Annotated in this window: 107 protein-coding genes (2 of these 107 only partly in view); 80 read left to right on the top strand and 27 right to left on the bottom strand. The window is 69.8% G+C overall.

Annotated features, from left to right (window positions below; translation table 11 throughout):
- From BM362_RS01410 to BM362_RS01360, 11 genes are all read left to right on the top strand, one after another.
- Positions 1-1,236, top strand: partial view of a sensor histidine kinase gene (locus BM362_RS01410; protein ID WP_093571942.1) — the 3' portion only. 3 nt of this gene lie to the left of the window's left edge; the window shows 1,236 of its 1,239 coding nt (coding positions 4-1,239); its start codon lies off the left edge, out of view; its stop codon occupies positions 1,234-1,236.
- On the top strand, positions 1,233-1,922 hold the full coding sequence (locus BM362_RS01405) for a response regulator transcription factor (RefSeq protein WP_009071942.1): 690 nt from the start codon (positions 1,233-1,235) through the stop codon (positions 1,920-1,922). The genes BM362_RS01410 and BM362_RS01405 overlap by 4 nt, the downstream gene beginning before the upstream one ends.
- Before the next feature lie 187 nt (positions 1,923-2,109).
- Complete coding sequence (locus tag BM362_RS01400; protein ID WP_067590035.1) at positions 2,110-3,093, top strand: Ppx/GppA family phosphatase; 984 nt, start codon at positions 2,110-2,112, stop codon at positions 3,091-3,093.
- 148 nt (positions 3,094-3,241) lie between these two features.
- Positions 3,242-4,948: a phage holin family protein gene (locus BM362_RS48075; protein WP_208865086.1), complete on the top strand. Its 1,707-nt coding sequence runs from the start codon at positions 3,242-3,244 to the stop codon at positions 4,946-4,948.
- 34 nt (positions 4,949-4,982) lie between these two features.
- The gene (locus tag BM362_RS01390) at positions 4,983-5,786 is read left to right on the top strand and encodes a sugar phosphate isomerase/epimerase family protein (RefSeq protein WP_093571941.1); all 804 of its coding nucleotides are present in this window, start codon (positions 4,983-4,985) and stop codon (positions 5,784-5,786) included.
- A gap of 161 nt (positions 5,787-5,947) precedes the next feature.
- Positions 5,948-6,778 (top strand): thioesterase family protein, encoded by an 831-nt coding sequence (locus BM362_RS01385; protein WP_067590041.1) that lies wholly within the window; start codon positions 5,948-5,950, stop codon positions 6,776-6,778.
- A 109-nt stretch (positions 6,779-6,887) separates the two neighbouring features.
- On the top strand, positions 6,888-7,700 hold the full coding sequence (gene proC / locus BM362_RS01380) for a pyrroline-5-carboxylate reductase (RefSeq protein ID WP_067590045.1): 813 nt from the start codon (positions 6,888-6,890) through the stop codon (positions 7,698-7,700).
- A 477-nt stretch (positions 7,701-8,177) separates the two neighbouring features.
- Complete coding sequence (locus BM362_RS01375; RefSeq protein ID WP_037353555.1) at positions 8,178-8,393, top strand: helix-turn-helix domain-containing protein; 216 nt, start codon at positions 8,178-8,180, stop codon at positions 8,391-8,393.
- A 187-nt stretch (positions 8,394-8,580) separates the two neighbouring features.
- Entirely contained in the window at positions 8,581-8,682 is a 102-nt protein-coding gene (locus BM362_RS01370; protein WP_007030867.1) for a 30S ribosomal protein bS22, read from the top strand.
- A gap of 261 nt (positions 8,683-8,943) precedes the next feature.
- On the top strand, positions 8,944-9,990 hold the full coding sequence (locus BM362_RS01365) for an NAD-dependent epimerase/dehydratase family protein (protein WP_067590048.1): 1,047 nt from the start codon (positions 8,944-8,946) through the stop codon (positions 9,988-9,990).
- Entirely contained in the window at positions 9,987-11,015 is a 1,029-nt protein-coding gene (locus BM362_RS01360) for a lysophospholipid acyltransferase family protein (protein ID WP_067590051.1), read from the top strand. The genes BM362_RS01365 and BM362_RS01360 overlap by 4 nt, the downstream gene beginning before the upstream one ends.
- 3 nt (positions 11,016-11,018) lie before the next feature.
- Here BM362_RS01360 and BM362_RS01355 read toward each other — a convergent pair whose 3' ends face one another.
- Entirely contained in the window at positions 11,019-11,630 is a 612-nt protein-coding gene (locus BM362_RS01355; RefSeq protein WP_067590054.1) for a TetR/AcrR family transcriptional regulator, read from the bottom strand.
- Positions 11,631-11,699: 69 nt separating this feature from the next.
- Between BM362_RS01355 and BM362_RS01350 the strand changes: the two genes are divergently transcribed.
- Positions 11,700-12,107, top strand: coding sequence for a RidA family protein (locus BM362_RS01350; RefSeq protein ID WP_067590056.1), 408 nt, complete (start codon positions 11,700-11,702; stop codon positions 12,105-12,107).
- Positions 12,108-12,141: 34 nt separating this feature from the next.
- Here BM362_RS01350 and BM362_RS01345 read toward each other — a convergent pair whose 3' ends face one another.
- The 3 genes from BM362_RS01345 to BM362_RS01335 form a co-directional block, all read right to left on the bottom strand.
- Complete coding sequence (locus BM362_RS01345; RefSeq protein ID WP_051729659.1) at positions 12,142-13,050, bottom strand: HAD family hydrolase; 909 nt, start codon at positions 13,048-13,050, stop codon at positions 12,142-12,144.
- A gap of 140 nt (positions 13,051-13,190) precedes the next feature.
- Positions 13,191-14,279, bottom strand: coding sequence for a DUF5667 domain-containing protein (locus BM362_RS01340; protein WP_093571940.1), 1,089 nt, complete (start codon positions 14,277-14,279; stop codon positions 13,191-13,193).
- Between the two features lie 97 nt (positions 14,280-14,376).
- Positions 14,377-15,087 (bottom strand): sigma-70 family RNA polymerase sigma factor, encoded by a 711-nt coding sequence (locus BM362_RS01335; RefSeq protein ID WP_067590059.1) that lies wholly within the window; start codon positions 15,085-15,087, stop codon positions 14,377-14,379.
- A gap of 281 nt (positions 15,088-15,368) precedes the next feature.
- Between BM362_RS01335 and BM362_RS01330 the strand changes: the two genes are divergently transcribed.
- From BM362_RS01330 to BM362_RS01260, 15 genes are all read left to right on the top strand, one after another.
- A complete protein-coding gene (locus BM362_RS01330; RefSeq protein ID WP_093571939.1) occupies positions 15,369-16,874 on the top strand; it encodes an AMP-binding protein in 1,506 nt (501 codons plus the stop codon).
- A 12-nt stretch (positions 16,875-16,886) separates the two neighbouring features.
- Entirely contained in the window at positions 16,887-17,123 is a 237-nt protein-coding gene (locus BM362_RS01325; protein WP_093571938.1) for a glutaredoxin family protein, read from the top strand.
- 58 nt (positions 17,124-17,181) lie between these two features.
- Positions 17,182-18,738 carry a molybdopterin-dependent oxidoreductase gene (locus BM362_RS01320; RefSeq protein WP_067590065.1) on the top strand — a complete coding sequence of 519 codons (1,557 nt, stop codon included), beginning with the start codon at positions 17,182-17,184 and terminating at the stop codon, positions 18,736-18,738.
- Between the two features lie 617 nt (positions 18,739-19,355).
- Positions 19,356-20,159 (top strand): redox-sensing transcriptional repressor Rex, encoded by an 804-nt coding sequence (locus tag BM362_RS01315; protein ID WP_067590311.1) that lies wholly within the window; start codon positions 19,356-19,358, stop codon positions 20,157-20,159.
- A complete protein-coding gene (locus tag BM362_RS01310) occupies positions 20,159-21,472 on the top strand; it encodes a glutamyl-tRNA reductase (RefSeq protein ID WP_067590068.1) in 1,314 nt (437 codons plus the stop codon). The genes BM362_RS01315 and BM362_RS01310 overlap by 1 nt, the downstream gene beginning before the upstream one ends.
- Positions 21,473-22,420, top strand: coding sequence for a hydroxymethylbilane synthase (gene hemC, locus BM362_RS01305; RefSeq protein WP_067590074.1), 948 nt, complete (start codon positions 21,473-21,475; stop codon positions 22,418-22,420).
- A gap of 82 nt (positions 22,421-22,502) precedes the next feature.
- Positions 22,503-24,035 carry a bifunctional uroporphyrinogen-III C-methyltransferase/uroporphyrinogen-III synthase gene (locus tag BM362_RS01300; RefSeq protein WP_093571937.1) on the top strand — a complete coding sequence of 511 codons (1,533 nt, stop codon included), beginning with the start codon at positions 22,503-22,505 and terminating at the stop codon, positions 24,033-24,035.
- A 118-nt stretch (positions 24,036-24,153) separates the two neighbouring features.
- Positions 24,154-25,125, top strand: a complete 972-nt coding sequence (gene hemB, locus BM362_RS01295; RefSeq protein WP_093572688.1) for a porphobilinogen synthase — start codon at positions 24,154-24,156, stop codon at positions 25,123-25,125.
- Positions 25,126-25,145: 20 nt separating this feature from the next.
- Complete coding sequence (locus BM362_RS01290; RefSeq protein WP_093571936.1) at positions 25,146-25,718, top strand: hypothetical protein; 573 nt, start codon at positions 25,146-25,148, stop codon at positions 25,716-25,718.
- A complete protein-coding gene (locus BM362_RS01285; RefSeq protein WP_093571935.1) occupies positions 25,718-26,203 on the top strand; it encodes a hypothetical protein in 486 nt (161 codons plus the stop codon). The genes BM362_RS01290 and BM362_RS01285 overlap by 1 nt, the downstream gene beginning before the upstream one ends.
- 49 nt (positions 26,204-26,252) lie before the next feature.
- A complete protein-coding gene (locus tag BM362_RS01280; protein WP_067590316.1) occupies positions 26,253-26,591 on the top strand; it encodes a hypothetical protein in 339 nt (112 codons plus the stop codon).
- 64 nt (positions 26,592-26,655) lie between these two features.
- The gene (locus tag BM362_RS01275) at positions 26,656-27,897 is read left to right on the top strand and encodes an efflux RND transporter periplasmic adaptor subunit (RefSeq protein WP_093571934.1); all 1,242 of its coding nucleotides are present in this window, start codon (positions 26,656-26,658) and stop codon (positions 27,895-27,897) included.
- On the top strand, positions 27,894-28,592 hold the full coding sequence (locus BM362_RS01270; protein ID WP_093571933.1) for an ABC transporter ATP-binding protein: 699 nt from the start codon (positions 27,894-27,896) through the stop codon (positions 28,590-28,592). The genes BM362_RS01275 and BM362_RS01270 overlap by 4 nt, the downstream gene beginning before the upstream one ends.
- Positions 28,589-29,791, top strand: coding sequence for an ABC transporter permease (locus BM362_RS01265; RefSeq protein WP_093571932.1), 1,203 nt, complete (start codon positions 28,589-28,591; stop codon positions 29,789-29,791). Before BM362_RS01270 ends, BM362_RS01265 begins: the two co-directional genes overlap by 4 nt.
- Positions 29,792-29,798: 7 nt before the next feature.
- Positions 29,799-30,350, top strand: a complete 552-nt coding sequence (locus tag BM362_RS01260) for a DUF5666 domain-containing protein (protein WP_067590092.1) — start codon at positions 29,799-29,801, stop codon at positions 30,348-30,350.
- Here the strand turns inward: BM362_RS01260 and BM362_RS01255 are convergent.
- A complete protein-coding gene (locus BM362_RS01255; protein WP_093571931.1) occupies positions 30,347-30,832 on the bottom strand; it encodes a TspO/MBR family protein in 486 nt (161 codons plus the stop codon). The two genes, BM362_RS01260 and BM362_RS01255, sit on opposite strands and share 4 nt — an antisense overlap.
- Positions 30,833-31,017: 185 nt before the next feature.
- Between BM362_RS01255 and hemL the strand changes: the two genes are divergently transcribed.
- The 7 genes from hemL to BM362_RS01220 all read left to right on the top strand — a co-directional run bounded on the left by hemL (position 31,018) and on the right by BM362_RS01220 (position 38,547).
- Positions 31,018-32,322, top strand: coding sequence for a glutamate-1-semialdehyde 2,1-aminomutase (hemL, locus tag BM362_RS01250; RefSeq protein ID WP_093571930.1), 1,305 nt, complete (start codon positions 31,018-31,020; stop codon positions 32,320-32,322).
- On the top strand, positions 32,319-32,945 hold the full coding sequence (locus BM362_RS01245; protein WP_067590098.1) for a histidine phosphatase family protein: 627 nt from the start codon (positions 32,319-32,321) through the stop codon (positions 32,943-32,945). Before hemL ends, BM362_RS01245 begins: the two co-directional genes overlap by 4 nt.
- Entirely contained in the window at positions 32,942-33,523 is a 582-nt protein-coding gene (locus BM362_RS01240; protein ID WP_067590101.1) for a TlpA family protein disulfide reductase, read from the top strand. Before BM362_RS01245 ends, BM362_RS01240 begins: the two co-directional genes overlap by 4 nt.
- Before the next feature lie 259 nt (positions 33,524-33,782).
- Positions 33,783-34,556, top strand: coding sequence for a cytochrome c biogenesis CcdA family protein (locus tag BM362_RS01235; RefSeq protein ID WP_067590104.1), 774 nt, complete (start codon positions 33,783-33,785; stop codon positions 34,554-34,556).
- On the top strand, positions 34,553-36,160 hold the full coding sequence (gene resB, locus BM362_RS01230; RefSeq protein WP_093571929.1) for a cytochrome c biogenesis protein ResB: 1,608 nt from the start codon (positions 34,553-34,555) through the stop codon (positions 36,158-36,160). Before BM362_RS01235 ends, resB begins: the two co-directional genes overlap by 4 nt.
- Positions 36,161-36,163: 3 nt before the next feature.
- Positions 36,164-37,156 (top strand): c-type cytochrome biogenesis protein CcsB, encoded by a 993-nt coding sequence (ccsB, locus tag BM362_RS01225; protein ID WP_093571928.1) that lies wholly within the window; start codon positions 36,164-36,166, stop codon positions 37,154-37,156.
- An 86-nt stretch (positions 37,157-37,242) separates the two neighbouring features.
- Complete coding sequence (locus BM362_RS01220; RefSeq protein WP_093571927.1) at positions 37,243-38,547, top strand: MinD/ParA family ATP-binding protein; 1,305 nt, start codon at positions 37,243-37,245, stop codon at positions 38,545-38,547.
- Between the two features lie 118 nt (positions 38,548-38,665).
- Here BM362_RS01220 and BM362_RS01215 read toward each other — a convergent pair whose 3' ends face one another.
- Positions 38,666-38,851, bottom strand: a complete 186-nt coding sequence (locus BM362_RS01215; protein WP_067590115.1) for a hypothetical protein — start codon at positions 38,849-38,851, stop codon at positions 38,666-38,668.
- Between the two features lie 276 nt (positions 38,852-39,127).
- The gene (locus tag BM362_RS01210) at positions 39,128-39,340 is read right to left on the bottom strand and encodes a BldC family transcriptional regulator (RefSeq protein WP_009072010.1); all 213 of its coding nucleotides are present in this window, start codon (positions 39,338-39,340) and stop codon (positions 39,128-39,130) included.
- Between the two features lie 363 nt (positions 39,341-39,703).
- Here BM362_RS01210 and BM362_RS01205 point away from each other — a divergent pair, with 363 nt between their 5' ends.
- Genes BM362_RS01205 through cds1 form a run of 3 tightly spaced genes read left to right on the top strand, consistent with a single transcriptional unit; the run spans position 39,704 to position 41,552 of the window.
- Positions 39,704-40,177: an Lrp/AsnC family transcriptional regulator gene (locus BM362_RS01205; RefSeq protein ID WP_009072012.1), complete on the top strand. Its 474-nt coding sequence runs from the start codon at positions 39,704-39,706 to the stop codon at positions 40,175-40,177.
- Between the two features lie 11 nt (positions 40,178-40,188).
- A complete protein-coding gene (locus tag BM362_RS01200) occupies positions 40,189-40,479 on the top strand; it encodes a DUF4229 domain-containing protein (protein WP_067590118.1) in 291 nt (96 codons plus the stop codon).
- Positions 40,476-41,552: an L-cysteine desulfhydrase Cds1 gene (gene cds1, locus BM362_RS01195; RefSeq protein ID WP_067590121.1), complete on the top strand. Its 1,077-nt coding sequence runs from the start codon at positions 40,476-40,478 to the stop codon at positions 41,550-41,552. The genes BM362_RS01200 and cds1 overlap by 4 nt, the downstream gene beginning before the upstream one ends.
- Here cds1 and BM362_RS01190 read toward each other — a convergent pair.
- Positions 41,530-42,177 carry a TetR family transcriptional regulator gene (locus tag BM362_RS01190; protein ID WP_067590124.1) on the bottom strand — a complete coding sequence of 216 codons (648 nt, stop codon included), beginning with the start codon at positions 42,175-42,177 and terminating at the stop codon, positions 41,530-41,532. The genes cds1 and BM362_RS01190 overlap by 23 nt on opposite strands.
- 104 nt (positions 42,178-42,281) lie before the next feature.
- On the opposite strand from BM362_RS01190, the gene BM362_RS01185 reads away from it, so the two are divergent.
- The gene (locus tag BM362_RS01185) at positions 42,282-43,721 is read left to right on the top strand and encodes an aldehyde dehydrogenase family protein (RefSeq protein ID WP_093571926.1); all 1,440 of its coding nucleotides are present in this window, start codon (positions 42,282-42,284) and stop codon (positions 43,719-43,721) included.
- Here BM362_RS01185 and BM362_RS01180 read toward each other — a convergent pair.
- The 3 genes from BM362_RS01180 to BM362_RS01170 all read right to left on the bottom strand — a co-directional run bounded on the left by BM362_RS01180 (position 43,718) and on the right by BM362_RS01170 (position 46,835).
- A complete protein-coding gene (locus BM362_RS01180; RefSeq protein ID WP_067590132.1) occupies positions 43,718-44,587 on the bottom strand; it encodes a 1,4-dihydroxy-2-naphthoate polyprenyltransferase in 870 nt (289 codons plus the stop codon). The genes BM362_RS01185 and BM362_RS01180 overlap by 4 nt on opposite strands.
- Before the next feature lie 150 nt (positions 44,588-44,737).
- Positions 44,738-45,877, bottom strand: a complete 1,140-nt coding sequence (menE, locus tag BM362_RS01175) for an o-succinylbenzoate--CoA ligase (protein WP_093571925.1) — start codon at positions 45,875-45,877, stop codon at positions 44,738-44,740.
- 34 nt (positions 45,878-45,911) lie between these two features.
- Positions 45,912-46,835: a 1,4-dihydroxy-2-naphthoyl-CoA synthase gene (locus tag BM362_RS01170; protein ID WP_067590134.1), complete on the bottom strand. Its 924-nt coding sequence runs from the start codon at positions 46,833-46,835 to the stop codon at positions 45,912-45,914.
- Between the two features lie 84 nt (positions 46,836-46,919).
- Between BM362_RS01170 and menD the strand changes: the two genes are divergently transcribed.
- The 5 genes from menD (at position 46,920) to BM362_RS01145 (ending at position 51,777) form a co-directional block, all read left to right on the top strand.
- Positions 46,920-48,596, top strand: a complete 1,677-nt coding sequence (menD, locus tag BM362_RS01165) for a 2-succinyl-5-enolpyruvyl-6-hydroxy-3-cyclohexene-1-carboxylic-acid synthase (protein ID WP_067590139.1) — start codon at positions 46,920-46,922, stop codon at positions 48,594-48,596.
- 32 nt (positions 48,597-48,628) lie between these two features.
- Positions 48,629-48,973: a hypothetical protein gene (locus tag BM362_RS01160; RefSeq protein WP_093571923.1), complete on the top strand. Its 345-nt coding sequence runs from the start codon at positions 48,629-48,631 to the stop codon at positions 48,971-48,973.
- A 91-nt stretch (positions 48,974-49,064) separates the two neighbouring features.
- The gene (locus tag BM362_RS01155; RefSeq protein ID WP_067590145.1) at positions 49,065-50,579 is read left to right on the top strand and encodes a M1 family metallopeptidase; all 1,515 of its coding nucleotides are present in this window, start codon (positions 49,065-49,067) and stop codon (positions 50,577-50,579) included.
- Positions 50,580-50,637: 58 nt separating this feature from the next.
- Complete coding sequence (locus BM362_RS01150) at positions 50,638-51,306, top strand: hypothetical protein (protein ID WP_143132348.1); 669 nt, start codon at positions 50,638-50,640, stop codon at positions 51,304-51,306.
- 9 nt (positions 51,307-51,315) lie between these two features.
- Positions 51,316-51,777, top strand: a complete 462-nt coding sequence (locus BM362_RS01145) for a DUF3592 domain-containing protein (protein WP_067590148.1) — start codon at positions 51,316-51,318, stop codon at positions 51,775-51,777.
- A 42-nt stretch (positions 51,778-51,819) separates the two neighbouring features.
- Here BM362_RS01145 and BM362_RS01140 read toward each other — a convergent pair whose 3' ends face one another.
- The gene (locus BM362_RS01140; RefSeq protein ID WP_093571922.1) at positions 51,820-52,653 is read right to left on the bottom strand and encodes an inositol monophosphatase family protein; all 834 of its coding nucleotides are present in this window, start codon (positions 52,651-52,653) and stop codon (positions 51,820-51,822) included.
- 224 nt (positions 52,654-52,877) lie between these two features.
- On the opposite strand from BM362_RS01140, the gene BM362_RS01135 reads away from it, so the two are divergent.
- Complete coding sequence (locus BM362_RS01135) at positions 52,878-53,948, top strand: glycosyltransferase family 4 protein (protein ID WP_280142700.1); 1,071 nt, start codon at positions 52,878-52,880, stop codon at positions 53,946-53,948.
- A 3-nt stretch (positions 53,949-53,951) separates the two neighbouring features.
- Positions 53,952-55,055: a glycosyltransferase gene (locus BM362_RS01130; RefSeq protein WP_093571921.1), complete on the top strand. Its 1,104-nt coding sequence runs from the start codon at positions 53,952-53,954 to the stop codon at positions 55,053-55,055.
- A gap of 11 nt (positions 55,056-55,066) precedes the next feature.
- On the opposite strand, the gene BM362_RS01125 is transcribed toward BM362_RS01130, so the two are convergent.
- The gene (locus BM362_RS01125; RefSeq protein WP_167545176.1) at positions 55,067-55,525 is read right to left on the bottom strand and encodes a MarR family winged helix-turn-helix transcriptional regulator; all 459 of its coding nucleotides are present in this window, start codon (positions 55,523-55,525) and stop codon (positions 55,067-55,069) included.
- A gap of 81 nt (positions 55,526-55,606) precedes the next feature.
- Between BM362_RS01125 and BM362_RS01120 the strand changes: the two genes are divergently transcribed.
- The 17 genes from BM362_RS01120 to nuoN all read left to right on the top strand — a co-directional run bounded on the left by BM362_RS01120 (position 55,607) and on the right by nuoN (position 74,841).
- Positions 55,607-56,263 carry a DUF4386 domain-containing protein gene (locus tag BM362_RS01120; RefSeq protein WP_067590164.1) on the top strand — a complete coding sequence of 219 codons (657 nt, stop codon included), beginning with the start codon at positions 55,607-55,609 and terminating at the stop codon, positions 56,261-56,263.
- Positions 56,264-56,273: 10 nt separating this feature from the next.
- Positions 56,274-56,963, top strand: a complete 690-nt coding sequence (locus BM362_RS01115; protein ID WP_067590167.1) for a demethylmenaquinone methyltransferase — start codon at positions 56,274-56,276, stop codon at positions 56,961-56,963.
- A gap of 65 nt (positions 56,964-57,028) precedes the next feature.
- Entirely contained in the window at positions 57,029-58,321 is a 1,293-nt protein-coding gene (locus tag BM362_RS01110) for a geranylgeranyl reductase family protein (RefSeq protein WP_167545175.1), read from the top strand.
- A gap of 579 nt (positions 58,322-58,900) precedes the next feature.
- Positions 58,901-59,311, top strand: a complete 411-nt coding sequence (locus BM362_RS01105) for an NADH-quinone oxidoreductase subunit A (RefSeq protein WP_037818926.1) — start codon at positions 58,901-58,903, stop codon at positions 59,309-59,311.
- A gap of 4 nt (positions 59,312-59,315) precedes the next feature.
- Positions 59,316-59,864: a NuoB/complex I 20 kDa subunit family protein gene (locus tag BM362_RS01100; RefSeq protein WP_009072052.1), complete on the top strand. Its 549-nt coding sequence runs from the start codon at positions 59,316-59,318 to the stop codon at positions 59,862-59,864.
- A gap of 6 nt (positions 59,865-59,870) precedes the next feature.
- Entirely contained in the window at positions 59,871-60,632 is a 762-nt protein-coding gene (locus BM362_RS01095; RefSeq protein ID WP_067590172.1) for an NADH-quinone oxidoreductase subunit C, read from the top strand.
- Between the two features lie 134 nt (positions 60,633-60,766).
- Positions 60,767-62,098: an NADH-quinone oxidoreductase subunit D gene (locus BM362_RS01090; RefSeq protein WP_093571919.1), complete on the top strand. Its 1,332-nt coding sequence runs from the start codon at positions 60,767-60,769 to the stop codon at positions 62,096-62,098.
- The gene (gene nuoE, locus BM362_RS01085) at positions 62,095-62,958 is read left to right on the top strand and encodes an NADH-quinone oxidoreductase subunit NuoE (RefSeq protein WP_093571918.1); all 864 of its coding nucleotides are present in this window, start codon (positions 62,095-62,097) and stop codon (positions 62,956-62,958) included. Before BM362_RS01090 ends, nuoE begins: the two co-directional genes overlap by 4 nt.
- The gene (gene nuoF, locus BM362_RS01080; RefSeq protein WP_067590181.1) at positions 62,958-64,238 is read left to right on the top strand and encodes an NADH-quinone oxidoreductase subunit NuoF; all 1,281 of its coding nucleotides are present in this window, start codon (positions 62,958-62,960) and stop codon (positions 64,236-64,238) included. The genes nuoE and nuoF overlap by 1 nt, the downstream gene beginning before the upstream one ends.
- Entirely contained in the window at positions 64,235-66,697 is a 2,463-nt protein-coding gene (locus tag BM362_RS01075; protein WP_067590184.1) for an NADH-quinone oxidoreductase subunit G, read from the top strand. The genes nuoF and BM362_RS01075 overlap by 4 nt, the downstream gene beginning before the upstream one ends.
- A complete protein-coding gene (gene nuoH / locus BM362_RS01070; RefSeq protein WP_067590187.1) occupies positions 66,694-68,040 on the top strand; it encodes an NADH-quinone oxidoreductase subunit NuoH in 1,347 nt (448 codons plus the stop codon). The genes BM362_RS01075 and nuoH overlap by 4 nt, the downstream gene beginning before the upstream one ends.
- Entirely contained in the window at positions 68,027-68,572 is a 546-nt protein-coding gene (gene nuoI, locus BM362_RS01065) for an NADH-quinone oxidoreductase subunit NuoI (protein ID WP_067590189.1), read from the top strand. Before nuoH ends, nuoI begins: the two co-directional genes overlap by 14 nt.
- Positions 68,569-69,447, top strand: coding sequence for an NADH-quinone oxidoreductase subunit J (locus BM362_RS01060; protein ID WP_067590192.1), 879 nt, complete (start codon positions 68,569-68,571; stop codon positions 69,445-69,447). Before nuoI ends, BM362_RS01060 begins: the two co-directional genes overlap by 4 nt.
- A complete protein-coding gene (gene nuoK / locus BM362_RS01055) occupies positions 69,444-69,743 on the top strand; it encodes an NADH-quinone oxidoreductase subunit NuoK (RefSeq protein WP_033291119.1) in 300 nt (99 codons plus the stop codon). The genes BM362_RS01060 and nuoK overlap by 4 nt, the downstream gene beginning before the upstream one ends.
- Before the next feature lie 12 nt (positions 69,744-69,755).
- Positions 69,756-71,663, top strand: coding sequence for an NADH-quinone oxidoreductase subunit L (nuoL, locus tag BM362_RS01050; RefSeq protein ID WP_093571917.1), 1,908 nt, complete (start codon positions 69,756-69,758; stop codon positions 71,661-71,663).
- Position 71,664: 1 nt separating this feature from the next.
- Positions 71,665-73,257, top strand: a complete 1,593-nt coding sequence (locus BM362_RS01045; RefSeq protein WP_067590198.1) for a complex I subunit 4 family protein — start codon at positions 71,665-71,667, stop codon at positions 73,255-73,257.
- A 12-nt stretch (positions 73,258-73,269) separates the two neighbouring features.
- Positions 73,270-74,841: an NADH-quinone oxidoreductase subunit NuoN gene (nuoN, locus tag BM362_RS01040; protein ID WP_202507003.1), complete on the top strand. Its 1,572-nt coding sequence runs from the start codon at positions 73,270-73,272 to the stop codon at positions 74,839-74,841.
- Positions 74,842-75,304: 463 nt separating this feature from the next.
- Here nuoN and BM362_RS01035 read toward each other — a convergent pair whose 3' ends face one another.
- Complete coding sequence (locus BM362_RS01035; RefSeq protein WP_093571916.1) at positions 75,305-75,955, bottom strand: hypothetical protein; 651 nt, start codon at positions 75,953-75,955, stop codon at positions 75,305-75,307.
- 260 nt (positions 75,956-76,215) lie between these two features.
- Between BM362_RS01035 and BM362_RS01030 the strand changes: the two genes are divergently transcribed.
- Positions 76,216-77,253 carry a polyprenyl synthetase family protein gene (locus BM362_RS01030; RefSeq protein WP_093571915.1) on the top strand — a complete coding sequence of 346 codons (1,038 nt, stop codon included), beginning with the start codon at positions 76,216-76,218 and terminating at the stop codon, positions 77,251-77,253.
- 12 nt (positions 77,254-77,265) lie between these two features.
- Entirely contained in the window at positions 77,266-78,690 is a 1,425-nt protein-coding gene (locus BM362_RS01025; RefSeq protein WP_093571914.1) for a sunset domain-containing protein, read from the top strand.
- A 347-nt stretch (positions 78,691-79,037) separates the two neighbouring features.
- Here BM362_RS01025 and BM362_RS01020 read toward each other — a convergent pair whose 3' ends face one another.
- From BM362_RS01020 to BM362_RS01005, 4 genes are all read right to left on the bottom strand, one after another.
- Complete coding sequence (locus tag BM362_RS01020; RefSeq protein ID WP_093571913.1) at positions 79,038-80,102, bottom strand: 2-oxoacid:ferredoxin oxidoreductase subunit beta; 1,065 nt, start codon at positions 80,100-80,102, stop codon at positions 79,038-79,040.
- Positions 80,099-82,027 (bottom strand): 2-oxoacid:acceptor oxidoreductase subunit alpha, encoded by a 1,929-nt coding sequence (locus BM362_RS01015; protein ID WP_067590212.1) that lies wholly within the window; start codon positions 82,025-82,027, stop codon positions 80,099-80,101. Before BM362_RS01015 ends, BM362_RS01020 begins: the two co-directional genes overlap by 4 nt.
- Before the next feature lie 286 nt (positions 82,028-82,313).
- Entirely contained in the window at positions 82,314-83,075 is a 762-nt protein-coding gene (locus BM362_RS01010) for an enoyl-CoA hydratase (RefSeq protein WP_093571912.1), read from the bottom strand.
- Between the two features lie 56 nt (positions 83,076-83,131).
- A complete protein-coding gene (locus tag BM362_RS01005) occupies positions 83,132-83,575 on the bottom strand; it encodes an Lrp/AsnC family transcriptional regulator (RefSeq protein ID WP_037712217.1) in 444 nt (147 codons plus the stop codon).
- A gap of 74 nt (positions 83,576-83,649) precedes the next feature.
- On the opposite strand from BM362_RS01005, the gene ddaH reads away from it, so the two are divergent.
- The gene (ddaH, locus tag BM362_RS01000) at positions 83,650-84,495 is read left to right on the top strand and encodes a dimethylargininase (protein WP_093571911.1); all 846 of its coding nucleotides are present in this window, start codon (positions 83,650-83,652) and stop codon (positions 84,493-84,495) included.
- Positions 84,496-84,613: 118 nt separating this feature from the next.
- On the opposite strand, the gene BM362_RS00995 is transcribed toward ddaH, so the two are convergent.
- Complete coding sequence (locus BM362_RS00995; protein WP_208865085.1) at positions 84,614-85,474, bottom strand: alpha/beta fold hydrolase; 861 nt, start codon at positions 85,472-85,474, stop codon at positions 84,614-84,616.
- 96 nt (positions 85,475-85,570) lie between these two features.
- Between BM362_RS00995 and BM362_RS00990 the strand changes: the two genes are divergently transcribed.
- From BM362_RS00990 to BM362_RS00925, 14 genes are all read left to right on the top strand, one after another.
- On the top strand, positions 85,571-86,032 hold the full coding sequence (locus tag BM362_RS00990; protein WP_067590221.1) for a CGNR zinc finger domain-containing protein: 462 nt from the start codon (positions 85,571-85,573) through the stop codon (positions 86,030-86,032).
- Between the two features lie 178 nt (positions 86,033-86,210).
- Entirely contained in the window at positions 86,211-86,843 is a 633-nt protein-coding gene (locus tag BM362_RS00985) for a polysaccharide deacetylase family protein (RefSeq protein ID WP_067590224.1), read from the top strand.
- A gap of 200 nt (positions 86,844-87,043) precedes the next feature.
- A complete protein-coding gene (locus BM362_RS00980) occupies positions 87,044-87,730 on the top strand; it encodes a glycoside hydrolase family 75 protein (protein ID WP_067590227.1) in 687 nt (228 codons plus the stop codon).
- Between the two features lie 220 nt (positions 87,731-87,950).
- On the top strand, positions 87,951-89,285 hold the full coding sequence (locus tag BM362_RS00975; RefSeq protein ID WP_067590334.1) for a nucleotide sugar dehydrogenase: 1,335 nt from the start codon (positions 87,951-87,953) through the stop codon (positions 89,283-89,285).
- An 82-nt stretch (positions 89,286-89,367) separates the two neighbouring features.
- Complete coding sequence (locus BM362_RS00970) at positions 89,368-90,489, top strand: glycosyltransferase family 4 protein (protein ID WP_244287070.1); 1,122 nt, start codon at positions 89,368-89,370, stop codon at positions 90,487-90,489.
- Positions 90,490-90,596: 107 nt separating this feature from the next.
- A complete protein-coding gene (locus tag BM362_RS00965; RefSeq protein ID WP_244287008.1) occupies positions 90,597-91,940 on the top strand; it encodes a YveK family protein in 1,344 nt (447 codons plus the stop codon).
- Positions 91,937-93,517, top strand: a complete 1,581-nt coding sequence (locus tag BM362_RS00960; RefSeq protein ID WP_093571909.1) for a Wzz/FepE/Etk N-terminal domain-containing protein — start codon at positions 91,937-91,939, stop codon at positions 93,515-93,517. Before BM362_RS00965 ends, BM362_RS00960 begins: the two co-directional genes overlap by 4 nt.
- 14 nt (positions 93,518-93,531) lie before the next feature.
- A complete protein-coding gene (gene asnB, locus BM362_RS00955) occupies positions 93,532-95,436 on the top strand; it encodes an asparagine synthase (glutamine-hydrolyzing) (protein WP_093571908.1) in 1,905 nt (634 codons plus the stop codon).
- Complete coding sequence (locus BM362_RS00950; protein ID WP_093571907.1) at positions 95,433-97,598, top strand: bi-domain-containing oxidoreductase; 2,166 nt, start codon at positions 95,433-95,435, stop codon at positions 97,596-97,598. The genes asnB and BM362_RS00950 overlap by 4 nt, the downstream gene beginning before the upstream one ends.
- A complete protein-coding gene (locus BM362_RS00945) occupies positions 97,598-99,478 on the top strand; it encodes a heparinase II/III family protein (protein ID WP_093571906.1) in 1,881 nt (626 codons plus the stop codon). Before BM362_RS00950 ends, BM362_RS00945 begins: the two co-directional genes overlap by 1 nt.
- On the top strand, positions 99,478-101,001 hold the full coding sequence (locus BM362_RS00940) for a right-handed parallel beta-helix repeat-containing protein (protein WP_093571905.1): 1,524 nt from the start codon (positions 99,478-99,480) through the stop codon (positions 100,999-101,001). Before BM362_RS00945 ends, BM362_RS00940 begins: the two co-directional genes overlap by 1 nt.
- Before the next feature lies 1 nt (position 101,002).
- Entirely contained in the window at positions 101,003-102,211 is a 1,209-nt protein-coding gene (locus BM362_RS00935; protein WP_208865084.1) for an O-antigen ligase family protein, read from the top strand.
- Complete coding sequence (locus tag BM362_RS00930) at positions 102,208-103,377, top strand: glycosyltransferase (RefSeq protein WP_093571904.1); 1,170 nt, start codon at positions 102,208-102,210, stop codon at positions 103,375-103,377. Before BM362_RS00935 ends, BM362_RS00930 begins: the two co-directional genes overlap by 4 nt.
- Before the next feature lie 8 nt (positions 103,378-103,385).
- Positions 103,386-104,024 (top strand): phosphatase PAP2 family protein, encoded by a 639-nt coding sequence (locus tag BM362_RS00925; protein ID WP_093572681.1) that lies wholly within the window; start codon positions 103,386-103,388, stop codon positions 104,022-104,024.
- A gap of 27 nt (positions 104,025-104,051) precedes the next feature.
- On the opposite strand, the gene BM362_RS00920 is transcribed toward BM362_RS00925, so the two are convergent.
- Both BM362_RS00920 and BM362_RS00915 read right to left on the bottom strand, forming a co-directional pair.
- Positions 104,052-105,212: an SGNH/GDSL hydrolase family protein gene (locus BM362_RS00920; protein WP_093571903.1), complete on the bottom strand. Its 1,161-nt coding sequence runs from the start codon at positions 105,210-105,212 to the stop codon at positions 104,052-104,054.
- Positions 105,213-105,234: 22 nt separating this feature from the next.
- Positions 105,235-106,716: an FAD-dependent monooxygenase gene (locus BM362_RS00915; protein ID WP_093571902.1), complete on the bottom strand. Its 1,482-nt coding sequence runs from the start codon at positions 106,714-106,716 to the stop codon at positions 105,235-105,237.
- Between the two features lie 118 nt (positions 106,717-106,834).
- Here BM362_RS00915 and BM362_RS00910 point away from each other — a divergent pair, with 118 nt between their 5' ends.
- On the top strand, positions 106,835-110,017 hold the full coding sequence (locus BM362_RS00910; RefSeq protein WP_093571901.1) for an AfsR/SARP family transcriptional regulator: 3,183 nt from the start codon (positions 106,835-106,837) through the stop codon (positions 110,015-110,017).
- Here the strand turns inward: BM362_RS00910 and BM362_RS00905 are convergent.
- The 6 genes in view from BM362_RS00905 to BM362_RS00880 are tightly spaced (at most 6 nt apart) and all read right to left on the bottom strand, a layout consistent with a single transcriptional unit that may run on beyond the window.
- Positions 109,989-111,299 (bottom strand): glutamate-1-semialdehyde 2,1-aminomutase, encoded by a 1,311-nt coding sequence (locus tag BM362_RS00905; protein ID WP_093571900.1) that lies wholly within the window; start codon positions 111,297-111,299, stop codon positions 109,989-109,991. The genes BM362_RS00910 and BM362_RS00905 overlap by 29 nt on opposite strands.
- Before the next feature lie 6 nt (positions 111,300-111,305).
- Positions 111,306-111,845, bottom strand: a complete 540-nt coding sequence (locus BM362_RS00900) for a dTDP-4-dehydrorhamnose 3,5-epimerase family protein (protein ID WP_067590260.1) — start codon at positions 111,843-111,845, stop codon at positions 111,306-111,308.
- Positions 111,842-113,023: a polysaccharide pyruvyl transferase family protein gene (locus BM362_RS00895; protein ID WP_093571899.1), complete on the bottom strand. Its 1,182-nt coding sequence runs from the start codon at positions 113,021-113,023 to the stop codon at positions 111,842-111,844. The genes BM362_RS00900 and BM362_RS00895 overlap by 4 nt, the downstream gene beginning before the upstream one ends.
- The gene (locus tag BM362_RS00890; RefSeq protein ID WP_093571898.1) at positions 113,020-113,973 is read right to left on the bottom strand and encodes a glycosyltransferase family 2 protein; all 954 of its coding nucleotides are present in this window, start codon (positions 113,971-113,973) and stop codon (positions 113,020-113,022) included. Before BM362_RS00890 ends, BM362_RS00895 begins: the two co-directional genes overlap by 4 nt.
- Complete coding sequence (locus tag BM362_RS00885) at positions 113,970-115,298, bottom strand: MATE family efflux transporter (RefSeq protein ID WP_244287006.1); 1,329 nt, start codon at positions 115,296-115,298, stop codon at positions 113,970-113,972. Before BM362_RS00885 ends, BM362_RS00890 begins: the two co-directional genes overlap by 4 nt.
- A 4-nt stretch (positions 115,299-115,302) precedes the next feature.
- Positions 115,303-115,343 carry the final stretch of a DUF4910 domain-containing protein gene (locus tag BM362_RS00880; protein ID WP_093571897.1) on the bottom strand. It continues 1,225 nt past the right edge of the window, so only the last 41 of its 1,266 coding nucleotides appear in the window; its start codon lies beyond the right edge, outside the window — the gene reads right to left on this strand; the stop codon is at positions 115,303-115,305.

Genomic DNA, 115,343 nt, shown 5'->3' with positions numbered 1-115,343 from the left:
ACCACGCCTGTTGTCCTGCTGACGGCCATCGGCGCTCTTGTCGTCGGCGCGGTCGCCGGGTTCCTGACGGCCAGGGCGCGCGCCCGGCGCGAGGCGGCCCGGCCCACCGGTCCCACAGTCGCGGAGCTGCTGATGCGGCTGATCCGCTCTTCCAACAACGGCGTCATCGTGCTCAACCGGTTCGGCGACCTTGTGCTGCACAACCCGCGGGCGTACGAACTCGGCCTGGTCCGGGTGAACCAGGCCGATCCGCGGGCGCGCAAGGCCGCCGAGCAGGTGGTCGAGACCGACGAGCCGATGGAGGTCGACCTCTCGCCGCTGGAGAGCCGCGGCCGCCGCCAGCCCGAGGCGGTGCTCGGCGAGGTCCGGCCGCTCGGCGACGGGTTCACCGTCGTCGAGGCCGTCGACCACTCCGAGGCGATCCGGCTGGAGGCGGTGCGCCGCGACTTCGTGGCCAACGTCAGCCACGAGCTGAAGACCCCGGTCGGTGCGATCGCGCTGCTCACCGAGGCCGTGCTGGACGCCGCCGAGGACGTCGAGGAGGTCCGCCGCTTCGGCGGCAAGATCCTGCGCGAATCCACCCGGCTCGGCCAGCTCGTCACCGAACTCATCGCGCTGTCGCGGCTCCAGGGCGCCGAACGGCTGCCCGACCTCAACGTGGTCGAGGTCGACGCCGTCGTGCGCGAGGCGCTCGGGCGCACCACGCTGTCCGCGGAATCCGCCGACATCACCATCACCACCGACGCCGCCAGCGGCCTGCTCATCGAGGGCGATCGGACGCTGCTGGTCACCGCGCTGTCGAACCTGCTGGAGAACGCCGTCGCGTACTCGTCGGCGGGCAGCCCGGTGTCGATCTCGCGCCGGCTCGCCGACGGCATGGTCGAGATCGCGGTGACCGACCGCGGCATCGGCATTGCCGAGGACGAGCAGCAGCGCGTGTTCGAACGCTTCTACCGGGCGGACAAAGCGCGTTCGCGCGCCACCGGCGGCACCGGACTCGGACTGGCGATCGTGAAACACGTCGCGGCCAACCACGGCGGTTCGGTCGGCCTGTGGAGCCGTCCCGGCACCGGGTCGACGTTCACCCTGCGCATCCCCGCGCACGTGCGCACCGAACCCGCCGACACCGCACGCAAGGCCGCGCCCGCGCGGCCGGACAAGACCCCCGAGCGGACACCCCGGCTCGTGGCAACCGGGCAGGAAGTCTCCAGCCCAGACCATGGAGGAAACCTGTGACGAGGGTTCTCATAGTCGAGGACGAAGAGTCCTTCGCCGACCCGCTCGCCTTCTTGCTGCGCAAGGAGGGTTTCACCGCGGCAGTCGCGGTGACCGGCCAGCAGGCGCTTGAAGAGTTCGACCGCAACGGCGCCGACATCGTGCTGCTCGACCTGATGCTGCCCGGGATGAGCGGCACCGACGTCTGCAAGCAGCTGCGGCAACGCTCCGCGGTGCCGGTGATCATGGTGACCGCGCGCGACAGCGAGATCGACAAGGTCGTCGGGCTGGAACTCGGCGCCGACGATTACGTGACCAAGCCGTACTCCGCGCGCGAGCTGATCGCGCGGGTGCGCGCGGTACTGCGCCGCGGCGGCGAACCGGGCAGCGACGGCGAACTCGCGCCGCTGGTGCTGTCGGCCGGGCCGGTGCGGATGGACGTCGAACGGCACGTGGTGACCGTGGACGGCGGCGAGGTCTCGTTGCCGCTCAAGGAGTTCGACCTGCTGGAGTATCTGCTGCGCAATGTCGGCCGGGTGCTCACCCGCGGCCAGCTGATCGACCGGGTGTGGGGCGCGGACTACGTCGGCGACACCAAGACGCTCGACGTCCACGTGAAGCGGCTCCGCTCGAAAATCGAGCCGGACCCGGGTTCGCCGCGGCACCTGGTGACCGTGCGCGGGCTCGGCTACAAGTTCGAGACCTGAGCCGCCCTCCCGGACCGTCCGTGAAGGACTCCTTGAGGGAATCTGATTCCTTCAAAGAGTCCTTCACGGCTTTTGTCCGGGTTTCACCGCACACCGTGCCGGGTCGCGCACGCTGAGTTGATGTAGATCCGAGTGGAGTTGGTTACAGTTTCGAGACCTGGCACTGGGACCGGTACGCTGAATCCTCGTGCGCCTAGGGGTACTCGACGTCGGTTCCAACACCGTCCACTTGCTCGTGGTGGACGCCCACCGTGGCGCCCACCCGACCCCGATGCACTCCGAGAAAACGATGCTGCGGCTGGCCGAGCAGCTCACCGGGTCCGGCGAATTGAGCCGTCCCGGCGAGGACGGCCTGGTGCGGGCGGTCGAATCGGCCAAGGCCGCGGCCGCGCGGCTCGGCTGCGAGGACGTGCTGGCGTTCGCGACGTCCGCGGTGCGTGAGGCGAAGAACTCGGCGAAGGTGCTGGCCAGGGTAGGCGCCGAGACCGGCGTCACCCTGCGCGTGCTGTCCGGCGAGGACGAGGCGCGGCTCACCTTCCTCGCGGTGCGCCGGTGGTACGGCTGGTCGGCCGGGAAACTGCTGGTGCTGGACATCGGCGGCGGTTCGTTCGAGGTCGCGATGGGTCGCGACGAGGAACCCGAACTCGCGGAGTCGCTTCCGCTGGGCGCCGGGCGCACCACCCGCACCCGCTTCCGCAACGACCCGCCCACGCGTTCCGAGGTAGTCGCGACGTCGGCCTGGCTGGAGGACCAGTTCGCCGGGCTCGCGAAGAAGGTCGCCGGACAGGGCCTGCCGGACCGGGTCGTGGCGACCTCCAAGACGTTCCGCTCGCTCGCCCGGCTGACCGGGGCGGCCCCCTCGGCGGCGGGCCCCCGCGTGCGCCGTACGCTCACTGACACTGCCCTTCGCCAGCTCATCGCCTTCATTTCGCGGATGACCGCCGCGGATCTGGCCCAGCTGGAAGGCGTCAGCGGGAGCCGGTCGCACCAGCTCGTGGCCGGTGCACTGGTGGCGCAGGCCGCGATGCGGGCGCTCTCCCTGACCGAGTTGGAGATTTGCCCCTGGGCGCTGCGAGAGGGCGTCATCCTGCGCCGGTTGGACCATGCCAACGGGGCGGACGACACTGGGGCAGCGGCCGCCGGCGTTTCGGCGAGCGGGGAGGACCGGTGACAGCAGCGGACTGGACTTGGCCGACGAAGACCAGGCACGGTGAAGAGGTGACGGACATGCACTGCACGGTGTCGATTGCGCGCGGCTCCGGAGGCAGGTGTGCCCGAGTGACCACAACCAACCCCGAGCGCGCTTTGGACAGCACGGTATGACGGACCAGACCGGCGGCGACCAGCCCCAGAAGACCGTGGCCGAACTGCTCGCCCAGCACGGGCAGCAGGTCGACGGCGGACGGCGACGCAGGCGCAGGGCGGCCGATGACGAGGACGAGGCCGCCCCGCGGCGCTCGGGCCTCACCGACACCGGACCGCAGGCGATCATCGACCGGGTGGCGTCCGAGGGCGGCACCCCACCGCCTCCTTCGCGCCCCCCGGGCGGCCGCCGCCGTCCGGACGCGGCCCAGCGGCCCGGCCCGCAGGAATCGGGCCAGTACCCGCGTCCTGGGCAGCAGCCTTCGGGCCAGTACCCCGTGCCGCAGGAATCCGGTCCGCCGCCGATGAACGGCCAGTACCCGGCTCCGCAGCCGAACGGCCAGCAGGACTCGGCCTACGTGCGTCCCCCGGCTCCGCCGCAGGAGTCCGGGCAGTACCCGCGGCCTCCCGCCAACGGCCAGCAGGATTCGGCCTACGTGCGCCCGCCCGCGCCGCCGCAGGAGTCGGGCCAGTTCGCCCGCCCCGCGCCGCCCGCGGCCGGTCCGCAGGGCACCGGCTACCTGCGTCCCGCCGCGCCGCAGGACTCCGGATACGCGCGTCCGCCCGCGCCGCCGCAGGAATCCGGGCAGATGCCGGTGCCGCCGCGCGGCCGTCCGCCGCGTCCGCAGGCCGCCGACGAGGAGACCCGCGGCGCGGTGCCGCCAGTCCGCCGTCGACCGGCCCCGCAGGCTCCGCCGCCCCCGCCTCAGGACGGCGGCTTGGCCGCCCGCCTCGACGGTCTCGACGGCGATGCCCCGGAACCGCCCGCACCGCCGATGGCGAGCGGTGCGTTCCCGGCCCCCGGTGCTCCGGCAGCTCCGCCCAACCGGCCGCGGCGTGCCCCGGCCCGCCGTCCGGCACCGAAGCAGGAGCCGCACACCGAGCAGTTCGACGCGATCGACGGTCCGCCCGCCGAGGGCGGCACCGAGGACGCGCCGCCAGCGGGTCTTGTCGGCTGGCGTCAGCGCCGGCAGGCGGAGCAGCTGGAGGACACCGAGGTCGGCATGATGCCAGCGGTCCCGCCCGCTGGTGCGGAGCCGGAACCGGCGGAGGGATACGCCGAGGACGACTACGTCGACGACGGCTACGAGGACGAGTACCCGCCCGCCGCGGCGGACTACGACGCGGGCCCGCCGACCGCGGGCTACCCGGCCCCGATGCCGTTCGCGCCGGGCGGCAAGGACCCGGCCGAGGACGACCTGGCCGAGTACGAGCGCGAATTCGCCGAGCCGTCCGGTTACCCCGAGGACCAGCCGGACTTCGAGGGCGACGACGGCTACGGGTACGAGCACGCCGAGGGCTACGAGCACGCCGAGGGTTACGCCGAAGGCGACGAGTACGACGACTACCCCGAGGAAGCCGACGCCCCGGAGACCGAAGCCGAGCCGGAACCCGCAGTGTCCGCGGGCAAGCAGTGGCTGACGCTGGCCGGACAGCTCGCGCTGGGCGTCGTCGGCGGTGCCGCCGTGTGGCTGGGCTTCAACTGGCTGTGGGTCAACCTCGCGCCCGCCGCGCTCGTGGGCGCGCTGCTGGTGATCGTCGCGCTGGTCTGGATCGTGCGGAAGATCCGGCGCGCCGAGGACCTGCAGACGACCCTGCTGGCGATTCTCGTCGGGTTGGTGGTGACGGTGTCGCCCGCGGCGCTGTTGCTGGTGGCCAAGTAGCTCGCCGCCGAGGACGCTGGGGCAGGATGGGCGCGTGAGTGAGAGCGCGCCCGTCCCCGTGGGTCTGAGCACCGCCTCGGTGTGGCCGCTGCGCGCGGGCGCGGCCTTCGAGCTGGCCGCCGATCTTGGCTACGACGGCGTCGAGGTCATGGTCTGGGCGGATCCGATCAGCCAGGACGTCTCGGCGATCCGGCGCTGGTCGCGGCGTACCGGGATGCCGGTGCTGTCGGTGCATTCGCCTTCGCTGCTGATCACGCAGCGGATCTGGTCGCCGGACCCGGAGGTGCGCCTGCGCCGCTCCGTGGACGCCGCGCTGGAGCTCGGCGCGCGCACGGTCGTGGTGCATCCGCCGTTCCGCTGGCAGCGGCGGTATGGCGACGCGTTCGGCGATCTGGTGGACGAGCTGGAGGACGCCAGCGGCGTGGACATCGCAGTGGAGAACATGTTCAAGGTCCGCCCGCCCGGCGGTTCGCGTGACGCGCGCGTGTCGGCTTTCCGGCCCTCGATCGATCCCACGGACGTCGGATTCCGGCACTACACCTTGGATCTGTCGCATTCGGCCGCGGCGCGGATGGACGCGCTGGCGCTCGCGGACCGGATGGGGGCGGGGTTGAGCCACGTCCATTTGGCGGATGGGACGGGGATTCCGAAGGACGAGCACCTGATTCCGGGGCGTGGCGGGCAGCCGTGTGCGGAATTGCTGGAGAAGCTGGTCAGTGACGGCTTTTCCGGGCAGGTAGTGCTGGAGGTCAACACCCGCCACGCCACCGACACAGCGTCGCGGGCCCGGGCGCTGGCCGAAGCGCTGCTGTTCGCCCGGTTGCATCTGGGGCAATGATCCGCGGGTGATCTTGCTCGGCTGTCCGGGCGGTCCCTGCCCGGCTCGGCTCGCAAAGGCGGCCGGGCACCGTAAAGTGCGGGCGTGACCTCGTTGCCATCGCCGTCTCCAGATTTCGCCGGACCCGGTTCCACGCGCCGTATCGCCGTGGCCGGTCGTCCGTGAGCGCGGCCGACGACACCGCGACCGCTTTCGACGGGGCCACCTCAGTGCGGTCGCTCGGGGACGGCACGTTCACCGCGACGCTGCGTGCGGAATGGTCGATCGGGGTCCATCCGCACGGCGGGTTCCTGGTGGCATTGCTGGCAAAAACCGCCGCCGCCGCGTTGCACGAGCGCGGGGACGCGACGGTCGATCCGCTCGCGGTGAGCACCGAATTCCTGCACGCGCCCGCGCTCGGCCCGGTGTTGCTGCGCGCCGACGTGCGCAAGGTCGGCCGCCGGGTTTCGGTGGTCGCGGTGTCGCTCGAACAGCGCGGCCGGGCCTGCGTCGAGGCGAGGGTCACGGTCGGCCGGTTGCCGATGCGCCGTTCCGAATGGACGGACCTGCCGCAGATGCCCGCCGAACCGCCGTCGAGCGCGCCGCAGCTCGGCAAGGACACTCCGGAAGGCCCGTTCCACCTGTCTGCCGCCTGCGACGTCCGCCTGGATCCGGCGACCGCGGGATTCCTGTCCGGACGCACCGGCGACCCGCCCCGGCTGCGGATGTGGGCGCGTCCGCGCGTTGGCCAGCCCGACGTGTACTTCTCGCTGCTGGCGGGGGACCTCAACCCGCCGGTGGTGGCGAACCTCGGCAGGCACGGATGGGCCCCGACCGTCCAGATGACCTCGCTGCTGCGCACCCGTCCGGCCCCGGGCTGGCTGCGGATCCTCGTCGAATCGCGCTCGGTGCACGAGCCGTGGTTCGACTCGGACGCGACCGTCGTGGACGCCCAGGGCAGGCTCGTCGCACAGGTGCGGCAGCTGGCGCTCGCCCCGGCACCGGGCGGCTGAGCCGCGTTTGGCACGCTGGCCGCATGAGCGCAGCTTGCAAGCGAATCATCGCGATTCATGGCGTCGCCTCCAGCGCAACCAGCGTGAAACTGCGCACGGAGGCGACGGCATGAGTGTCATCGCGGTGCTGGGTGCGGGAAAGATCGGCGAAGCCCTGCTGTCGGGCCTGCTCAACGGCGGCCAGGAGCCAGGCGACCTGCTCTTCACCGAGCGGTACGAACAGCGGGCGCGCGAGCTGGAGACGCGCTATCCGGGCATGAAAGCGGCGACCGTCGCGGACGCGGCCCGGCGCGCGGACATCCTCGTGGTCGCGGTGAAGCCACAGGACATCGAGCCGGTGCTGGACGAGCTGGCCCCGCTGCTCGGGACCGCGTCGCTGGTCGTCTCGCTGTGCGCGGGACTGCCGACCGCGCTGTACGAACGCCGCCTCGCTTCGGGGGTGCCGGTGGTCCGCGTGATGCCGAACACTCCGATGCTGGTCGGCGAGGCGATGAGCGCGATCTCACCCGGCAAGCACGCGACGCCCGCGCACCTCGCGACGGTCAAGGAGCTGCTGTCGCACGTCGGCCAGGTCGTCGAGGTGCCGGAGCGGCAGCAGGACGCGGTCACCGCGCTGTCGGGATCCGGTCCGGCGTACTTCTTCTACCTGGTCGAGGCCATGATCGACGCGGGCATCCTGCTCGGCCTGCCGCGCGCGCTGGCCGGGCAGCTGATCATCCAGTCGGCGGTCGGCGCGGCGAAGATGCTGGCCGAGGGCCAGGACCACCCGGTGCTGCTGCGCGAGGCGGTGACGTCCCCGGCCGGGACGACCATCAACGCGATCCGCGAACTGGAGAAGCACGGCGTGCGCGCGGCACTGCTCGACGCGATCGAGGCCGCTCGTGACCGTTCGGAGGAGCTGGGCCGCGCCCACGAAAACTGATCGCCTGTGCGCGAACCGCCTCAACGGGGTTTTTCAGCAGCGCGGTGTGGGGCGGTTCGCGGGAGCGGTGCTCGTCGGGGCTTTTTGGCGCACCTCGGCATCGCGTGGCCCCCGCTGGCGCAGTGGCGAGGGTTGTCCCTGGCCGAGCGCGGCCCGGCCGTCGGCGGGAGCGGAGAGAGCCCGCACGCAACGGCTAGGTGCCATTGGAGTGGTTCGGGCTCGGGCTCGAAGGAGGGCGGCGGCGGGTGCACTGGTCCGTTCAGTGCCCCCGGCGCTGGAGTGGACGATCGGCCGAATCCGGCAAACCGGATACCGCTGCGCCGTCCGGGCTACGCGAAGCCCCTGGTGAGGGCCCATCCTGGTGACAGGCGTCGCACGAGTCCCACCTGTCCCGCTACCCTCGGAAGAGCACGTGCGTGTCGATACCACAGGTGGGGAAGCCTCGTGGCGCGACACGTGTCGAAGGACGCGGTAAACATGTCGCCGAACAAGAAGGAGGATTTGCCCGCGGTAGGGCAGGTCCAGTTTTTGACAGTCGCCGAAGTGGCCACGCTGATGCGGGTCTCGAAGATGACCGTGTACCGCCTGGTGCATTCGGGCGAACTTCCCGCGGTCAGAGTCGGGAAGTCCTTCCGGGTGCCGGAAAAAGCGGTGCACGAGTATCTGCAAGGGGCTTACTTCGACGTCGGATAACGGCTCCGCCGCTCCGTCGAGTGCGGCGGCGAGGCCGGGTCCGGGGGGTCGCCGGGCATGCGTCAAACCATGCCCGCCGACCAGCCCGCGCCGGGACGCTAGTAGCCTGGTAAACCGCTCGTGCCTGTGCGCTCCACCCGTTGGACGCTGCGCCGGGCAGCGTGACCGACGACCAAGAGGAGCGCCCATGGGTTCCGTGATCAAGAAGCGCCGCAAGCGCATGTCGAAGAAGAAGCACCGCAAGCTGCTGCGCCGTACGCGCGTGCAGCGGCGCAAGGCCGGCAAGTGAGCCGTCCGCGCGGCTAGCGTTTCGTGGCCCGTCCAGTCCCTGGACGGGCCACACTCATGTTCGGGCCCGGGTACGCCCGATCGAGTGAGGCGCGTATCGCAATCCGGACGTCCCTCGTAAAAACGAGGTAAGGCCTGGTCAGAAGGGTGTCCGGGGCCGGTAACATGGCAGGTGCATCAGCGCGATGCTTCCAGCGAGTGCAAGTTCGCGCACCCCCAGTGATCACTCCGTCTTGCACACTGCTGCCGATCAGGGAGTTCCATGGCCTCGAACATCGTGCTCGTCACCGGGGTCGCCGGCGACCTTGGCGGGAAGCTGCTCGCCCGGCTCGGCTCCCATCCGGATCTCGAGCGGGTGATCGGCGTCGACACCGCCCCGCCGGCCAAGGACGTCCAGCAGCGGATGGGCCGCGCCGAGTTCGTGCGCGCCGACATTCGCAATCCGCTCATCGCGAAGGTGATCAGCAGCGCCGAGGTGGACACCGTCGTGCACACCTCGTGCACCGCGCATCCGGCCGGGCCGAGCCGGCGCGCCGCGGTCAAGGAAGTCAACGTCATCGGCACGATGCGGCTGCTCGCCGCGTGCCAGCGCGCGCCGAAGGTGCGCAAGCTCGTGGTGAAGTCCAGCGCCGCGGTGTACGGCGCGGGCGCGCGTTCGCAGGCGGTGTTCACCGAGGATTCGGAGCTGATCCCGCCGTCGTCCAGCGGATACGCGAAGGACGCGGTCGAGATGGAGGGCTATGTGCGCGGCCTCGCCCGCCGCCGCCCGGATCTGATCATCACGCTCGCCCGGTTCGCGAACATCATCGGCCCCGAGGTCGACACCGTGCTGGCCCGGTACTTCTCGCTGCCGGTCGTGCCGACGGTCTTCGGCTACGACTCCCGGCTGCAGCTGCTGCACGGGTCAGACGCGCTGTCAGTGCTGGAAATGGCGACGCTGGAAGACCGGCCGGGCGTGTTCAACGTCGCCTCCGAGGGCGTGCTCACGCTGTCGCAGGCGATCCGCCGGGCGGGCCGGGTCGGGCTGCCGATGCCGCGCGGCGTGGTGCCCTCGGTCGGGAAGCTGCTGCGCGGCGCGCGGCTGGTCGATTTCTCCGCCGACCAGGTGCGGCTGCTGAACTTCGGCCGCGCGGTCGACATCACGAAGCTCAAGAAGGAGTTCGGGTACACGCCCCGCTGGACCACCCGCGAGGCGTTCGACGACTACGTGGCCGGCCGCGGCCTGCGTCCGGTGCTCGACGGCGGCGCGCTGGCCGGGCTGGCGGGCAAGGTGCTTGAGGCCGCTGCCACCGGGCAGGCGCGCCGATGAACCACGCGACGAGGGCCGGAAGTGAGGCGAACCCCGTGAACGGTGCTGAGGCACAGGTCATTCCGCTGCACGGACCCGGACGGGAGAAGCCGGCCGAGGTTCCCGAGCAGGCTGAGGAGCGGGTGGACGCGCCGGTCGTCGACTTCCCGGCGCAGCCGTCCGGCCCGGTGCGCGAGCCCGCGGCCGATCCGCTGTCGGAATCGGTGCGCAGCGCGCTCACCTTCCTGCGCCACCGGCTCACCGGCGACTACGCGGTGGACGAGTTCGGCTTCGACGCCGAGCTCACCGAGACGCTCGTGCTGCCGCCGCTGCGCGCGTTGTACGAGAAGTGGTTCCGCGTCGACACGTTCGGCGTCGAGAACCTGCCGAAGGCGGGCGGCGCGCTGCTGGTGTCCAACCACTCCGGCACCTTGCCGCTCGACGCGCTGATGACCGCGGTCGCGGTGCACGACGAGACCGGCGGACGGCATCTGCGCGGTCTCGGCGCGGACCTGGTGTTCAAGCTGCCGCTGGTCGGGTCGTTCGCCCGCAAGTCCGGGCAGACGCTCGCCTGCAACGCCGACGCCGAACGCTTGCTGACCAATGGCGAACTGGTCGGCGTGTGGCCGGAAGGGTTCAAGGGCGTCGGAAAGCCGTTCTCCGCGCGGTACAAGCTGCAGCGCTTCGGCCGCGGCGGGTTCGTGTCCGCGGCGATGCGCGCGGGCGTGCCGATCATTCCGGTGTCGGTGGTCGGGGCCGAGGAGACGTATCCGAAGATCGGCGAGCTCAAGGTGCTGGCCCGGCTGTTCGGGCTGCCCTACTTCCCGGTCACGCCGTTCTTCCCGCTGCTGGGCCCGCTCGGCGCGGTGCCGCTGCCGACGAAGTGGACCATCGAGTTCGGCGAGCCGATCCGCACCGACGACTACGGCCCGGACGCGCTCGACGACCCGATGCTGGTGTTCACGCTCACCGACCAGGTGCGCGAGTCGATCCAGCATTCGCTGTACCGGCGGCTTTCCCAGCGGCGCAGCGTATTCCGCGGCTGAGCTTTACCCGGGCAGCTGCCAGCCGCGGCGCACTGAGCGTTCGCAGCGTTGCGGTTCGTCGCCGACGCTGACGAACAGCGCGGTCAGCAGGGGTGCGCCGTGGTCGAGCGTGCCGCGCGGCAGGGGACCGTTCGCGACCAGCGAGACCAGGCCGTGCGCAATGGCCCAGCTTTGCGTGGCGAGTTCGAGCGCGTCGAGGCCTTCGCGGTACCGGCCGGTGTCGCGGCCGCGGGCGGCGGCTTGCACCAGGTATTCGAGGGTGTCGTCGGCGGCTTGGGCGTCTTCCAGCTCGAAGTTGGCGTCGAACATCACGCGGTACAGGTCGGGGTGGGCCAGCGCGTTGCCGAGGTACGCGGAGATCAGCGCGGCGTGGTCGCGTACCGGATCGGCGGACTGGCCGACCTCGGCCATCCGGTGCGCCAGACGGGTAAAACCCTCCTGCCGCAAGGCTTTCCACAGCCCGTCCATGTTGTCGAAGTGCGTGTAGACGGCCATCGTCGACACCCCGGTCCCGGTTACGAGCGAGCGCAGGGTGATCGGTTCGCGGGTGCGGAGCAGCTGCGCTGCCCGTTCGAGCAGCAAGGTGCGCACTGCCGGATCCTTCGCCCTCGCCATGGCGGCATTCTATAGCATTGCAATGCTATGTTTTCAGGACCGAGGATCTTCAAGGCTTCAGGAGGAAACATGGCCGTCAGCCTGGTCAATCCCGCTTCGCTGCCGCAGGTCGGCCTCTACCGGCAGGTGGCCGTCGCGACGGGCTCGCGGACGGTCTACATCGCCGGGCAGGTGGCGCGGACCGCGGATGGCGGGCACGTCGGCGAAGGGGACCTGGCCGCGCAGGTCGAGCAGGCCTACCTGAACGTGGCCGCGGCGCTGGCCGAGGTGGACGCCACGTTCGCCGACGTGGTCCGGCTGACGGTGTATTTCGTCGAGTGGTCGCCGGAGAAGATGGGCGAGTTCGTCGCGGGGGTGCAGCGGGCGGAGAAGAAGCTGGGAGTGACGGTGCAGGCGCCGTTGACGGGGGTGGGGGTGGCGTGTCTGGCGGAGCCGGATTTGTTGGTGGAGGTGGAGGGTATTGCGGTGCTGGAGTAGGTCGTGAGTGCTGATCGTCAGCACTCACGACGCTTTACCGGCGGCGATAGGCCATCCCCGCCGCCACGGCCCCTGCCACGGCACCCGCGCCGAGCACGGACGGGACGCCGATCCGCGCGGCTTTGCGCCCAGTGCGGAAATCACGGATCTCCCAGCCGCGGGCGCGGGCGACGTCGCGCAGGCCGCTGTCCGGGTTGACCGCGACCGCGGTGCCGACGACCGACAGCATCGGGACGTCGTTCTGCGAATCCGAATAAGCCGTGCAGCGCTTGAGGTTCAGACCCTCCCGCGACGCGAGCGCGCGGACCGCGTGCGCCTTCGCGCGGCCGTGCAGCATGTCGCCGACCAACCGTCCGGTGTAGACGCCGTCCTTGGTTTCCGCGACCGTGCCGAGCGCGCCGGTGAGGCCGAGGCGGCGCGAGATGATCGCGGCGAGTTCGATCGGCGTCGCCGTGACGAGCCACACGCGCTGGCCCGCGTCGAGGTGCATCTGCGCGAGCGCGCGGGTGCCGGACCAGATCTTGTCCGCCATCAGCTCGTCGTAGATCTCCTCGCTCATCGTGGTGAGCTCCTCGACCGTGCGACCGGCCACAAAGGACAGCGCACGCTCGCGGTGGGTCTTGATGTCGGCCTTGTTCTCGCGGCCGCCGATGCGGAACTTGACCTGGTCCCACACGAAACCGGCGAGGTCGGCCGAGGTGAAGAACTTGCGCGCGGCCAGCCCGCGAGCGAAGTAGAAGATCGACGCGCCCATCATCATCGTGTTGTCCACGTCGAAGAAGGCACCCGCGGTGAGGTCCGGCGGCGCGGGCGGAACCGTCGTCGCCAGCTGAGCCGAGGAGGAGGCGGCCTCCGCCGACGCTTCTCCGGCGAGCGTGGCGAGCCGCTCCAGTTCCTGACTCTTATCCTTGCCACGCCAAGCTGACACGCACACCGCCTCCAGGTTCGGGCACGTCCCGGCGGACGACGCCGACCGGGTCCTGCAGCACAGGGTAGCGACCGTGCGACTCACCCGTTGGAGATGTGGCCCGCGCCTCGGACAGGGGTTGCGCTCCGGAGTGACGCACGTCGCTGACCTCGGCGTCAGCCGATGACGATCGGCGGGAGTCCGGGCAGCAACGGCGGGATCGAGACGACCGGCGGGGGCGCGGGCCGGGTCGGGATCCGCGGCGGCGTGGGAGCGGTGATCGGCGGCGAGACGCTCGGCGGGACCGGCGGGTGCGGGACCTCGGCCGAGGTCGGCGTCGGGGTCGGGGTGCCCGGGTTGCTCAGCGTCGGCGACGAGACCGAGCGCACCGGCAGCGGGGAATCCGTCGGCGGGACGCTCGTCCCGGGGGCCGGAGGCGGGCTGCTCGGCGTGGAGCCGCCGGGCGAGAGCGGTTGCTGCGTGCACGCGCCGCGCGCCGGGAGGAGGCCCAGTTCGTCGGTGGTGCCGGTGGTGATCTGGTAGCAGCTCAGCCGCGAGCCGAGCGCGGAAGTCCGCTGCTGTACCCGGTCGAGCAGGAGGCGAGCCTGCTGGAGATCCTCGCGGGCGGATGCCGGGAAGTCGGCCTGCTCCGCTTCCAAGTGCTGCGACTGGGTCTGCGCCCACGATTCCAGCGTCGTCAGCCGCGCGCGGTTGCCGGCTGTCGTCGCCAACTCGGTGAGTTCGGCCACGCCCGCGCGGACGTCGCTGCTGAAATCGTGCAGGGCGGTTTGGTACGCCGACGGGCTGGCGTCGCTCATCCGGCCCAGTTCGGTGACGCGGTTCGCGGCGAACTTCAGGTGTTTCTCGGCCTTGGCCCCGTCGCCGAAGGTCAGGCCGAGCGACGTGACTTCGCCTGCTCGCTTCACGCTGTACAGCGCGTCTCCGGGCAGGGCGTCTCGTGAAAGCAGCAGGGTGAGCCCGCCAAGGCCGAGGATTAACGCGATGCCCGCGGCGACGAGGTCGGCCATTCGCGGCCGCCACCGTCGGCGGGGGAGCGGTTCGCCGATGCGGCCTTCGATCTCGGCGCGAATCCGGGCTCGGGTAGCGGGATCGGGGGCGCCTGCTTGGCCCAGTTCGTGCAGTGCGCCGACCAGGGCCAGCTCTTCGGCGAACTCGTCCGGCCGCCGTCCGGGGGAAGCATTGATCGCGTCGTCGAACCGCTCGCTCTCGGTCCGACCACGCGAAAACCACCCGGGCACGCCCACGGTGCTGCTCCGTCTCCACCCAACGCCCGGCCCTGACCGCCGGTCTGGGTGAGAAACGATTAAGAAGCCGGAAAAGTTACGGCTGTTCGTTGAACGATCAACGCAGGCCGGTGGGCAGCAGCTGCGCGAGCCGCCGGACCGCCCGGTGCTGCAGCGCCTTCACCGCGCCCTCGTTGCGGTCCATGATCTGCGCGGTCTCCGCGACCGACAGCCCCTGCAGGAACCGCAGCACGATGCATTCGCGCTGGTCCTCGCCGAGCTCGGCGACGCAGCGCAGCAGCTCCGTGCGGGTCGCGCCCGCGATCGCCTGCTGTTCGGGCCCGGCTTGGGCGACCGGGCCGACCGGTCCGCCGGGCACACCGCCCGGTTCGGCGACTTCGTCGGTGACGACCTCGAGCCGGAACCGGCTGGACTTCACGTGGTCGAGGATCAGGTTGCGGGCGATGGTGACGAACCACGCGCCGACGTCGCGGCCCTGGTAGCTGACCGACGTGATCCGGCGCAGCGCGCGCAGGAAGGTCTCGCTGGTGACGTCCTCGGCCAGGTCGCGGTCGCCGAGGCGGAAGAGCGCGTAACGGTAGACGACGTCGACGTACCGGTCATACAGCTGCCCGAACGCGGACGACTCGCCCGCCTGCGCGGCCCGCACCAGTTCCCACGCCTCGGCCTTCGCGACCTCGGCGGGGTCCGGTTCGGCGTCGGCCTTGGGCAGCGGCACGGCGGCCGCGGACGAGCCGAACACGCGGTCGGCGAACATCGAGACCGGACCGCGATGGGGAGCGGCGGACAGGGTGATCGGACGGGTCATCGAGCGGCACCTCCGGCTGTCCCTGGCGCGGCCGGGTGCGTACCCGAGGGCGTGCGGGCGTGCCGCGGCGCGTGTCCCACACCCTCGTGGACCGGCAGCTTCGGCACGACGACTCCCTTGCTCGGGTCACCCGGTAGTGATCAACGCCACCCGGCGACGCAGTGCAGCATACGTGTTGTTACCGCGAAGTAGGTAGTGTCCCGGTCAGGCAGAGGTGCGACGATCGCGCGGCATCCCCATTACGGGTGACAAGATGACGAATCCGCAACGGAACGAGAGGGGTGGGGGTGGACCGGATCAGCACCGCCCACGGCGTCGCCGGCCTGCTCGCCGACGCGGCCGGCCGCTGGCCGGAACGCACGGCGCTCGCCGAGACGGGCACGGGTGCCACGCTGACCTGGCGAGAGCTGGACGAAGCAGCGCACGCGCAAGCACGCCGGCTGGTCTCCGCCGGCGTCGCGCCGGGCGACCCGGTGGTGCTGCGGCTCCCGACGTCGGCTGACTTCGCGGTCGCCCTGTTCGCGGTGCTGCGCGCGGGCGGAATCGCCGTGCCGCTGTCTCCGCAGGCCCCCGCGCCCGAACTGGAACGGCTGCTGGAGCACTGCGGCGCGAAACGCGTGGTGCAGCGCGACGACGCCGAGCTGCCCGAGGGCATCGCCGGACTGCCGCCGCGCAGCGACGAGCCGGGCGATCCGGTCGAACTCGGCCGCTCCGGCGAGGACATCGCGGTCATCTCCTACACCTCCGGCACGACCGGCCCGCCGCGCGGAGTGCTGCTGTCGCACCGTGCGTTGCTCGCGAACCTCGACCAGTTGTCCCAGGTGGACGGGGTGACCGAGCACGACGACCGGGTGCTGGTGTCGATCCCGCTCTTCCACGTCTACGGCCTCGGCCCCGGCCTGCTCATGGCCACGGCGGTCGGCGCGACGCTGGTGCTGTCCGAACGCTTCGAGGCCCGGCGGACGCTCCAGGACTGCGCCGAGCATCGCGTCACGGCGATCACCGGCGTGCCCGCGATGTACAACGAATTCGCCGCGCTCGACCCCGAAGAACTGGCTGACGGCCTGGCGACTGTGCAACGGCTGACCTCCGGTGCAGCGCCGTTGCATCCGAAGGTGCTCGCGGCGATCCGGGAGGCCGCCGGGGTCGAGGTGTACGAGGGCTACGGGCTCACCGAATGCGCGCCGGTGGTGACGTCGACGCTGGTCACCGGCTATCCGAAGCCCGGATCGGTCGGACGGCCGCTGCCCGGGATCGAGCTGCGGCTGGTGGGGTCGGACGGGTCCGCGGACGAACTGCCGCTCGATCCGGAGGAGCCGGACGACGTCTTCGAGGCAGGCGGCAGCACCGGGCTGGTGTCGGTGCGCGGCGCGAACCTGTTCTCCGGGTACTGGCCGGACGGTGCGCACGGGCCGGACGCCGAGGGCTGGTTCCGGACCGGCGACGTCGGCTACCTCGATTCCGACGGCGATCTGCACCTGGTCGACCGGGCCAACGACTTGATCATCGTGAATGGCTTCAACGTCTTCCCGCATGAGGTCGAGGAAGTGATCTCGCAGCTGCCTGGGGTGGCCGAGGCCGCCGTCGTGGGCGTGGTCGACGAGCGAAGCGGCGAAGCGGTGAAGGCGGTCGTGGTGCCTGCGGAGGGCGCGGCGTTGTCGGAGCAGCAGGTGGTGGACCAGTGCACCGCGCATCTCGCCGGGTACAAGGTGCCGCACACCGTCGAGTTCGCGGAAGCGCTGCCGCATTCGGCGACGGGGAAGCTGCGCCGGCTGAAGTTGCGCTGAGCCTAAGGTGGGTTGGTGCGCAAAGTGACCGTGATGAGCCGCGAAGGATGCCACCTGTGCGACGTGGCCGAGGCGGACGTCGCGCGGATCTGTGGCGAGCTGGGTGTGCCGTGGGAGACCGCGGACGTCGACAGCGACCCGGAATGGCGGGCCGAATACGGCGACCAGGTGCCGGTGATCCTGATCGACGGGGTCGAGCACGGGTATTGGCGCGTCGAGGAAGAACGGCTGCGCGCGGCACTGCGGTAAGCAACCCGTAAGCGCTTTGAACGGGCCGGACCCGGCCGGACCCGCCGAAGATGGTGGGGTGAGTGCGTTGAAAGAAGCCCCGCCGGCCGCCCGGCCGCGCCTGTCGCTGGGCATCGCGACATTCATCGGGCTGGTCTCGCTGGCCGTCGCGCTGGGCGTGGGGCATCTGGTCGCCGGATTTGTCGGATACAACGCGTCGCCGTTCGTCGCGGTCGCGGACTTCGTCATCGCGCACAGCCCGCACGCCGTCGTGGTGTGGGCGGAGCAGACGATCGGGACCGCCGACAAGACCGTGCTCAAGATCGGCCTGGCCGTGGTGCTGCTGGCGTTCGCGGTGCTCGCCGGACAGCTTTCACGCCGTCGCCCGCTGCCCGGCCAGGTGCTGGTGATCGTGGTCGGCGCGTTCGGGATCGTCGCGGTGTTCGAGCGCACGGACGTCGGACAGCTCGCATTGCTGGCTCCGGTACTGGCGCTGGGTGCTTCGCTGCTGGTGTTCAGCTGGCTGCACAAACGCGCGCTGCCGGCGGAAACCGAACCGCGGCAAGGACTCAGCCGTCGCCAGGTGTTGCAGCGCGGCGCGGGAATCGCGGCAGGCGCCGGCGTGGCGGCGATCGTCGGCGAGGTCGTGTCCACCACCAGCAGCGCGACCGGCTCGCGCGCGTCGATCGGCCCGCTGGTCGCCGCGAAGAAGGCCCCGCCGCTGCCGCCGGACGCGGATTTCCACAAGCTCGGCTCGCCGCCGTTCATCACGCCGAACGGGAGCTTCTACCGGATCGACACCGCGTTCGTCGTGCCGCAGGTGCGGGCCGAGGACTGGACTCTGAAGATCCACGGCCTGGTCGACCGCGAGGTGAGCTTCTCCTACGCGGACATCCGGAACCGGCCGCTGGTGGAACGGACCGTGACGCTCACCTGCGTCTCCAACGAGGTCGGCGGCGACCTGATCTCCACCGCGAACTTCATCGGCGTGGACCTGGTCGACCTGCTGGACGCGGCGGGAGTGCGAACGGGCGCGCAGCAGATGTACGCGACCAGTGCCGACGGCTTCACCTGCGGCACTCCGGCCAACGTCGCGCTCGACCCGGCACGCGGCGCGATGCTCGCGATCGGCATGAACGGCGAGGCACTGCCGGTCGAGCACGGCTTCCCGGCGCGGATCGTGATCCCCGGGCTCTACGGCTACGTCTCGGCGACCAAATGGGTCACCGACCTGGAGTTCACGACCTGGGACGCGCGGCAGGCCTACTGGCTGCAGCGCGGCTGGGCGGAGCAGGCCCCGATCAAGACCGAATCGCGGATCGACGCACCGGGTGACGGGACGTCGGTGCGCGCGGGCAAGGTCCGGGTCGCGGGGACGGCGTGGGCCCAGCACGTCGGGATCGCGAAGGTCGAGGTGCGGGTGGACCAGGGCGCGTGGTTCCCGGCGACGCTTTCGGCCGAGGTCAACCAGGACACCTGGCGGATGTGGTGGGCCGAGGTGCCGGTCCCGCCGGGCAGCCACACGGTGACGGTGCGGGCGACGGATCAGTCCGGGTACACGCAGACAGACCACCCCGCGGACCCGGTCCCGGACGGCGCGAGCGGGTGGCACACGGTGCCGTTCACCGCCGCCTGAGCGAGTGCGGTTGTGCTTCCGGTCATGCGGATGACCAGTGACTTTGTGCATGCGTTCACAAGTGGACTACCGTAGGAACCCGTCCCCGCGAGGACCGGCATCGAACCGGACGGAAGCCGTGGGGTCAAGGGTTGGTTTTCCACTGCCGGTCGAGGCAGGTGGGGGACAGCGCGGGCACGAAGCCGGATTGAGGAGAAGTCAGCGTGGTGACACAGCGGGGCGGGCGCAGCGGTGCCGAACCGCCGGCCACGCCTCCCCGTGACGAATCCGACGCCGCCGAACCCGCCCCGCCCGCCGCGCGCCGGTCCGGCGGGCGGCACGCCGCGGGCAGCCGCCGTCGAGCCACGGTGAGCGAGAACGGCTTGGCGCGCAACGGAAACTCGGCGGCTCGCGCCGAGAACGGGGACGACCAGGTCGCCGGCGGCGGCGACCACGCCGCGGGCAACGGGCGCGTCTCCGGAAATGGCCGGGCCGCGTCCGGCAACGGCCGCGCCAGCCGGGCGGGCGCCCGAGCCGCCGCCGAAACCCCGGCCGAGGAAGACGCCAAACCCCGCACCCGCCGCGCGGCCCGGACTTCCCGCCCCGCCCCGGACGCCGACAACGCGCCGACCGCCGAGATGCCCGCCGTCTCCGACGCGGAAGACACCGCGGTCCGCGCGAAGCAGATCCCGGAGGCCGCGGTCGCGCGGCTGGCCGTCTACCTGCGGATCCTCTCCGGCTTGGCCGAGCAGGGCACCACCGCCGTCTCCAGCGAGGAGCTCTCCGCGGCAGCGGGCGTGAACTCCGCCAAGCTCCGCAAAGATCTCTCCTACCTGGGCTCCTACGGGACCCGCGGCGTCGGCTACGAGGTGCAGGTGCTCGTCAGCCAGATCGAGCGGATCCTCGGCCTCACCCGGCAGCACCGGGTCGCCGTGGCCGGAATCGGCAACCTCGGCCACGCGCTCGCCAACTACGGCGGCTTCCCCGGCCGGGGTTTCCCGGTCGAGGCGCTCTTCGACCTCGACCCCGACTTGATCGGCGTTCCCGTAGGGGGTCTCCCGGTCTCGCACATGGACGACATTCCTCGGGTTTGCTCCGAACGGGAGATTTCCGTGGGGATCATCGCCACACCTCCTACCGCCGCGCAGTCGGTGTGCGACAGGCTGGTGGCAGGCGGCGTCCAGTGCATCCTCAACTTCGCGCCGGTAGTGCTCCAGGTGCCGGCACACGTCGAGGTCCGCAAGGTCGACCTGGCCGTCGAGCTGCAGATCCTTTCGTTCCACGTGGCTCGGCGCGCCGACAGCGCGGCCGGCGCGGGCGGCGGCACCCCGGAAAACCAGGGGAATGCCGGGTTACCCGGCACCGGCAGGCCCGCCGACAATGGCAGCGGCGGACGAAACGGCGCCGGTACGGACGGCGGTCTCGGAATGGTGGTGCGCTGATGAGCGTGTTGGCGGTCGGGCTCTCCCATCGCAGTGCGGATCTCGGCACGCTGGAGCGTGCGGCGATCCCCGCGGACGAGCTGACCAAGGTCCTGCACGACCTGCAGCAGGCGGAGCACGTCAGCGAGGTCATGCTCGTCTCGACGTGCAACCGCATCGAGGTCTACGCCGTGGTCGAGACCTTCCACGGCGGCGTCAACGACGTCTCGGACGTGCTCTCCCGCAAGGCCGGGATGGAGCCCGCCGAGCTGTACGACAGCCTGTACGTGCACTACGCGGGCGCGGCTGTCGAGCACCTGTTCTCCGTCGCCTCGGGCCTGGACTCGATGGTGGTCGGCGAGACCCAGATCCTCGGCCAGGTCCGTTCCTCGTACGCGACCGCGCGCGACGCCGGCACCGTCGGCCGCACGCTGCACGAGCTGATCCAGACCACGCTGCGCGTCGGCAAGCGCGTGCACGCCGAGACCGGGCTCGACCAGCTCGGCGCGTCCGTCGTGTCCGAGGCGCTCGCCGCCGCGGGGGACATCGCGGGCAAGCACGCGCTGATCGTCGGGGCCGGTTCGATGGGCGCGCTCACCGCGGCGCAGCTGCGCAAGGCCGGGATCGCCGAGATCACCGTGGCCAACCGCACCGAAGCCAACGCTGTCCGGCTGGCCGAAAAGGTCGTCGCCGAGGGGATTCCGGCTCGTTCGGTGCCGCTGTCCTCGCTCGCCGAGGCGGTCGAGCAGGCCGACCTCGTCGTGGCCTGCACCGGGGCGCAGGACGCGGTCTTCCTCGCCGGGCATGTGCCCGCGCGCGCCGGACGCCGGTTGGTCGTCTGCGATCTCGGGCTGCCCAAGGACGTCGACGCCGCGGTCGCCGGACTCGCCGACGTCACCGTGGTCGATCTGGAGACGATCCAGCGGCGCATGCGCGACGCCGGCGCCCCGACCACCGACCGGCAGACCGCCAAAGCCGCCGGCATCGTGCTCGACGAGGTGCGCGAGTACCTCGCCGGACAGCGCAGTGCCGAGGTCACGCCCACGGTCACCGCGCTGCGCAGGCGCGCGGCCGAGGTGGTGGACGCGGAGCTGCTCCGCCTGGACAACCGGCTGCCGGAACTCGACAGCCAGGTTCGCGAAGAGGTCGGCCGCACGGTTCGCCGCGTGGTCGACAAGCTGCTGCACGCGCCGACGGTGCGGGTCAAGCAGCTGGCCGCCGAGACGGCCGACACCGACTACGCCAACGCGTTGCGGGAACTGTTCTGCCTCGACCCGCAGGCTCCTGCGGCCGTGGCGAGCCCGACAGCGCCGGAATCCGAGAAGAAGCGGTAAGTGACCAGAGTCATTCGCATCGGCACGCGGGGCAGCAAGCTCGCCCTCGCGCAGACCGGCATCGTCGCCGACACCCTCCGCGCCACCGGGGCGGAGGTGGAGCTCGTCACCGTCACCACGCCCGGCGACCTCTCCAGTGCCCCGATCTCGCAGATCGGCGTCGGCGTGTTCACCTCGGCGCTGCGGGAAGCGTTGCTGCGCAACGAGATCGACGTCGCTGTGCACTCGTACAAGGACCTGCCCACCGCACCCGAGGACGGTCTCGTGCTGGCCGCGGTGCCGCCGCGCGAGGACCCGCGCGACGCGCTCATCGCGCGCGACGGCCTCACCCTCGGCGAGCTTCCGCCGGGCGCGAAGGTCGGCACCGGCGCGGCGCGGCGGATGGCTCAGCTGCGCGCGCTGGGTCTCGGTTTGGAAATCGTGCCGATCCGAGGCAATATCGATACCCGCATGCGCAAGGTCACCGACGGCGAGCTGGATGCCGTGGTGCTCGCGCGTGCCGGACTGGCCAGGGTCGGCCGGGTGGACGAGATCACCGAAACCCTCGACCCGATCCAGATGCTGCCCGCCCCCGCGCAGGGGGCGCTGGCGCTGGAGTGCCGGGCCGCCGACGTGGACGTCGAGCACCTGCTCGCGTCCGCGGCGGACGACGAGAGCACGCGGGTCGCGGTGACGGCCGAACGGGCTCTGCTCGCCGCGCTCGAAGCCGGGTGCAGCGCGCCGGTGGGCGCGCTCGCCGAGATCGTCGAGGACCTCGACGACGAGGGCGCGGTGGTGGAGCGCATCTCGCTGCGCGGCACCGCTGCCGTCGAAGGCGAGAACGGCGGCGTCGACATGGTGCGGGCTTCCGCGATCGCCGGGATCGGCGAGGCGGAGAAGCTCGGCCGGGAACTGGCCGCCGAACTGCTTGACCTGGGAGCCGGGGAACTGCTCGGCCCCGCGCTGTGACGCCAGCCGTCACCGACCCGCACGACCTGCCCGACACCAGCGGCCGGAGCACCGGCCGCCCAAGAGGAGAAGAACACCAACGATGACCCCTGCTCGCAAGACCGCCGGGCGCGTCGCCTTCGTGGGCTCGGGCCCCGGGGACGCCGGGCTGCTCACCGTCCGCGCCCAGGAACTCCTGGCCAAGGCCGAGGTCGTGGTGACCGACCCGGACGTGCCCGCCAGCGTGCTCGCCTTCGCCGCCGCCGGCGCCGAGGTCCGTCCCGCCGTCGGCGAACCGTCCGACGTCGCCAAGGACCTGACCGCCGAGGCCAAGGCAGGCAGGCTCGCGCTGCGGCTGGTCTCCGGCGACCCGCTGACCAGCCCGGCCGTCGTGGCCGAGGTCCAGGCCGTCGCCCGCACCTCGGCGGTGTTCGACGTCATCCCGGGCGTCGCGCCGGGCACCGCGGTGCCGGCGTACGCGGGGGTCGCGCTCGGCGGCACCTACACCGAGGCGGACGTCCGCGGCGAGGTCGACTGGGGCGCGCTGGCCGCCGTCGCGGGCCCGATCGTGCTGCACGCGACCTCGGCGCACCTGGCCGAGGCAGCGAGCCAGCTCACCGAGAAGGGGCTGCCGCCGACCACCCCGGTCGCGGTCACCGCGAACGGCACCATCAACACCCAGCGCACGCTGGACACCACGCTGGCCTCGGTCGCGAACGACGCGGGCGAGCTGGTCGGCCCGCTGGTCGTGACCGTCGGGCAGGCCGCCGGGCAGCGGTCGAAGCTGTCCTGGTGGGAGTCGCGGGCGCTGTATGGCTGGAAGGTCCTGGTGCCGCGCACCAAGGAGCAGGCGGGCGAGATGGCCGAGCGGCTGCGCGGCCACGGCGCGACCTCGCACGAGGTGCCGACCATTTCGGTCGAGCCGCCCCGCAGCCCGGCGCAGATGGAGCGGTCGGTCAAGGGCCTGGTCGACGGCCGCTACCAGTGGATCGTCTTCACCTCCACCAACGCGGTGCGCGCGGTGTGGGAGAAGTTCGAGGAGTTCGGCCTGGACGCGCGGGCGTTCTCCGGCGTGAAGATCGCCTGCGTCGGCGAATCGACCGCGGCGAAGGTGCGTTCCTTCGGCATCATTCCGGAGCTGGTCCCGACCGGCGAGCAGTCGTCCGAGGGCCTGCTGGCCGAGTTCCCGCCGTACGACGACGTGCTGGACCCGGTCAACCGCGTCCTGCTGCCGCGCGCCGACATCGCCACCGAGATCCTGTCGGCCGGCCTGGTCGAACGCGGCTGGGAAGTGGACGACGTCACGGCCTACCGGACCGTGCGGGCCGCGCCGCCGCCAGCCGAGACCCGCGAGATGATCAAGACCGGCGGCTTTGACGCGGTCTGTTTCACCTCGTCGTCGACGGTGCGGAACCTGGTGGGGATTGCCGGGAAGCCGCACACTCGCACGCTGGTCGCGTGCATCGGGCCGAAGACCGCCGAGACTGCGGTGGAGTTCGGTCTGCGGGTGGATGTTCAGCCGGAGAAGGCTGATGTGCCGCATCTGGTGGACGCTCTTGCCGAGCACGCGGCTCGGCTTCGGGCGGAGGGGGCGTTGCCTCCACCGCGGAAGGCCAAGCGGACTCGGCGCAGCTGAGGTGTGACGAGGGCTCCCTTGAGGCTTGAGGGGGCCCTCGCCGTTTCTGGGGTCGTGAGTGGCGACGCCGGTGCTCACCGGCGTGAACACTCACGAGGCTCCGGAGTACCTTGGAGGTGTGTTCCCCGAGCAGCGACCCCGCAGGCTTCGTACTACTCCGGCAATGCGCAGGATGGTCAGTGAGACCACGGTGCGGCCACGGCAGCTGATTCTGCCGATGTTCGTGGCCGAGGGTCTGGACGCGCCGCGGCCGATCGCCAGCATGCCGGGCGTCGTTCAGCACACTCGCGACACTCTTCGCAAGGCCGCGGTCGAGGCGGTCAACGCCGGGGTCGGCGGGCTCATGCTCTTCGGCGTTCCGGAGAAGCGGGACGCGCAAGGGTCCGGCGCGGTCGACGAGAACGGCATCCTCAACGTCGCGTTGCGGGATCTGCGCAGCGAACTCGGCGACTCCACCGTGCTGATGGCCGACACCTGCCTGGACGAGTTCACCGACCACGGGCACTGCGGCGTGCTCGACGCGGACGGCGTGGTCGACAACGACGCCACGCTCCGGTTGTACGCCGACATGGGTGTCGCGCAGGCGGAAGCGGGAGCGCATGTGCTCGGGCCGAGCGGGATGATGGACGGGCAGGTCGGCGTGATCCGCCGGGCGCTCGACGAGGTCGGGCACAGCGAGACCGCCATTCTCGCCTACTCGATCAAGTACGCCAGCGCGTTCTACGGTCCCTTCCGCGAGGCCGTCGACTCCCAGCTCAAGGGCGACCGCAAGACCTACCAGCAGGACCTCGGCAACGCGCGCGAGGCGATGCGCGAGCTCGAACTCGACTTGGCCGAGGGCGCGGACATGGTCATGGTCAAGCCTGCACTGTCCTATTTGGACATCATCAAGGCGGCGGCCGACATTTCGCCGGTTCCGGTCGCGGCGTACAACATCTCCGGCGAGTACGCGATGGTCGAGGCGGCCGCGGCGAACGGCTGGATCGAGCGCGAGCGCACGGTGCTTGAGGTGCTCACGTCCATCCGCCGCGCGGGGGCGGACCTGATCCTGACCTACTGGGCGGCCGAGGCCGCGGCCTGGCTGGACTGAGCCCGGGTAGGGTCTTTCGGGTGGCCGAGAAGGACGAGAACACCCCGAAGCCAGCCAGCGTGACCTCGGACGATCTTTCCGGGCTCACCGACGACGAGCGCCGCAAACGCGGGCGCGCGCCGGATCCGGTGCTGCCGGGGCAGACCGCGCCGAAGGCCAAGCCGCCGACGCCGGTGCACGGCGCGTTCGTGCTCGCCATCGTGGCCGCGGTGATCGTGGTGGCCGGGCAGGTCGTCACCGTCTTGCTCAAGCAGCAGCTGGTCGACCGGGCGATCGAGCAGGTGCGGCAGAGCGGCCAGAAGGTCGACGTCGCTCAGGTGCAGGCCAACGCCAACACGCTGGTGTGGGCCATGCTGATCGGCTCGCTGTGCTTCGGCGCGCTGCTCGTGCTGTTCGCCTGGAAGGCCCGCGAGGGCACGCGTTCGGCACGCAGCATCGCGACCCTGCTGGCGGTGCTCGGCATCGTGTTCGAACTCGGGGTGATCCGCAGCATCTTCGCGCTCGCGTCGTCGCTGGCGCTGGTCGTCATGCTGATCCTGCTGTACCTGCCGAAGGTCGCGGACTACTTCCCGAAGGTCGGCAAGAAGCTGTAATGGCGGCCAGGACGCTGTACTCCGAGCCTGGCGTCGGCTGGTCGGCGCTGATCTGGGGCCCGCTGTTCGCACTGCTGGGCGCGCTCGCCGAACTGGCCACCGGCGGACCGACGCACGTCGTCGGCTGGGTGCTGATCGGTGCCGCGCTGTGCGGGCTGACGCTGCCGTGGGTGTACGCGCGGCGCCGGTTCCTTTCGCTTGAGGTCACCACCGAGCAGGTGCGGCAAGGACGCGAGACGGTGGCCGCGGAGCGGATCGCCTCGGTGACCGACGTCGGTGCGCCGGTCGGGACGCGCGTGCTCGGCGGCGGCTGGTCGGTGCCGCGGAAGTACGACGAGTTGCCGGTCGAGCTGGACGACGGCACGGTGGTGCTCGCCTGGGCCCGCGACGTCGAAGCGCTGAAGACCGCGCTCGCGGAGCTGGCCGCGAAGAACCATCCGGAGGACGAGAACACCGAGGAACAAGCCGATGACTCCCGGAACTGAACCCGCACGAGGGACGCGCGACGACGGCGAACCTGAAAGGCTGGATCCCGTGATCGACCTACCCCAGCCGACCGGAGCCGGGCTTTGGCCGCCGGAGGAAACGCAGCCGCGGACGAAGCTCAACCAGCCGTGGCGCGCGTTCGTCGCGCTCGGCGAGGTCGTGGTGGCCGGATTGGTGCTGTGGGCGGCGTTCGCGCTGTGGCACGCCGGGGTCGGCACGGTCGTCACCACGGCGGGCGACGGCACGAAATTGGCCTCCGAACGGTACTTCGGCGGACATATCGCCGGGGCGCTCGGGCTCGGCACGCTGTCCGCGGTATTAGTGGTGGACGCGGTCCGGCAATTGCTGCTCGCGGTGCGGGCGCGGCACAAAAAGAAGAAGGACTGATTACACAGCTGCCCCACAGGGAACCAACAGCTGACTGCTAAGCAAGCCCCGCAATCTTGCGGCCATGACGCGGCTGCGCACACGAACCTGGGTGGTCAACGGAGTCCTTGTCGTGCTGCTCGGCGGCGCGGCTTTCGGGATTTACCAAGCCTTTTCGCCTGCTGGTTCGACCGCGCAGGCGCAAACCCGGACGACGCCGGTCCGGCGCGCGAATGTCGCCCAGACCGTTGCGGCGGCGGGCACGATCGCGAGCACCTACACCGGGGCCGCGAATTTCACGACATCCGGCAAGGTCACCAGCATCGACGTGCAGGTCGGCGACGTCGTGAGCGCCGGGCAGAAGCTCGCCACCATCGACTCTTCCCAGGCAAGCAAACAACTTCAGGTCGCCAAGGCCAATCTCGCGGTCGCCGAGGACAACCTGACGACGGCGGAGGACAACCCGCCCGCGAACCAGACCTCGGCCCAGGCGCAGAGCAGCACCACCTCGTTGCAGGCCAAAGTGGATCAAGCGCAGCTGGACGTGGACAACGCGGAATCAGCACTCGCCGCCACGACATTGACCGCGCCGGGCGCGGGAACGGTTACCGCGATCAACGGGACGGTCGGGCAGCAAGCGGGCAGCGGGTCCAATTCCAGCAGCAGTTCCGCAAGTGCGTCCACGTCGAGTTCCGGCTCCGGTGGACAATCCGGGCAACAGTCGTCCTCAAGCAGCAGTAGCAGCACTGGTTTTATCGATATTACCGATATGGGCACTCTTGTCGTCAATACTTCGGTGGCGGAAATTGACGTGAGCAAGGTGAAAACCGGTCAGAAAGCCACGGTCACGCTGAACGCGACGCCGGATCAACCATTGCAGGCGACCGTTTCCAGCATTGACCTCACCCCGACCACGAGCAGCAACGTCGTCAGTTACGGCGCGAAGCTGGCGTTGTCGAACCCGCCGTCGGGGCTGCGGCCCGGACAGTCGGCGAGCGTCGTGATCACGGTCGCGGAAGCCGATGGCGTACTGAGCGTTCCGGCCGCGGCGGTGCGGACCAGCGGGACGACGAACGTGGTCACGGTGGAGCAGAACGGGCAGCCGGTTTCGCGGCAGGTCGAGGTCGGCGTGCGCGGAGAGTCCACTGTGGAGATCAAGTCCGGGCTCAACGAAGGCGACAGCGTGGTGCTCACGGCTGCGTCGCCGACGACCTCGAGTGGGTCCAACGGCCAGCAACGGGGCGGTCTCGGCGGGTTCGGCGGTGGTCAGCAGGGCGGATTCGGCGGCGGACGCCAGGGCGGCGTCGGCGGCGGGGGCCGGGGATGAAGCCGGTGATCGCGGTCTCCGGACTGCGCAAGACCTACGGCAGCGGGGAAACCGCGGTGCACGCGCTGCGCGGGGTCGATCTGCGGGTGTGGCCGGGCGAGTACGTCGCGATCATGGGCGCGTCCGGATCCGGGAAGTCGACGCTGCTGAACATGCTCGGCTGTCTCGACACGCCTACCTCGGGCCGGTACCTGCTGGACGGATTCTCCGTCGCCGATCTCAACGAACGTCAGCTTGCCCTGCTGCGCAACCGAAAGATCGGCTTCATCTTCCAGTCCTTCAATCTCGTGCCGCGTACCAGTGCGCTGTCCAATGTGGAATTGCCGATGGTCTACAGTGGACTCAAGCGAGGGGAGCGGCGGTGCCGCGCGCTCGCCGCGCTGGAGATGGTCGGGCTGACCGATCGGGCCAAGCATCTGCCGAATGAACTGTCCGGCGGACAGCAGCAGCGCGTCGCGGTGGCACGGGCGCTGGTCGGCGGACCGGCGCTGCTGCTCGCCGACGAACCGACGGGAAACCTCGACCACGCAAGCACTGTCGACGTCCTCGGCGTCTTCGACCGGCTCAACGCGCTCGGCCGCACGGTCGTTGTGATCACGCACGAGGACGAGGTCGCCCGGCACGCGCACCGCGTCGTGCGGGTCAGCGACGGGCGGATCGTGTCGGACGAGGTGCGCACCGGGGTGGTCGCGTGAACTTCGTCGAGATCATGCGGTTCGCGGTGCGCGGACTCGCCTCGAACAAACTGCGTTCGGTGCTCACCACGCTCGGCATCACCATCGGCGTCGCGTCGGTGATCTTGTTGGTGGCAGTGGGAAACGGCGCGTCGGCGGCGATTACCGCGAGCATCCAGGGGCTCGGCACCGACGTGGTCAACGTGACGCCGGTCCGCGGCGGCGGGCAGACCAGCCAGGTGCGTCCGCTCACCGTGCAGGACGCGCACGCGCTGGTCGATCCGGTGGGCGCGCCGGACGTCAAGGCGGCGGCTCCGGTGGTGAACACCAGCGCGACCGCGACGTACGGGCAGACCTCCTACGACGTGTCGAGCGTCGTCGGCACCGAACCCAGCTACTTCACCACCACGAATCGCCAGATCGCCGACGGTCAGCTGTTCAGCGCCGAGGACGTGACGCAAGCGCGCAAGGTCGTCGTGCTCGGGCCGACGACCGCGCAGTCGATCTTCGGTGCAGGCGAACCGGTCGGCAAGAACGTACTGGTCAACAGCATCCAGTTCACCGTGATCGGCGTGCTGCAGACGAAGGGCAGCACCGGGCTGCAGAACGCCGACGACGTCGCGATCGCCCCGATCAGCGCGGTGCAGAACTCGCTTGCCGGCTACGGCGGCCTGAACCAGATCGCCGTGCAGGCGACCACCGCCGATGCGATCGGGCTCGCGCAAGCCGAGGTCACCGCGATCCTCGACGCCCGGCACGGCATTCAAGCCTCGGCCACTCCGGACTTCCAGATCCAGAACTCCGCGCAGCTGCTGCAGACCCGCACGTCGGCGATCGACACGTTCACCGTGCTGCTCGGCGCGGTCGCGGCGATCTCACTGCTGGTCGGCGGGATCGGGGTTACGAACATCATGCTCGTCACGGTCACCGAGCGGATCCGCGAGATCGGCATCCGCAAGGCGATCGGCGCGCCGCGCTCGGCGATCCTCGGCCAGTTCCTCGCCGAGGCGACCATGTTGAGCCTGTTCGGCGGGTTGCTCGGCGTGCTGATCGGCGTGGTCGGCAGCCGGTTCAGCATCGCGGGCATCCAGCCGGTGGTGGTGCCTTCGTCGATCGCGCTCGCGTTCGCGGTGTCCGCGCTGATCGGGCTTTTCTTCGGCAGTTTCCCGGCGAACCGGGCTTCGCGGCTGCGGCCGATCGACGCCCTCCGGCACGAGTAGGAGCGTCATGTCCGCGTCGACCACCCAGCCCATTCCGACCCCGCCGGAGGAACCCGCCGCGCCGCGTCCGGAAGACCTCATTGCCGAGCCTGCCGTCCAGGGCGATCTCACCGCCGAGCTGAAGCAGGTCGCGCGGCCGTTCGGCAAGCCGACGCTCGTGCTCGCCGGGCTGCTCGTGCTGGCGCTGGCGTTCGCCGGCGGCGCGTGGACGCACGCGGCGTTCGGTCCGTCGAGCGGCTCTTCCGGCGGGGCCCGAACGGCCTTCGCCGGTACTGGTTCCGGCCCCGGTGCTGGGCAGCAGGGCGGCTCCGGCGGACGTGCGGCAGGCGGTCGCGGGACGGTCGGCACCGTGGAGAAGGTCGATGGGAGCACGATCACGGTGAAGACCATGCAGGGCAGCGAAGTCACAGTGTCCACTTCGGACAGCACGACGGTCGGCGTGACTCAGCCGGGCAAGCTCAGCGACCTCAAACCGGGACAGCCGGTGACCGTCCAGGGCCGCACCGGAGCGGACGGCTCGGTGACCGCGCAGGCGATCGTGGCGCAACCGGGGCGTTAGGGAACGTCGTTGAGCGCGATGATCGCGACGTTCAGCGCCGTCGTGTAGAGCAGCCACGCCAGATACGGCACGAGCAGCAGCGCGGCGGTGCGGGACCGGCGGTAGAACAATGCGATCGTCACGATCACGGTGAAATCGAGCAGCACGATGTCCACGCACGCGACCTGTGTGGAGCCGCCCGCGAAGAACAGCGAGATCCACATCAGGTTGAACAACAGGCCGATGCCGTACGCGGCGAAGCCCTGGTTCTCGCCGTCGGTGCGCCAATAAGTCCAGCCCGCGACGGCGAGCACGATGTACAGAACCGTCCACACCGGACTGAACAGGGACGAGGGCAGGGCCCACTCCGGCAGCACGTACCGGTTGTAGGCGTCCGGCGCGGTCGTCGCGGCCAGCGCGCCGACCAGTGCGATGACGCCGACCAGCCCGAAGAACACCGCGAGCATCAGCCACGGGTTCCGGCGGTGTGTGGGCGCCGTCACGTCTCCTCCATGGCTCGCCCGTCCATGCGCTTGGGAATGTTACTGCGTAGCGCGGCTACTCGCATGAGGGCGGCGGCGGGGAGGAGGGTGAAGTCAGGAGCGGTCCGGCCGAAATGCCGGATGGCAGTCGGGTGGCAGCTTGGGCGCCACCGACACCCGAACGGAGGATTTGCAAGACTGGAGCGGTGAGCACTGGCACCGAGCAGTCCAAAGCATGGTTCGCACGCGCCAAGGCGGCCGTTCCGGGCGGGGTGAACTCGCCGGTGCGCGCCTTCAACTCGGTCGGCGGCACGCCGCGGTTCATGGTCCGGGGCGAGGGCCCGTATCTGTGGGACGCAGACGGCAACCGCTACGTCGACCTCGTCTCCTCGTGGGGCCCGATGATCCTCGGGCACGCGCACCCGAAGGTGGTGGCCGCCGCCCGCGCGGCCGCGGAGCACGGGCTTTCCTTCGGCACGCCGACGATCGGCGAGGTCGAACTCGCCGAGGAGATCATCGGCCGGGTCGGTCCGGTCGAGCAGGTCCGGCTGGTCAACTCCGGCACCGAAGCCACGATGAGCGCCATCCGGCTGGCTCGCGGTTTCACCGGCCGCGCCAAGATCATCAAGTTCGCCGGCTGCTACCACGGGCACGTTGACGCGCTGCTCGCCGAAGCGGGTTCCGGCGTAGCGACACTCGGCCTGCCGACTTCGCCGGGCGTCACCGGCGCGCAGGCCGCGGACACGATTGTCTTGCCGTACAACGATCTTGACGCACTGCGGAAATCCTTTGCGGAGAATGAGAGCCAGATCGCCGCAGTGATCACCGAGGCGGCCGCGGGCAACATGGGCGCGGTGCCGCCGGACGCCGGCTTCAACGCCGCGCTGCGTGACCTCGCGCACGAAAACGGCGCGCTGCTGATCATGGACGAGGTGATGACCGGCTTCCGCGTTTCGCGTGCGGGCTGGTTCGGCCTCGAAGGTGTGGCCGGTGACCTGTACACGTTCGGCAAGGTGATGTCCGGCGGGCTGCCTGCCGCGGCGTTCGGCGGCCGCGCGGACATCATGGCGAAGCTCGCTCCCGGCGGTCCCGTCTATCAGGCGGGCACGCTGTCCGGGAACCCGGTGGCGGTCGCCGCCGGTCTTACCGCGCTGCGCGAAGCCGACGACGCTGTGTACGCGAAGCTCGACGCCAACGCGAAGCGTCTCGGCGGGCTTTTCGACAAGGCGCTCAGCGAAGCGGGGGTCACGCACACGGTGCAGTTCGCGGGCAACCTGGTGAGCGTCTTCTTCACCGACAAGCCCGTACGCAACTACGCGGACGCGCAGGCCACCGAGACGTGGCGCTTCCCGGCGTTCTTCCACGCGCTGCTCGAAGCGGGCGTGTACCCGCCGCCGAGCGCGTACGAGGCGTGGTTCGTGAACGCCGCGATGGACGACGAAGCATTCGCCGTCATCGAGGCCGCGTTGCCCACGGCGGCGCGCGCGGCGGCTGAGGCGGTTCGCCCATGACCACCGTCGTCCACATGCTGCGGCACGGTGAAGTCCACAACCCGGAGAAGATCCTCTACGGGCGGCTGCCGAACTTCCGGCTGTCAGAGCGCGGGCAACGTCAGGCGCTCACTGTCGCCGAGGCAGTGTCTGGGCACGACCTCGCGTATGTCGTCGCTTCGCCGCTTCAGCGCGCGCAGGAGACCGCGGCACCCATCGCGGGCGCGCACCGTCTCGACATCGCCACTGACGAAGGTCTCATCGAAGCGGCGAACGTCTTCGAAGGCCAGCGCGTGGCCGTGGGCGACGGCGCGCTGCGGCAGCCGAAAGCGTGGCCGCACCTGGTGAACCCGTTCAAGCCGTCGTGGGGCGAGCCGTACGTCGAGATCGCACACCGGATGCTTGGCGCGGTGCACCGTGCCCGCGTAAAGGCCGAAGGGCGCGAAGCGCTGTGTGTGTCGCACCAACTGCCGATCTGGACGCTTCGCCGGTTCCTCGAAGCGAAGCGGCTGTGGCACGACCCGCGGCAGCGGCAGTGCTCGCTGGCGTCGCTCACCAGCCTGGTGTTCGACGGCGAAGAGCTGCTGGAGATCGTCTACAGCGAGCCCGCGGGCACCACCGACCCCAAGGTGACCGGCGCATGAAACGGCGGCTGCTCGGGGTCCTGATGGCCGCCGCGCTGGTCGTGACGGGCTGCTCGACCGGCAAGGACGCGGTCGTCTCGGGTGGCACCTTCACCTTCGTCTCGCCTGGCGGCAAGGTCGACATCAGCTACCCGGAGAACGAACGCCAGAAAGCCCCGACGCTGGCCGGCGACGACCTGATGCACGAGGGCAAACAGCTCTCGATCGAGGACTTCCCCGGCAAGGCGCTGGTGATCAACCTGTGGGGCCAATGGTGCGGCCCGTGCCGCGCCGAAGCGCCCGAACTGGAGACCGCGAGCAAGCAGATCGCCCCGGTCGGCGCCCAGGTGATCGGCCTCGACGTCCGCGACCCGGCCCGCGACGTGGCCCAGGACTTCGTCCGCGACCGCGGCCTGACGTACCCGTCGATCTGGGACCCGTCCGGACGCGTGCTGCTTCAGCTGTCCGGGTACCCGCGCAACATCATCCCGTCGACCCTGGTGCTGGACAAACAGCACCGGGTGGCGGCGGTGTTCCTGCGGCAGGTGCTGGCTTCGGACCTGGTTCCGGTGGTGCAGCGGCTCAGCGCGGAGAAATAGCGTCGTGAGTGTTGATCGCGGTGAGAACCGCGATCAACACTCACGAGACCCGACCACCGCGCTTGCCGCGCGGGAGACCTTGCCAGGCGAGTGCGCAGGCGCGCACGTTCCGGCCCGGGCTCGTCGTGAGTGCCAGCCCCGGTTCTCACCGGTGCCAACACTCACGACCCAGGACCAAGGTCCCGGCCCCGCTGTGGCGTAGGTCCTGTGAGCGGGCCCCGCCCGCCTCACGTCCAGCTCACTGCCTACTCTCAAGTGCGTGAACTCCGTGTCCGAGCTGGCGCTTTCCGGGCCGCTGCTGCTCGCCGCGGGTGTCGCGCTGGTGGCCGGGGCCATCTCGTTCGCGTCGCCGTGCGTGGTGCCGCTCGTGCCCGGGTACCTCGCCTACCTCGCGGCTCTCGTCGGTGCGGACGCCCCGGCGGTGCGCGACGGCGAGGAGCGCAAGAAGGGCCGCTACGCCGTGCTCGGTGCGGCGGGGCTGTTCGTGCTCGGGTTCACCGTGGTGTTCGTCGCGACCATGGGCACGCTGGTCTGGCTCGCGAACACCTTGCTGGTCAACGAGGAACTGCTGCAGCGCATCGGCGGCGTCCTCACCATCCTGATGGCGCTGGTCTTCATCGGCTGGATCCCGGGACTGCAGCGCGAGGTCCGCTCGCACCACGTGCCCGGCGGCGGGCTGTGGGGCGCGCCGGTGCTCGGGGCGGTGTTCGGGCTCGGCTGGACGCCGTGCATCGGGCCGACGCTCTCGGCCGTCACCAGTCTCGCCAGCGCGACCGGCGGGGCCGCGGTTCGCGGGTACGTGCTGGTGCTTGTTTACTGTCTCGGCCTCGGCGTCCCGTTCCTGCTGATCGCGCTCGGCGCCCGCTGGGCCGTGCGGGCCACCGACTGGCTTCGCCGCAACGGCCGCCGCGTGCAGATTTTCGGCGGGGCGCTGCTGATGGTGGTGGGCATTCTGCTGGTCACCGGGCTGTGGGGAGACGTCATGGGCTGGCTCCGCAACTCCGTCGCCTCCGATCTCGAGCTGCCGTTGTGACCACTACCGAAGCGCCCCCGAAGAACCCGAACCCGTCCTACCGGCCGTCCGCGGCCAAGCAGGTCCTGGCTTTCCTGCGCAACACCTGGCGCGGCCTGACGTCCATGCGCACCGCGCTGGTGCTGCTGTTCCTGCTGGCGCTCGCCGCGCTTCCCGGCGCGTTGCTGCCGCAGCGGCGGCTGAACGCGCCGAAGGTCGACGAGTACATCAGCGCGCACGGCTGGTGGGGTTCGCTGCTCGACAAGCTGGAGTTCTACGACGTCTACTCCAGCGTCTGGTTCTCCGCGATCTACATCCTGCTGATGATCTCGCTGATCGGCTGTCTCACGCCGCGCAGCTTCGAGTATTTCAAGCAAATGCGGGCGAAGCCGGTGCTGACGCCGCGCAATCTCGCGCGCATGCCGCACCACCGGATCGCCCGCACCGCGCGCACGCCGGAGACGATCCGCGAGGACGTGCGCAAGCAGCTGTCCGGCTGGCGGCGCGTCGAGCGCGAGGAGGACGGCGGCGGGTTCAGCGTCTCGGCCGAACGTGGCTACCTGCGCGAGACCGGCAACCTGCTCTTCCACTTCGGCATGCTCGGCCTGATCATCTTCTTCGCCCTCGGCAAGCTCTACAGCTACGAGGGCCAGGTCATCGTGCAGGCCAATGGCGGCCAGTTCTGCAACTCGGGCATCTACAACTACGACTCGTTCGAAGCGGGCCTGCGCGTCGACGGCACCGACCTCGACCCGTTCTGCGTGAAGGTCAACGACTTCACCGCCCGCTACACCGCCACGAACCAGGCTGACTACTACCACTCGCACATCGAGTACCAGTCCGGCGAGGACCTGCGGGCCGGCACGTGGAAGCCGTACGACCTGGAGGTCAACGAGCCGCTGCGCACCGTCGGCGACCGGGTTTACCTGCTGGGCAACGGTTATTCGCCGCAGTTCACGGTGACTTTCCCGAACGGCGAGAAGCGCACCCAGAACACCCAGTGGATGTTCAGCAACCCGGCGACGATGCTGTCCGAGGGCGCGACGAAGTTCGACCAGCCCGGCATCACCGACGAGGTCCAGCGGCGCACCAAGCAGCTCGCGATCACCGGCCTCTTCGCGCCGTCCTCGTTCATCCACGGCGGCGTGCTCACCTCGACCGCCCCGCAGCTGAACAACCCGATGGTCGCCGTCGACGTGCTGCGCGGCGACCTCGGCCTCGACGCGGGCCGCGGCCAGTCGGTGTTCTCGGTCGACCAGTCCCGCGTCCAGGACGGCAGGCTCAAGCGGGTCGCCCGCAAGAACCTCGCGGTCGGCCAGGAACTGACGCTCGACGACGGCACCAAGGTCCGCTTCGACGGCGTCAACAACTGGGTCAACCTGCAGATCTCGCATGATCCGACGCAGGGCTACGTGCTCGGCTTCGCGATCGTGATGTTCGCCGGGCTCGGGGCGTCGTTGCTGGTCAAGCGGCGTCGCGTGTGGGTGCGGGTGCGGCCGGGCCGCGACGATGGCGCGAGTACCGTGATCGAAGTCGCGGGGCTCGCGCGCACGGATCAAGCCGGATACGGCGAGGAATTCCAGCGGATCAGCGAACGGCTGGTCACGGGCCGGAAGGGCAGCTGAGGCATGGAAATCAACGAGACTCTCTCGCAGTACAGCGACCTGCTGTACACGACGACAGTGGCGATTTACGTGCTGGCGCTGCTGTTCACGCTCTTCGAGCAGGCTTTCGGAGCCAAGGGCCGGCTCGCCGCCGAGCGCAGCCGCCAGCGTGTGCTGGTCGGCGCGGGCGGACCGGACTCCGGCGACGCCGGGATCGAAGACGGCGACGTCCCGGCCGAGCCCGAGGCCCCGCGCGCGATCGGCCGCGCCGAGCGGATCGGCCGGATGGGCGCGGCGCTGCTGGTGCTCGGCGCGCTGCTGCAGCTGTCGGCGATCGTGCTGCGCGGACTCGCGGTGCACCGCGCGCCGTGGGGCAACATGTACGAGTACGGCATGGCGGTCACCTTCATCACCGTCGTCGCCTGGCTCGTGGTGATCAAGAAGTTCCCGGTCCGCCACCTCACCGGCTTCCTGCTGCTGCCCGTCGTGATCCTGATGTTCATCAACGGCACGATGCTGTACACCGTGGCCGCGCCGGTCGTGCCCGCGCTGCAGTCGTACTGGCTCGTGATCCACGTGTCCGCCGCGATCATCGGCTCCGGCGTTTTCCTGGTGCCCGGCGTGGCGAGCGTGCTGTACCTCTTCCGCACCGCGCACGACCGCAACCCGGCCAAGTTCGCCGGTTTCGGCCCGAAGCTGCCCGCCGCCGACGTGCTCGACCGGATCGCCTACCGGGCCACCATCGTGGCGTTCCCGATCTTCACTTTCGGCGTGCTGTGCGGCGCGGTGTGGGCCGAGGCCGCGTGGGGCCGGTTCTGGGGCTGGGACCCGAAGGAGACCGTCGCGTTCATCGCGTGGGTCGTTTACGCGGCATACCTGCACTCCCGCGCCACCGCGGGCTGGCGCGGCACCCGTGCCGCGGTGATCAACATCGTCGGATTCTCGGTGACGATCTTCAACTTGTTCTTCGTCAACCTGGTTACCGCCGGACTGCATTCCTATGCCGGAGTGAGCTGAGCCGGGGGGTCCACCGCCCGGACCGGGCCTCGGGCGACTACCGTCGTCGCCAGGGGCCCTTCGACGTACCCGGGAGGTTGGCAACGGTGACCGGACCCAGTGAAGAGACTGCCGGGGAACAGCAGTCCGAGCAGGCCCAGGAACCGGCTGCCATGTTCTCCGAGGAACGCACCGACTCGACGCCGCACCCCGCGACCGGGCCGTACGACGCGCAGCCGACGCAGGTCGTCGACCCGCCGCCGCAGGGCGCGTACCAGCCACTGCCGCAGCCGGGCGGCTACCAGCCGCATTACGACCAGAACCTGCCGCCGTTGCAGCCGCCCGCGCAGCAGCATCAGCCGCAGCACGCCGCCCCGCCTGGATACCAGCAGCCGCCCGCCGCTCCGGCCGGCACGCCGGTTCCCGCCCCAGGTGCGGTTCCTGTGCCGGGCGCTCCTGCTGGCGGACTCCCGCAGCCGGCGTCCAGCGCGGACGAGCTGGCCACCGCGCACCTGGTGAAACAGCAGAAGCGCACGCCCCAGTCCGGCTGGCGCAAGGCGGTGTACCTGGGCAGCGGCAAGCTGGTCAACCCGGGGGAGAGCCCGGCGGACACGCGTCGACGCGAGTTGATCGCGCGGGTCAACCAGCCGCTGCGCGGGTGCTACAAGATCGCGATGCTGAGCCTCAAGGGGGGCGTCGGCAAGACCACGACCACGACCACGCTCGGCGCGACCTTCGCGTCCCTGCGCGGCGACCGCGTGGTGGCGGTGGACGCGAACCCGGACCGCGGGACGCTGTCGCAGAAGATCGCCATCGAGACCACCGCGACCGTGCGGCATCTGCTGCGCGACGCGGACAAGATCACGCGCTACAGCGACGTCCGGTCGTACACGTCGCAGGGGTCGAGCCGGCTGGAAATCCTGGCCAGCGAACAGGATCCGGCGGTGTCGGAGGCGTTCTCCGAGAACGACTACCGGCGCACGGTGAACCTGCTTGAGCACTTCTACAACATCGTGCTCACCGACTGCGGCACCGGTTTGATGCACTCGGCGATGAAGGGCGTCCTCGACGTCGCGGACTCGCTGGTGGTGGTGTCCTCGGGTTCGGTCGACGGGGCCCGCAGCGCCTCGGCGACGCTGGACTGGCTGGAGGCGCACGGCTACGGCGACCTGGTGAAACGCTCGGTCGTGGTGATCAACTCGGTGCGCCCGAAGGGCAGTTCGGTCGACCTGGACAAGCTGGCCGCGCACTTCGGCGCGAAGGTGCGTTCGGTGTGCCGGATCCCGTTCGACGCGCACTTGGAAGAGGGCGCGGAGATCGAGTTGGAGCGCCTCGGCGGGGACACCCGGTTGGCGCTGCTGGAACTGGCGGCGACCGTGGCTGACGGGTTCGGCGGGCAGGGGTACCGCTGAGCCTCGCCCGCCGCACGAGCTAGCTGTACGTGAGGGGAACCCTGAGGGAATCAGATTCCCTCAGGGTTCCCCTCACGTACAGCTGCTGCGCCCGGCAGGGCCCGCCGGTGAGAGAGGGTCAGGAGTCGGTGTCGTCCGGGCGGCGGTTGCGCTGCTCCTCGGAGAGCTTGCGCAGGAATTCGGGATCGTCGTCGGGAGCGACGGCCGGGCGGCGCTGCGGGACGCTGATCCGCTGTGCGCCGAGTGCCCGCCACAACAGAACGGCGATGGTGATCGCGCCCACCGCTGCGAGCAAAGGAATCATGCCCGGGTCCTTCCGTCGTGCTGGCCCCCCAGGTTAGCTCTGTTTGATGGCCTCGGCTCCGCCGAGGCGCCGAGATCGCCGGGGAGCCGGTTTCTTCCCTCCCGATTCGCCCGGCCTGGGGGCCGGGCGAATCGCTCAGTCCGGAAACCGGCGCGATCTCGGGGGTGGTGGGTCGCGGAGAAACTGCCGGAACGCGGCGAAGGGTCGTGACCGGCAAGCGATGCGGGAGGCACCCCTTGCCAGTCACGACCCTTCGGCGTGTTCGAGACCCGCGGGTCAGATCTTGCGGGTCGGCTCGCTCGCGTCCGTGGTGAGCTCGGCCAGAAGGTCGTTCACCTCGGACTCGCGGAACCTGCGGTGTCCGCCCGGCGTCCGGATCGAGCCGATCCGGCCCGCGGTGGCCCAGCGGGTCACGGTCTTCGGGTCCACCCGGAACAGAGCGGCCACCTCACCCGGGGTGAGCAACCGTCCGCCCATGGTTGCGGTCATTTTCCGCCTCCTTAACGCCCAACTTGCTATACCGGGGGCATCGGGCGGTTTCGCCCGTCGCGCCCGGGTGGCCAACGCGGCAATCGTGGCACTTCACCCGTCGGGTACTCGAACGGTTGTCCTTGGGTAAAGAGCCCTTAAAGTGCAAAAGGGACATAACTCAGCAGATTCTCAGGATCGCCCAGTGCCCGTTCACGGCCCGCTGACCAGGCATTTTCCAACAGGTTGTGCCGAGATCCGGGTAAAGACTGAGCAAAGGCCGAGGCTGGGCGGCGGCCGGCGCCGAGGTTGCTGTGACGCAGGAGACAATCCGGGGCCTACCGGCGATGCGCCTCCCGCACGGGCGCGCCGCATAATGAGCCAGTGGATCAGCTGGACCGGAAGATCATCGCCGAGCTGCGGGCCAACGGCCGGGCTACCTACGCCGACCTCGGCCGGACGGTGGGGCTCTCCGCGTCGTCGGTGCACGAACGCGTCGGGAAGCTTGAGGCGGCGGGCGTGATCACCGGCTACCACGCGATGGTCGACCCGAACACGGTCGGACTCGGCGTCACCGCGCTGGTCGGCATCCATCCCACCGACACCGCCACCGACGAGGACGTCGCCGCTTCGCTCGGCGAACTGCCCGAGGTGGAGAGCTGTTACGCGGTCGCGGGCGACGAGGCCTTCGTCGTGAAGGTGCGGGTTTCGACGGTCGACGAGCTGGAGCTCACCCTCGGCAGGTTGCGCCGCATCCCCGGCGTCGGCCGCACCAATACGACGGTGGTGCTCTCCACCCGGTTCGAGGGCCGCCCCAACAACGCGGGCCTGGACGAGGACCCGGCGAGCGGGGCGTAGCCTGTTTCGGTGTGAGCGAGACACCGGACCACCTTCCCCGTGACCTGACGGTGTACTTGATCGCGCGGTTCGCGCTCGTCGCGGTGGTCGCGGTCGTGCTTTCGCTGGTCGGCGTGCCGCTGCTGGTCTCTTCGCTGATCGGGCTCGTCGTCGGCCTTCCGCTTGGCCTGCTGCTCCTGCGCGGCCTGAACCAGCGCGTGACGGCCGGCCTGGCCAAGCGCAACGAATCCCGCGCGCGTGCACGTGCCCAGCTGCGTTCGCAGCTGCGCGGCGAGACCCCGGCCGACGACTCCGCAGCATGAACAAACCACACGCCCGCGCCTGGGTTCGCGAAGCAGTCCGGATCATCGAGGCCGACGCCAACCGCAGCGCCGACACCCACCTGCACGTTTTCCCGCTGCCCCCGGAATGGGGCATCGACCTTTACCTGAAGGACGAGTCGGTGCATCCGACCGGCTCGCTCAAGCATCGGCTCGCACGCTCGCTGATCCTGTACGGCCTGGTCAACGGGCACATCGGCCCGGACACCGTGCTGGTCGAGGCGTCCAGCGGCTCGACCGCGGTGTCCGAGGCGTACTTCGCGCGAATGCTCGGCCTGCGGTTCGTGACCGTGGTGCCGCGGCGGACGAGCAAGGAAAAGATCGCGCTCATCGAGTTCTACGGCGGCGAATGTCATTACGTCGACGCGGCGCCGGCGATGTACCCCGAGGCCGAGCGGCTGGCCGCCGAGTGCAACGGGCATTACCTCGACCAGTTCACCTACGCCGAGCGCGCGACGGACTGGCGCGGCAACAACAACATCGCCGAATCGGTGTTCGCGCAGATGCGCGCCGAACGCCACCCGGTGCCGTCGTGGATCGTCGTCGGCGCGGGCACCGGCGGGACGAGCGCGACGTTCGGCCGCTACGTCCGGTACAAGCGGCACACCACGAAGATCTGCGTGGTGGACCCGGAAAACTCGTCGTTCTACGGCGCGTGGGAAACCGGTGCGCCGGACTACGCGACCGGGATGCCGTCGCGGATCGAAGGCATCGGACGACCGCGCTGCGAACCGTCCTTCGTGCCCGGCGTGATCGACGAGATGTTCCAGGTGCCCGACGCCGGTTCCCTGGCGGCGATCCGCTTGCTGCGGGAGCGCACCGGGCACTGGGCGGGCGGCTCGACCGGAACCAACCTGTACGGCGCGTTCCAGCTGATCTCGCGGATGCTGGCGGAAGGCCAGGCGGGTTCGGTGGTGACGCTGCTGTGCGACGGCGGCGAGCGGTACGCGAACACGTACTACTCGGATGAATGGCTCGGCGAGCACGGGATCGACCTGGCACCGTATCGGGCGCGGTTCGACGAGTTCCTGCTCACTGGCCGATTCGACGCCTGACGTCCTGGTAGCCCAGCGTCAGCACGACGATCAACCGGCGCAACCGGTCCTCGAAGTCGAGGCGGGAGCCGGCCAGGCGGGGGTCCTTGACGGCTTCTTGGACGGCTTCGTTCGGGTGCGCCAGCGGCCACATTCCCGCGGTGAGCATGAAGATCGCGGACGACAGTTCTTGCGCGGTCTCCGCGGAAAGCGCTGGCAGCGCGGCGTGCAGCAGGTCGGCGGTACGGGCGTTGTGCTTCGCCGACCGCAGCTTGTAATCCCGCGCGATCTCCGTCGAGACGTTGCGCTCCAGCACGTTCGCCAGCACGCTGATCAGTTCGCACAGCACCGGTCGCGTCGCGAGTGAACGGGCGAGGGTCGCGGCGACCTCCGACAGGTCGCCGTCGAGGGTGAGCGAGTCGAGCCACGCGCCGCGAGCGCGGTCGAGCACCTCCAGGTAGACGGCCTCCCGCGTGGGGAAGTAGCGCGCGACGTTCGACGCCGACAGGCCTACCCGGCGGGCCAGCTCGCGCATGCTGACTTCGCCGACGGACGACTCTGTCATCAGCTCTTCGGCCGCGTCGAGGATCGCCTCGCGGCGGGCTTCCACCTGCTCGGGGCTGCGGGCGCGCTGGAACTCGGGCACGCTTCGAAGTGTAACAGAACACTGCTCTCTTGATAAAAGATCGGTGTCCTGTTAACTTTGGGAACAAGAGAGCAGTGTTCCGTTAACCTCGGCAGGAGATCCCGATGCGCACTTACGACCAGCTCTTCCTCGGCGGCCGCTGGACCGGGCCGGCGACGACCGACACCTTCGAAATCCGTTCGCCGCACGACCGTGCGCTGGTGGGGACCGCGCCGAAAGCTTCGAAGGCCGACGTCGACCGTGCGGTGGCGGCGGCTCGCCGGGCACTCGAACCGTGGGTGAGAACGCCGTTAGCCGAGCGTCTGCGCCTGGTCGAGCGGTTCAACGACCTGCACGCCGCTCGGGCCGACGAGATCGCCGAGCTGATCACCGCGGAGAACGGGTCGCCGAGCTGGTTCACCGGCTGGACTCAGCACAACCTCCCGGAGCGCACGGCCGCGTGGCTCAAGACCGCGCGCGAGTTCGCCTGGGAGGAGACGCTGATCGACGAGGCAGGCAACCGGACGATCGTGCGCGCCGCGCCGGTCGGCGTGGTGGCGGCGGTGATCCCGTGGAACTCGCCGCACTCGGCCGCGCTGGTGAAGCTGATTCCGGCTCTGCTGGCGGGTAACCCGGTGCTGCTGAAGGCGGCGCCGGAAACCCCGCTCGACGCGATGGTGCTGGCGGAGATCTTCGCGGAGGCCGGATTCCCCGAGGGTGTGGTGAGCGTGTTCGCGGCCGACCGCGACGTGAGCGAGTACCTGGTGACGCACCCCGGCGTCGACAAGATCTCGTTCACCGGCTCGACGGCGGCCGGACGGCGGATCGCGTCGCTCGCGGGAGAGCAGTTCAAGCGCGTCGGGCTGGAACTCGGCGGAAAGTCCGCGGCGATCGTGCTCGCGGACGCGGACCCGAAGACCGTGGCCGAGGGGATCCAGAGCGCGACGTTCGCCAACAACGGCGAGATGTGCGTGGCCCACACGCGGATCTTCGCGGCACGCGAGCGGTACGCCGAGGTCGTGGCCGCGCTGGCGGAAATGGCCGACGGGCTCGTGGTCGGCGACCCGGCGAAGCCGGACACGTTCGTCGGGCCGATCGTGCGCCGCGACCAGTACGAGCGGGTGTTGTCGTACCTGCGGCTAGGCGTCGAAGAGGGTGCGCGGATCGCGGCGGGCGGTACCGCGCCGCTCGCGAATCCTGAGCTGGCGGACGGGTTTTACGTGCGTCCGACGGTATTCGCCGACGTCGCGAACGACATGCGGATCGCGCGTGAGGAGATCTTCGGGCCGGTGCTCGTGGTCATCCCGTTCGACACCGAGGACGAGGCGATCCGGCTCGCGAACGACTCCGGCTACGGCTTGAGCGGCGGCGTGTGGACGGCCGACGCGGAGCACGGCGTCGAGATCGCGCGCGCCGTGCGGACAGGCACGTTCCACGTCAACGGCGCGCCGCGGCACGGGAACGCTCCGTTCGGCGGGTTCAAGGCGAGCGGAGTCGGCCGTGAGTACGGCTCGCACGGGCTGGCGGAGTTCGTGGAGTGGCAGGCGATCGCGGCGGGTCGCTAGAGCGCCAGAGCGACCGCGCTCAGCACCGCCCAGGCCAGCATCGCCATGCCGGTGTCGCGCAGGGCCGGGATCAACTCCCGGCCCTTGCCGCCACCGCCGACGGCCATGATCGGCTTCAGCAGCAGCGGCGCGGTCACGAAGGTGATGAACAGCAGCGGGTGCCAGATCCCCATCAGCACGGTGAGCGCGTAGGGAACTGTCACCAGAGTCAGGTAGAGCTTTCGGGTGCCGCCGTCGCCCATGCGGGTCGCGAGGGTGTGCTTGCCGGACTCGATGTCGGTGGGGATGTCACGCAGGTTGTTCGCGACCAGCACCGCCATCGAGAACGAGCCGACCGCCACCGCGCAGCCCAGTGCGTCCCAGCTGACCCGGCCGGCCTGGACGTAAACCGTGCCGAGGACGCCGGCCAGGCCGAAGAACACGAAGACCGCGATCTCGCCCAGACCGTAGTAGCCGTAAGGCTTTTTGCCGCCGGTGTAGAACCACGCGCCGAGGATGCACAGCGCGCCCATCGCGAGCAGCCACCAGTGTCCGCTCAACGCGACGAGCGCCAGGCCCAGCACGCCGGCGAGGCCCAGGGACGTCAAAGCGGCACGCAGCACGGCCTTCGGGTTCGCCGCGCCGGAGCCGACGAGACGCAGCGGGCCGACGCGGTGTTCGTCGGTGCCGCGGATACCGTCGGAGTAGTCGTTGGCGAAGTTCACGCCGATGATCAGCGACAGCGCGACCAGCAAGGCGAGCAGCGAACGCCACCAGGAGAACGCGTCGAGCGCGATCGCCGCTCCGACGCCCGCCACGACCGGCGCGATCGCGTTCGGCAGCGTCCTCGGCCGAGCGCCTTCGATCCACTCACTGACTGTCGCCATGGGGTCCATTCAACGCCATGCGATCTTCACCCGTTCGGTGCCCGGCCACAAGCCGTGCGGGGACCTGATTCCGTCCGGGTGCCCCGCACGGACGAACCGGGGTTGCGCTGCAAGGCGGTCGATCCGGGGCCCAGGTGCGGGGCGTGGCGGTCAGCGTGCCCGGAGGGCGGCGGCCACTGCCTGCCGGTCGGTCTTTCCCGGGCCGCGCAACGGGAGCGCGTCGGCGAACTCGATGCGTTTCGGCGTCGCGGCAGCACCCAGCTCAGCCCGGACCGCGGCCCGCAGCACGGCCTCGTCCGTCGAAGCCACCACCATCGCGACCACCGCCTCGCCCCACTGCGGATCGGGAATGCCGACGACACAGGCGTCCCGCACCCCGGGCTGCGCGCCGAGCAGGCGTTCGATCGCGGCAGCCGACACCTTGACCCCGCCGGTGTTGATGACGTCGTCCGCCCGTCCGAGCACCTCGACCCGGCCGTCGGGCAGCAGGCGGCCGCGGTCGGAGGTGCGAAAAGAGCCGTTTCGGAACGACTCCGCGGTCAGTTCCGGGGAGAGGCGGTAGCCGTGCGACAGCACCGGGCCGGAGATCCACAGCCGTTCATCGGCGTCGGGCTCCACGCGGACGCCGTCGAGCGGGACGCCGTCGTAGACGCAGCCGCTGGCGGTCTCGCTCATGCCGTACGAGGGGACGATCCGCACGCCTTCCTCGGCCGCTTGCGCGCGCAGCTTCGGCGACGTAGCAGCGGCGCCCAGGATGATGCCGTCGAAGGCCCTCGCGGCAGCCAGGCCCGTGCCGCCGTCGTCGAGGAGCCGGACTAGCTGGGTCGGCACGAGCGCGGTGTAGCGCGGGCCGTTCTCCGCCAGCACGGGCGCGGCCGCGGCGGCGAACTCGTCCGGGCGGAAGCCGGTGCCGGTCAGGAACGCAGGTTTCGTGCCTGCCAGCCGTGCTCGGATCAGGACTTGCAGGCCGCCGATGTAGTGCGCGGGCGTGGCGAGCAGCCAGTGTCCGGGGCCACCGAGCCGGGCGTGCGTGGCCGTCGCGGACGCGACGAGTGCGCGCGGCGACAGCAGCACTCCCTTCGGCGCTCCGGTGGACCCGGAGGTGGCGATCACCACGGCGGTGTCCGGCTCGACCGGCTGCTCCGGGGCCATCGCTTCGAGCAGCGCGGGGGCCGACGGGTCGGCGGAGTTCAGGGGGAGGACCGCGGGGCCGCCATCGAGGGCGGCGGCGAGGGCGACGTCCAAGGCGGTGAGGGCGGCGGCGGTGCCGTCTAGCCAGGAGGGGTGCACTAGGGAGCCTCAGCGGGGGTTGTCGCTCACGGGGTCAGTAGTAGTACGGGTAGCCGGACCAGTCCGGGTCGCGCTTCTCCAGGAACGCGTCGCGGCCTTCGACCGCCTCGTCCTGCATATACGCCAGCCGGGTCGTCTCACCGGCGAACAGCTGCTGCCCGACCATCCCGTCGTCGATCGCGTTGAAGGCGTACTTCAGCATCCGCTGCGCGGTCGGCGACTTACCGATGATCGTCCAGCCCCAGTCGAGCGCGACCCGCTCCAGGTCGGCGTGCGGCACGACCTCGTTGACCGCGCCCATCCGGTGCATTTGCTCGGCGGTGTAGTCGCGGCCGAGGAAGAAGATCTCGCGTGCGAATTTCTGCCCGACCTGCCGGGCGAGGCCCGCCGAACCGTAGCCGGCGTCGAACGAGCCGACGTCGGCGTCGGTCTGCTTGAACCGCGCGTGCTCGGCCGAGGCGAGGGTGAGATCGCACACGACGTGCAGCGAATGCCCGCCGCCCGCCGCCCAGCCGGGCACCACGGCGACCACGGGTTTCGGCATGAAACGGATCAACCGCTGGACTTCGAGGATGTGCAGCCGGCCCGCCCGCGCCGGGTCGACCGTGTCCGAGGTCTCCCCGCTCGCGTACTGATACCCGGAGCGTCCGCGAATACGCTGGTCACCGCCGGAGCAGAACGCCCAGCCGCCGTCCTTGGCCGACGGGCCGTTGCCGGTGAGCAGGACGCACCCGACGTCCGAGCTCATCCGGGCGTGGTCGAGCGCCCGGTAGAGCTCGTCGACGGTGTGCGGGCGGAAGGCGTTGCGGACCTCCGGACGGTTGAAAGCGATCCGGACCACCCGTTTGCCGGAGCGGGCATCTCGCGAACGGTGGTAGGTGATGTCGGTGAAGGAGAACCCTTCGACCTCGGACCAGGCGGCGGGGTCGAACAGCTCGGAAACTCGGGCGTCATCCACGTTTGGGAGAATAGGACCTGTGGACATGATCGCTGTGCCTGATGCCGCCTCTGGACGAGAGCGCGCTCAAGCGGGGGTCTGCCGGTGAACCCCTCCACCGCGCAGGCCAGGGTCATCGTCGACGAACTCGTCCGCAACACCGTGTCGCACGTGGTGTTGTGTCCAGGATCTCGCAACGCGCCGCTGTCCATCGCGCTCTACGACGCCGCCGCGTCGGGACGGCTGAAGCTGCACGTCCGCATCGACGAGCGCGGCGCGGCGTTCCTCGCGCTCGGCATCGCGGCGCGCACCGGCCGTCCGGCGGCGGTGGTCTGCACCTCCGGCACCGCGGCGGCGAACTTCCACCCGGCCGTGCTGGAGGCCGACCGGGCGGGCGTGCCGCTGATCGTGCTCACCGCCGACCGTCCGCCGGAGCTGCGTTCGGCCGGCGCGAGCCAGGTGATCAACCAGTACGAGCTGTACGGCGACGCGGTCCGCTACTTCGACGAGCTGGCTGTCGCCGAGCGCCGGGCCGGGCAGAACTCCTACTGGCGCAGCCAGATCTGCCGCGCGTGGAACGCCGCGTACGGCGAATGGCGCTGCGGGCCGGTGCACCTGAACATCCCGTTCCGCGAACCGCTGGTGCCGGATCTCGACGATCACGGCGAGTGGTACGAATCGCTCGAAGGCCGCCCGGACGGTGAACGCTGGACCGAGCTGCCGGACTTCGGCGCGCTGCCCTCGTTCGTGGTGCCCTCGGCGCGGCACGGCCTGGTGATCGCGTGCGACACCGGCGCGCAGGCGGCCAGCGAATGGGCCGAACAGCACGGCTGGCCGGTGGTTTCGGAGACCGGCGGGCTCGGCTTGTCCGGCGCGACCGCGATGTCGTCCGGTGCCTGGCTGCTGGGCGTTGAGGAATTCATCTCGCGGCACCGTCCCGAGCAGGTGCTGTGTCTCGGCCGTCCGACGGTGTTCCGGCAGGTCCAGAAGGTGCTGTCGGACCCGGAGGTCGAGGTGCTGCTGGTGCGTCCGGATTCGGACTGGCCCGCGCCGGCGCACAACGTCCGTCAGGTCGGGCAGTGGTTTGCCGAACCGACGAAGCCCGCGGACCCGGAGTGGCTGGCGAGCTGGCAGCGCGCGGACGCTGCGGCCAGCCAAGCGGTCGCGACGGCGCTGGCCGCCGAGCCGTGGCCGAGCGGCGTCCGGGTGGCGACAGAGCTGGTCGACGCGTTGCCGGACGGCGCGCTGCTGGTGGTCGGTTCCTCGAACCCGACGCGTGACGTCGCGCTGGCCGGACGGCTGCGTCCGGACGTCCTGGTGCACCGCAACCGCGGCGTCGCCGGGATCGACGGCACGGTCTCGACGGCCATCGGCGCGGCCACCGTGCACCGCGCGCCGTCGTACGCGCTGCTCGGCGACCTGACGTTCCTGCACGACGCGTCCGGCCTGCTCACCGGGCCCGCGGAGCAGTTGCCGGACCTGACGATCGTGGTGCTGAACGACGATGGCGGCGGCATTTTCTCGCTGCTGGAGCAGGGCGCGCCGGAACACTCGGCGAGCTTCGAGCGCGTCTTCGGCACCCCGCACGGCGCGGATTTGGGTGCGCTTTGCGCGGGCTACCGGGTACCGCACGTGGTGGCCGAGACGGTCGAAGAGTTCCGTGCCGCGTTGCAGCCCGCGCCGGGCCTGCGGGTCGTCGAGGTCCGGGTCGACCGGGCACAGCACCGGAATCTCCACGCGCGGCTGAAGTCCGCGGTCGCCGAAGCGGTGGGGACGGTTTAACCGGCGGGGGCCGGTGAAAAACGGGGGATTTCGTGAACGAGGCGGACCTGCGCCCGCGAGGCCGGTGGGCCTGGTTCAGCGCGGCAGTGGCGGCGCTGGCGCTGATCGGGCTGGTGTGCTCGTACTTCTCGTCGTTTCTGGTGATGGCCAGCGACACCTGCTTCGCCGGGGACAGCCGGGCGATCTGCAGCGCGGCCGGGCAACAGGCGGTCGCTTCGCTGCCGTGGGTCGGCTGGTTCGCGGCGATCGCCGGGTCGTTCGCGATGGCCGGACTGGCCGTGCGGCGCGGCTGGGGACCGTGGCCGGGGCTGTACGCGGGCCCGATCCTGTACGGCATCCCGATCGCCATCGCGTGGTGGATCGCCGAATCCGGGTGATCTTCCCAGTGGGTAAGAACCCGTCGTTCGGACGTACCTGTGGGGTGCGCACGTGGATACGTTCGGTCGCATTGGCCACCTTGGAGGAACCATGCGATCGAGAACTCGGGCCGGAATCGGGGCGGTTGCGGCTGGAGTCGCGACGGTGCTGCTGGCAGGCACCGCTTCGGCAGTGCCGGCACCGGGCGCGCCCGGCGTCGGCGACCCGTACTACCCGAACGCCGGCAACGGCGGCACCGACGTGCAGCACTACGACATCCGCGTGAGCTACCAGCCGGAAACCGACGTCCTGTCGGGCACCACGACGCTGCTGCTCACCGCGACCCAGGACCTGTCGCGCTTCGACCTTGACTTCGCGCTCAAGGCGTCGAAGGTGCTGGTGAACAACCGGCCCGCGCAGTTCACCAACCAGAACGGCGACGGCGAGCTGGTGATCACCCCGGCGCAGCCGCTGCTCAAGGGCCAGTCCGCGACGGTCGTCGTGAGCTACTCCGACAGCCCGTCGACGGAGAAGGCCGGCGGACTGAACACCTGGAAGAAGGGTGCTTTCGGGGCGCTCGGCGTCGACGAGCCGCAGAGCGCGCAGTGGTGGTTCCCCTCCAACGACCACCCCACCGACAAAGCGACCTACGACGTGTCGATCGAGGCCCCGGACGGTCTCTCCGCGATCACGAACGGCACGCTCGTGAAGAAGACCAAACAGCGGGCCGGCTGGACGCGGTGGAACTGGCGCAGCACCAAACCGCAGGCGACCTACCTGACGTCGTTCATCGTCGGCAAGTACGACGTGGTCCAGTCCACCACCCCGGACGGCAAGCCGTTCATCACCGCCTACGGTGCCGATCTCGGCGATTCGCTCGACGCGGCCAAGGCGAGCGTGGAGCGGACGCCGGAGGTCGACGAGTTCCTGGCGTCGCAGTTCGGGCCGTATCCGTTCGAGGCCGAGGGCGGCGTCGTGACCAGCGGGATCACCTTCTCACTGGAAAACCAGACCCGGCCGACCTACGGCGCGCGCAACTTCGCCGCCGGCTCCAACACCACGCTGATCGCGCATGAGAACGCGCACCAGTGGTTCGGCGACAACGTTTCGCTCGGCAAGTGGAGCGACATCTGGCTGAACGAGGGCTTCGCCTCCTACGCCGAGTACCTGTGGTCCGAGCACCAGGGCGAGGGCACGACCGCGGAACTCGCGCAGTACGCGTACGACTCCTACGCCGCCGACGACCCGTTCTGGCAGGTCCTGCCGGGCGACCCGGGCGAGCCGAAGCAGTTCGACCGCGCGGTGTACGACCGGGGCGCGATGGCCGTGCAGGCGTTGCGCAAGACGGTCGGTGATGACGCGTTCTTCTCGATCCTGCGGCAGTGGCAGGTCGCGAAGGCAGGCAAGGCGGCGGTGATCCCGGACTTCATCGCGCTCGCGGAGAAGGTGTCGGGCAAGCCGTTGCAGGAGCTGTTCCAGACCTGGCTGTACACCAAGGGGAAGCCCGCCGTCGGTCCTAACGGGACGGTCGCGGCGGCGAGGACGTTCGCCGCGCACGCGAAGCCGAAGGCGTGGGACCAGATCCAGGCGAACCATCGCGCGCTGGCGGAGGCAGGCCAGCACTGAAATTCGCTTGCCGGGCCGCGGGATCCTGGAGAGTTCCGCTCTTGCTAAGGAGGATCCGGTGGCCCGGCGAGCGATGAAGGTGCGGGCGCAGCTCCGCCATGCTCGGCTCGACGGCCGGGAATGGCGGGTGCTGCGCCCTGATCCTGTTCTGGACACCGCGCTGTTGTTCGAATGCGAGTGGCACACGGAGATGTACGTCGATCGCCGGGCGGCGTACCAGATCGGAGTGCTGTCGCTGCTGGCCGCGCGATCGCGGCACACGATCATCCACCTCCCGCTGCGCGCTGGCCGGATCCCGGCCGAACCGGAGCGCACCGGTCGTCCGCTGGATCTGGTGCTGAGCCACCACACCGCGCAGTTGCGCGTTTCGCGGTGGCCGCGGATCAGGGCCGCGCTCGGCCCCGCCCGGCCGCATACGGTGCGGATCCCGGCTGAGCGACGTCCGGTGGAGCGGCCGTACTGGCGAACCCGGGACCGGCTGTACGACCGGATTCACGCCGACACGATGTTCCTGACCGGCAGTGCACCGGTTTTCCGGCACGCGGCCGAGTATTTCTTCGACCTCGCGTTCCGCGCGCCGGGTTCGGCTCCTGGAGAGGAATCACCGCACCACGCGTGCGCCGAGGTCGATCTGACGTGCGGAGTGCTGGTGAACGCGGACAACCTGCACATGCTGTACCGGGCGCACTGGCTGCCGAGTGCCGAGCCGGTCGGCGCACCCGACTAAACTCTCGGTGTGGCAGCCAGGAGCGTGAAGGCACGGCGGATCGCGTGGTTCGCCGTGTTGGGCGTAGCTGTGCTGCTCACCGTGATGTGCGTGAGCCTGGTTTTCGCCGCGTTCCGCAACGACAGCGCGATCGAATCACACCTGGGCACGGCGAACGCGACGGTCGAGTCGGTGGCCTTCGACCGCACGATCATCCAGTACCAGACGCCGGACGGCATCGTGCACAGCCCGGCGACCGGGGTGCTGTACCCGTCGGGCCTCGCCGCCGGTCAGCTGGTGGCGATCGAGTACGACGCGACCAACCCGGACCTGACCCGGGTCGCCGGCCGGACCGCGACGTTGACGCTGCTGCCAGTGGGCATGACGGTGCTGATCACGTGGCTGGTCGCGGGCCCGCTGCTGTGGTGGCTGCGCAGGCTGATCAAGCGGGACCGGTCCGCGGCGGAGCCTGCGAAGGCGGGACGCTCGTGAGCGTTTGTCCCGGTCAGAATCGGCATCAGCACTCACGGCCCCCTACGTGCCGACGGTTTCCTGCCACCAGCCAAGCACCTCGTCCGCGACCCCCGGCGCGGCGACCAGCAGTCCGTCCGTAGGCAAAGCGGCGTCCTCGCCGTGCTTGTCCAGCACCACCGCACCTGCTTCGATCGCCATCGCGACCGACCCCGCGACGTCCCATTCGTGGTAGCTGTGCAACACCGCCGCGGCCGCGTGCCCGAGCGCGACCTGGGCGATCGACAGCGCGGCTGACCCCAGCACCCGCACTCCCGCGTGCGCGGCCGCCGCTCGTTCGATGAACTCGCCCATTCCCGGCCACGGTCCCTTGCGCGCCAGTTCGGTGCAGACGATCGACCCGGCGGTACCCGCGCGGTCGACCAGCTTCAGCGGTTTCCCGTTCGCGCGGGCTCCCCGTCCGCGGGCAGCGGCGTAGATCTGCGCCCGGTACGGGTCAGCGACCACACCCACCACGGGGCCGCTCGCGTCGACCAGGGCGAGGCTGTAGGCGCACCAAGGCACTCCGGCGACGTAGTTCGCGGTGCCGTCCACGGAATCGACCACCCAGCGGTACTCCGCGACGTCCGCGCCGTGGTCGGCGCCGAATTCGTGGCCTACCACCGGGATCCCGGGGAACTCCGCGGTCAGCACACGGCGGGTGTGCCGTTCCAGGATCCGATCGGTGTCGGTGACCCAGTCGAACGGCGAATCCAGCGTCGCCGGGTGCGCGCCGCGGCCGGCGGTCGCGGTGATCACGTCGGTGGCGTCGTTCGCCAGCCGCCCCGCGACCTCGAGCGCTCGGGAGAGCAGCCCGGGTTCCACGGGCCGCGACGGCCTGGAGGACAAGAGGGTCATGCCTGCTTAGTCTGGGCGTTGCTGGTGTCCGGGACGCGACCGGCAGATGACATGTCGTGGCGAATTCTTCGACGGTCGGCGCCCGAGCGCGGACGCTGCGGAGTGTTTCGCCACCGTTGGCCGGTCGGTTACGCGGGATTGGCCCGCCCTGCCTGCGGTTTTGCGACAGTGACGCGGTGCGAGTCGCCATAGTCACCGAAAGTTTCCTGCCCCAGGTGAACGGCGTGACGAATTCCGTGCTGCGGGTCGTCGAGCACCTGGTCGAATCCGCGCACGACGTGCTGGTCGTCGCGCCGGGGCCGGGCCCGGCGAGTTACCGCGGCGCGCCGGTCGTGCGCATTCCGGCGCTGGACTTCCCCGGCGTGAACTCGCTGCCGATCGGCCTGCCGACGCGCACCGTGCTGACCGCGCTGGCCGAATTCGGCCCGGACGTCGTGCACCTGGCCTCGCCGTTCGTGGTCGGCGCGCGCGGGCTCGCCGCGGCCAGACGGCTGCGCGTGCCCTCGATCGCCGTCTACCAGACCGACATCGCCGGCTTCGCCACGTCGTACGGCTTCGGCATCGGCGCGCGGGCGGCCTGGCGCTGGGTGCGCCGCCTGCACTCGCGGGCCGACCGGACGCTCGCGCCGTCGTCGGACTCGATCGAACAGCTGAAGCTGCACGGCGTCCCGCGCGTGCACCGCTGGGCGCGCGGCGTGGACATCAGCCGGTTTTCCCCGGCGCACGCGGATCCGGCGCTGCGCGCGGAACTCGCGCCGAACGGCGAGCTGCTGGTCGGGTTCGTCGGACGGCTCGCGCCGGAGAAAGAGGTCGACCGGCTGACCGTGCTGGCCGGAATGCCGGGAGTGCGCGTGGTCGTCGTCGGCGACGGACCGGAGCTGCCGTCGTTGCGGGAACGGTTGCCCGGAGCGGCGTTCCTGGGTGCGAAGTACGGCGACGAGCTGTCGGTGGCGTACGCGAGCCTCGACGTGTTCGTGCACACCGGGCCGCACGAGACGTTCTGCCAGGCGGTGCAGGAGGCGATGGCGTCCGGGCTGCCGGTGCTCGCGCCCGACGCTGGCGGTCCGAAGGATCTCGTGCTGCCTGGCCGGACTGGTTATCTGCTGCCTGCCGACCGGGAGTCGTTCGGCCCGGCGCTGGTCACCAAGGTCGACGACCTGCGGGAGGCGGCGTTGCGGGCCCGGCTTGGCGAAAAGGCGCGGAAAGTGGTCCTGGGCCGGACGTGGCCCGCGGTGTGCCGGGAGCTGGTCGGGCACTACGAAGCGGTACAGGGCCGAGTCGCGCGTGCGGCTTGAGCCATGCACATCGTCCAGCTGGCGAACTTCTACGGACCGCGGTCCGGCGGACTGCGGACCGCGCTGAACCACCTTGGCGCGGGGTACGTCGCCAGCGGGCATCGGGTGACGCTGGTCGTACCGGGGCGGCGGTACGCGGTGGAAAGCCTGCCCACGGGTGTGTGCCGGTATTCGTTGCCCGCCTTGCGAATTCCCGGCACCGGCGGGTATCGCGCGGTCGATCCGCAGCGGGTCCGTGCGGTGTTGCGGCGGCTGGAGCCGGACCGGCTGGAGGTGTCCGACCGGCTGACCTTGCGGGGGATGGGTGTTTGGGCGCGGCGGAATGGCGTGCCCAGCATGGTCATTTCGCACGAGCGGCTGGACCGGTTGCTGGAGCAGTTTTTGCTGCCCGGGGCGATGGCCCGGCACGTCGCGGACGCCGCCAACCGGCGGATGGCGGCGTCGTACGACACGGTGGTGTGCACTACGGCGTTCGCGCACGCGGAGTTCGAGCGGATTGCCGCGCCTAACGTCCGGCGAGTGCCGTTGGGAGTGGATCTGGCGACGTTCGCGCCGTCGATGCGGGATTCCGGGTGGCGCTCGGCGTTGGCTGGTGGCGCTGACGCGTTGATTGTCCATTGTGGGCGGTTGTCGCCGGAGAAACACGTTGAGCGGAGCGTGGATACGGTCGCTGAGCTGACGGAGTCCGGGGCTCGCGTGCGGTTGGTGATCGCGGGCGACGGGCCTCGGCGGCGGGCGCTGGAACGGCGGGCCCGGGGGTTGCCGGTGACGTTCCTCGGCTTCTTGGCCGGGCGAGGCGAGGTGGCTCGATTGCTGGCCAGCGCGGATGTTTCGCTCGCTCCGGGACCGCACGAGACGTTCGGGCTGGCGGCGTTGGAGGCGCTCGCTTCCGGGACGCCGGTGGTGGTTTCGGCGTCGTCGGCGTTGCGGGAGATCGTGCGACCCGGGTGCGGGGCGGCGGTCGAGGATCACGCGCCCGCGTTCGCCAGCGCGGTGACCGGATTGCTGGACAGTCCCGAGGAGATCCGGCGGGCGGCTGCTCGGGCGCGGGCCGAGGAGTTCGCCTGGCCGGCCTCGGTGCGGGGAATGCTCGCCGCCCTCGGCTGACTGCGGGAGGGTCAGGTGCGGTAGCCGGGGTGGACGCCGGGCCTGAGGTCGTGGCCGGCGGCGACGCGGGCCAGCAGGTCGCGCAGCACGGCGCGTTCCTCTGTGGACAGTGCGGACATCAGCTCGTTTTCGTGTGCTGTCGCGGCCTTGGCTAGTTCGGCCATCGTTTCCTGGCCTTTGTCGCTCAGGAAAACCGCGTAGAGGCGGCGGTCCTGCGGATTGCGGCGGCGCTCGATCAGCCCCTGCTGTTCCAGGCCGTCGACGAGGGCGACCAGCCGGGTCGGCGGCGTGCCCAGTTCCGCGGCCAGCACCTGCTGGCTCTCGCCGGGCCGCCGCGCGATCGCCCGGAGCAGGCCGGTCTGGGGCGGGGTCAGGCCCAGGTCCGCGACGCGTTCGGCGAAGCGCTGGGTCGCGTGTGCGCCCAGCTGGGCCAGCAGGAAGGCGCTGCCGAACTGCGGAGGTCCTTGCATGCCCTGAACCGTATCGCTTGACAATCGATTACACCAGTGTAATCGTTCTATTAGTGAAACTAATTGACCTGGAGGTTTGCCATGACGACCAGGACTCGACAGCAGGGCGGCCCGCCGTTGCTGGCACCGGCCTTGGCGTTCGGGGTGCTGACCGTCGCCTCGGCGGTGCTCGGGGCGGCGGGGACGCGTCCGGATTCCAGCGCGGCTGAGGTCGCCGCGTATCTCGGCGGCAACCACGGCGTCGTGCAGTTGCTCGCGTTCGCGGTGTTCGGCGCCTCGGTTCCGTTGGCGGTCTGGGCGGCGACGGCCTACCGCAGACAGCGGCGGATCGGGGTCGCGGCACCGGGTGCGGTGATCGGGCTGACCGGGGGCGTGCTGTCCGCGGCCGCGCTCGCGATGAGCGGTCTGATCACCTGGACCGCCGCGCAGTCCAGCGAGACACCCGCGGTGGCGCGGGCGTTGACCAGCCTCGCGTTCGCTGCCGGCGGGCCCGGCTTCGTGGTGCCGCTGGCGTTGCTGATCGCCGGGATCGCGGTGCCCGCGCTGTTTCTGAACCTGCTGCCGCGCTGGATGTCGGTCGCCGGGCTGGTGGTCGCCGCGGCCGCGGTGCTCGCCTCGCTGTCGCTGCTGACCCCCGCGCTGTACCCGCTGATCCCGGTCGGCCGGTTCGGCGGGCTCGCCTGGCTGGTCGCCGCCAGCGTCCTGCTCCCGCGCGACCGCGCGGCACGGACGGACTAATCTCGGACCTATGCCCCGAGCCAGCCTGGACAAGGATCCCCGCGATGTCGCCGCGATGTTCGACGGCGTCGCGTCCGGTTACGACCGGGCGAACTCGTTCATGACGTTCGGGTTCGACCGGCGCTGGCGCACCGCCACCGCGCGCGTGCTGGACGCCAAACCGGGGGAGAAGGTGCTCGACCTGGCGGCGGGCACCGGGGTGTCCACCGTCGAGTACGCGCGCGGCGGAGCCTGGTGCCTCGCCGCCGACTTCTCGGTCGGGATGCTCAAGGCGGGGCTGCACCGGAAGGTGCCGATGATCGCCGCGGACGCGATGCGCCTGCCGTTCGCCGACAACAGCTTCGACGCCGTCACCATCTCCCTCGCGCTGCGGAACTTCGTCGACACCAAGGGCGCGCTCGCCGAGATCCTGCGGGTGGTCAAACCGGGCGGCCGGCTGGTGATCTGCGAGGTGTCGACGCCCACCTTCGCCCCGATCCGGTTCGTCTACCGGCGGTTCATCCTCAAGCTGCTGACCTGGGTCGGCAGCCGGTCCTCGACCAACCCCGAGGCCTACTCCTACCTGGCCGAATCGATGCTCGCCTGGCCCGATCAGCGCGGGCTCGGCGAGATCATCGCGAGTGCCGGATGGACCGAGGTGGAGTGGCTGAACCTCACCTTCGGCGTCGTCGCGATCCACCGCGCGCGCAAGCCCGCCTGACCCCGCCCTCCTGCCCTTCCCCGCCCTCAACGGGTGTGGCCGCGCCACGCTGTATTTTCGGGTGTATGACGACCTCGCGCCGCAACCCGGACCACGACGCCGAAGTGATCGTGGTCGGGGCGGGACCGGCTGGTTCGACGGTGGCCACCTACCTCGCCCGGGCCGGGGTGGACGTGCTGCTGCTGGAGAAGACCGTCTTTCCGCGCGAGAAGGTGTGCGGGGACGGGCTCACGCCCCGCGGTGTGAAGCAGTTGATCGATCTTGGTCTCGACACCAGCGAGGAAGCGGGCTGGGTGCGTAGCCGGGGGCTGCGGATTCTCACCGGTGATCTGACGCTTGAGTTCGATTGGCCGGATCTCACTGACTACCCGCCGTACGGGGTGTCTCGTACTCGGCAGGACTTCGATGACCTGCTGGCGAAGACCGCGGTGAAGGCTGGGGCCCGGTTGTACGAGCGGACCACGGTCACCGGGGCGATCACGAATGCGTCCGGCCGGGTCGTCGGGGTGGAAGCGAAGGTCGGTCCGGAGAAGACGCCGGTCACCTACCGGGCGCCGCTGGTGCTGGCCTGCGATGGGGTGTCGGCTCGGCTCGCGTTGAGCGTCGGCATCGACAAGAACGAGAAGCGGCCGATGGGGGTCGCGGTTCGGCGGTACTACAAGAGCCCCAAGCACGATGATCCGTTCATCGAGGGTCATCTTGAGCTGTGGGACCGGTCCGATCCGCGGGACCCGAAGCTGCTGCCTGGCTATGGCTGGGCGTTCCCGCTCGGCGACGGGACGGTCAACGTCGGGCTGGGGATGCTGTCGACGTCTGCCTCCTTCCGCAACACCGACTACCGCGCGCTGCTGCGCCAGTGGCTCGACGGCACGCCCGAGGAATGGGGCTACCGCGAGGAAAACGCGATCGGCAAGGTCGGCGGGGCCGGGTTGCCGATGGGGTTCAACCGGACGCCGCACTACCGCGACGGCCTGCTGCTGCTCGGTGACGCGGGCGGGATGGTGAGCCCGTTCAACGGCGAGGGCATTTCCGCGGCGATGGAGTCGGCGCAGCTCGCGGCCGAGGCTGTGGTGCAGGCGCTGGCTCGGCCGGAAGGCCCGTCGCGGGAACGTGCGCTGGAGGGGTATCCGCGCGCGGTCGGCGAGCTGATGGGCGGGTACTACCGGCTGGGGAACGTGTTCGCGAAGCTGATCGGCAAGCCGAAGATCATGCACGCGGCGACCAAGTACGGGTTGCGGGTCAACAAGATCCTTCCCTTGGTGTACAAGGGGCTTTCCGGGTGTTACGACGCCCGCGGCGGCGACGGGGTGGATCGGTTGATCGCGGCTTTGGCCCGGGTTACGCCCAGTCCGCGCTGAGTCGGGGGGCTCGTCGCCTGGGGGGTGACATTGGCCCGGTCTTCGTGGGCACCCCGAAGGTTGATTGTGCGGACGGGCAGGGAGGCTTCGTATCGGGGTGCGGGGGAGGGACTGGGCGCCTCGATCGCCGGGTGCATCGGCCGCGGGAGGCCGGTGTGGTTACCCGGGTGGAGCAATCGGTTGTCCGGCCGGTCAGTGTGATACGTCACAAGATCGAGTCGGACCTCGTGCTCGGCGCGGTTCTTGAATTGACCTTTACCGCTGGTCTCGCCATCGCGGGCAGGGGTGGGCTCCGAGCACCGTCCGGTCGAGTTAGGTCCGCCTTAGTCCGCAACCCCTCGGGACAAGAGTGTGACTCACGTCCTACACTCCCCCCATGCTTTGTGAATCGCTTCACAACCGCGAGGAGTGGCTTGTGAACTATTTCACAAGCAGGCCGTGGTCCGGCCACGGGCCGTAAGGGCGCCCTGACCCTCGGCGGTGTGACCCAGCTCCCTTAGGGTGCGCAACCGAGAACTCGGACCACCACCCGAGAACAACCCGCAGCGGCGCGGAAAGGATGGCGAAGACCCCGTGCTGATGGTGCCCGTGCTGGCGCAGGCCGATCCCGGACCGGCGGCGCCCGGACTCAACGTGTATCTGCCGCTCGTTCTGCTCTTCGTGCTCGCGGCGGGGTTCGCCGTGTTCTCCGTGCTGCTGGGTCCGCTCGTCGGGCCGAAGCGGTACAACCGCGCGAAGACCGCTGCCTACGAGTGCGGTATCGAACCGTCGCCGCAGCCGCTGGTCGGCGGCGGCCGGATGCCGGTGGCCTACTACATCACGGCCATGCTCTTCATCCTGTTCGACATCGAGATGGTGTTCCTCTACCCGTTCGCGGTGAACGCCAACGCTCTCGGTGTCTTCGGCCTGGTGGAGATCGTGCTGTTCATCGTGACGGTCGGGTTCGCGTACGCCTACGTGTGGCGGCGCGGCGGCCTGGATTGGAACTGAACCCATGGGCCTCGAAGAAAAACTCCCCAACGGCATCCTGCTGGCCAGCCTTGAGGGGCTGGTCAACTGGGCACGCAAGAACTCGCTGTGGCCCGCCACCTTCGGGCTCGCCTGCTGCGCGTTCGAGATGATGTCGGTCGGCGGTTCGCGCTACGACATCGCACGCTTCGGCATGGAGCGGTTCTCCGCGACGCCGCGGCAGGCCGACCTGATGATCGTGGCCGGCCGGGTGACCCAGAAGATGGCCCCGGTCCTGCGCCAGATCTACGACCAGATGGCCGAGCCCAAGTGGGTCCTCTCGATGGGCGTCTGCGCCTCGTCCGGCGGCATGTTCAACAACTACGCCGTGGTGCAGGGCGTCGACCACATCGTCCCGGTCGACATGTACCTGCCGGGCTGCCCGCCGCGGCCGGAAATGCTGCTCGACGCGATCCTCAAGCTGCACGCCAAGATCCAGGACGAGCCGATCAACGCCCGCCGCGCCGCGATCCGCGCGGCCAGCGGGGCCCGTACCGAGCTGATCCCGTCCTCGATCAAGTACGCGAAGAAGTGAGCACCGGTGCCTGAGAACCCCGAAGAGACTCCCGAGACCGGCGGCCCGCAGTCCAGCGCGGAGCGGCCCGAAGCAGGACTCGAAGCGCACGGCCCCGGCGCGGCCGAACCGGTCGTCGCCGGCCGCGAGCGCAAGGGCATGTTCGGTGTCCGCGGCAGCGGGGACACCTCCGGTTACGGCGGCCTGCGGCTGCCCGCCTACAGCCCGCCGCCCGCGGAGCGCCCGTACGGCGGCTGGTTCGACGAGTTCGCCGACGAGTTCATGGCCGCCTTGGCGGACAACAAGATCCCGGCGTCGGCGGTCCTCCAGACCACCGTGGACCGCGGCGAGATCACCTTCTACGTCAGCCGCGAGCACCTCGCCGCCATCGCCACAGTGCTGCGCAACGACCCAGGCCTGCGCTTCGAAATGCTGGTGGCGGTCACCGGCGTCGACTACGGCGTGGACGTCCCGCAGCGAATGCACACGGTCTATGACTTCCTGTCGATGACCTACCGCCGCCGGATCCGGCTCGAAGTCACCATGGACATGGACGACCTGCACGTCCCGTCGCTGGTCCCGGTCTACCCGACCGCGGACTGGCACGAGCGCGAGGCCTACGACATGTTCGGCATCATCTTCGACGGCCACCCCGGGCTGACCCGCATCTTCATGCCGGACGACTGGGACGGCCACCCCCAGCGCAAGGACTACCCGCTCGGCGGGATCCCGGTCGAATACAAGGGCGCGGAAATCCCGCCGCCGGACCAGCGAAGGTCCTACTCATGAGCCGTGATCTGCCAGGTCGGGCGCGGAAATCCCGACCCTGTCGACACACCAGCGAAGGTCCTACTCATGAGCCGTGATCTGCCACGTCGGGCGCGGAAATCCCGACCCTGTCGACACCAGCGGAGGTCGCACTCGTGACCATCAACGAAGAAACGACGGAAGCCGAGTACGCGGAAGTCCGGGACACCACCGAAGGCCCCGTCTACCACGTCTCCGGCGGGGACTGGGACGAAGTTCTCGGCGACGCCCAGCACGACGACCGCATGGTCATCAACATGGGCCCGCAGCACCCGTCCACGCACGGCGTGCTCCGGCTCGTGCTGGAGATGGAAGGCGAAACGGTCACGCAGCTGCGCGCGGTCGTCGGTTACCTGCACACCGGCATCGAGAAGAGCGCGGAGTTCCGCAACTGGACCCAGGGCGTCACCTTCGTGACCCGCGCGGACTACCTCGCCCCGCTGTCGAACGAGATGTGCTACTGCCTCGGCGTCGAGAAACTGCTGGGCATCAAGGCCCCGCCGCGTGCGGAACTGCTGCGCGTGCTTCTTCTCGAACTGAACCGGATCACCTCGCACCTGGTGTTCATCGCGACCGGCGGCATGGACCTCGGCGCCACCACCGCGATGACGCTGGGCTTCCGCGAGCGCGAAGAAGCCATGCACCTGCTGGAGTACCTGACCGGCCTGCGGATGAACCACGCGTTCATCCGGCCCGGCGGGCTCGCCCAGGACTTCCCCGAGGACTGGACGGAAAAGGTCCTCGACTTCTGCAAGCTCATGGACAAGCGGCTTCCGCTGTACGACAAGATGTTCACCGGTCAGCCGATCTGGCGGAACCGGCTCAAGGACGTCGGCGTGCTGCCGCTGGACGCGTGCCTCGAACTCGGCATCACCGGCCCGGTGCTGCGCGCCGCGGGCCTGCCGTGGGACCTGCGCAAGACCGAGCCCTACTCGCGCTACGACGAACTCGAGTTCGACGTGCCGACCTCGACCGACGCGGACAGCTGGGCGCGGTACCTGCTGCGGCTGGAGGAAATCCACCAGAGCCTGCGGATCATGAAGCAGGTCGCGAAGATGGCCGAGCCGGGCCCGGTCATGGTGGAGGACAAGAAGATCGCCTGGCCCGCGCAGCTGTCCATCGGCAGCGACGGCATGGGCAACTCGCTCGGCCACGTCAAGAAGATCATGGGCCAGTCGATGGAATCCCTGATCCACCACTTCAAGCTCGTCACCGAGGGCTTCCACGTGCCGCCGGGCCAGGTCTACGCGCCGGTCGAATCGCCGCGCGGCGAACTCGGCGCGCACCTGGTGTCCGACGGCGGCACCCGTCCGCTGCGGGTGCACCTGCGGGAGCCGAGTTTCGTGAACATGCAGGCGATGCCCGCGATGGCCGAAGGCGGCCTGGTCGCCGACCTGGTCGTCGTGATCGCCTCGATCGACCCGGTTCTGGGGGGAGTTGACCGATGACGAACCCGACCGCAGTCCCGGAGCCGGGGCCGCGCGACGCGACGAAGACGTACGCGGCCGCGGGAGCCGACACCGATGTCGCCGCGATCGCGCCCGACCCGTCGCTGGCCGAGGACCTTCTCGCCGACACACCGGCGGTGGACGTGTTCGACGCCGACACGCACCGCGAGGCGAAGGAAATCATCGCCCGGTACCCGATGTCGCGTTCGGCGCTGCTGCCGATGCTGCACCTGGTGCAGTCGGTGCAGGGCTACGTGAGCCAGGAAGGCATCGCCTTCTGCGCGCGGCATCTCGACCTGACCGACGCCGAGGTCAGCGCGGTCGCGACGTTCTACACCATGTACAAGCGCCGTCCGTGCGGCGAGCATCTGGTGAGCGTCTGCACCAACACGCTGTGCGCGGCGCTGGGTGGCGACGACATCTACCAGAAGCTCCAGACGCATCTCGGTTCCGAGGAAAAGCCGCTGGGGCACGAGGAAACCGCGGGCACGCCGGGCGAGGCCGGCTCGGTCACCCTGGAGCACGCGGAATGTCTCGCGGCCTGCGACCTCGGTCCGGTCATCCAGGTGAACTACGAGTACTTCGACAACCAGACGCCGGAGCAGGCGGTCGCACTCGTGGACGCGTTGCAGGCAGGCAAGAAGCCCGCTCCGACGCGCGGTGCGGCGCTGACCGACTTCAAGGGCGCGGAGCGGCAGCTCGCCGGGTTCTGGCCTGAGGACGAGGCGGCTTACCGCAGTGCCGTGGACGGTCCGTCGCAAGCGGTCGAGACTTTGCGCGGCGCGCAGCTCGCCGCCGACCGCGGCTGGACCGCACCGGGCGCGCAGGACGTTCCGCTTCCAGAAGTGGAGAAGAAGTAATGGCCGATCCCATCACTCCGGTCCTCACGAAGCGCTGGCTGTCCCCGGAATCCTGGCGCATCGAAACCTACGAGGCGCTTGAGGGCTACACCGCCGCTCGCAAGGCGCTGGCCGCCACGCCCGAGCAGCTCGTACAGGTGGTCAAGGACTCCGGCCTGCGCGGCCGCGGCGGCGCCGGGTTCCCGGCGGGCGTGAAGTGGTCGTTCATGCCGCCGAACGAGGACAAGCCGCACTACCTGGTGATCAACGCCGACGAGGGCGAACCGGGTACCTGCAAGGACATTCCGCTGATGATGGCGGACCCGCATTCGCTGATCGAGGGTTGCATCATCGCCTCGTACGCGATGCGGTCGCACCACTGCTTCATCTACGTCCGGGGCGAGGCGCTGCACTGCATCCGCCGGCTCAACGCGGCCGCGCGCGAGGCGTACGCGAAGGGCTACCTCGGCAAGAACATCTTCGGCACCGGCTGGGACCTTGAGCTGACTGTGCACGCCGGGGCCGGCGCGTACATCTGCGGCGAGGAGACCGCGCTGCTGGACTCGCTCGAAGGCCGTCGCGGGCAGCCCCGGCTCAAGCCGCCGTTCCCCGCGGCCGCCGGCCTGTATGCCGCGCCGACGACGGTGAACAACGTCGAGACCATCGCGTCCGCGTCGTACATCATCAACGCCGGTTCGGCGTGGTTCCGCGAGATGGGCCGCGAGAAGTCGCCCGGCCCGAAGATCTACTCGATCTCCGGTCACGTCGAGAAGCCCGGCCAGTACGAATGCCCGCTCGGCACCACGCTGCGCGAGCTGCTGGAGCTGGCCGGCGGCATGAAGGACGGCATCCCGCTCAAGTTCTGGACGCCGGGCGGTTCGTCGACGCCGATGTTCACCGCCGAGCACCTCGACGTCCCGCTCGACTTCGAGGGCGCGGCCGAGGCCGGTTCGATGCTCGGCACCACCGCGGTGCAGGTCTTCAACGAGACCGTGTCCGTGCCGTGGGCGGTCATGAAGTGGACGCAGTTCTACGAGCACGAGTCCTGCGGCAAGTGCACGCCGTGCCGCGAGGGCACGTACTGGCTGGCGCAGATCCTGGAGCGGATGGTCTCCGGCCACGGCACCGAGGAGGACATCGACACCCTCCTCGACGTGTGCGACAACATCTTCGGCCGCTCGTTCTGCGCGCTCGGCGACGGCGCGGTGTCGCCGATCCAGAGCGGCATCAAGTACTTCCGGGACGAGTTCCTGGCTCTGTGTGAGAGCAACAAGCGCGAATTGGTGGGAGCGCAGGCATGACGATCGCCCCCGACAAGCCCGAAACCACGGAGACTCCGGTCCCCGAAGGGCACGTCAAGCTGACCATCGACGGCGAAGAGGTCATCGCGCCCAAGGGCGAGCTGCTGATCCGCACCGCCGAGCGGCTCGGCACGAGCATCCCGCGGTTCTGCGACCATCCGCTGCTCGACCCGGCAGGCGCCTGCCGCCAGTGCCTGGTCGAGGTCGAAATGGGCGGCCGTCCGATGCCGAAGCCGCAGGCCTCGTGCACGATGACCGTTGCCGACGGCATGGTGGTCAAGACGCAGCTCACCTCGCCGGTCGCGGACAAGGCGCAGCAGGGCGTGATGGAGCTGCTGCTGATCAACCATCCGCTGGACTGCCCGATCTGCGACAAGGGCGGCGAATGCCCGCTGCAGAACCAGGCGCTCGCGCACGGCCGCGCGGAATCGCGGTTCGTGGACACCAAGCGCACGTTCCCGAAGCCGCTGCCGATCTCGTCGCAGGTGCTGCTCGACCGGGAACGCTGCGTGCTGTGCCAGCGCTGCACCCGGTTCTCCGACCAGGTCGCCGGCGACCCGTTCATCGCGCTGCTCGAACGCGGCGCGCACCAGCAGATCGGCACCGCGGAAACCGCCGACGTGCTGGACCTCGCCTCGCGCACCACCGGTGGCGAACCGTTCCAGAGCTACTTCTCCGGCAACGTGATCCAGATCTGCCCGGTCGGCGCGCTCACCAGCGCGGCGTACCGGTTCCGGTCGCGGCCGTTCGACCTCGTGTCTTCGCCGAGCGTGTGCGAGCACTGCTCGTCCGGTTGCGCCGAGCGCACCGACTTCCGGCGCGGCAAGGTCCAGCGCAAGCTGGCCGGCGACGACCCGGAGGTGAACGAGGAGTGGCTGTGCGACAAGGGCCGGTTCGCGTTCCGCTACGTGCAGGCCGGTGACCGGATCCGCCGGCCGCTCGTCCGCAACGAGAACGGCGAACTGGAAGAAGCGTCCTGGACCGACGCGCTCCGGACTGCCTCGGCCGGGCTGCTGAAGGCCCGCGAGGGCAAGGGCGCCGCGGTGCTCACCGGCGGCCGGTTGACTGTCGAGGACGCCTACGCGTACTCGAAGTTCGCCCGGATCGCCCTGCGCACCAACGACATCGACTTCCGCACCCGCGCGCACTCGGACGAGGAGCTGGCGTTCCTCGGTTCGACGGTCGTGGGCAGCACGCCGGAAACCGGTGTGACGTTCGGCGAGATCGAGCGGGCCAAAACGGTGCTGTGCGTGGCGTTCGAGCCCGAGGACGAAGCGCCGATCGTGTTCCTGCGGCTGCGCAAGGCGGCCCGCAAGAACCGCACGCGCGTCGTCCACTTGGGACAGTGGACGACCTCCTCGGTGCGCAAGACCTTCGGCGAACTGCTGGCCTGCGTTCCCGGCGGCGAAGCGGCCGCGGTGGACGGCATCGCGCAGCACGCGGCCGACGTCGACGCGGCGCTCAGCGGCGAGGGCGCGGTGATCCTGGTCGGCGAGCGGGCCGCGGAAGTCCCCGGCCTGTTCTCCGCGCTGCTGCGGCTGACCGCTCGCACCGGAGCCCGGCTGGCATGGATCCCGCGCCGCGCGGGCGACCGGGGTGCGCTCGAAACCGGTTGTGTGCCCACGCTTCTTCCCGGCGGCCGCTCGACCGCCGACGAGGCGGCCCGCGCCGAGGTCGGCAAGCAGTGGGGCGCCGAGCTTCCGGCCGAACCGGGCCGCGACGTCACCGGCATCCTCCAGGCCGCTTCCGGCGGACAGCTGGACGCGCTGGTGGTCGGCGGCGTGGACCCGAACGACCTGCCCGACCCGGACCTGGCCCGCCGCGCGCTGGACAACGCCGGGTTCGTGGTCAGCCTGGAACTGCGCGCCAGCGAGGTCACCGAACGGGCCGACGTGGTCCTGCCGATCGCCCCGGCGGTCGAGAAGTCCGGCAGCTACCTCAACTGGGAGGGCCGCCGCCGCGACTTCGCCGCGACGTTGGAGGGCACCGGCTCCCTTTCCGACGGCCGGGTGCTCGACACCCTGGCCGTCGAAATGGACGCCGACCTGTTCACCCAGACCCCGGCCGCCGCCGCGGGCGACTTCGCGAAGCTCGCGCCGGTCGCCCCCACGGCCGCCGCGCCGTCGGTGGCCGCCGCCGCGGCCCCGGTCCCGAACGGCAAGGCAGTGCTCGCCACCTGGCGGCAGCTGATCGACAACGGCTCGCTGCAGGACGACGAACCGCACCTCAAGGGCACCCAGCGGCCGCCGGTCGCGCGGCTTTCGGCGAAGACCGCCGAAGGACTCGGCGGGACGGTCCGGGTGTCGAACGAGCGCGGGTCGATCACCCTGCCGGTCGAGGTCGCCGACCTGCCGGACGGCGTCGTGTGGCTGCCCGGCAACTCCGACGGCTCGGCCGTCCGCGCCGCACTCGCCGCCGGACACGGCGCGCTCGTGCAGATCTCCGGAGGTGACCAGTGAGCCCGCAGCTCACGCAGTTCCTCGCCGAATATCCGGACGCCGCCGAACGGGCCCGGCTGATCGCCGAGGACCCCTGGTGGCTCGTCCTGATCAAGGCGGTCGTGGTCCTGCTGATCGGGCCGGTCCTGACGATCTTCCTGATCGTGTGGGAGCGCAAGGCGATCGGCCGGATGCAGAACCGGCCCGGCCCCAACCGGGTCGGCCCCGGCGGCTACCTGCAGTCGCTCGCCGACGCGATCAAGCTCCCGTTCAAGGAGCAGATCATCCCGGACACCGCCGACCGCAAGGTGTACTTCCTCGCGCCGGTGCTGTCCGCGGTCCCCGCGCTGATCGCGCTGTCGGCCATCCCGTTCGGTCCGGTCGTGTCGATCTTCGGGCACCGCACAGTGCTGCAGCTGATGGACCTCCCGGTCGGCGTACTGGTGATCCTCGCCTGCTCGTCGGTCGGTGTGTACGGCATCGTGCTGGCGGGCTGGGCTTCCGGTTCGCCGTACCCGCTCTTCGGCGGCATGCGCTCGGCGGCACAGGTGATCTCCTACGAGATCGCGATGGGCCTGTCGATCGTCGCGGTGATCCTGTACTCCGGTTCGCTGCAGACGTCGGAGATCGTGCAGGCGCAGGCGCACGGCTGGTACTTCTACATGCTCATCCCGAGCTTCGTGATCTATGTGATCTCGATGGTCGGCGAGACGAACCGCGCGCCGTTCGACCTTCCGGAGGCCGAATCCGAGCTGGTCGGCGGGTTCCACACCGAGTACAGCTCGATGAAGTTCGCGATGTTCTTCCTCGCCGAGTACGTCAACATGGTGATCGTCTCCGCGTTCTGCACCACGCTGTTCCTCGGCGGCTGGCGGTTCCCGTTCGTCGGCGACGATTCCGCGCTGAACCAGAACTGGTGGCCGATCCTCTGGTTCTTCGCCAAGACGTTCATCCTGCTGTTCGGCTTCATCTGGCTGCGCGGCACGCTGCCGCGGCTGCGGTATGACCAGTTCATGCGGCTGGGCTGGAAGGTCCTGGTCCCGGTCAACCTGGTGTGGATCGTGGTCGTGGTCGCGATCAAGACGGTCCAGTGGAGCTGGCCGCAGATCCTCATCGGCGTCGGCGTCGTGCTGGTGGTGCTCGTGCTGCTGAGCCTCGCGCTGCCGGACAAGAAGCTGCCCGAATCGGACTACGTGGACCTGGCCGGAAGCGGCTCCCCGCTGCCGCCGCTCGACCTGCGGGTCCCGGACGCGACGCCGCGGCAGAAGGCGCTGGCCAAGGCGGAGGCGAAGGCCGCGCGGCGCAAGCCGGCCGGCGTCACCGCGGCGGCCGCACAGGAAGGAACGGAAGATGGCGGCAACTGACTTCCTCAATCCCATCAAGGGATTCGGCGTCACCTTCGGGATGATGTTCAAGAAGGTCGCGACCGAGGAGTACCCCGAGGCGGGCGCCCCGGCCGCACCGCGCTACCACGGCCGCCACCAGCTCAACCGGCATCCGGACGGGCTGGAGAAGTGCGTCGGCTGCGAGCTGTGCGCGTGGGCGTGCCCGGCGGACGCGATCTTCGTCGAGGGCGGCGACAACACCGAAGAGGCGCGGTACTCGCCCGGCGAGCGCTACGGCGCGGACTACCAGATCAACTACCTGCGCTGCATCGGCTGCGGCCTGTGCATCGAGGCGTGCCCGACCCGGTCGCTCACCATGACCAACTTCTACGAGATGGCCGACGACGACCGGCAGCGGCTCATCTACACCAAGGAAGACCTGCTCGCCCCGCTGCTGCCGGGCATGGAGCAGCCGCCGCACCCGATGCGGCTCGGCGACAACGAGCAGGACTACTACGTGAACGGTCCTGAGCTGGCCGCGAACGCGCAGCAGCAGGAGGCGAAGAAGTGATCGCCGCCCTTCTCGCGCAGGCCCCGGCGTCCGGCGTCGAAGCGTCCGTGACGACCGGCGAGGCCATCGCGTTCTGGATCCTCGGCCCGCTCTCGCTGCTGGGCGCGCTCGGGATGATCTTCTCCCGCAACGCCGTGCACTCGGCGCTGTGGCTGGTGCTCACGATGCTGACGCTCGGCGCGCTGTACATGACGCAGTCCGCGCCGTTCCTCGGGTTCACCCAGATCATCGTCTACACCGGCGCGATCATGATGCTGTTCCTGTTCGTGCTGATGCTGGTCGGCCGGGACAGCTCGGACTCGGTGGTCGAGGTGCTGCGCGGGCAGCGGCTCGCCGCGGGGGTGCTCGGCATCGGGCTCGCCGCGCTGATCGCCGCGGGCGTGTTCCGCGCGATGGTGAACGTGACCCCGGCCCAGCCGCTCGACCCGTACCAGCAGACCGGCGGCGGCCCCGGCGGTCTCGGCAGGCTGATCTTCACCCAGTACCTGTTCCCGTTCGAGCTGACCTCGGCGCTGCTGATCACCGCCGCGCTCGGCGCGATGGTGCTGGCCTTCACCGGCCGCAGCGGCAAGACCAAGCTCTCCCAGCGCGAACTGGTCAAGCTGCGCTTCCGCGGCGAGCACGACCGCCCGTCGCCGCTGCCCGGCCCCGGCGTGTTCGCCACCGCCAGCTCGGTGTCGACCCCGGCGCTGCTGCCGGACGGTTCGGTCGCGCCGGAGTCGCTGTCGGAGATCATCGAATCCACCTCGGCGATCCGGCTCATGCGCGAGCGCAAGCTCATCTCCGGCGAGGGCCCCAAGCCCGACGCGCACGCACTGGTCGGCGGCACGGAAAAGGCCGAGCCCGCCGAGGAAGAAGAAGGGGAAGGAAAGTGACCCCGAGCTACTACCTGCTGCTGTCCGCGCTGCTGTTCTGCATCGGCGCGGTGGGCGTGCTGGTCCGCCGCAACGCGATCGTCGTGTTCATGTGCATCGAGCTGATGCTGAACGCGGTGAACCTGACCCTGGTCACCTTCGCCCGCATCAACGGCGGGCTGCACGGGCAGGTGATGGCGTTCTTCGTGATGGTGGTCGCGGCCGCCGAAGTCGTGGTGGGGCTGGCGATCATCATGGCCATCTTCCGGACTCGCCGCTCGGCTTCGGTCGACGACACGAACCTGCTGAAGTACTAGGGAGACGACCGAGTGACCGCATCATCGTGGCTGCTGGTGGCCCTTCCCGCCCTCGGCGCCCTGGTTCTGCTGCTATCCGGAAAACGCGCGAAAGCGTGGGGGCACCTGCTCGGCAGTGCCACCGTCACGCTCGCCTTTGTGTACGCCGTGATCCTGTTCTTCTCCACCGACAGCCACTCGGTCACCGACACCAAGGTCTACTCCTGGATCCCGGTGACCCAGCTGCAAGTGGACTTCGGGCTGCGCATCGACGCGCTGTCGCTGACGTTCGTGCTGCTGATCACCGGCGTCGGCATGCTGATCCACTTCTATTCGATCGGCTACATGGAAGACGACGAGGGCCGGTACCGCTTCTTCGCGTACCTGAACCTGTTCGTCGCTTCGATGCTGATCCTGGTGCTGGGCAACAGCTTCGTGACGCTGTACCTCGGCTGGGAGGGCGTGGGTCTCGCCTCGTACCTGCTGATCGGCTGGTATCAGAACCGCCCGTCCGCGGCGACCGCGGCGAAGAAGGCGTTCCTGATGAACCGCGTCGGCGACGTCGGGCTCGCACTGGCGATCTTCCTGATGTTCAAGTACGTCGGGTCGACCGGCTACGCGCAGGTCTTCGAGGGCGTCGCGCAGGGCAAGATCCCGCCGGGCGCGATCACCGCCATCGCGATCCTGCTGCTGCTGGGCGCCTGCGGTAAGTCCGGTCAGTTCCCGCTGCAGGCGTGGCTTCCGGACGCGATGGAAGGCCCGACCCCGGTGTCGGCGCTCATCCACGCGGCGACGATGGTCACCGCGGGCGTGTACCTGGTGGCCCGCTCCAACGTCATCTTCACCGCGACGCCGGACGGACGGCTGGTCGTCACGCTCGTCGGCGCGGTCACGCTGCTGCTCGGGTGCATCGTCGGCTGTGCCTACGACGACATCAAGAAGGTGCTCGCGTACTCGACGGTCAGCCAGATCGGCTACATGATGCTGGCGGTCGGCCTCGGGCCGGGCATCTACGCGCTCGGCATCATGCACCTGGTGGCGCACGGCTTCTTCAAGGCCGGGCTGTTCCTCGGGGCCGGTTCGGTCATGCACGGCATGAACGACGAGGTCGACATGCGCAAGTTCGGCGGGCTGGCCAAGAAGATGCCGATCACCTTCGTCACCTTCGGCCTCGGCTACCTGGCGATCATCGGCTTCCCGTTCCTCACCGGGTACTACACCAAGGACGCGATCATCGAGGCGGCGTTCGGCCAGGAAGGCTGGCGCGGCTGGGCTTTCGGCCTCGCGACGGTGCTCGGCGCCGGGCTCACCGCGTTCTACATGACGCGGTTGATGATGATGACCTTCTTCGGCAAGGCGCGCTGGAAGGACATCAAGAGCACCGACGGGCGCGACTTCCACCCGCACGAGTCCAAGCCGATCATGTGGATCCCGATGGCGATCCTGGCGGTCGGCTCGGTCGGTGCCGGTGCGTTCTTCGCGCTGGGCAACCGGTTCGTGAACTGGCTGGCCCCGGTGGTCGGCGAGCACGCGGAGGCCGAGCACACCCCGATTCCGTCGTGGACGGTCCCGGCGGCGACGCTGGTGCTGGCCGCGCTCGGCGTGCTGCTGGCGGTCTGGCTGTTCCGGCCTTCGCGCGGCGTTCCGGTCGAACGCCCAGAGCGGGTGGCCTGGCCGGTCCGCGCGGCGCGCAAGGACCTGTACGGCAACGCGCTCAACGAAACCCTGGTCGCCCGTCCGGGCACCTGGCTGGCGCGGGCGCTGGTGTACGTGGACAACCGCGGCGTCGACGGCGCGGTGAATGGCCTGGCCGCAGCACTCGGCGGCGGGTCCGGGCGGTTGCGCCGGATGCAGACCGGATTCGTGCGGTCCTACGCACTGTCCATGCTCGGCGGCACGTTCCTGCTTCTCGCGGCCCTTCTGCTGGTGAGGTTCTCCTGACATGACTTGGCTTCTGGCGCTCATCCTGCTGCCGCTGGCCGGCTCGCTGGTGCTGGCGTTCCTCAAGGGGAACGACCGGGCCGCGGTCGCCACGGCGCTCGCCGTGTCCATTGTGGAGTTCCTGCTGATCATCCCGTTCTGGGCGAGCTACTCGCCCTCGGGCGAGCGCATCCAGCAGGCCACCACGATGGACTGGATCCCGAACTTCGGCATCCACCTCTCGTTCGGCACCGACGGCATCTCGCTCATCATGATCGCGGTGATCGCACTCCTGGTGCCGATCGTCGTCGGCGCGCTCGGGCTCACCGACAAACTGCCCGCGGGCCGCAGCGCGGGCGGGTTCCTGTCGCTGATCCTGCTGCAGGAGGCGATCACGATCGGCGTCTTCGCGGCGACCGACGTGTTCCTCTTCTACGTGCTGTTCGAGATCATGCTGATCCCGATGTACTTCCTGATCGGCGGCTACGGCGGGCGAAGGCGGCAGTACGCGGCGGTGAAGTTCTTCCTGTACTCGTTCCTCGGCGGCCTGATCATGCTGGCCTCGGCGATCGGGGCGTACTCGCTGGCCTCGGACAAGCTCGGCGGCAAGGGCACGTTCGACTGGGCCACGCTGGTGACGGTGGTGCGCGACGCGCCGACCGGCACGCAGATCTGGCTGTTCCTCGGCTTCTTCCTCGCGTTCGCGATCAAGGCTCCGCTGGTCCCGTTCCACACCTGGCTGCCGGACGCCGCGGGCCAGGCTCCGATCGGGGTCGCGGTGCTGCTGGTCGGCGTGCTGGACAAGGTCGGCACCTTCGGCTTCCTGCGGTACTGCCTGCCGATGTTCCCGGAGGGCAGCAAGGCGCTTGCTCCGCTGGTGCTGATCCTGTCGGTGATCGGTGTGCTGTACGGCTCGATCCTCGCTGCGGGGCAGCGGGACATGAAGCGGTTCATCGCCTACGTGTCGATCGCCCACTTCGGGTTCATCGCGCTGGGCATCTTCACCTTCAACGAGCAGGCGATGGTCGGCTCGGTGTCGTACATGCTGAACCACAGCCTCTCGACCGGGATGCTGATCGTGGTGATCGGCCTGATCGTGATGCGCGGCGGGTCGAGCCGGATCTCGGACTACGGCGGCATGGCGAAGGTGACCCCGCTGCTCGGCGGAATGCTGTTGCTGGCCGGGCTTTCCGCACTGTCGCTGCCGGGAACCAACTCGTTCGTCAGCGAGTTCCTCGTGCTGCTGGGGTCCTTTGTGGACCAGCCGGTGTACACGATCATCGCGACCGTGGGCATGGTGCTCGCCGCGGCTTACGTGCTGTGGCTGTACCAGCGGATCATGCAAGGCCCGGTTCGCGGTGATGCCCTGGTGGGCCTTCGTGAACCAGTGGCGCTTCGCGCCTCCGTTGAGGGCGGTGGAGGGGGACCGGGCACCGCGATCGCGCCGGAACTCGGCGCTCGCAAGGCCATTACGGACCTGGGCAAACGCGAGATCGCGATCCTCGCGCCCATGGTCATCCTGATCATCGGACTGGGTTTCTATCCCAAGCCGATGCTCGACACGATCACCCCGTCGGTGCAGGCGACGCTGTCTGCCGTGCAGGGAGGCAAGTAAACCGTGCTCGACATGTTCCTGGCGCAAGCGCCGGCAGCACCGCTGGAAGTGCCTTCGGTCGACTACGCGGCCGTGCTGCCGATGCTGATCGTCTTCGGCGTCGCGTGCATCGGCGTGCTGGTGGAAGCGTTCGCGCCGAAGGCGACGCGGTGGGGGATCCAGGTCACGATCTCCCTCGTCGCGATCCTCGCCGCAGGGGTTTCGCTGATCCTGTACGCGACTGGTTCTTCTTCGTCGAAGGCCGGTACGACGACCTTCTCCGGCTCGATTTCGGTCGACCGGCCGTCGCTGTTCCTGTGGGGCACATTGCTGTTGCTCGGCCTCGGCGCGGTGTTCTTGATCGCGGACCGGAAGGTCGAGGCGGGCGGCGCGTTCGTGGCCCAGGCGGCGATCCGGCCGGGCACGGTCCAGGACCGCGCGCAGGCCGGTGCGGCTACGACGTCGCAGACCGAGGTGTTTCCGCTGACGCTGTTCGCGCTCGGCGGGATGATGACGTTCTGCGCGGCGAATGATCTTTTGACGATGTTCATCGCGTTGGAAGTGCTTTCGCTGCCGTTGTATCTGATGTGCGGGCTGGCCCGGCGGCGTCGGCTGATTTCGCAGGAAGCCGCGGTGAAGTACTTCCTGTTGGGGGCGTTCTCTTCGGCGTTCTTCCTCTACGGGCTGGCGTTGCTGTACGGGTACGCGGACTCGGTGAAGCTGGCTGACATCGCGCATGCCGCTGCCGGGTCGGACCGGTCGGACACGTTGCTGTTCGCTGGTCTCGGCTTGCTCGTGGTGGGTCTGCTGTTCAAGGGGTCGGTGGGGCCGTTCCACACTTGGACGCCGGACGTCTACCAGGGCGCGCCTACTCCGGTTACCGGGTTTATGGCTGCCTGCACGAAGGTCGCCGCGTTCGGGGCGATTCTGCGGGTGCTCAGCGTCGGGTTTTCCTCGACCAGCTGGGAATGGCGCGGGGTTATGTGGGCCGTGGCCATTATTTCGATGGCGCTCGGAGCGATTCTCGGGCTGACGCAGACGGATGTTAAGCGGATGATTGCTTACTCGTCTGTGGCGCACGCCGGGTTCTTGCTCGTGGGTGCGATTGCGATGACCGAGGATGGGTTGTCCAGCACGCTGTTCTATCTGCTGGCTTATGGGTTCACTACGCTGGCTGCATTTGGCGTGGTTTCCCTGGTTCGCGACTCCAGCGGGGAGGCTACGCATCTGTCCGCTTGGGCTGGGCTGGCTAAGCGGTCGCCGTTGCTGGCCGGGGTGTTTACATTCCTCTTGCTTGCGTTGGCGGGGATTCCGTTGACCAGCGGGTTTGTCGGGAAGTTCGTGGTGTTCTCGGCGGCGTTGTCGGATGGGATGGCGCCGTTGGTGGTTGTCGCGCTGGTGTTCAGTGCGGTGGCTGCGTTCTTCTATCTGCGGGTCATCGTGTTGATGTATTTCTCGGAGCCTGCTGCTGATGGTCCTACCGTGACTGTGCCGGGCGGGTTTACCACTGCGGCTATTACGTTGGGTGTTGTGGTGACTTTGGTGCTCGGGGTTCTGCCTGCCTTTGCGTTGGATTGGGCTGGGGCTGGAGGGTTCGCTTCCTGATCGGGCGGCGGCTCGTCGCCTGGCGGCGACATTGCGCCTCGGTGGGTGCGTGGGCACCCCGAAGTTGAGTGCGACGACGGACGGCGGGTGCTTGTCAAGGCGGGAAAGATGCCTTGACAAGCACCCGCCGTCCGCGTTTTGGCTTCGTATCGGGGTGCGGGGGAGTGTGGCTGACTGGGTGGGATGGGTGCATTGGCTGCGGTCGGGGTTAGCGCCCCTGTGAGGTCTGTTGTGTGCGGCGATGCGTAGCACCGGCCGGGCCGCGGGGCTGTGGGCGGACTGCGGCCATCGGCCAGGAACGACTCCGCGCGTACCTCGCCAATTGCGCCCGCAGGGGTTTCGCCACCTGCCGACGGCCCGCGGGGGAGATGCCGAGGTTCGTGAAGGGCCCTTGAGGGAATCTAAGGCTGTGAAGGGGCCCTTCCCGGACGGTGGCGGGTCGTGAGGGGAACCCTCACGTACTTCAGGGCGTTGGGGCGCAGGCGGTGTGGCCGACAGTGACCGAACCCGAAGCGCCCGACGCGGGGGCGAAGTCGATGCGCAGCATCGTCAGGGTCATGCTGCCGTCGCCGGGGAGCGTTTGGCTGTTGAAGACCGCATTCGCCAGCAGCGTTCCGTCCGATTTCGTCAGCGGCTTGGTGTAGTTCGCGGGGATCGGTGAAGGCAGGCCGCTGATTCCGCTGAGGCCGCTCAGGGTCCAGTTGGCGTTGGTGCCGCTCTGGGTCGCCTTGCAGGTCACCGTGTACGACGAGATGCGGATGCGTTTGCCGCCGGAGCTAACCAGGGCTGACAGCTCGAAGTTGTTGCCGGTGGCAGTCGACGTCGTGGTGGTGACGTCGTTCGCCGGGTCGGTGACCTCTGTCGTGCAGGACGACGTGCCGCCGCCGAAGCGGACGCCGGGTTGGGATGCCGCGGTCGCGGAGGCGCTCGTCAGGCCTTCTACCGCGCACGGAGCTTGCGTCGGGATGGAGATCGTGGCTCCGGCCTTCGTGAAGTTCGCGTTGCCGATGTCGGCGACTCCGGCCGGGGTGTCCGCGGCGGCGGTCCCGGCAGCGGCGAGCAAACCGGCGGTGGCCAGGGCTGCGCCGGCCAGTGCGGTGCGCTTGATGATCATGGTCGTCTCCTCGCTGCTGATGCTGCCTCCCCAGGACTATCCGCAGGTCCGAATCGCCTGTTGCGTCCTCGGGCGGCGATCACCCGTCCGGGATCGCGGATCAACCCGTTCGTGGGCTGGCGGGCATGGGGGGCGGCAGTGTCGCGTTCGTCACCGTTTCCGCAGGACAGCGGGTAAAGGCAGGTTGCGGGGCAACCACTACCCTGAAGGGGGTAACCGACTGGCGACGAGCGCCACGAGAGAGCGGAGCCGACGTGTCTGTGTCTTCACCACCTCCGGGGCCGGCCCGGGATGGCGCTGTCGAGGACCTGCGCGCGACCGTCGGGCTGCAGATCCAGGACGAGCCCTTGCTGCGCGCCATCGCGGGCGGGCTGGCGGAGGTCGAGACGATGCTGCGGGACGTCGTGAAGAGTGACGTGCCCGCTGTGCACGACGCGGCGTTGCACCTGGTCGAAGCGGGGGGCAAACGTTTTCGTCCGCTGTTCACGCTGCTGTCGGCGCAGTTCGGGCCGAAGCAGGGCGAGCAGGTGCTGATCGCGGCCGCCGCGGTCGAGCTGGTGCACTTGGCGACGCTGTACCACGACGACGTCATGGACGAGGCGACCATGCGGCGCGGCGCGGAGAGCGTCAACTCGCGCTGGGACAACACCGTCGCGATCCTCACCGGCGACTACCTCTTCGCGCACGCTTCGCGGCTCGTCGCCGACCTCGGCACGGACGCCGCGCGGATCATCGCCGAGACGTTCGGCGAGCTGGTCAGCGGGCAAATGCGGGAGACCGTCGGTCCTGGCCCCGGCGACGATCCGGTCGAGCACTACCTCACCGTCATCGCGCAGAAGACCGGTTCGCTGATCGCGACGTCCGGGCGCTTCGGCGGCATGATGTCCGATGCGGCGGAGGAGCACATCCAGGCGCTGCGCCGCTTCGGCGACATCATCGGCGCGGCCTTCCAGATCTCCGACGACATCATCGACATCGCGTCGCCCTCGGTCGAACTGGGCAAGGCCCAGGGCACTGACCTGCGGGAGGGCGTTCGCACGCTGCCGATGCTGTACGCGCTGGCCGATCCGGGCACCGACCCGCGGCTCGTCGAGCTGCTCGCCGGGCCGATCACCGACGACGACCTGGTCGCCGAGGCGCTCGACCTGCTGCGCCGTTGCAGCGGCCTCGAACGCGCGCGCGAAACTCTTTCCGACTACGCTTCCCGAGCACGTGCCGAGCTCGCCTCGCTGCCCGCTTCCCCTGCGCGCGACGCTTGCGAGTCGGTCGCCGACTACCTGGTCGCGCGAACGTTCTAAAAGGGGCGAGAAATGTCCATTTTCGGGCAGGTGTGGCTCTGGAGCCTGCTGGCCTTCATCGTCGGTGCGGTCATCGCTTGGCTGGTGCTGGCACGTCCGGCGCGCAAGCGGGTACGCGAACTGGAAACGGAACTGGCGAGCGCGCACGCCGACACGGCACGCGCCGCGGCCAGTACACCCGCGCGCACCGCGGTGCTGCCGCCCGCGGAGGACTGGACCAGAGACCGCCGCGAGCACGCTCAGACGGAAGTCATCCAGGCGACGAGCGCTTTCGAGCCAGAAGCCGAGTACGACGCCGAGTACCGCACGGCTCCGGAACCGGCGGCTGCCTCCGCAGTGGACACCACGGAATCTCCTGAGGACGACGTCGATGAGGCGTTCGCGCAGGCCGAGGCTCGCGAACACCAAGCGGCGAACGGGCTTTTCGACAGTGCACCGGCTGAGAGCGTTCCGGAGGACTCTGGTTCTGCCTACCGCGCCGCGGCCACCGAGTACCTGCAGCCGGTCGACACCGGTTCGCACCGCATCGCGGAACCGGCCGAGGACCACGACAGCGGCTACCACCGCGTCGCGGAACCGGCGGACGAGCAGGACAGCGGCTATCACCGGATTCCCGAACCGGTGGACGAGCACGACAGCGGCTATCACCGGATTCCGGAACCGGCCGACGTTCCCGCCGCGGACCACGCCGAGCCGGAGAGTCTCGCCGAACAGGAGCCGAGCCGGCAGCTCGCCGAACCGGCCGACGGTCCGTCCTCTTTGGAGCGACGACTCGACCCGGCTCCGGTGGACAGCACCGCTTCGGAGTCCGAGCCGGTCTCGCTGTTCCGTCCGGGCCCGGGTCGTGCGACCGAACCCGAACCGGACTGGTTCAACCAGCCGGACACGGCGCAGCGGTCGCCGTTCGAGGAACCCGCCGAACCGGCCGTCGGCCACCTCGAAGAGGATTCGTCGACCGACCACCTGATCCCGGGCGTCGAGTCCGCCGCTGAGTCCACAGAGGACACCGCGGAAGGCGGCCAGGGCTTGCCGAAGCGACAGCGCCGTGAATCCCCGCGCGGCGGTTTCGACCCGCCGCGGCCGATCCAGCCGTCGATGCGTCCGGTGGAGCGCCGCGAACCGGACCTCGCCGGTGGGCACAGCGGTTCGCTGTTCGAGCCGTCCGTGCAGCCGAACCAGGCCGCGATGGCCGCTCCGGAGCCACCGCCTGCGCGGCAGACCGCGGATGACGTGGTGCCGCCGGGACCGTTCGGCCCGGGTTCGGCGATGCCGCGGCCGGGCGGCGGTCGTCCGGCGGAGGGTTTCACGGTGAAGGCGAGCGTGACGGCGTTGCGGTATTGCGGGGAGGATTCGCCGCAGTTCCCGAAGATGGTGGCTGAGGTCTGGTTCCGCAGTGCCGCCGATGCCGAGCGAGTCGGGTTCCGTCCGCTGCACTGAGTCCACTTGAGACCGAGGCCGCTGCCCCGCTGGGACGGCGGCCTTTGTCGTAGCTGGAATCAGCTGGCAGCCCCAAGGTCCTTGACCGAGATGCCGGTGAGCCGTTCGGCCTCGGCCCACAGCCGGGCCGCCACTGCTTTGTCCCGGCCTGGGCGCGGCAGCTTTGGCGGGGCTGGTCAATCCCCAGCGAGGCCCGTAGCAGCCGCCGCCGTGATGCGCGCCGACTTCACCGGCGTAGTGCGCCGCACCGCCAAGGTGACTGTTCGCGGGCTGCTGGCAGAAGTGTCCACATAAGACAGCGGCCGCCACCCCCGGTTCGGGAAATGGCGGCCGCTGTCTTATGTGGACTAAGCGACAGTCCAGGTGTCCTTGCCTCGCAACAATCCTTGCAGGTCCGGCTTCCGTGTCTCGCGCGCCTGCTCGACCTGGGCCCGCGCGGCGTCGTCGTAGGTGGGGCGTTCGACCTGGCGCAGGATGCCCGTCGGGACGTGGCTCAGGTTCTGGTCGCCGAGGCGGGAAAGCGCGAAGGCGTAGGACGTGTCCGCGATCGACGGATCGTGCACCACGAGGTTTTCCTCGCCGATCTCGGCGACCTTGCCGACGTCCAGGCCGCCCCAGTCGCCGCGGCGGACGCCGAACTCGCCCTCCGGGCCGAAGCGGATCGGCTCGCCCGCGCGGAGCGGGATCAACCGGGAGGCGGCTTCGTCCTTGTCCTTCAACACATCGAACGCGCCGTCGTTGAAGATCGGGCAGTTCTGGTAGATCTCCACCAGCGCCGAACCGCGGTGTTTCGCCGCCGCTTCAAGGACTTCGGTGAGGCCCTTGCGGTCGGAGTCCATCGCGCGGCCCACGAACGACGCCTCCGCGCCAATCGCCAGCGACAGCGGGTTGAACGGCGTGTCCAGCGAACCCATCGGCGTCGACTTGGTGACCATGCCCTGGCCGGACGTCGGCGAGTACTGGCCCTTGGTCAGCCCGTAGACCCGGTTGTTGAACAGCAGGATCTTGATGTTCACGTTGCGCCGCAACGCATGGATCAGGTGGTTGCCGCCGATGGACAGCGCGTCGCCGTCTCCGGTGACGACCCACACCGACAGGTCCGGGCGCGTGGTGGCGAGACCGGTGGCGATCGACGGCGCGCGGCCGTGGATCGAGTGCATGCCGTAGGTGTTGAGGTAGTACGGGAACCGCGACGAGCAGCCGATGCCCGAGATGAAGACGATGTTCTCGCGCTTGAGCCCGAGTGTCGGCAGGAACGACTGCACGGCGTTGAGCACCACGTAGTCGCCGCAGCCGGGACACCAGCGCACTTCCTGGTCGGACTTGTAGTCCTTGGCCTTCTGCGGTTCGTCGGTGGTCGGCACCAGGTCGATGCCGCCCAACTGCGGCAGCCCGAGATCGATGGCGGTCACTTGACGCCCTCCGGAACGAGGTTGGCGATGATGTCGGCGAACACGTTCTGCAGTTCCTCGGCCTTGAACGGCAGGCCGGCGACCTTCGTGTAGGAGTGCACGTCCACCAGGAACTTCGCCCGCAGCAGCAGCGCGAGCTGGCCCAGGTTCATCTCCGGGACCACGACCCGGTCGTAGCGGGCGAGCACCTCGCCGAGGTTGTGCGGCAACGGGTTGAGATGCCGCAGATGCGCCTGCGCGATCGGCATTCCGAGCTTGCGCACGCGGCGGCAGGCCGCGCCGATCGGGCCGTAGGACGAACCCCAGCCCAGCGCCAGCACGCGTGCCTCGCCGGACGGGTCGTCGACCTCCAGGTCCGGCACGTCGATGCCGTCGATCTTCGCCTGGCGCAGCCGCACCATCTTGTCGTGGTTGTCCGGGTCGTAGGAGATGTGCCCGGTGCCGTCGGCCTTCTCCAGCCCGCCGATGCGGTGCTGCAGCCCGGGAGTGCCGGGGATGGCCCACGCCCGCGCGAGCGTCTCCGGGTCGCGCACATACGGCCAGAACTCGCCGGATCCGTTGTCGGAGTTGGGTTCCGACGCGAATTCCACGCGCAGATCCGGCAAGTCCGCGACATTCGGGACCAGCCACGGTTCGGAACCGTTGGCGATCGCGCCGTCGGACAGCAGCAGCACCGGCGTGCGGTACCTCAGCGCGATCCGGGTGGCCTCGATCGCCGCGTCGAAACAGTCGGCGGGCGAGAGCGGCGCGATGATCGGCACCGGCGATTCGCCGTTGCGGCCGAACATCGCCTGCAGCAGGTCGGCCTGCTCGGTCTTGGTCGGAAGGCCGGTGGACGGCCCGCCGCGCTGCACGTCGATGATCACCAGCGGCAGTTCGGTCATCACGCCGAGGCCGATGGTCTCCGACTTGAGCGCGACGCCCGGCCCGGACGTGGACGTGATGCCCAGCGCCCCGCCGTAGGAGGCGCCGAGCGCGGCCCCGATGCCGGCGATCTCGTCCTCGGCCTGGAAGGTGATGATGCCGTAGTTCTTGTGCTTGGACAGCTCGTGCAGCACGTCCGAGGCCGGGGTGATCGGGTACGTGCCGAGCAGGATCTGCAGGCCGGACTGCTGTCCGGCGGCCACGATCCCGTACGCCAGCGCGGTGTTCCCGGTGATCTGCCGGTAGGTGCCCTTGTCCAGCTTGGCGGGCGCGACCTCGAAGGTGGTCGCGAACGATTCAGTGGTCTCGCCGTAGTTCCAGCCTGCCCGGAAGGCAAGGATGTTCGCCTCGGCGATGTCCGGCTTCTTCGCGAACTTCTCGCGCAGGAACCGCTCGGTGCCCTCGGTCGGCCGGTGGTACATCCACGACAGCAGGCCGAGCGCGAACATGTTCTTGCAGCGTTCGGCGTCCTTCTTGCCGAGGCCGGTGTCGGCGAGCGCGCCCTGGGTCAGGGTCGACATGGCGACCCGGTGCACCTGGAACGGCGTCAGCGAATCGTCGTCGAGCGGGTCGGTCTCGTAGCCGACCTTCACCAGGTTCCGCTTGGAGAACTCGTCGGTGTTGAGAATGATCGTCCCGCCGTGCGGGACGTCGCGCACGTTCGCCTTGAGCGCGGCGGGGTTCATCGCGACCAGCACGTCCGGCCGGTCGCCCGGCGTGAGGATGTCGTAGTCGGCGAAATGCACCTGGAAGGACGAGACGCCGGGGATGGTGCCCTGTGGCGCCCGGATCTCGGCCGGGAAGTTGGGCATGGTCGACAGGTCGTTCCCGAACGCCGCGGCCTCCGAGGTGAACCGGTCACCGGTCAGCTGCATCCCGTCACCCGAGTCGCCGGCAAACCGGATGACCACCCGGTCCAGCTTGTTCACCTCGGTGGAGCGGGACGCGGTCAGCGCGCCTTGCCCGTTCCCGGCCGCGCTGCCGTTCGCACTGGTGCTCATGGGTCAGGGAATCCCTCTCTCCCGGCGTGCTGCGGGCCAGGGTCGGCTCCCCGGGGAGCCCGCCGAGGCCTGCTTCCGAGGTTACTCGCCACACCTCTGGCCGCGGTCGGAGAGCGGTCAAGTGTGGGGTGCGCAGACCGAATGCCCGCCGGGGTCCCCTCGATGGTAGGGGGAATCGGGCCGTCGTCCGGAGTGACGCACGTCTCTTGCCGCCCGCAGGGCACTGACCAGCAGTTTGCTCCAGGTTGAGGGTTCCCGGAATGTGGGAATTTGTGCGCGGCCGTGCTCAGCGGCCGCTGATGCGCGCTTTCATCGCCGCCAATCGCTCAGCGAATGCCGGTGCGGCCAGCGATTCCAGCTGCGGAGCAAGCTCGGCGTCGACCGCGGCGGCGTGCTCGGTCAGGCCGCTCGTCTGCCGCATAGTCCGCTTGGTGGACAGCACTACTTCGCGCGGAGCGGCGACCGCCGGGGCGGCGAGGTCGCGGGCGGCCTGGACCAATGCGTCGTGGTCGCCGTCCACAAAGCGCAGCGCGAACCCTGCCTTTACCGCGGATTCCGCGGTAAGGGTTTCGCCGAACAACGCCATCGCGGACGCCTGCTGCGGACCGAGGATGCGTTGCGACATCCAGGTCATGCCGCCGCCGGGGTGCAAACCGAGTTCGAGGAATCGCGGGATGAATTTGGCGTGCGGTCCCACGAGACGGACATCGGCGGCCAGCGCGAGGTTCAGACCAGCGCCGACAGCGGCACCGCCGACCGCTGCGATCGTCGGCAGGGTGCATTCCGCGACAGCGAGGAAGCCCGCGTACACCGAACGCAGTCCTTCGGCGTCGGCCTTGCCGAGCGCGGTGAGATCCGCGCCCGCGCAGAACGCCGGCGGGGCACCAGTAACGATCACGGCGTGCACGCTCTCGTCGGCTTCGGCGCGCGCGACCGCGGCGGCCAGCTCGGCGGAGAGATCGAGGGTGAGTGCGTTGCGGCTTTTCGGGGCGTCGACGGTGAGCAGCGCGACGCCCTGGTCGTGCTCGCTGTGGATGCGGTCGGTCATGGGGTCAGCATCGCAGGGTCGTGCGTGGCGATCACGGTTAGAACCGCGGTTGCCACTCACGACGGCGTCGGCGGCCTCTCCAGCAGCCGGGACAGCACGACGGTGGACACCGTCCGGTCGATAATTTCGAGTCCGCGCAGCCGTTCGAGGGCGGTTTCGAGATGGTGGATGTCGGCGGCGCGCAGGTGCACGATCGCGTCCGCCGCGCCGGACACCGTGTACGCGGCGACGACCTCGGTCAGCGGTTCGAGCCGGGCGCGGATCCGGCCGGGCGTGACGTTGCCCTGGCAGTGCACCTCGACGAACGCCTCGGTCCCCCAGCCGAGCGCCTCCGGGTCGACGACCGCGGTGAAGCCGCGCAGCACGCCCGTTTCCAGCAGCCGGTCCACGCGTCGTTTCACCGCGGGCGCGGACAGCCCGACCACCTTGCCGATCTCCGCGTAGCTGGAGCGCGCGTTGGCCACCAGGCAGGAAACGATTCGCTGGTCGATGGTGTTCACACGCAATGTTTAGCACGTATATGCGCAGTGAACAGCGATTGATTGCGAGATTAGGTTCACCTTAGCCTGGTTGCATGCAGGGAGAGGTTGTGCCGCCGCGGGTGCCCACGCCCCGCCGTTACCTGATGTGCCCGCCGCGTTATTTCGCCGTCGACTACGCGATCAACCCCTGGATGGACCCCTCGAAGCCGGTCAGCGCGGACGTCGCCGTCGCGCAGTGGACCGAGCTGCGCGACACCTATCGCCGCCTCGGCCACACCGTCGAGGAGATCGACCCGCAACCCGGCCTTCCGGACATGGTGTTCGCGGCCAACTCGGGCACCGTCGTGGACGGGCGCGTGCTCGGCTCGCGGTTCCGCGCCCCGCAGCGCGCCGCCGAGGCGGAGCACTTCCGCCGCTGGTTCCTCGAACACGGCTACCGCGACCTGACCATGCCGGAGAAGATCAACGAGGCCGAGGGCGATTTCGCCTGGACCGGCCGGGTGCTGCTGGCCGGCACCGGCTTCCGCACCGACCCGGCCGCGCACGCCGAGGCGCAGGAGGTGCTCGGCGTCCCGGTCGTGTCGCTGCAGCTGATCGACCCGCGCTACTACCACCTGGACACCGCGCTGTTCGTGCTGGCCGAAGCGACCGACACGACGACCGCGCAGGTCGGCTACTACCCGGACGCGTTCTCGCCGGGCTCGCGGCGCGTGCTGCGCCGGATGTTCCCGGACGCCGTCCTCGCCACCGCGGCCGACGCCGAGTGCTTCGGGCTGAACGGGGTGTCCGACGGCCGCAATGTGGTGCTGCCGGTCGAGGCGACGGACCTTGGCGCGCGGCTTGCCGAGCGGGGTTACGAGCCGGTGTATGTGGACATCTCGGAGCTGCGGAAGGCCGGCGGCGGGCCGAAGTGCTGCACGCTGGAGATCCGGAAGTAAGCCGACGCGTACGGATCGATCTTGCGCACCGTGAGGTCGAGATTGGTGTGCGGGTACTCGGTGGCGGTACGGATGGGCCGGGTCGGCGGCTCGTTCGCGAGGGTGCCGGGCAGCCCGGCTACTTCAGTACCCGGCCGAGGAAGCCGTGCAAGTAGCCCGCGACGACGTCGAGATGGCTTTCCAGCAGGAAGTGGCCGCCGTCGATGAGGTGCACTTCGATGTCACCGGCGTCGCGGGCGAAGGCCTCCGCACCGGCCGGGCCGAAGATCTCGTCGCCCCGGCCCCACACGGCGAGCACCGGGACGTCGTGGGTGCGCAGGAATTCGTGCAGCCGCGGGTAAAGCGGGCGGTTGTTCTGGTAGTCGCGGAAGAGCGCGAGCTGGATTTCGTCGTTGCCGGGGCGGGAAACCCGGGCGTGGTCGTGCTCCCAGGTGTCCGGGCTGACCAGGCTCGGGTCGGGGACGCCGTGCAGGTACTGCCAGCGGATGGCGTCGTAGCTCAGTGCGGCGCGGACGGCCGGTTCGGTGTCCGGGCCGGGGTTCGCGCCGTAGGCCCAGAGGCCGGTCCAGAACGAGTCGACGAAGCCCTCCTCGTATCCGTTGCCGTTCTGCGTGACGATCGCGGAGATCCGGCCGGGGTGCTTGAGCGCGAGCCGCCAGGCGATCGGGGCGCCGTAGTCCTGGACGTAAACCGCGTAGCGGTTCAGGCCGAGCTGGTCGAGCAGGCCGGACGTGAGGTCGGCGAGTGCGTCGAAGGTGTAGTCGAACTCGTCGGCCGAAGGAGCGGCGGAGTGGCCGAAGCCCAGGTGGTCCGGCGCGATCACGCGGTAGCGGCCGGCCAGCAGCGGGATGAGGTTCCGGAACATGAACGAGCTGGTCGGGTACCCGTGCAGCAGGACGATCGCGGGGGCGTCGGCGGGACCGGCTTCGCGGTAGAAGAGCTCGTGGCCGTCGACGGCGGTCGTCCGGTGCTGGATCATGACTAACCCCTTTGATGTTTTGATCTGGTTAGGTGCTCGCCATGGAAGCATGGCCGGGTTAACCTGTCAAAGGGTTCGATCTGGTTAGGAGCTTCGATGGACGTGCTCGACCTGCTCAACAGCAGGCCGCTGATCAACGGCGAGGAACGGGACGCGCTGGACAGGCCGTGGGCGCGGGAGCACGGCGGGGACGGAAGCGCTGCGGAGCTGGAGCTGCTGCGCCGGGCGCGAGATCTCCTGCGCGACGTCGTGCGCGGGGGCAGTTCGCCGGTCGTGTTGCGTCCGCTTCTCGACGGGGTGCGGCAGGTTCCGGGAGTCTCCGCGGAAGGGCTGCACTGGTCAGTGGAGGCGCCGCCGCATGCTCGGTTGGCCGTCGAAGCGGTTTTGGACTGGGCGGCGCTCGAAAAGGACCTTCCTGGACGGTTGCGGGCCTGTGCCAACGACGAGTGCCAGCTGTTCCTGCTCGATCGCAGCCGGGCCAATCGCGCGCGCTGGTGTTCGATGGCGGCTTGCGGCAACCGGGAGAAGGCTCGGCGGCACTATCAACGGAATCATTGAATCTTCACCCAAACGTGTGAAGATAGCAGCTGTCTACGAGTGTGGACGTATTCCGATTTTCCTGCGGGAGTGTTTAGTCTGGGCTGGAAATACAGTGTTGACCATGGGATAAGCGCCGGTAGCTACTCCGTTTGCGAATCCGATTAATCGGGTACGGTACTTCGGACGGGAGGCGCGGATGATCACCTTTGCGGTGCACGGCATAGGGAAGCCCCAGCGGGCGCTCGATCCCGGCGAGGACGAGCGGTGGATCACCGTGGAGCAGTTCGACGCGCTCCTGGACGTCGTTTCGGGCAGCGGAGCGCAGCTCACGTTCGACGACGGGAACTCCTCAGATGTCGAGATCGCGTTGCCGCGACTGGTCGAGCGCGGGCTTTACGCCGAGTTCTTCCCGTTGGCCGGCCGGGTCGGCGAGCGCGGGTACGTCGACCGAGGCGGGCTGCGGCAACTGGTGGACGCGGGGATGCACGTCGGGTCGCACGGCTGGGACCGGTTGGACTGGCGGCGGTTCGACGGTTCTTTCGCGGTGCGCCGGGAGCTGGACGAGGCGCCGCGGTTGCTGGAGCAGCTGAGCGGGACGCCGGTGCGGCGGTTTTCGCTGCCGGAGGGCCGATTCGACCGGCGGGTGCTGACGCATTTGCGCGAGGCCGGTGCGACGCGGGTGTACGCGAATGTCGGCGGCGTGCGCGGGGCGGCGCTGGTGCGGTCGCGGACGGAGATCCGGTCGGATCTGAACTCGCGATGGGCCGAGGCAGTGAGCCGCCGGCCGCGTCGATTCCCCGGACGCTGGGCGTCTCGGCCTGGGCGCTAACCCGCCCGCGGCCGGTCCGGGAAGGGCTCGTTCGCGGACTTGGATTCCGGCAGGGGCCCTCGATTCGGGTGAGTCTTCACGGACTGCTTGCTTCGGCGGGAAAAAACACCCTCTTGTGGCGGGTTGTGACCGCCTCCGTTCGGCGGCATCCTGAACGCGCGCCGCCGTAAGGAAAGTTTCCTAATAAACAGGGAGCGTCGATGCGGAAAGTCGTCCTGCTCGCGATTCTGGCGATAGCCGCCGCCGTCCTGCCCACCGCGATCGCTTCCGCGGCGACCACCGCGACGGAAGCGGTTCAGGCGGGCCCCACCGCGGACCAAATTCTCGCCAGGGTGGCGTCCTGCAAACAGATCTCCTCCGGCACATACAAAACCGACGAAGACTCCGGCAGCGCGACCGTCCCGGTCTGCGACGCGGGGAAGGCGGTCTTCTGGAAAGCCGACATGGACATCGACTGCGACGGCCAGCGCACCGCCGAGTGCAACGAGAACACCGACTGCTGTTTCCTCCCCGACACCGCCTTCCCGCAATCCGACGGGAAACCGCTCAATGCCGCCAAGCTGCCCTACCTCGTCGTCCCTGGTTCGAGCAGTATCTGGAACTACGAAAACTCCGGCCTTCGCGGCGGCGGTTCGTGCGCGGTGATCTACCACGGCAAGGTCGAGTACGCGGTCATCGGGGACACCGGGCCGAACAAGATCATCGGTGAGGCGTCGTATGCGACGGCCAAAGATCTCGGCATCAACCCGGACCCGAAGAATGGCGGAGCCGACTCCGGCGTCACCTACGTGTGCTTCAAGGACTCGGCGGTGAATCCGATCGAAGACCACGCCGCGGCCACGAGCACGGGTGAAAAGCTGGCCACTGCGTTCGTCGGCGGACACTGAATTTTTCGAAGCCTCGGAAGGCAATCACTGCCCTTTTCGGATAACCGTGGGCAAATTCCCCTGCCGATACGGCCGGATGGGGTAACCGCCGGGCCGGTGGGCGGCGCAGGGCGGGAATCCGGGCCAGGAACCGGGTTCCCGCCTTGTTATGCGGAACCGGTAACGAAGCCCGTCCGCGCTCCGACCAATGAGCAGCGAGCGGTCGGGCGGAGGTTTCGTTGTGAAGATCAGCGTCTTCGGGCTGGGGTACGTCGGGTGCGTGTCCGCGGCTTGCCTGGCGGGACAAGGCCACGAGGTCGTCGGAGTGGACGTCAATCCGGCGAAGGTGGATCTCGTGAGGGCCGGCAAGGCCCCGGTGGTCGAGGAACGGATCGGGGAGCTGACCGCGGAGGTGGTCGCGTCCGGTGCGTTGCGGGCGACCACCGAGGTGGCCGAAGCGATCCTCGCGACGGACGTTTCCCTGGTGTGCGTCGGTACGCCGTCCGCGCCCAACGGGAGTCTTTCCACCGAGTACCTGCAGCGCGTCGCCGAGGAGATCGGTGCTGCGTTAAAAGAACGAAAAGCATTGGGCGACAACGAGTCTCGGCACACAGTGGTGTTCCGGAGCACGATGCTGCCCGGCACCTGTCTCGGGTTGCTCGTGCCGATCTTGGAAAAGCACAGCGGCGGTACCGCGGGGGTCGACTTCGGTGTCGCGGTGAACCCGGAATTCCTGCGCGAGGGCACCAGCGTCCGCGACTTCTTCCAGCCGCCGAAAACGGTGATCGGCGAGTTCGATCCGGGCAGCGGCGACGTCGTGGCGAAGCTGTACCAGGGGCTGCCCGGCGACGTGTTCCGCGTGCCGATCCCGGTCGCGGAGATGACGAAGTACGCGGACAACGCTTTCCACGGCGTGAAGATCGGTTTCGCGAACGAACTCGGCGCGATCTGCCGTGCGCTCGGGCTCGATTCGCACCAGGTGATGGATGTGTTCCTGGCCGATCGCAAGCTCAACATCAGCCCGGCGTACCTGCGGCCCGGGTTCGCGTTCGGCGGCTCGTGCCTGCCGAAGGACCTGCGCGGGCTGGTCCACGCCGCGCGGCAGGCGGACGTCTCGGTGCCGTTGCTCGCCCACGTGCTGCCGTCGAATGCCGAACATCTCCACCGCGCCTTCGAACTGGTCGCGCGAACCGGGAAACGCAAGGTCGGGCTGTTCGGGCTGTCGTTCAAACCGGGCACCGACGACCTGCGCGAGAGTCCGCTGGTCGAACTCGCGGAACGGTTGCTCGGCAAGGGATACGACCTCAAGATCCACGACGCCAACGTCAGCCTGTCGCGGCTGATGGGGGCCAACCGCGAGTACATCGAAAGCCGCCTGCCGCACCTCGGCCAGCTGCTCGCCGGGTCGGTGCGGGAGGTACTCGACCACGCCGAGGTGTGCTTGATCGGCACCTCGGACCCGGAGGTGCTGGCCGCTCTGCCGCACGGCAGCGGGCCGGTGCTGGTCGATCTGGTCCGCGTCCCGGACGCCGCGGCGCGCCGGGCGGAAGAGGGGTACGTCGGCCTTGCCTGGTGAAGGCTTTTCCGAAAACGAAATCCTGCGGAACCGGATCGCGCTGATTCTCGTGGAGAATCTGTCGGTGCCGTTCGACCGGCGCGTGTGGCAGGAATGCCAGACGCTGCGCGACGCCGGGATGACGGTGCACGTGATTTGCCCGCAGGGCACGAAACGGGACACCGAAGCCGAGGTCGTGCTCGACGGCGTGCATATCCACCGGTATCCGCTGCGGGCGGCGACCGGCGGGCCCGCCGGGTACGCGCGCGAGTACGGATCCGCGCTGTGGCACACGGTCCGGCTCGCCCGCAAGATCGGCCGGGTCGATGTCGTGCACGCCTGCAACCCGCCGGATCTGCTCTTTCTCGTCGCCCGGATGCTGCGAAGACGGGGCGCGAAGGTCATTTTCGATCAGCACGACCTGGTGCCGGAACTGTATTTGTCGCGCTTCGACCGCGGGCAGGATTTCCTTTACCGCGGAGTTTGTGCGTTGGAACGCTCCACGTATCGCGCCGCGGATGTCGTGCTCTCCACCAACGAGAGCTACCGGCAGGTCGCGCGGATCCGCGGCGGCAAGCGGCCCGAGGACGTGTTCGTGGTCCGCAGCGCGCCGGTCGTGGAGCGGTTCCACGAGGTGCCGGTGGAGCCGGAACTCAAGCGCGGCAAGCCGAATCTGCTGTGCTACCTCGGCGTGATGGGTCCGCAGGACGGCGTGGACTACGCTCTGCGCGCGCTCGCTTCCCTGCGCGACGAGGTGGGCCGCGACGACTGGCACGCGGTGTTCGTCGGCGCGGGCGACACGTTCGACGAGATGGTCGCCTTGTCGCATCGGCTCGGATTGTCCGGACAGGTGGAATTCACCGGCCGGGTGCCGGACGAGGATCTGCTGCGGTATTTGTCCGCGGCCGACGTGTGCCTTTCGCCGGATCCGCTCAACCCGCTCAACGACGTGTCGACGATGAACAAGGTCATGGAGTACATGGCCATGGGCAAACCGATGGTGTCGTTCGAATTGCGCGAGGCGCGGGTGTCGGCGGGCGAGGCGGCGCTGTACGCCCCGGCCAACGACGTCGCGGAGTTCGCGAAGCTCGTCGCCGTGCTTCTGGACGACCCGGAGCAGCGGGAACGCATGGGCGAGTGCGGCAAGCAGCGCGTGCGCGGACCGCTCGCCTGGGGCAATTCCCAGGCGGCGTTGATCAAGGCGTACGAGCGTGCGCTGGGTTGAGCTGGGTCGCGTTTCGAACAAGGTTCGGCCGGATGGTGTAACCAACCGGTGCGGTGCCGCGACGGGGTCAATGACCCGTGCGTCGGCCCGTGAGGGGAGACCTGGTTTTGAGTGACGAAACAATACGCCTCTCCGTCGCGGGGAAGGTCGTGCGACGGCGATGGCGAGCGTTGCTGCTGCTCGCGGTGGTCGGCGCGGGTGTCGGGGCCGGGGCTTCCGCCGTGTTGTCGCCGGGTTACGAGGCGCAGGCCAGTGTGTTGCTGCAGGGACCGCGGCAGCCGGACGAACTGCTGACCCAGGCGCAGGTGGCGACGAGTTCGGTCGTGCTCGACCGGGCGTCGGCGGCGCTGGGCCTCGGGATTCGCGGGACGGATTTGCAGAAATCGGTCGGCGCGTCCGTCGCGCAGGGCAATGTCGTGACGATTACCGCGAAAGGCTCCAGCCCGGAGCGCTCGCAGCAGCTGGCCGATCAGGTCGCGGGCGAGTTCGTGAAGTATTCGACGCAATTGCTCGGAAATTCCGCCGATCAGGCCGCGCAACTGGCGCAACAGCAGAAGGAAGCGCTGCGGCAGCAGATCACGCAGACCAACCAGCGGATCCTCGATCTGTCGAAGTCCGTGGAAACCGGCGACACCGTCGAGGGGGTGCAAGCCCGCACGACGTTGCAGGGCTTGCGGACGGCGCTGGAGCAGGCGGTCAACAACCTCAACGCGGCGGACGCGGCGACCGGCGCGGGCAACATGGTCGTGCTCGGCCCGTCCGAACGGCCGTCTTCGCCGTCCGCGCCGACCTTCCCGCAGTTGACAGTCGGCGGCGCGGTGTTGTTCTTCGTGCTCGGGATCCTGGCCTACCTGTTCGGCGCGAGGACCGACCGGAGGCCGCGCGCCGAAGGCGAAATCGGTGCCGCGCTCGGTGCTCCGGTGCTGGCGAGCATCGACATCCCGGCGGGCTCGGACGCACCGGCGAAGTGGTGGCGGAAGGCCGTCGGGAACGACCGGCCGTGGAATCTGCCGGAGGTGGCGGCATCGGCGGACGACGCGGCACGCGAGGTGCGGTACCGCCGCGTGCTCGCGCGGCTAGGCGCGGATCGTGACGGAGTGCTGCGGCTGCTGATTCTTGTTCCGCGCGGGGATGCCTCGGCGCGGAAGGTCGCGGAGCAGTTCGCTGACGCCGCGCGCGGCGACCGGATTCGGGTCGAGGTCGCGGTGACCGAAATCGAGGTGGTGCCCGGGGCGCAACCGATCGTGCCGGACGGAACGGCAGGTGTGCTCGTGGTGGTGTCGCTCGGCTCGCGCAACGCGTGGGAACTGGTTTCGATTTCGGAGGCTTGCTCGGACGCCGGGCACGAAATTCTCGGTGCCGTGCTGGCCCGGGAAGTCCATCTTGCGGGCGGGACGAAGCACCAGCCGGCCGCCAAGCAGCGCACCGACGAGCTGGCGGGTGCGCGATGAGCACGGGACAGGTCCAGCCGCTGGTCGATCTTCAGCGGCTGGTGGTCGCGCTGCGGCGCAAGCGGCGGTTCTGGCTGACGACGGCGCTGGCCGGGCTGATTCTCGGCGGTGCGGTGGCGGTCTTCCTGCCCGCGCCGCCCACCGCGGTCACGAAGATCATGGTGATCCACCCGGACGATTCGCCGACCGACAGCGGCACGCTGATGCGCACCGACGTCGCCGTGCTGTCGACGGCGAACATGGCGGCGGCCGCGCTGAAGCGGATCAACAGCACCGAATCGCCGTCGGACTTCCTGAAGGATTACGCCGGGCTCGGGCTTACCAACAACGTCATGCAGGTGACGGTCAAGGCGAAGACGAAGGACGACGCAGTCGCGAAGGCCAAGGCGCTCGCGGACGCGTTCATCGCCGACCACACGCAGCGCACGCAAGCAGCCGCGACCGGCCGTTCGAAGGCGTTGCTACAGCAGCGGGATCAGGCACAGGCGCAGCTGGCGGACATCGACAACCAGGCGGCGGCTGAGGTCGGGAAGGGACGCAACTCCAACGCGGGTGCGCTGGAGCAGCTCTACACCCAGCGCGCGAACCTGGTGTCGAAGATCGCCGATCTGCAGAACCAGGCGCAGCAGGCCGGGATCGGGTCGCCGGAGGTCATCGCCGGGACGCAGATCGTCGACGCGCCGGCGATCGAGCCGGTGTCCAAGCTGAAGGCCTACGGCACGCCCGCCGGCGTCGGGCTGGCGTTGGGTCTCGCACTCGGGCTCGCGTTCGCCGCGGTGACCGCGTTGGTCCGGGACCGGCCGGTCTTGCGCCGCGAAATTTCGCAGCACCTCGGGGCTTCGGTGATCGCGCAGGTCGGCGTGAAGCCGATCGGCCCGGCGAAGCTGTGGCGGCGGTCGAAGGCGGTGACCGAGTCCAGCCGGGTCGCGCTCACGCTCGCGCGGGCGGCGCGGGAGGACCGGGCTTCGCTGTCGCTGCTGGAGATCGGCGCGGCCGCGACCGCGGCGGAGCTGGCGGTGGAACTCGGCCGGTCGCTGGCCGAGGACGGGCCGGTGGTGCTCGTGGACGACCTGCCGGGCAAGGACGTGTCGAAGCTGCCGGTGGAGGGGACCGTCCAGGTCGTCGAGGCCGGTGACCCCGCGGTGGCGCGGGCGGCGCGCCGGGTCGGGGTCGGCACGGCTGCCCCGGGCACGGCGTGGACCGACCTGTCGGCGCTCGGTGCGGAGACTGTGCTGGTGGTGCGCGCCGGGTTCGCGAACACGCAGTGGCTGCACACCGTCGCGCGGCAGCTCGCCGACTGCGGCGTGCCGATCCTCGGCGTGGTGCTGGTCGATCCGGATCCGACGGACCACACCGACGGCACGCTCTGGGACGGGCTGCACACGGCGTTGCGCGGGCGCGCGGCAGTGGTCGCGAGGAAACAGGACGAGGTGGTCGAGCTGGAGCTGCGCGACGAAACCAAGCCGATCGAGTGGCCGGTGAAGCCCGGCCGCCGGTTTCGCCCGCTCGACCGGACCCGTCCGCCGGTGGACCCGGACGCGCCGACGAGACGGCTCAAACCCGTTCAGGAAAGCTAGGGGGAACCAGGCGCATGTGCGGCATCGCGGGCGCGTACAGCTGGCCGGAGGGCGGCCCGCTCACCGACCGGCTCACCCAGTGCCTCGCGCACCGGGGCCCGGACGGCGACGGCCGCTACGACCACCGAGGTGTCCACTTAGGACACCGGCGGCTGTCCATCGTGGACCTGTCGGAAACGGGCGCGCAGCCGATGACAGCCGAGGGTATCGCCCTGACCTACAACGGCGAGCTGTACAACGCGCCGGAGCTGCGGGCCGAACTCGAAGCCGCCGGGGTCCGGTTCCGCGGCACCTCCGACACCGAGGTGCTGCTGCGGGCCTGGCGGGAATGGGGCACGGACTGCCTGCCGCGGCTGCGCGGAATGTTCGCCTTCGCGGTGTACGACGAACGCACCGGTGAGCTGGTCCTCGTGCGGGACCAGCTGGGCATCAAGCCGTTGTTCTTCGTGCGGCGCGGAGGCGGGGTCGTGTTCGCGTCGGAGCTGAAAGCGCTGGCTCGCGAACTCGGCGACACCCTGAACGTCGATCAGGCGGCGATGATCGCGTCGCTGCTGTACTACTGGGTCCCCGACAGCCGTTGTGCCTACCGCGAGGCGGAAAAACTGCCGCCAGGCACGTGGCTGCGGTTCCGGCCGGACGGCAGCACGGACGCCGGGACTTACTGGTCGCTCCGCGAGGTCGCCGAGGAAGGCGCGGCGTATCGCGGCGAGGTCGACCTGCACGCGGTCGTCGAGGAATCCACTCGCAAGCACCTGCTGTCCGACGTCCCGGTGGCGACCTTCCTCTCCGGCGGTCTCGACTCCAGCTACCTCACCGCGCTGGCCGCGCGCGAGCAACCGGGAATTTCGGCTTACACGATCGGTTTCCGTCCCGAGGACGCGAAATTCGAGGCAATGCCGGACGATCTCCGTTACGCGCGGATCGTGGCCCGCCAGTTCGGCGTGGACCTGCACGAGATCGAGATCGCGCCGGACGTGCAGGATCTGCTGCCGCGGATGACGCACCACCTGGACGAACCGATCGGCGACCCGGCGGCGATCAACTCGTACCTGATCTGCACGGCGGCCCGCGAGGCCGGTGTGAAGGTGCTGCTGTCCGGGATGGGCGCGGACGAACTGTTCGCCGGGTACCGCAAGCATGTGGCGAATCTGCTGGCGTTGCGCTACCGACGGGTGCCCGGGGTGGCTCGCCGGGCGATCGGGGCGGCGGTCGGCCGGCTGCCGGTCGCGTCGTCCACCCGCGGCTACCGGTCGGTGCGGTTCGCGAAGCGGTTCCTGTCCTTCGCGGACCTTCCGGAGGAAACGGCGTTCCGGCGCAGCTACACCATGTACGACCGGGCCGAACTGCTCGACCTGGTCTCACCGGATCTTCAGTCCGAAGTGGACGATGTGCTCACCGAGCACGCCGACATCTACTACGACACGAAACTGACCGACCAGGTGAACCGGATGTGTCTCGCCGACGCGCGGATGTTCCTGCCCGGCTTGAATCTCACCTACACCGATCGGTCCACCATGGCCGCTTCCACCGAGGTGCGAACGCCCTTTGTGGACGTCGAGGTGGTCCGGGCGGCGTTCCAGGTTCCTGGCCGGGAGAAGATCGCCGGCCGCCAAGGCAAGGTGGCGTTGAAGAAGGCGGCCACGGCGATCCTGCCCGATGAAATCGTGTACCGGCCGAAGGGCTTGTTCAGCGCGCCGCTGCGGGCGTGGATGAGCCGGGACCTCGCGCCGCTGGTGCGGGAGGTCATCGAAGACGGCGTACTGGTCGAGTCCGGATTCCTGCAGCGCGACGCCCTGCGCAGGCTGGTGGCCGAGGACGCCGCCGGGCGCGAGGACCGCGCGAAACATCTTTGGCACGTGCTGACCCTTGAGTACTGGTACCGCGGGGCCCTCCGCGGCGAGCGGCTAGGAGTCCAGTGAAACAGGTAGTGCAGAACTACAAGAGCGGCGAACTGGCCCTGCTCGACGTCCCGGTGCCGGCGTGCAAGCCGGGCGGTGTGCTGGTCCGCAGCCAGTACTCGCTGATCTCGACCGGCACCGAGATGATGAAGGTTTCCGAGGCTGGGATGTCGCTGCTGGGCAAGGCCCGGTCACGGCCGGACCAGGTCGCGAAGGTCATGCAGAGCGTCGCGACCAACGGGCTCGCCGCGACTTATCGCAAGGTGTCCGGGAAGCTCGATTCCTATACGCCGCTAGGGTATTCACTGTGCGGTGTGGTCGAGCAGGTCGGCGAGGGCATCGACGACGTCGTGGTCGGCGATCTCGTGGCGTGCGCCGGGAATGAGCATGCGCTGCACAGCGAGCTGAACTGGGTGCCGAAGAACCTGTACGCGAAAGTGCCGGCCGGGCTTTCGCCGCGGCAGGCGGCGTTCGCGACGGTCGGCGCGATCGCGATGCAGGGCGTCCGGCGCGGCGAACCGCAGCTCGGTGACCTCACGCTGGTGATCGGGCTCGGCCTGATCGGACAGCTGGTCGTGCAACTGCTGGTGGCGAATGGCGCGCGGGTCGTCGGCGTGGACCCGGATGCGCAGCGCTGCGAACTCGCGCGGGAACTGGGCGCGCTCGCCTGCGGGCATCCGGCGTCCGGGGAGATCGACCAGGCAGTGGCCGAGCTGTCCGGCGGCTACGGCGTCGACCAGGTGTATCTCGCCGCGGGCGGGGCGTCGAACGATCCGGTGGAGCTGGCCGCGCGGCTCGCGCGCGACCGCGGCCGGGTGGTGGACATCGGCAAGATCTCGCTGAACCTGCCGTGGAACGCTTACTACGAAAAGGAACTCGACGTCCGGTTCTCCCGGTCCTACGGGCCCGGCCGGTACGACCCGGCCTACGAGCTGGCGGGCCGCGACTATCCGATCGGCTACGTGCGCTGGACGGAACGGCGCAACCTCGAATGCTTCCTCGACCTGGCCGCACGGGGCAGGCTCGACGTGACGCCGCTGATCAGCCACACCGCGGACTTCGCGAGAGCGGTCGAGACCTACCGGGCGCTCAACGAGGGCGAGCTGAAGGCGGTCGCGGTGCTGTTCCGCTACCCGGACGCGCCGCCCGCCGAGGACGAAAGCGTGGTTTCCGCGGTGCCGGCGGCGGCAGCGGTGGAAACCCGGCCGAACCCGTTGCGGGACTTGCGGATCGGGTTCATCGGCGCGGGCAACTACGCGTCGTCGATGATCCTCCCGCACCTGGCCGGGGACGAGCGCGTGCTGCTGACTGACGTCGTCACCACGTCGGCGCTGTCCGGAGCCAACGCCAAGCGCAAGTTCGGGTTCGTCTCGGCGAGCACCGACGTCGCCGCGCTGCTGGAGGATGACCAGGTCAGCACGGTCTTTGTGGTGACCCGGCACAGCTCGCACGCCGAGCTGACGCGGCGCGCGCTACTGGCGGGCAAGGCGGTCTTCGTGGAGAAGCCGCTCGCGTTGTCGGAGAAGGAATTGCGCGGCGTCGTGGACGCGGTGGCGGAATCGGGCAACAACCGGCTGCAGGTCGGGTTCAACCGCCGGTTCGCGCCGCTGCTGGTCGAGGCGAAGAACCAGTTCGGCCCGCGCGTCGGCCCGGCTTCGGTGCGGTACCTGGTCAACGCGGGCAGGCTGGACGCGAACAGCTGGTACAACCAGGCCGATTCCGAGGGCAGCCGGTTCGTCGGCGAGGGCGGGCACTTCATCGACACGGTCAGCTGGTTCCTCGGCAGCGACCCGGTTTCGGTCTACGCCACCGGCACCCCGGGCAACCACGACCTCCAGGTGCTGCTGCGCTACGCCGACGGCTCCACCGCGGCGATCAGCTACCTCACCAGCGGCAGCACCTCGTTTCCCAAGGAAACGCTGGAAGTGCTCGCCGACGGCAAGGTGCTGAAATTCGACGATTTCGTCCGCGCCTCGGTATACGGGCCCAAGCGCTGGACCAGCTCGCGGCTGCCGAAGGCCCGCGACAAGGGTCAGCGGGCCGAACTGGACGCGTTCATCACCGCGTTGAAGACCGGCGTCGCGATGCCGATCAGCCTCGACTCGCTCGTCTCCACGACGCTGGCGACGCTCGCCGTGCACCGCAGCCTCGAAACCGGTGCGCCGGTGCGGTTGGAGCGGTGATGGACCTGTCCTGGTACCTGCGCCGGCTGTCCGCGATGGGTCCGGCGGAGATCGTCGGCCGCGTCGGGGACGTCGTGCGCAAACAGCGGTGGCGCGGCGAACCCCAGCGGCAGCCGGTCTGGTCCGCGACCCGGACGTTCCCGGCCTGGCCCGCCGAGCCGGAGGCGCCAGCGACCGGACGGGACCGGCTGGTCGCGGCGGCGGACCGGCTGATGGACGGGCACGCCGAGTACTTCGGGGTGGCGCGGGACGATCTGGTCGCGCCGGACTGGGCGTTCGATCCGAAGACCGGCCGTCGCGCGCCGGGGGACCGGTACTCGTTCGAGATCCCGTACCGGGACGAGAACGCGATCGGCGACATCAAGCAGATCTGGGAACCTTCGCGGCATCAGCACCTGACCGTGCTGGCCGCGGCGTACCGGATGACCGGCGACGACCGCTACGCGCACCGCGTGGCCGACCAGCTGAAGTCCTGGTGGGCGGCCAACCCGCCGATGCGCGGCGTGCACTGGCTGAGCGGGATCGAGCTGGGGATCCGGCTGCTGTCGTGGGTGTGGGCGCGGCGGTTGCTGGACGGCTGGTCCGGTGCGCCCGGGCTGTTCGAGGACAATCCCGAAGCGCTGCGGCAGATCTGGCACCACCAGCGGTGGCTGGCGGCGTTCCCGAGCCGGGGCACTTCGGCCAACAACCACGTGCTGGCCGAAGCAGCCGGACAGCTGGCGGCGTCGTGCGCGTTCGACTGGTACCCGGAGTCTTCCCAGTGGCGATCGGACGCGATCCGCTCGCTGGACTTTCATCTGCGGGCCAACACCTTCACCTCCGGCCTGAACCGCGAGCTGGCCACCGAGTACCACGGGCTCGTGCTGGAGCTGGGCCTCGCCGCCGCGCTGGAAGCCGGTTCACGGCTGCCGCGTTCGACCTGGCTGGAACTGCGCGCGATGTGCGACGCGCTCGCGGCCATTGTGGACTGTTCCGGTCGGCCGCCGCGGCAAGGCGACGCCGACGACGGGTACGGCCTGATCGTGGACGGACCGGATACCGACCGCTGGCATTCGCTGCTGGCCACCGGCGACGCGCTGTTCGGCCGCGAGGAATGGTGGCCGAAGCTGCCCGCCGACGACGTGCGCACCGCGTTGTTCGCGGCCTTGCGCTCCCGGGTGCCCCAGCTCGACAACGCCCGTCAGCAACCGGTTTTCGCCGACGCGGGCATGACGATCCTGCGCAGCGACAACGGCCCGGAGATCTGGTGCCGCTGCGACAGCGGCCCGCACGGCTTCCTCGCCATCGCGGCGCACGCGCACGCCGACGCGTTGTCCATCGAGGTCCGGCACGACGGCGTCGACCTCCTCGCCGACCCGGGAACGTACTGCTACCACGGCGAACCCGAGTGGCGCGCGTACTTCCGCTCCACGCTCGGCCACAACACGCTGCAACTCGGCGGAGTCGACCAATCGACTTCCGGCGGGCCGTTCCTGTGGACCCGGCACGCGCAGTCGCGCACTCTCGCCGCAACGCCGGCCCAGTGGCAGGCCGAGCACGACGGGTACGCCCCGGCACTGCACCGCCGTAGCGTCGAGCTGTCCGGCCGGACGCTGACCGTGGTCGACGAGGTGACCGGCGGTGGTTCCGCCAAACTCGCCTTCCACCTCGGCCCGCTGCTGGATGCCGAGCTGGACGGAAGCACCGCGCGGCTCACCTGGCCCGGCCGTACCGCGACGATGGAGCTTCCGCCGCAGCTCGCCTGGACCGCGCACCGAGGCGAGGCGAATCCGCCGCTGGGCTGGTACTCGCCCGGCTTCGGCCGTCGCGAACCGGCCACCACGCTTGTCGGCTCCGGTCCGGTCACCGGGCCGCTGACCACCGTGCTCCGCCTGCCCTGATGCCGAGAGGATCCACCGTGCGAAGGACTTTGCTGCTGGGGGTGCTGCTCCCGCTCGCGCTGGCTTCGTGCAGCTCGTCCGGGGCCGTGCCCGCTCCGGCCGCCGGATCGACTTCGCCGCAGGGGCCGGTCGCCGCGGTCTGCGACCACCTGCCGCCGGGTCCGGCGACCGCGCCCGCCGGGGCCGTCCGGGTGGATCCGGCGGTAGTGGACGATCTGTCGGCGAAAACGAAGAACTCCCCGGCCGGTACGACGTTCTGGCTCGCTCCCGGCACGCACCGGCTCAGCGACGACGAGTACGCCCAGGTGCGGCCCAAGGACGGGGACGTCTACCTCGGCGCTGCGGGCGCGGTGTTCGACGGGCGCGAGAAGAACCGGTACGCCTTCGCCGGCCCGGCCAAGGACGTCCGGCTCGCCTCGTTCACCGTGCAGGGCTTCACCGCGCCGCGCGACGAGGGCGTGGTCAACCACGATTCGGCCCCCGGCTGGGTCATCCAGCACCTGACCGTGCAGGACAACGACGGGGCCGGGCTGATGGCCGGGCCGAAGCAGCAGATCCTCGACAGCTGCCTGCGGCGCAACGGCCAGTACGGCCTGAACGCCTACTCCGGCTCCGCGGTGGTGACCGGGCTGGTGCTGCGCGGCACCGAGGTCACCGGCAACAACACCGCGAACTGGGAGGCCAAGGTCCCGGAGTGCGGCTGCACCGGCGGCATGAAGTTCTGGGCGGTGGACGGCGCGGACGTCGTCGGCAACTGGATCCACGACAACCGCGGCACCGGGCTGTGGGCCGACACGAACAACAACGATTTCCTGATCGAGGGCAACCTGATCGAGAACAACGACAGCGCCGCGATCATTTACGAGACCAGTTACAACGCGATCATCCGCGACAACACGTTCCGCCGCAACAATCTGCCCGACGGCCGTGCGCACGCCGGCCGGGGCGACCCGTTCCCGTCCGCGACGATCTACATTTCCGAGTCCGGCGGCGAACCGAGGTTGAAGGCCCGCACGAGCAACCTGGAAATTTCCGGAAACCTGCTGCAGGACAACTGGAACGGCGTGATCCTGTGGGAGAACGCCGACCGGTTCTGCCACAGCCCGGCCAACACCTCCAGCGGCTCGTGCACGAAACTCGTGCCGAATGTCAGCACCTGTTCCGCGCCGGCGATCGCGAAGAAACCGCTGTACGGCGACTGCCGGTGGAAGACCCAGCGGGTCGTGGTGCAGCACAACCAGTTCACGCTCAACTCGAAGGCGCTCGGCTGCGAAGAGGTGTGCGGCCGGATGGGCGTGCTGTCGAATTTCGGCAGTTACCCGGACTGGTCGCCCTACCAGGGTGCGGTGATCCAGCAGGCGATCACGTTCCAGCAGGACAATTCCTGGCGCGACAATGCTTACGCCGGGCCGTGGTCGTTCGTCGCCAAGGAAATGAGCAACATCATCGGCATCGGCGAATGGCAGAGCGCGCCGTACCACCAGGACGCGAATTCGAGCTACAAGCCGAACGGGGGTGGCTGACATGGCCGAATTGACCGCCACGCTGCCAGCCGAAACGAAATCGGCACCGAAGGCGGTAAGCGCGGCTTGGGCGCTGCTGATCCTCAACACGCTCGGCTCGACCGGTGCGCAGACGGTGATCCCGTTGCCGCGCGCGGTGATCCAGCTGGTCACCATGGGCGCGCTGATGGGCGCGTTCCTGCTCGCCCTGGTGCTGAACCTGCGGGTCAGGATCCGGCCGAGCGCGTACCTGATGCTCCTGTCCTTCCTGCTGCTCACGAGCATCGTGGCCAGCGTGGACCTGGAATCCGGCCTCGGCGCGCTGTTCCGGTGCTTCCGGTTCGCGGTGTTCGTCGCGACGCTCTGGCTGCTCAGCGGCTGGTGGGACGGGTCGTTCACGTTCGTGCGGGCGCACATCCGGATGTTCGGCGCGGTGCTGATTTCGGTGGTGCTCGGCCTGGTGACCGCCCCGGGCAAGGCGATGCCGGACATCTACGGCGGCCGCCTTTCCGGCGCGGTGTGGCCGCTGACGCCGCCGCAGATCGGCCAGTACGCGGCGGTGATCGCGGGTCTCGCGGTGCTGATGTGGCTCGGCAAACGGACGGACGCCAAGAGCGCGTTGATCGTCGTCGTGCCTTCGCTCGGGGTGCTGCTGCTCACCCACACCCGCACCGCGACGCTCGGGCTCGTCGCCGGGCTGATCGTCGCGCTGCTGTCGCAGGGGCTGGTCAGCGCGCGGGCGCGGAAGGTGTTCGCCGGGATCGTGCTCGTGGCCGGCTTCGCCGCGCTGGTGCTGGGCGGCTTGCTGCAGGCGTGGTTCCTGCGCGGCCAGAGCACCGACGATTTCTCCAGCCTGACCGGTCGCGCGAAGGTGTGGGACGCGCTGCTGTCCGCGCCGCGGACCGGATTCGAGTACCTCTTCGGCGTCGGCCTTACCGACAAGTCCTATGACGGCCTGCCGATCGACAACAGCTGGCTGGCGATCTACCACGAGCAGGGCTTCGTCGGGATCGGGATCGTCGCCGCGTTCCTGCTGGTGCTGGTCGCGATCGCGGTGCTGCGGCCGCCGTCGCTGGCCAGGGCGTGCGCGATTTTCCTGATCGCCTACTGCGTTTCCGCGTCCTACACCGAAGCCGGGCTCGGCGACGCGTCGCCGTACCTGCTGCATCTGGCGGTCGCCGCGTCGTTGCTGGCCACGGGAGAGGCTCCAGCGAGGGAGAAGCTGGCGTGAAGATTCTGGTGGTGCACAACCGTTACCGGTCGGAGCAGCCGAGCGGCGAGAACAACGTGGTCGACGCCGAGGTCTCGCTGCTGATCTCGGCCGGGATCGACGTGCGGCGGTTCGAGCGGCACAGCGACGACATCGCGTCGATGCCGTTGGCGCGCAAGGCGCTGGTGCCGTTGCGAGTGCCGTGGAACCGCGCGTCGCGGACGGCATTGCTGGCGCAGCTGCGCAGGGAGCGGCCGGACGTCGTGCACGTCCACAACACCTTCCCGCTGCTGTCGCCGTCGGTGCTGGCCGCGTGCGCAGACGCGCGGGTGCCGGTGGTCGCGACCCTGCACAACTACGGTCTCGTCTGCCCGCCCGGCACGCTCTACCGCGACGGCCGGATCTGCACCGACTGCGTCGGCGGCCTGCCCGTCCCCGCCGTCCGGCACGGCTGCTACCGCGACTCAGCCGCCGCGACCGTGCCGATGGCGGTAAACCTGCTGGTCAACCGGGACCGCTGGCGAACCGGCGTGACCCGGTTCTTCTGTATCTCCGCCGCCCAGCGCCGCCTTCTCGTGGACGCGGGCCTGCCCGCCGCGCGAATGACGGTGAAGCACAACTTCGTCCCAGACCAGGGCCGACGGCGCAGCGGCGAGGGCGAGCACCTCCTGTTTCTGGGGCGGCTCACCGAGGAGAAAGGCATTCCGCTGCTCAAGGCGGCGTGGGAGCAGTATTCCGGCAAGCTGCCGTTGCTGATCGCCGGGACCGGGCCGCTGTCCGACGACGTCGCGGCCTGGGCCGCCGGACGGGACACCGTGTCCTACGTCGGCCTCCAGGACCGGGCTTCGTGCCAGGAACTGATCGCCCGAGCGGCGGCGGTCGTGGTGCCCTCGACGTGGCTGGAGGCGTTCGGTCTCGTAGTGGTGGAGGCGATGGCCGCCGGGGTGCCGACGGTCGCGCCCGCGCACGGAGCGTTCGAGGAGCTGGTCACCGACGGCGTCACCGGCCTGCTGCACACTCCCGGGGACGCGGCGGCGCTGGCCTCAGTTTTGGCCGACGTGCTGGACCCGGAGCTGAACCGGAGGATGGGCGAGGCCGCGCGCCAGCGGTACGAGGCGGACTTCACCCCGGACGTGGGGCTGAAACGGCTGCTCGAAGGCTACGAGGAAGCGATTTCCACGGTATGAAGGAAGCTGTGCGCGATCGACTGAAGACCTCGCCCCGGGCGCTTCCGATCGTTCTGCGCACGCCTTCGCTGGTACTGGCCGCGCTCGGCTTCCTGGCGCTGATCGCGCTGGGCCTGCGCTTCGCCGGGCACTCGGTGCCGAGCGCGTTCGACGCCCCGCTCCTGCCCGGCCCGGACCTGGTGCCCGACCCGTGGTGGTACTTCGCGACGGCGATCGACTTCTGCGGCGAACCGCTGGGCGCGCTGCTGATCCTGGTACTGGTGATCGGCGGTTGCCTGCTGACGCACCGCCTGCGGACAGCGGCGCTGGCGGTGGTCGGCTGCGGGCTGACGGTGGCGGTGACTTCGGTGCTGAAGCCGCTGACCGGCCGGACGATTCACGGGAGTTATCTGTCGTTCCCCAGCGGCCACACCGCTTTCGCGACCGCGCTGGCGTTGACCGGGGCTTACGTTCTGGCCGGGCGGTCGGGCCGGGTCGCGGCAGTGGCGAGGACGCTGGGGTTCGCCCTGGTCTGCGGAATTCTGATGGCGTGGGCCGAGGTCGGGCTGGGCGCGCACTACCCGACCGACACGATCGGCGGCTTCGCGGCGGCGCTGGCGATCGTGCCGGTCACCGCCTGCTGGATCGACCGCATCGCCGCCCGCTGACCGCGGTGTGGTTCCCCGCACGGCTGGTCAGGCGTGCCGGAACAGCTCCAGGTCGAAGGACTCGGCGATCGCCGCGTGCCCGGCGTCGGTCGGGTGGACTCCGTCGGCGGAGACCAGCCCGGCGCGCATTTTCGTCGGCTCGGCCGGGTCGCGCAGCGCCGCGTCCAGGTCGGTGACCGCGTCGAACTCGCCGCTGTCGCGGATCCAGCGGTTCACCTGCTGGCGGGCGTCCTCGAACTCTTGAGTGAAGACCGGGGATCCGCCGATCGGCGGCAGCGTGCAGCCGACGACCCGCAGGCCGTGCAGCCGCGCCCGGGTGAGCAGCAGGCGGTAGCCGTCGACGAGGTCGGCCGCGGTGGCCTGTTCGCTGTCCGGCATTCCCGGCAGGGAGCCGAAAATCAGGTCGTTCCCGCCCACGGACAGGATGATCCAGCGGGCGCCGGGGCGGGCCAGCACGTCGCGGTCGAAGCGAGCCAGCGCGCTGGTGCCCATGCCGTCGCTCTCGCGCAGGACGCGGTTGCCGGAGATGCCCATGTTGACCACCGCGCGGGGCGGAAAATCGGAAGCGAACCGGCGGGCGAGGACCGAGGTCCAGGGTGCGTCGGTGCCGGGCGTGGTCTCCATACCGTCCACAAGGGAGTCACCGAAGGCGATGACGGTGGCGGCGGTGCGCGGCGCGAACACGTCGATGCCGGTGAGCCACAGGTACGACTGGAACTCGGTGGCGTCCCGCAAGTCCGTCGAGGCGGTTTGGTCGCCTGGGGCGAGCCACGCCGTGCGGAGTCCGACCTCGTGGACCGTCGGGGTGACCTTCTCGCCGGGGAGATACAGCGAGACAGCCAGGTCAGTCTGCGGGGACACGGGGTACTCGACCGGGTCGCTGTAGATCTGCGCGCCGGTCGGCAGGACCACCTCGGGACGGTCGCTGAAGGTGAGCTGGGTGCCGTCGAGGAAGGCGGCACCGATGCGGACCGGCGGGTGGCCGAAGGAGTTTGAAAGGGCGACGCGCACGGCGGTGCCGCCGACGGTCGAACGCGCCACCATGCGCACGGTTTGCGCGCTCACCGTTTCCGGGGTGGTGCCGAAGTCCGGCGGTGCCTCGTCGGGCATTTCCGGCCCGCCGCCGGACTCGGCCGCCGTCGCCAGCTGCTGCGCGGTGCCCCAGGCAGCGATCCAGTGGTTTTCCATGATGTCCACCTCTGCGAAAGGGTCAGAACCAACGGGTGAGGGCGTTTTCGAACGAGCCGGGGTCCGGGTCGCGGTCGCTGGCCCAGGCGACGATGCCATCCGGCCGGACGAGCACGGCGTCGTAACCGAGGTCGTCGTGCGCCGGGACGGCCTTGTACTGGACCGGGTAACGCTCCGCCACGTCGCGCAGCCGTCCGTCGTCGCTGAAGTCGAGGGCGACACCTTGGCCGTCCTGCAGCAGCTCGCCGAGGCGATTGCCGTCGGCGAGACGGAAGTCCGGCGCGTTGTGGCCGACCAGCGGATGGTCGTCGCCGAGGTCGTAGCGGAGCGACAGTCCTGAGGCGCGCTCGAAGACGTAGGTGGTACCGGCGCGGGTTGTCATCAGGTCGCGCGTCACAGCCTGGATCGCCCGGGAGTGCGGGTCCGGGCGCATGACCGCCACCTGGGCTCGCGACCAGTCGAGCACCCGCGCGCCGATCGGATGGCGCTCGGCGACGTAGGTGTCGAGCAGACCGTCCGGCGCGGCCCCGCGCACGGTCGCCGCGAGCTTCCAGCCCAGGTTCATGGCGTCGCCGATGCCGAGGTTGAGCCCCTGCCCGCCCAGCGGCGAGTGGATGTGCGCGGCGTCGCCGGCGAGCAGGACACGGCCGCGCCGGTATCCGGTCGTCTGCAGTGCCCGGTCGGTGAAGCTGGAGGCGAGGTGCACTTCGCCGAGCGTCACGTCGGTGCCGGAGACTCGGCGCAGCACCGTTTGAAGGTGCTCGCGGGTCAGGGGCTGCGAACGGTCGTACGTGCCGCCGTCGAAGTCCAGCACGCCGAAGTGGCCGGGCGTGGGCATCGTGAGGTACATGCCCGCCGGGGTCAGATTGAAGCCAGGAGTCAGCTCGCCGGGATCGGCGAACGTCGCCAGCGCGACGTACCCGGTGAGCTGCGGCTCAGTGCCGACGAAGGCGAAGCCCGCGAGCCGGCGCACCGTGCTGCGTCCGCCGTCGCAGCCCACGAGCCAGCGAGCCGGGTACTCGTGGTCGCCGTCGCGGACGAGCACGCCCTCGTCGTCCTGGACGAGACCGGAGACCTGGACGCCGTGCCGGATCTCGGCACCGTGTTTGACCGCCCGTTCGGCCAGCACCGTCTCGACCGCTTCAAGGCTGGTCATGATGCCGTCCAGGGCCGGGCTGGGCAGCCGGTAGGGCAGCGCGGAGAGGTCTACGTCGGCCGGGTCGAGGGGAGTGCCGGCGAAATGGCCGACCCAGCTCGGGCGCACCTGCTCTTCCTCGGCGGGGGCCAGGCCGGACTCGGCCAGCAGCGGACGCAGCATTCCGCGGCGGTAGAACGCCTCGGCCGACCCGCCCGACAACCCCCGCATCCCGAGCGGCATCTTCCGCCACGGGGAATGCGGGTCCGCCTCCTTTTCCAGGACCAGCACCGAACAGCCGGCGAGCGCCAGTTCACCGGCGAGGAACAGGCCGACCGGCCCGGCTCCCGCGATCACTACGTCATGCATGACAACCCCTTCTTCTGTGTGGTGAGCCCGAGATTGCCCGCCGCCGCTCACACGAGGCGCACACGGCGCGCACACCCCGGCTCAGGCGGCCATCGGGCCGACACGGGAAGATCGAAGGGTGGCTGCTGTCCCGCTACGCGTGACGCTGCTCGGCACTGTGCAGGTGTCTCGCGGCGATGCCGTCCTGCCCGTCCCCGGCCCGCGGTTGCAAGCCTTGACCGCGCGGCTGGCGCTCGCCGGAGGGCGCACGGTCGAGCCCGCAGTCCTGGTCGATGCGATCTGGGCCGAGGACCCGCCCGCCGATCCCGCACACGCTCTGCAGGCCCTCGTCTCGCGGCTGCGCCGGATGCTCGGTTCGGCGGACGTCGTCGTACAGGCCGCTGGCGGCTATCGGCTGGACGTGGCTCCGGCGGACGTGGACGTGGTGCGGTTCGAACACCTCATCGCCGCTGGCCGGGACTATCTGCGCACCGGCGGTCTGTCGGCCGCCGCGGACGTGCTCGGCGAGGCCGTGGCGCTGTGGGGCGACCAGCCCCGCGCCGAGCCAGCGGCCGTCGCCGCGGTGTCGGTAGCCGCCGCGACCCGGCTCGCGCAGGTCTCCGTCGAAGCGGTGGCTGATCTCGCCGACGCCGAACTGTCGCTGGGCCGCGTCGAGGCGGCTGCCACCCGGCTGTCCGGCTTGCTCGCTGAGCACCCGGTCCACGAGCGGGCGGCAGCGCTGCTCATGGACGCGCTGGCCGCACGAGGCCGCCAAGCCGACGCGCTCGCTTGTTATGAACAGATCCGCGAGGCGTTGGCCGAGACCCTCGGCACCGACCCAGGCACCGCACTGCGAGAGCGGCATCTGCGCCTGCTGCGCAACCCGGTCGCGGCGGTTCCCGCGGGAAGCCCGGGCAACCTCCCGGCGGCGCTGACCAGCTTCGTCGGACGGGACGACGACCTCGCCCGGATCGGCGAACTGCTCGCCGCCGGCAGGCTGATCACCGTGCTCGGCCCCGGCGGAGCAGGCAAGACCCGGCTCGCGCTGGAAGCCGCCCGCCGTCACGAGTACCCGGGCGGCGCCTGGCTGATCGACCTCGCTTCGGTCTCCGAACCGGCCGAGGTCGGCGCGGCCGTGCTGGCCGGGATCAGGATGCGCGGCGGCGCGCTGTTCGAGGCGAGGACGCGGGTCGAGGGTGCCGAGCTGGACGTGCTCGCGGACCAGCTCGGCGGCCGGGAACGGTTGCTGCTGATGGACAATTGCGAGCATCTCGTCGTCGCCGTGGCCCAGCTGGTGGAGGCGCTGCTGTCCCGGTGCGCCGGGCTTCGGGTGCTGGCCACCAGCCGTGAACCGCTGGCCGTCGACGGCGAAGCGCTGGTGCCGCTCGGCCCACTCGCCCTGCCCGAGCCGGACGCGGAGGTCGAACCGGCCCGGCGGACCGCGGCGGTGCGCCTGTTCGCCGAGCGGGCCGCGGCCGTGCGTCCCGGTTTCGTGGTGGAGCAGACGAATCTCGCCGACGTCACGACGGTGGTCCGCGGCCTGGACGGCTTGCCACTGGCGTTGGAACTGGCCGCGGCCCGCCTGCGCACGCTTGCCCTGCCAGACCTGGCGGCCGGTCTGTCCGACCGGTTCCGGCTGCTCGCCACCGGCAGCCGGACCGCCTTCCCTCGGCACCGCACGCTGCGCGCGGTCATCGCGTGGAGCTGGGAGCTGCTCAGCCCGGACGAGCGCACGGTCGCGGAACGAATCTCGGTCTTGCCCGGCGGAGTCACCCGGGACTCGGCCGCCGCGGTCTGCGCGGACGCCGCGGTGCCGCCCGGTGAGATCCCGTATCTGCTCGCGGACCTGGTCGACCGGTCGCTGCTGCGGCTCGTCCCGGACACCGGCCGGTACCGGATGCTGGAGACGATCCGCGAATACGGGCTGGAAAGCCTTGCCGCACAAGAACTCCGGACCAGCGTGCGGGACCTCGCCGCCGGGTACTTCGCAGGTCTGGTCGCCCAAAACGACCCGCTGCTGCGCGGCCCTCGGCAGCTGGACGCGCTGCGGGTGCTCCGCGCCGAGTACGACAACGTGCTCGCCGCCCTGCGCCACCTCTGCGACACCGGCGACGCCGACGGCGCGATCGGGCTCGCGGTGAACCTGACCTGGTACTGGCAGATGCTCGGCAGCCACACCGACGCGGTTCATTGGCTCGGCGAGGCGGTTTCGACGCCGGGCGCGCAGCCGAGCGTGCTGCGCGCCGTCGCCGAGCAGGTGCTGCTGATCAACCGGTTCGCCGCCTATGCCCCGCCCGCCGACTGGCGCGAGCACCTGCGGGCGCTCGCCGACCGGCCGGAGCTGCCGTCCTTCGCCGGCGCGCTGGTCGCGCTCCGGCTGGCCACCATCCCGGAGACGAGCGCGTCGCCGGAGACCGTTCAGCGGTTCATCGACGGACCGGACGAATGGCTATCCGGGCTGGCGTCCCTGTTCCGGGCTCAGTTCGCGGAGAACGCGGGTCACTTCGACCAGGTCCGCGGCGACGTCGCCGCCGCGCTGGAGATCTTCGGCCGGGCCGGCGACCGCTGGGGTCTCGCCACCGCACTGCCGCTGCGCGCGCTGCTGCGGCAGTACGACGGCGATCTCGGCGGCGGGCTGGCCGATCTGGCCCAGGCCAGGACGCTGGCCCGCGAGTTCGGCTCGCTCAGCGTCAGCGACGAGGTCTTCCTCAACCTGCGTTCGATCGACCTGCACGTCCGGCGCGGCGAAACCGCGCGGGCGGCCGGGATGATCGCCGCCAACCGGGAGCGCGTGTCCTCTCCCGAACTCGGGATCCTGACCGACGCGCTGGAAGCTGGCCTGTGGGTGCGGATCGGCGATCTGGACCGGGCCCGCGAGCTGCTCGATTCGGTCGAGGCCGGGCTGTCGGAACACCCGCAGTCCGGCGGCGGCCACAATCAGGCCCTGATCTCCGTGGCGCGCGGTGCGCTCTGCCTCGAGACCGGCGACGGACCAGGGGCCGAAGCGGCGCTGAGCCGGGCGTACCTCGCCGCGGTGGACAGCTCGGACATGCCGATCCTGGCGATGGTGGCAGTGGCTGTAGCCGGTGTCGCCGCGCTGTACGGGCGCTACCGAGACGCGGCCGCCCTGCTCGGCGCGGCGGCCAGGCTGCGCGGTGCGCACGACCGGACCGATCTGCAGATCCGCGCGCTGAGCGCCCGCTCCCGCACCGAACTTGGCGACGAGGGTTTCGCTGCCGCCTACGAGCGCGGCTGGCAGTTGACCGTTCCGTCGGCCCTGCTCTCGGTGCGGGTCAGGCTTTTCGGCGAAACACCGGCTTGACCGGACGCCCGCCCAGCCACGGCGACGGATCCCCGGCCTCCAGCGCTTTCCGGTACGCCACGCAGGCCGACGCGACCACTTCCACGGTCCGGTCGATGTCCTGCTCCGTCATCGCCGCACTGACCACAAAGGACGGAGCCAGTACCCCGTTCTCCAGCAAGCGCCGCATGAACAACGTCCGGTACTCCTGCGACGGAGCGCCATCCCCATCGAGGGTCGCGAACACCAGATTGCTGTCCCGCCCCCGCACCAGCACCCGCTCGCTGACCCCGTGCGCAGCCGCTGCCTCGCTCACCCCGGCAGCCAGCCGCGCCCCGAGCGCGTGCAGCCGAGCCGTCACGTCCTCCGCCGCGTAGACCTCGATTACCGCCATAGCGGCGGCCAGTGCGGGGGTCTCCGCGCCGTGCGTCGTCGACAGCAGGAACACCCGGTCCCGCGAATCGCGTAGGCCGCCCAGCTCCATCAAGTCCCGTCGGCCGGCCAACGCCGCGACCGCGAAGCCGTTGCCGAGCGCTTTGCCGAACGTCGAGAGATCCGGCGTTACGCCGTACAGTCCCTGTGCACCGTGCTCGGAGTAGCGGAACCCGGTGATCATCTCATCGAAGATCACCAGCGCGCCGTGCTGATGCGCGAGTTCGAGCAGCCCGGCGAGGTAGCCCTCGGGCGGGTCCACGCCCTTGGTGGGTTCCAGGATCAGGCACGCCACCTGCCCGTGGAACTGCCGCAGCATCTGCTCGGCCGCCGGGAGGTCGCCGTACGGGAACGGCACCGTCATCGCCATCGTCGCGGCGGGAACTCCGGAGCACATCGGGGTGGTGCCGATGAACCAGTCGTCGGTGGAGAAGAACGCGTGGTCGGCGCATTGGGCGACCAGCGGCCGTCCGGTGGCGGCGCGGGCGAGCCGGACGGCGGCGGTCGTCGCGTCGGAGCCGTTCTTCGCGAACTTCACCATGTCCGCGGTCGGCACCGTCTCCAGGAACTGTTCCGCCGCTTCAAGCTCCACAATGGATGGACGAACGAAGTTGTTGCCCCGCTCCAGCACGTCGCGCACGGCCGAGGTCACCCGCGGATGCACGTGGCCGAGGCTGACCGCGCGCAGGCCGGAACCGTATTCGAGGTACTGGTTGCCGTCGACGTCCCAGACGTAGGCGCCGCGGCCGTGGGAGATGACCGGCGCGAGATTTTCCGGGTATTGGTCCTCGCCTTTGGCGTAGGTGTGCGCACCGCCGGGGATGGCGCGGTGCAGGCGTTCGTTCGCGATCCGGGAGAGGGGCAGGTCCATGACGGGTCACCTCAAGGCATCGGCCAGTGAAGGAGCCGACGCGTCGCGTTCGGACAGCAAAGCCGCGGGCAGCGGCCACGGGATGGCGAGCTCCGGGTCGTCGTGCGCGATGGCGACGTCCTCGGACGGGTCGTGCGCGCGGTCGATCCGGTACGACACGTCGGCGACCTCGCTCAGCGCCTGGAAACCGTGTGCACAGCCGGCCGGGACATAGATGCTCTCCTGGGTGTCGCCTGAGAGGCGAAACGTTTCCAGGGCACGGAAAGTCGGCGATCCCGGCCGCAGGTCGACCACGACGTCGAACACCTCTCCGTACGAACAACGCACCAGCTTCGCCTCGCCGGCCCCGGACCGCAGGTGCATCCCGCGCACGACGCCGCGTACCGAGCGGGACACGCTGTCTTGGGCGAACCCGTCCGGATCGATGCCGGCCGACCGTGCGACGCCGGCGTCGAAGGTCCGCGAGAAGAAGCCGCGATCGTCTCGGTGCGGTGTCGGCTGAAAGAGCCACACGCCGGAAATCGACGGCACGGGAACGGCTTTCACGACACCTCCGCGGGAATGAGTGTCCTCGACAACAGGGCGAACTGGTCTTTCAACTGCTGGTTGCGGGCTTCGTTGCGAGCGGCGAGTTCCGCCTTCAGCTCCGGAGCCCGCCGCTGCGATTCCTCGAACTGGCCGATCAGCCGCGGCACATCGATCGCGCGCGCCTCCTGGCAGAACTCGCCGAGCCCCATTTCGGCCATCAGCACGTCGTTCTTCTTCGCGTAGCCGATGGCGACCGTCGGCCGCCCGACCTTCAACGCGCACAACACATTGTGGTACCGGGTAGCCACGACCGTGCCCACTTCGGCCATCGCGCGCATCAGCTCGCCGAGCGTGCCGGGGACGGCCGCGGACAGCAGCGGCGAGTCGACCGTCTCGACGATCTCCTGCACCACCTCGCGGTCGATCCGGTCGCCGATGAAGAGCCGGACCGGACGCTCCTGGCCGACCAGATACCGCACGAACTCCGTCATCGCGTCCACGTACGCCCGGTAAATCTCCTCGCCGCGGGCACGGTCGTCGTTGCCGCCGTAATAAGCCATCACGCCGACGCCAACGGCACGCGGATCCTCCACCGCGGCGGGCGTCGGCAGGGCGAAGGCAAGATCGGGATACACACGGTCGTTCGTCACCCGTACACCCATGTCGGCCATCGCCGAGCGCGACAGCTCATCGCGGAAGGACCGGTACGTCGCGAGCTGCGTCGCGGATCGCACCAGCAACCGCGTCGCCGGCACCCGAATCCGGTCGGCGCCCACGCTGACCAGTGCGACCTTCGTCCGCCCCAGCCGCCCGCACAGCGAGAGCAGGAACAGCGCGTACGGAAATCCCCACGGTCGCAGCGGAAGCGTCGCCTCCAGCACACCCATGCCGGGAACGATCACCACGTTCTGCCGCCGGACCCACCACGCCGTCCGGAAGACGTCGATGACCTTCCCGAGAGCTTTCACCACGATCGACCGCAGCCCGGAAGCGGGCCGGTATTCGCCGCTGTACCAGTTCAGCCGCACCGCCGGGATCCCGTACCGCGCGCGAATAGTGTCCGACCCGCCGCAGAACGCGGACACCTTCGCGTACGGATGTTCGGCTCGCAGGAAGCCGAGCACCGCCTCCAGCGAACCGTCATTGCCGAGGTTGCCTGAACCGAGCAGTCCGAAGACGCCGACTCGAACAGTCACAGCACCCGCCGTTCGCGCCCCGCGACCACCCGGTCGACCGTGAGGTTGAGTTCGGCCGCGTGCACCGGAGCCCGGTCCTCGACGCGTTCCCCGCCGCCACCGGGCCGGGCCCGGCTGGCAAACCATTCGACCAGGGCGAGGTAGCAGGCGCGGCGTTCTCCCGACGACAGCGGCGCGGAGCGGATTCCGTGCACGAAACCCCAGACGTACTCGGCGAGCAGCCGCGCGGTCGGGTTCGTGACCGCGTTGCCGCGCTTCGGATCGAGATTCGCGCACCGGGAGCGTTTGCTCGGGTTCGCGCGTTCCGCCCGGTCTGGATGGTCACGGCGGAAGTACAGCAGCTCAGGCACTTGATAGAACGGCCCGTGCAGCGCCAGCTCGGCCACGTACGTGCGATCGGCGTGGTGGTAGCTGTCCATCGGAGTGACCCTGCGCAGCACCTCGGTGCGCAGCACGCCGTAGAAATCGTCTCCGCCGGGCTCGAACAGCAGGCTTCTGAACCGCACCGACGGCCGCGGCGCGTCAGTCTGGTGCCGGTAGTCCAGCGGCACTGTCACCGCGCCGTTCTCGTCGATGATCGCCTGGTGCGAATGCGCGAGGATCATCTCCGGCCGAGCGTCGAGCGCTTCAACGCACTTGGCCAGCAGCTCCCGGCCGTAGAGATCGTCGTGCGAGGCCCATTTGAACAGCTCGCCGCGCGCCTGGTCGAGCAGGATGTTGTGGTTCGGGGTCGCGCCGATGTTGCGCGGCTGGCGCAGATACCGGATCCGCGAGTCCTCCTGAGCGTACTTCCGGGCGATCTCTTCCGTGCCGTCCTGAGACGCGTTGTCGGAGATGATCAGTTCGAAGTCTTCGTAGGTCTGTCCGAGCAGCGCGTCGAGTGCTTCGCTGAGGAATTCCTCGCCGTTGTACACGGGCAGACCGATGGTCAGCCGGGGGACCGTGCTCATGCCGGTTTCATCTCCTCGGAGGCCGAATGGAGTTCTGCTTGGCTGAATGAACCTGACGCGGCGGGAAATTCGACGGCCGCCGCGAAGTGGTCGCGCAGCGCGCTGCGCAGCTGCCACCACCACACGGCCGAACCGGTCAGCGTGGCGGCCGCGACGCCCCACTCCGAACCGGCCGCGCCGCCGAGCACGGCCCCGATCAGGCCGAACACGACGTAGCACGCGGACGAGATCAGCTGCGACCGCAAGCTCCGCCGCGCCATCCCGAGCGCACGCAACCCGGCCGTCGCGCCGGTGGTGAAGCTCGCGCCGACGACCGCCATCGTGACCGCCGGGACCAGCGGCGACGAGCTGTCCCAGAGCGAACCGAGCACGAACCGGCCGGCGTCGTCGGGGATGAAGAACCACAGTCCGAGTCCCCAGATCAGGGCAGCTGCCGCCTGCGCGGCGCCGAGTACCACGCAGAAGTGCCACAGCCGATGCGGCGACTGCCGGAGCACCCGCGCCCCCTCGGCGACAGTGACGAGGGAAAGTCCCATGAGCAGCGCGAGAAACGGGCCGAGCAGCTGTTCCGCCCCGCGCACCGTGCCGACCGCGGCCAACCCGGAAATCGCGCCCAGCCCGTACGCCCGCAGCTGCGACGAACCGCTGTTGCTGACGTTCTCCACGAGATAGCGCACGCCTAGATCGCGATGGTCCCGCAGCCACTCGCGCACCCCGTCGAGCCGCGGCAGCACGCTCGTCTGCACCCAGCCGAACGCGGCCGCGACCCCGGCGGAACAGCCCCAGGCCAGCAGGAACGCGACCACGGTGTCGTAACGCGCGGCCAGCACCAGCGCCGGGAACAACGCGACGGCCTGGATTCCGTCGTTGAGGAACGCCTTGTGCCCAGTGCCCTGCGCGAAGAACCCGAACCGCCAGGCGTCCTGGACGAGCAGGAACGGCAGCACCACCCCGAGCGCCACGAACGCCCCGCCGAGCGCCCCGCCCACCAGGAGTCCAAAAAGGACGCTGACCGCACCGGAAGCGACGCCCACCACGAACGCCGTCCCGACGGCCTGGCCCACCGCGGCCCGCCAGCTCGCCCTGGCGACGCCGGAGAAGCGCACCATCAACGGGTCGGTGGCGAGGCCGCGGGAGATGTTGAGAAGGACGCCGTAGGTCACCCACGCGATGCTGAACAGGCCGAACGCCGTCGCGCCGAGCGAGCGCGCGACGTAAAGGCCGACCACGAAGTTGGTCAGGCTCGAAACGGCCTGGTCCCCGAGGCCCCAGCTGAGCCGTCCCGCCATCGCGCGGACGGCTCGCGAACGCAGGATCGACGGCATGGCCTCACTCCTTCAGCAGTCCGGCGGCCTGAAGGGCATCGGCCG

It is taken from the genome of Amycolatopsis rubida, from assembly GCF_900115345.1.
Classification (GTDB): domain Bacteria; phylum Actinomycetota; class Actinomycetes; order Mycobacteriales; family Pseudonocardiaceae; genus Amycolatopsis; species Amycolatopsis rubida.
The sequence above is the reverse complement of the archived record's forward strand: the minus strand, read 5'-3'. Positions and strand labels throughout refer to the sequence as shown.

Coding starts and splice junctions, on each gene's coding strand:
- BM362_RS01335 (WP_067590059.1), bottom strand. CDS start 15,087: ATGACCCGTCCGATCACCCTGTCCGCCGCTCCCCATCGCGGTCCGGTC.
- BM362_RS01360 (WP_067590051.1), top strand. CDS start 9,987: ATGAACCACGCGACGAGGGCCGGAAGTGAGGCGAACCCCGTGAACGGT.
- proC (WP_067590045.1), top strand. CDS start 6,888: ATGAGTGTCATCGCGGTGCTGGGTGCGGGAAAGATCGGCGAAGCCCTG.
- BM362_RS01285 (WP_093571935.1), top strand. CDS start 25,718: ATGGCGGCCAGGACGCTGTACTCCGAGCCTGGCGTCGGCTGGTCGGCG.
- BM362_RS00960 (WP_093571909.1), top strand. CDS start 91,937: ATGAGCACGGGACAGGTCCAGCCGCTGGTCGATCTTCAGCGGCTGGTG.
- BM362_RS01115 (WP_067590167.1), top strand. CDS start 56,274: ATGCCCCGAGCCAGCCTGGACAAGGATCCCCGCGATGTCGCCGCGATG.
- nuoF (WP_067590181.1), top strand. CDS start 62,958: ATGGCCGATCCCATCACTCCGGTCCTCACGAAGCGCTGGCTGTCCCCG.
- nuoN (WP_202507003.1), top strand. CDS start 73,270: ATGTTCCTGGCGCAAGCGCCGGCAGCACCGCTGGAAGTGCCTTCGGTC.
- cds1 (WP_067590121.1), top strand. CDS start 40,476: ATGAACAAACCACACGCCCGCGCCTGGGTTCGCGAAGCAGTCCGGATC.
- BM362_RS00885 (WP_244287006.1), bottom strand. CDS start 115,298: ATGCCGTCGATCCTGCGTTCGCGAGCCGTCCGCGCGATGGCGGGACGG.
- BM362_RS01130 (WP_093571921.1), top strand. CDS start 53,952: ATGCACATCGTCCAGCTGGCGAACTTCTACGGACCGCGGTCCGGCGGA.
- BM362_RS00995 (WP_208865085.1), bottom strand. CDS start 85,474: ATGATCCAGCACCGGACGACCGCCGTCGACGGCCACGAGCTCTTCTAC.
- BM362_RS01300 (WP_093571937.1), top strand. CDS start 22,503: ATGACCCCTGCTCGCAAGACCGCCGGGCGCGTCGCCTTCGTGGGCTCG.
- BM362_RS00990 (WP_067590221.1), top strand. CDS start 85,571: ATGGACGTGCTCGACCTGCTCAACAGCAGGCCGCTGATCAACGGCGAG.
- BM362_RS00980 (WP_067590227.1), top strand. CDS start 87,044: ATGCGGAAAGTCGTCCTGCTCGCGATTCTGGCGATAGCCGCCGCCGTC.
- nuoI (WP_067590189.1), top strand. CDS start 68,027: ATGGCGGCAACTGACTTCCTCAATCCCATCAAGGGATTCGGCGTCACC.
- BM362_RS01045 (WP_067590198.1), top strand. CDS start 71,665: ATGACTTGGCTTCTGGCGCTCATCCTGCTGCCGCTGGCCGGCTCGCTG.
- BM362_RS01370 (WP_007030867.1), top strand. CDS start 8,581: ATGGGTTCCGTGATCAAGAAGCGCCGCAAGCGCATGTCGAAGAAGAAG.
- BM362_RS01210 (WP_009072010.1), bottom strand. CDS start 39,340: ATGACCGCAACCATGGGCGGACGGTTGCTCACCCCGGGTGAGGTGGCC.
- BM362_RS01355 (WP_067590054.1), bottom strand. CDS start 11,630: ATGGCGAGGGCGAAGGATCCGGCAGTGCGCACCTTGCTGCTCGAACGG.
- BM362_RS00940 (WP_093571905.1), top strand. CDS start 99,478: ATGCCGAGAGGATCCACCGTGCGAAGGACTTTGCTGCTGGGGGTGCTG.
- BM362_RS01015 (WP_067590212.1), bottom strand. CDS start 82,027: ATGAGCACCAGTGCGAACGGCAGCGCGGCCGGGAACGGGCAAGGCGCG.
- BM362_RS00890 (WP_093571898.1), bottom strand. CDS start 113,973: ATGAGCACGGTCCCCCGGCTGACCATCGGTCTGCCCGTGTACAACGGC.
- BM362_RS01260 (WP_067590092.1), top strand. CDS start 29,799: ATGTCCGCGTCGACCACCCAGCCCATTCCGACCCCGCCGGAGGAACCC.
- BM362_RS00915 (WP_093571902.1), bottom strand. CDS start 106,716: ATGCATGACGTAGTGATCGCGGGAGCCGGGCCGGTCGGCCTGTTCCTC.
- ccsB (WP_093571928.1), top strand. CDS start 36,164: ATGGAAATCAACGAGACTCTCTCGCAGTACAGCGACCTGCTGTACACG.
- BM362_RS01025 (WP_093571914.1), top strand. CDS start 77,266: ATGTCCATTTTCGGGCAGGTGTGGCTCTGGAGCCTGCTGGCCTTCATC.
- BM362_RS01105 (WP_037818926.1), top strand. CDS start 58,901: ATGGTGCCCGTGCTGGCGCAGGCCGATCCCGGACCGGCGGCGCCCGGA.
- BM362_RS01075 (WP_067590184.1), top strand. CDS start 64,235: ATGACGATCGCCCCCGACAAGCCCGAAACCACGGAGACTCCGGTCCCC.
- asnB (WP_093571908.1), top strand. CDS start 93,532: ATGTGCGGCATCGCGGGCGCGTACAGCTGGCCGGAGGGCGGCCCGCTC.
- BM362_RS00945 (WP_093571906.1), top strand. CDS start 97,598: ATGGACCTGTCCTGGTACCTGCGCCGGCTGTCCGCGATGGGTCCGGCG.
- nuoE (WP_093571918.1), top strand. CDS start 62,095: ATGACGAACCCGACCGCAGTCCCGGAGCCGGGGCCGCGCGACGCGACG.
- BM362_RS01140 (WP_093571922.1), bottom strand. CDS start 52,653: ATGACCCTCTTGTCCTCCAGGCCGTCGCGGCCCGTGGAACCCGGGCTG.
- BM362_RS01125 (WP_167545176.1), bottom strand. CDS start 55,525: ATGCAAGGACCTCCGCAGTTCGGCAGCGCCTTCCTGCTGGCCCAGCTG.
- BM362_RS01120 (WP_067590164.1), top strand. CDS start 55,607: ATGACGACCAGGACTCGACAGCAGGGCGGCCCGCCGTTGCTGGCACCG.
- BM362_RS01180 (WP_067590132.1), bottom strand. CDS start 44,587: ATGGCGACAGTCAGTGAGTGGATCGAAGGCGCTCGGCCGAGGACGCTG.
- BM362_RS01155 (WP_067590145.1), top strand. CDS start 49,065: ATGCGATCGAGAACTCGGGCCGGAATCGGGGCGGTTGCGGCTGGAGTC.
- BM362_RS00985 (WP_067590224.1), top strand. CDS start 86,211: ATGATCACCTTTGCGGTGCACGGCATAGGGAAGCCCCAGCGGGCGCTC.
- BM362_RS48075 (WP_208865086.1), top strand. CDS start 3,242: ATGACGGACCAGACCGGCGGCGACCAGCCCCAGAAGACCGTGGCCGAA.
- BM362_RS01100 (WP_009072052.1), top strand. CDS start 59,316: ATGGGCCTCGAAGAAAAACTCCCCAACGGCATCCTGCTGGCCAGCCTT.
- BM362_RS01240 (WP_067590101.1), top strand. CDS start 32,942: ATGAAACGGCGGCTGCTCGGGGTCCTGATGGCCGCCGCGCTGGTCGTG.
- BM362_RS01310 (WP_067590068.1), top strand. CDS start 20,159: ATGAGCGTGTTGGCGGTCGGGCTCTCCCATCGCAGTGCGGATCTCGGC.
- BM362_RS01350 (WP_067590056.1), top strand. CDS start 11,700: ATGGCCGTCAGCCTGGTCAATCCCGCTTCGCTGCCGCAGGTCGGCCTC.
- BM362_RS00905 (WP_093571900.1), bottom strand. CDS start 111,299: ATGGACCTGCCCCTCTCCCGGATCGCGAACGAACGCCTGCACCGCGCC.
- BM362_RS01185 (WP_093571926.1), top strand. CDS start 42,282: ATGCGCACTTACGACCAGCTCTTCCTCGGCGGCCGCTGGACCGGGCCG.
- BM362_RS01215 (WP_067590115.1), bottom strand. CDS start 38,851: ATGATTCCTTTGCTCGCAGCGGTGGGCGCGATCACCATCGCCGTTCTG.
- BM362_RS01315 (WP_067590311.1), top strand. CDS start 19,356: ATGCCCGCCGTCTCCGACGCGGAAGACACCGCGGTCCGCGCGAAGCAG.
- BM362_RS01375 (WP_037353555.1), top strand. CDS start 8,178: ATGTCGCCGAACAAGAAGGAGGATTTGCCCGCGGTAGGGCAGGTCCAG.
- BM362_RS00935 (WP_208865084.1), top strand. CDS start 101,003: ATGGCCGAATTGACCGCCACGCTGCCAGCCGAAACGAAATCGGCACCG.
- ddaH (WP_093571911.1), top strand. CDS start 83,650: ATGCAGGGAGAGGTTGTGCCGCCGCGGGTGCCCACGCCCCGCCGTTAC.
- BM362_RS01245 (WP_067590098.1), top strand. CDS start 32,319: ATGACCACCGTCGTCCACATGCTGCGGCACGGTGAAGTCCACAACCCG.
- BM362_RS01270 (WP_093571933.1), top strand. CDS start 27,894: ATGAAGCCGGTGATCGCGGTCTCCGGACTGCGCAAGACCTACGGCAGC.
- BM362_RS01010 (WP_093571912.1), bottom strand. CDS start 83,075: ATGACCGACCGCATCCACAGCGAGCACGACCAGGGCGTCGCGCTGCTC.
- BM362_RS01365 (WP_067590048.1), top strand. CDS start 8,944: ATGGCCTCGAACATCGTGCTCGTCACCGGGGTCGCCGGCGACCTTGGC.
- BM362_RS00920 (WP_093571903.1), bottom strand. CDS start 105,212: ATGGAAAACCACTGGATCGCTGCCTGGGGCACCGCGCAGCAGCTGGCG.
- BM362_RS01035 (WP_093571916.1), bottom strand. CDS start 75,955: ATGATCATCAAGCGCACCGCACTGGCCGGCGCAGCCCTGGCCACCGCC.
- BM362_RS01275 (WP_093571934.1), top strand. CDS start 26,656: ATGACGCGGCTGCGCACACGAACCTGGGTGGTCAACGGAGTCCTTGTC.
- BM362_RS01110 (WP_167545175.1), top strand. CDS start 57,029: ATGACGACCTCGCGCCGCAACCCGGACCACGACGCCGAAGTGATCGTG.